At 68.3% G+C, this 115,343-nt stretch carries 92 protein-coding genes, 1 tRNA gene, 5 pseudogenes and 1 riboswitch (1 of these 99 only partly in view); of the genes and pseudogenes, 46 read left to right on the forward strand and 52 right to left on the reverse strand.

The features are described from left to right. Positions 1-321 precede the first annotated feature (321 nt). The 7 genes and pseudogenes from RF646_RS01895 (at position 322) to RF646_RS01925 (ending at position 13,487) form a co-directional block, all read left to right on the forward strand. Positions 322-2,310 carry an N-6 DNA methylase gene (locus RF646_RS01895; protein ID WP_368835054.1) on the forward strand — a complete coding sequence of 663 codons (1,989 nt, stop codon included), beginning with the start codon at positions 322-324 and terminating at the stop codon, positions 2,308-2,310. Beyond that, positions 2,307-3,566, forward strand: coding sequence for a restriction endonuclease subunit S (locus RF646_RS01900; RefSeq protein WP_368835055.1), 1,260 nt, complete (start codon positions 2,307-2,309; stop codon positions 3,564-3,566). The genes RF646_RS01895 and RF646_RS01900 overlap by 4 nt, the downstream gene beginning before the upstream one ends. Continuing rightward, complete coding sequence (locus RF646_RS01905; protein WP_368835056.1) at positions 3,563-6,712, forward strand: type I restriction endonuclease subunit R; 3,150 nt, start codon at positions 3,563-3,565, stop codon at positions 6,710-6,712. The genes RF646_RS01900 and RF646_RS01905 overlap by 4 nt, the downstream gene beginning before the upstream one ends. A 61-nt stretch (positions 6,713-6,773) precedes the next feature. Then, the gene (locus tag RF646_RS01910; RefSeq protein ID WP_368835057.1) at positions 6,774-8,015 is read left to right on the forward strand and encodes a heparan-alpha-glucosaminide N-acetyltransferase domain-containing protein; all 1,242 of its coding nucleotides are present in this window, start codon (positions 6,774-6,776) and stop codon (positions 8,013-8,015) included. Positions 8,016-8,519: 504 nt separating this feature from the next. Beyond that, a pseudogene (locus tag RF646_RS01915) lies at positions 8,520-9,226 on the forward strand (transposase); the annotation flags it as partial. A gap of 101 nt (positions 9,227-9,327) precedes the next feature. Further along, positions 9,328-10,338 (forward strand): annotated as a pseudogene (locus tag RF646_RS01920) (IS481 family transposase). An 833-nt stretch (positions 10,339-11,171) separates the two neighbouring features. Next, a complete protein-coding gene (locus RF646_RS01925; RefSeq protein WP_368835058.1) occupies positions 11,172-13,487 on the forward strand; it encodes a hypothetical protein in 2,316 nt (771 codons plus the stop codon). Between the two features lie 229 nt (positions 13,488-13,716). On the opposite strand, the gene RF646_RS01930 is transcribed toward RF646_RS01925, so the two are convergent. Further along, entirely contained in the window at positions 13,717-14,736 is a 1,020-nt protein-coding gene (locus RF646_RS01930; RefSeq protein WP_368835059.1) for a PLP-dependent cysteine synthase family protein, read from the reverse strand. 163 nt (positions 14,737-14,899) lie between these two features. Then, positions 14,900-15,112 (reverse strand): hypothetical protein, encoded by a 213-nt coding sequence (locus RF646_RS01935; protein WP_229577899.1) that lies wholly within the window; start codon positions 15,110-15,112, stop codon positions 14,900-14,902. Between the two features lie 522 nt (positions 15,113-15,634). On the opposite strand from RF646_RS01935, the gene RF646_RS01940 reads away from it, so the two are divergent. The 4 genes from RF646_RS01940 to RF646_RS01955 are packed head-to-tail and all read left to right on the forward strand — an operon-like array spanning position 15,635 to position 20,788. After that, entirely contained in the window at positions 15,635-16,843 is a 1,209-nt protein-coding gene (locus RF646_RS01940) for a TAXI family TRAP transporter solute-binding subunit (RefSeq protein WP_368835060.1), read from the forward strand. Further along, positions 16,840-19,089, forward strand: coding sequence for a TRAP transporter permease (locus tag RF646_RS01945; RefSeq protein ID WP_368835061.1), 2,250 nt, complete (start codon positions 16,840-16,842; stop codon positions 19,087-19,089). Before RF646_RS01940 ends, RF646_RS01945 begins: the two co-directional genes overlap by 4 nt. Beyond that, on the forward strand, positions 19,086-19,916 hold the full coding sequence (locus RF646_RS01950; RefSeq protein ID WP_368835062.1) for an enoyl-CoA hydratase/isomerase family protein: 831 nt from the start codon (positions 19,086-19,088) through the stop codon (positions 19,914-19,916). The genes RF646_RS01945 and RF646_RS01950 overlap by 4 nt, the downstream gene beginning before the upstream one ends. Beyond that, positions 19,913-20,788 carry a 3-hydroxyacyl-CoA dehydrogenase family protein gene (locus RF646_RS01955; RefSeq protein WP_368835063.1) on the forward strand — a complete coding sequence of 292 codons (876 nt, stop codon included), beginning with the start codon at positions 19,913-19,915 and terminating at the stop codon, positions 20,786-20,788. The genes RF646_RS01950 and RF646_RS01955 overlap by 4 nt, the downstream gene beginning before the upstream one ends. 6 nt (positions 20,789-20,794) lie before the next feature. Here RF646_RS01955 and RF646_RS01960 read toward each other — a convergent pair whose 3' ends face one another. Next, positions 20,795-21,718, reverse strand: a complete 924-nt coding sequence (locus RF646_RS01960; RefSeq protein ID WP_368835064.1) for a LysR family transcriptional regulator — start codon at positions 21,716-21,718, stop codon at positions 20,795-20,797. Positions 21,719-21,840: 122 nt separating this feature from the next. On the opposite strand from RF646_RS01960, the gene RF646_RS01965 reads away from it, so the two are divergent. The 3 genes from RF646_RS01965 to RF646_RS01975 all read left to right on the forward strand — a co-directional run bounded on the left by RF646_RS01965 (position 21,841) and on the right by RF646_RS01975 (position 26,784). Then, positions 21,841-23,115: a CaiB/BaiF CoA transferase family protein gene (locus tag RF646_RS01965; RefSeq protein WP_368835065.1), complete on the forward strand. Its 1,275-nt coding sequence runs from the start codon at positions 21,841-21,843 to the stop codon at positions 23,113-23,115. 72 nt (positions 23,116-23,187) lie between these two features. Further along, positions 23,188-24,390, forward strand: coding sequence for an acyl-CoA dehydrogenase family protein (locus tag RF646_RS01970; protein ID WP_085106248.1), 1,203 nt, complete (start codon positions 23,188-23,190; stop codon positions 24,388-24,390). A gap of 135 nt (positions 24,391-24,525) precedes the next feature. Next, positions 24,526-26,784: a LuxR C-terminal-related transcriptional regulator gene (locus RF646_RS01975; protein ID WP_368835066.1), complete on the forward strand. Its 2,259-nt coding sequence runs from the start codon at positions 24,526-24,528 to the stop codon at positions 26,782-26,784. 98 nt (positions 26,785-26,882) lie between these two features. On the opposite strand, the gene RF646_RS01980 is transcribed toward RF646_RS01975, so the two are convergent. Then, positions 26,883-28,763 carry an FAD-dependent monooxygenase gene (locus RF646_RS01980; protein ID WP_368835067.1) on the reverse strand — a complete coding sequence of 627 codons (1,881 nt, stop codon included), beginning with the start codon at positions 28,761-28,763 and terminating at the stop codon, positions 26,883-26,885. 439 nt (positions 28,764-29,202) lie between these two features. On the opposite strand from RF646_RS01980, the gene RF646_RS01985 reads away from it, so the two are divergent. Further along, positions 29,203-30,408, forward strand: coding sequence for a phosphatase PAP2 family protein (locus tag RF646_RS01985; RefSeq protein WP_368835068.1), 1,206 nt, complete (start codon positions 29,203-29,205; stop codon positions 30,406-30,408). A gap of 57 nt (positions 30,409-30,465) precedes the next feature. Here the strand turns inward: RF646_RS01985 and RF646_RS01990 are convergent, their stop codons facing one another. Continuing rightward, the gene (locus RF646_RS01990) at positions 30,466-31,281 is read right to left on the reverse strand and encodes an MBL fold metallo-hydrolase (protein ID WP_144997368.1); all 816 of its coding nucleotides are present in this window, start codon (positions 31,279-31,281) and stop codon (positions 30,466-30,468) included. A 130-nt stretch (positions 31,282-31,411) separates the two neighbouring features. On the opposite strand from RF646_RS01990, the gene gluQRS reads away from it, so the two are divergent. Both gluQRS and putP read left to right on the forward strand, forming a co-directional pair. After that, positions 31,412-32,341, forward strand: a complete 930-nt coding sequence (gene gluQRS / locus RF646_RS01995; protein WP_368835069.1) for a tRNA glutamyl-Q(34) synthetase GluQRS — start codon at positions 31,412-31,414, stop codon at positions 32,339-32,341. A 112-nt stretch (positions 32,342-32,453) separates the two neighbouring features. Further along, positions 32,454-33,992 carry a sodium/proline symporter PutP gene (gene putP, locus RF646_RS02000; protein ID WP_367401837.1) on the forward strand — a complete coding sequence of 513 codons (1,539 nt, stop codon included), beginning with the start codon at positions 32,454-32,456 and terminating at the stop codon, positions 33,990-33,992. A gap of 104 nt (positions 33,993-34,096) precedes the next feature. Here the strand turns inward: putP and RF646_RS02005 are convergent, their stop codons facing one another. From RF646_RS02005 to hrpB, 3 genes are all read right to left on the reverse strand, one after another. Beyond that, complete coding sequence (locus RF646_RS02005) at positions 34,097-35,065, reverse strand: L-lactate dehydrogenase (protein ID WP_098054861.1); 969 nt, start codon at positions 35,063-35,065, stop codon at positions 34,097-34,099. Positions 35,066-35,383: 318 nt separating this feature from the next. Beyond that, positions 35,384-36,319, reverse strand: a complete 936-nt coding sequence (locus RF646_RS02010) for a CoA ester lyase (protein ID WP_368835070.1) — start codon at positions 36,317-36,319, stop codon at positions 35,384-35,386. Between the two features lie 333 nt (positions 36,320-36,652). Continuing rightward, a complete protein-coding gene (gene hrpB / locus RF646_RS02015) occupies positions 36,653-39,319 on the reverse strand; it encodes an ATP-dependent helicase HrpB (RefSeq protein ID WP_368835071.1) in 2,667 nt (888 codons plus the stop codon). 68 nt (positions 39,320-39,387) lie between these two features. Here hrpB and RF646_RS02020 point away from each other — a divergent pair, with 68 nt between their 5' ends. From RF646_RS02020 to RF646_RS02040, 5 genes are all read left to right on the forward strand, one after another. Beyond that, complete coding sequence (locus tag RF646_RS02020) at positions 39,388-39,645, forward strand: hypothetical protein (RefSeq protein WP_144997358.1); 258 nt, start codon at positions 39,388-39,390, stop codon at positions 39,643-39,645. A gap of 10 nt (positions 39,646-39,655) precedes the next feature. After that, positions 39,656-40,606 (forward strand): 1,4-dihydroxy-2-naphthoyl-CoA synthase, encoded by a 951-nt coding sequence (locus tag RF646_RS02025; protein WP_064846661.1) that lies wholly within the window; start codon positions 39,656-39,658, stop codon positions 40,604-40,606. A gap of 10 nt (positions 40,607-40,616) precedes the next feature. Next, a complete protein-coding gene (locus RF646_RS02030; RefSeq protein WP_167318114.1) occupies positions 40,617-41,837 on the forward strand; it encodes an AMP-binding protein in 1,221 nt (406 codons plus the stop codon). Between the two features lie 95 nt (positions 41,838-41,932). Further along, positions 41,933-42,445 (forward strand): 2'-5' RNA ligase family protein, encoded by a 513-nt coding sequence (locus RF646_RS02035; RefSeq protein ID WP_144997354.1) that lies wholly within the window; start codon positions 41,933-41,935, stop codon positions 42,443-42,445. 228 nt (positions 42,446-42,673) lie between these two features. Beyond that, positions 42,674-43,558, forward strand: a complete 885-nt coding sequence (locus RF646_RS02040; RefSeq protein ID WP_144997352.1) for a 1,4-dihydroxy-2-naphthoate polyprenyltransferase — start codon at positions 42,674-42,676, stop codon at positions 43,556-43,558. Positions 43,559-43,651: 93 nt separating this feature from the next. Here RF646_RS02040 and RF646_RS02045 read toward each other — a convergent pair whose 3' ends face one another. After that, positions 43,652-43,930 (reverse strand): DUF4229 domain-containing protein, encoded by a 279-nt coding sequence (locus RF646_RS02045; RefSeq protein ID WP_035965117.1) that lies wholly within the window; start codon positions 43,928-43,930, stop codon positions 43,652-43,654. A gap of 242 nt (positions 43,931-44,172) precedes the next feature. On the opposite strand from RF646_RS02045, the gene RF646_RS02050 reads away from it, so the two are divergent. Continuing rightward, positions 44,173-44,754: a PLDc N-terminal domain-containing protein gene (locus RF646_RS02050; RefSeq protein WP_240919071.1), complete on the forward strand. Its 582-nt coding sequence runs from the start codon at positions 44,173-44,175 to the stop codon at positions 44,752-44,754. Between the two features lie 103 nt (positions 44,755-44,857). Here RF646_RS02050 and ccsB read toward each other — a convergent pair whose 3' ends face one another. The 11 genes from ccsB to RF646_RS02105 all read right to left on the reverse strand — a co-directional run bounded on the left by ccsB (position 44,858) and on the right by RF646_RS02105 (position 55,344). Continuing rightward, a complete protein-coding gene (ccsB, locus tag RF646_RS02055; protein WP_240505566.1) occupies positions 44,858-46,012 on the reverse strand; it encodes a c-type cytochrome biogenesis protein CcsB in 1,155 nt (384 codons plus the stop codon). Positions 46,013-46,016: 4 nt separating this feature from the next. Continuing rightward, positions 46,017-47,690 (reverse strand): cytochrome c biogenesis protein ResB, encoded by a 1,674-nt coding sequence (locus RF646_RS02060; RefSeq protein WP_368835072.1) that lies wholly within the window; start codon positions 47,688-47,690, stop codon positions 46,017-46,019. Then, complete coding sequence (locus RF646_RS02065) at positions 47,687-48,445, reverse strand: cytochrome c biogenesis CcdA family protein (RefSeq protein ID WP_085106234.1); 759 nt, start codon at positions 48,443-48,445, stop codon at positions 47,687-47,689. The genes RF646_RS02060 and RF646_RS02065 overlap by 4 nt, the downstream gene beginning before the upstream one ends. Further along, positions 48,442-49,029, reverse strand: a complete 588-nt coding sequence (locus RF646_RS02070) for a TlpA disulfide reductase family protein (RefSeq protein WP_240505572.1) — start codon at positions 49,027-49,029, stop codon at positions 48,442-48,444. The genes RF646_RS02065 and RF646_RS02070 overlap by 4 nt, the downstream gene beginning before the upstream one ends. A gap of 92 nt (positions 49,030-49,121) precedes the next feature. After that, the gene (locus tag RF646_RS02075; RefSeq protein WP_085106233.1) at positions 49,122-49,793 is read right to left on the reverse strand and encodes a histidine phosphatase family protein; all 672 of its coding nucleotides are present in this window, start codon (positions 49,791-49,793) and stop codon (positions 49,122-49,124) included. 83 nt (positions 49,794-49,876) lie between these two features. Continuing rightward, positions 49,877-50,356: a glutaredoxin family protein gene (locus RF646_RS02080; protein WP_368835073.1), complete on the reverse strand. Its 480-nt coding sequence runs from the start codon at positions 50,354-50,356 to the stop codon at positions 49,877-49,879. Between the two features lie 84 nt (positions 50,357-50,440). After that, entirely contained in the window at positions 50,441-50,539 is a 99-nt protein-coding gene (locus RF646_RS02085; protein ID WP_005504750.1) for an AURKAIP1/COX24 domain-containing protein, read from the reverse strand. A gap of 151 nt (positions 50,540-50,690) precedes the next feature. Further along, entirely contained in the window at positions 50,691-51,533 is an 843-nt protein-coding gene (locus RF646_RS02090; protein WP_085106231.1) for a FadR/GntR family transcriptional regulator, read from the reverse strand. 87 nt (positions 51,534-51,620) lie between these two features. Beyond that, the gene (gene gdhA, locus RF646_RS02095; protein ID WP_367404533.1) at positions 51,621-52,961 is read right to left on the reverse strand and encodes an NADP-specific glutamate dehydrogenase; all 1,341 of its coding nucleotides are present in this window, start codon (positions 52,959-52,961) and stop codon (positions 51,621-51,623) included. 37 nt (positions 52,962-52,998) lie between these two features. Next, positions 52,999-54,045 (reverse strand): metalloregulator ArsR/SmtB family transcription factor, encoded by a 1,047-nt coding sequence (locus tag RF646_RS02100; RefSeq protein WP_368835074.1) that lies wholly within the window; start codon positions 54,043-54,045, stop codon positions 52,999-53,001. Between the two features lie 87 nt (positions 54,046-54,132). Then, the gene (locus tag RF646_RS02105) at positions 54,133-55,344 is read right to left on the reverse strand and encodes an acetoin utilization protein AcuC (RefSeq protein ID WP_313361725.1); all 1,212 of its coding nucleotides are present in this window, start codon (positions 55,342-55,344) and stop codon (positions 54,133-54,135) included. 147 nt (positions 55,345-55,491) lie between these two features. Here RF646_RS02105 and RF646_RS02110 point away from each other — a divergent pair, with 147 nt between their 5' ends. Continuing rightward, complete coding sequence (locus RF646_RS02110; protein ID WP_368835075.1) at positions 55,492-56,937, forward strand: TrkH family potassium uptake protein; 1,446 nt, start codon at positions 55,492-55,494, stop codon at positions 56,935-56,937. Next, positions 56,930-57,598, forward strand: coding sequence for a TrkA family potassium uptake protein (locus RF646_RS02115; RefSeq protein ID WP_035965130.1), 669 nt, complete (start codon positions 56,930-56,932; stop codon positions 57,596-57,598). The genes RF646_RS02110 and RF646_RS02115 overlap by 8 nt, the downstream gene beginning before the upstream one ends. A 163-nt stretch (positions 57,599-57,761) precedes the next feature. Here RF646_RS02115 and RF646_RS02120 read toward each other — a convergent pair whose 3' ends face one another. The 8 genes from RF646_RS02120 to RF646_RS02155 form a co-directional block, all read right to left on the reverse strand. After that, a complete protein-coding gene (locus tag RF646_RS02120; protein ID WP_144997348.1) occupies positions 57,762-58,859 on the reverse strand; it encodes a YbdK family carboxylate-amine ligase in 1,098 nt (365 codons plus the stop codon). A gap of 48 nt (positions 58,860-58,907) precedes the next feature. Beyond that, entirely contained in the window at positions 58,908-59,747 is an 840-nt protein-coding gene (gene proC / locus RF646_RS02125; protein WP_144997346.1) for a pyrroline-5-carboxylate reductase, read from the reverse strand. Between the two features lie 499 nt (positions 59,748-60,246). Next, positions 60,247-61,050: a sugar phosphate isomerase/epimerase gene (locus RF646_RS02130; RefSeq protein ID WP_144932565.1), complete on the reverse strand. Its 804-nt coding sequence runs from the start codon at positions 61,048-61,050 to the stop codon at positions 60,247-60,249. Then, on the reverse strand, positions 61,047-62,027 hold the full coding sequence (locus RF646_RS02135) for an exopolyphosphatase (protein ID WP_064846647.1): 981 nt from the start codon (positions 62,025-62,027) through the stop codon (positions 61,047-61,049). Before RF646_RS02135 ends, RF646_RS02130 begins: the two co-directional genes overlap by 4 nt. Before the next feature lie 121 nt (positions 62,028-62,148). After that, entirely contained in the window at positions 62,149-65,052 is a 2,904-nt protein-coding gene (gene topA, locus RF646_RS02140) for a type I DNA topoisomerase (protein WP_368835076.1), read from the reverse strand. 158 nt (positions 65,053-65,210) lie between these two features. Next, positions 65,211-65,636, reverse strand: a complete 426-nt coding sequence (locus RF646_RS02145; RefSeq protein ID WP_085106222.1) for a pyridoxamine 5'-phosphate oxidase family protein — start codon at positions 65,634-65,636, stop codon at positions 65,211-65,213. Between the two features lie 10 nt (positions 65,637-65,646). Beyond that, a complete protein-coding gene (locus RF646_RS02150) occupies positions 65,647-67,542 on the reverse strand; it encodes a methyltransferase (protein ID WP_368835077.1) in 1,896 nt (631 codons plus the stop codon). Positions 67,543-67,545: 3 nt separating this feature from the next. Further along, a complete protein-coding gene (locus RF646_RS02155) occupies positions 67,546-68,004 on the reverse strand; it encodes a pyridoxamine 5'-phosphate oxidase family protein (protein WP_082943346.1) in 459 nt (152 codons plus the stop codon). Positions 68,005-68,194: 190 nt separating this feature from the next. Between RF646_RS02155 and RF646_RS02160 the strand changes: the two genes are divergently transcribed. Next, positions 68,195-70,507: a DEAD/DEAH box helicase gene (locus RF646_RS02160; RefSeq protein ID WP_368835177.1), complete on the forward strand. Its 2,313-nt coding sequence runs from the start codon at positions 68,195-68,197 to the stop codon at positions 70,505-70,507. A 128-nt stretch (positions 70,508-70,635) separates the two neighbouring features. On the opposite strand, the gene RF646_RS02165 is transcribed toward RF646_RS02160, so the two are convergent. From RF646_RS02165 to ssd, 7 genes are all read right to left on the reverse strand, one after another. Then, entirely contained in the window at positions 70,636-71,055 is a 420-nt protein-coding gene (locus RF646_RS02165; RefSeq protein ID WP_085106219.1) for an Rv3654c family TadE-like protein, read from the reverse strand. Position 71,056: 1 nt separating this feature from the next. Continuing rightward, positions 71,057-71,416, reverse strand: a complete 360-nt coding sequence (locus tag RF646_RS02170; RefSeq protein ID WP_368835078.1) for a TadE family type IV pilus minor pilin — start codon at positions 71,414-71,416, stop codon at positions 71,057-71,059. Positions 71,417-71,790: 374 nt separating this feature from the next. Continuing rightward, positions 71,791-72,063, reverse strand: a complete 273-nt coding sequence (locus tag RF646_RS02175) for a DUF4244 domain-containing protein (protein ID WP_085106218.1) — start codon at positions 72,061-72,063, stop codon at positions 71,791-71,793. Between the two features lie 184 nt (positions 72,064-72,247). Then, positions 72,248-72,766, reverse strand: coding sequence for a type II secretion system F family protein (locus tag RF646_RS02180; protein WP_368835079.1), 519 nt, complete (start codon positions 72,764-72,766; stop codon positions 72,248-72,250). A gap of 278 nt (positions 72,767-73,044) precedes the next feature. Beyond that, a complete protein-coding gene (locus tag RF646_RS02185; RefSeq protein ID WP_312795614.1) occupies positions 73,045-73,830 on the reverse strand; it encodes a type II secretion system F family protein in 786 nt (261 codons plus the stop codon). Beyond that, positions 73,827-75,113, reverse strand: a complete 1,287-nt coding sequence (locus RF646_RS02190; RefSeq protein WP_368835080.1) for a TadA family conjugal transfer-associated ATPase — start codon at positions 75,111-75,113, stop codon at positions 73,827-73,829. Before RF646_RS02190 ends, RF646_RS02185 begins: the two co-directional genes overlap by 4 nt. Then, a complete protein-coding gene (gene ssd, locus RF646_RS02195; RefSeq protein WP_368835081.1) occupies positions 75,110-76,114 on the reverse strand; it encodes a septum site-determining protein Ssd in 1,005 nt (334 codons plus the stop codon). Before ssd ends, RF646_RS02190 begins: the two co-directional genes overlap by 4 nt. A 436-nt stretch (positions 76,115-76,550) precedes the next feature. On the opposite strand from ssd, the gene RF646_RS02200 reads away from it, so the two are divergent. Beyond that, the gene (locus RF646_RS02200) at positions 76,551-77,075 is read left to right on the forward strand and encodes a hypothetical protein (RefSeq protein WP_368835082.1); all 525 of its coding nucleotides are present in this window, start codon (positions 76,551-76,553) and stop codon (positions 77,073-77,075) included. A 94-nt stretch (positions 77,076-77,169) separates the two neighbouring features. Here the strand turns inward: RF646_RS02200 and RF646_RS02205 are convergent, their stop codons facing one another. The 6 genes and pseudogenes from RF646_RS02205 to RF646_RS02230 all read right to left on the reverse strand — a co-directional run. Next, complete coding sequence (locus RF646_RS02205; RefSeq protein WP_368835083.1) at positions 77,170-77,868, reverse strand: peptidyl-tRNA hydrolase; 699 nt, start codon at positions 77,866-77,868, stop codon at positions 77,170-77,172. Continuing rightward, a complete protein-coding gene (locus RF646_RS02210; RefSeq protein ID WP_368835084.1) occupies positions 77,865-78,104 on the reverse strand; it encodes a 2-oxo acid dehydrogenase subunit E2 in 240 nt (79 codons plus the stop codon). The genes RF646_RS02205 and RF646_RS02210 overlap by 4 nt, the downstream gene beginning before the upstream one ends. Continuing rightward, a complete protein-coding gene (locus RF646_RS02215) occupies positions 78,010-78,312 on the reverse strand; it encodes a 2-oxo acid dehydrogenase subunit E2 (protein WP_368835178.1) in 303 nt (100 codons plus the stop codon). Before RF646_RS02215 ends, RF646_RS02210 begins: the two co-directional genes overlap by 95 nt. 21 nt (positions 78,313-78,333) lie before the next feature. Beyond that, positions 78,334-78,411, reverse strand: a pseudogene (locus RF646_RS02220) (E3 binding domain-containing protein); the annotation flags it as partial. A gap of 430 nt (positions 78,412-78,841) precedes the next feature. Continuing rightward, a pseudogene (locus tag RF646_RS02225) lies at positions 78,842-78,985 on the reverse strand (biotin/lipoyl-containing protein); the annotation flags it as partial. After that, positions 78,984-79,394, reverse strand: a pseudogene (locus tag RF646_RS02230) (transketolase C-terminal domain-containing protein); the annotation flags it as partial. The pseudogenes RF646_RS02230 and RF646_RS02225, both read right to left, overlap by 2 nt. A gap of 386 nt (positions 79,395-79,780) precedes the next feature. Between RF646_RS02230 and RF646_RS02235 the strand changes: the two are divergent. Continuing rightward, positions 79,781-81,541 carry a bifunctional 3'-5' exonuclease/DNA polymerase gene (locus RF646_RS02235; protein ID WP_368835085.1) on the forward strand — a complete coding sequence of 587 codons (1,761 nt, stop codon included), beginning with the start codon at positions 79,781-79,783 and terminating at the stop codon, positions 81,539-81,541. Between the two features lie 126 nt (positions 81,542-81,667). Here the strand turns inward: RF646_RS02235 and RF646_RS02240 are convergent, their stop codons facing one another. Next, a complete protein-coding gene (locus RF646_RS02240) occupies positions 81,668-82,450 on the reverse strand; it encodes a CoA pyrophosphatase (RefSeq protein ID WP_206069181.1) in 783 nt (260 codons plus the stop codon). A gap of 11 nt (positions 82,451-82,461) precedes the next feature. Continuing rightward, positions 82,462-83,325 carry an endonuclease III gene (nth, locus tag RF646_RS02245; protein ID WP_144932606.1) on the reverse strand — a complete coding sequence of 288 codons (864 nt, stop codon included), beginning with the start codon at positions 83,323-83,325 and terminating at the stop codon, positions 82,462-82,464. 180 nt (positions 83,326-83,505) lie between these two features. On the opposite strand from nth, the gene acs reads away from it, so the two are divergent. After that, entirely contained in the window at positions 83,506-85,458 is a 1,953-nt protein-coding gene (acs, locus tag RF646_RS02250) for an acetate--CoA ligase (protein ID WP_144997318.1), read from the forward strand. Between the two features lie 184 nt (positions 85,459-85,642). Beyond that, positions 85,643-86,098, forward strand: a complete 456-nt coding sequence (gene aroQ, locus RF646_RS02255; RefSeq protein ID WP_064846707.1) for a type II 3-dehydroquinate dehydratase — start codon at positions 85,643-85,645, stop codon at positions 86,096-86,098. Positions 86,099-86,531: 433 nt separating this feature from the next. On the opposite strand, the gene RF646_RS02260 is transcribed toward aroQ, so the two are convergent. Beyond that, a complete protein-coding gene (locus tag RF646_RS02260; protein WP_064846629.1) occupies positions 86,532-87,716 on the reverse strand; it encodes a MarP family serine protease in 1,185 nt (394 codons plus the stop codon). Positions 87,717-87,967: 251 nt separating this feature from the next. Between RF646_RS02260 and RF646_RS02265 the strand changes: the two genes are divergently transcribed. After that, positions 87,968-88,645 carry a Crp/Fnr family transcriptional regulator gene (locus RF646_RS02265; protein ID WP_085106205.1) on the forward strand — a complete coding sequence of 226 codons (678 nt, stop codon included), beginning with the start codon at positions 87,968-87,970 and terminating at the stop codon, positions 88,643-88,645. Positions 88,646-88,758: 113 nt separating this feature from the next. Here the strand turns inward: RF646_RS02265 and RF646_RS02270 are convergent, their stop codons facing one another. The 3 genes from RF646_RS02270 to RF646_RS02280 are packed head-to-tail and all read right to left on the reverse strand — an operon-like array spanning position 88,759 to position 90,370. Then, positions 88,759-89,673: a hypothetical protein gene (locus RF646_RS02270; protein ID WP_131332364.1), complete on the reverse strand. Its 915-nt coding sequence runs from the start codon at positions 89,671-89,673 to the stop codon at positions 88,759-88,761. Between the two features lie 2 nt (positions 89,674-89,675). Continuing rightward, positions 89,676-90,155 carry a RidA family protein gene (locus tag RF646_RS02275; protein WP_085106203.1) on the reverse strand — a complete coding sequence of 160 codons (480 nt, stop codon included), beginning with the start codon at positions 90,153-90,155 and terminating at the stop codon, positions 89,676-89,678. 20 nt (positions 90,156-90,175) lie between these two features. Beyond that, a complete protein-coding gene (locus RF646_RS02280) occupies positions 90,176-90,370 on the reverse strand; it encodes a DUF4177 domain-containing protein (RefSeq protein ID WP_035965209.1) in 195 nt (64 codons plus the stop codon). A gap of 125 nt (positions 90,371-90,495) precedes the next feature. Here RF646_RS02280 and RF646_RS02285 point away from each other — a divergent pair, with 125 nt between their 5' ends. From RF646_RS02285 to RF646_RS02325, 9 genes are all read left to right on the forward strand, one after another. Beyond that, the gene (locus tag RF646_RS02285; RefSeq protein ID WP_167318097.1) at positions 90,496-92,637 is read left to right on the forward strand and encodes a transglycosylase domain-containing protein; all 2,142 of its coding nucleotides are present in this window, start codon (positions 90,496-90,498) and stop codon (positions 92,635-92,637) included. After that, a complete protein-coding gene (locus RF646_RS02290) occupies positions 92,637-93,554 on the forward strand; it encodes a metallophosphoesterase (RefSeq protein ID WP_144932590.1) in 918 nt (305 codons plus the stop codon). The genes RF646_RS02285 and RF646_RS02290 overlap by 1 nt, the downstream gene beginning before the upstream one ends. Positions 93,555-93,564: 10 nt before the next feature. Continuing rightward, a complete protein-coding gene (locus tag RF646_RS02295; RefSeq protein WP_368835086.1) occupies positions 93,565-96,462 on the forward strand; it encodes an FAD-binding and (Fe-S)-binding domain-containing protein in 2,898 nt (965 codons plus the stop codon). Positions 96,463-96,559: 97 nt separating this feature from the next. Next, positions 96,560-96,636 (forward strand) — tRNA-Pro (locus tag RF646_RS02300). Positions 96,637-97,089: 453 nt separating this feature from the next. Continuing rightward, complete coding sequence (locus tag RF646_RS02305) at positions 97,090-98,508, forward strand: hypothetical protein (protein ID WP_368835087.1); 1,419 nt, start codon at positions 97,090-97,092, stop codon at positions 98,506-98,508. Positions 98,509-98,649: 141 nt separating this feature from the next. Further along, entirely contained in the window at positions 98,650-100,374 is a 1,725-nt protein-coding gene (gene pelF, locus RF646_RS02310) for a GT4 family glycosyltransferase PelF (protein ID WP_368835088.1), read from the forward strand. Then, positions 100,371-101,435 carry a putative glycoside hydrolase gene (locus RF646_RS02315; protein ID WP_368835089.1) on the forward strand — a complete coding sequence of 355 codons (1,065 nt, stop codon included), beginning with the start codon at positions 100,371-100,373 and terminating at the stop codon, positions 101,433-101,435. The genes pelF and RF646_RS02315 overlap by 4 nt, the downstream gene beginning before the upstream one ends. Before the next feature lie 139 nt (positions 101,436-101,574). Next, a complete protein-coding gene (locus tag RF646_RS02320; protein WP_368835090.1) occupies positions 101,575-102,426 on the forward strand; it encodes a PhzF family phenazine biosynthesis protein in 852 nt (283 codons plus the stop codon). After that, a complete protein-coding gene (locus tag RF646_RS02325) occupies positions 102,423-102,839 on the forward strand; it encodes a thiol-disulfide oxidoreductase DCC family protein (protein WP_239319218.1) in 417 nt (138 codons plus the stop codon). The genes RF646_RS02320 and RF646_RS02325 overlap by 4 nt, the downstream gene beginning before the upstream one ends. Before the next feature lie 173 nt (positions 102,840-103,012). Here the strand turns inward: RF646_RS02325 and thiE are convergent, their stop codons facing one another. Next, positions 103,013-103,675, reverse strand: a complete 663-nt coding sequence (gene thiE, locus RF646_RS02330) for a thiamine phosphate synthase (protein ID WP_270255796.1) — start codon at positions 103,673-103,675, stop codon at positions 103,013-103,015. A gap of 120 nt (positions 103,676-103,795) precedes the next feature. Further along, positions 103,796-103,920: riboswitch (TPP riboswitch) on the forward strand. Between thiE and thiO the strand changes: the two genes are divergently transcribed. The 4 genes from thiO to moeB all read left to right on the forward strand — a co-directional run bounded on the left by thiO (position 103,910) and on the right by moeB (position 107,590). Further along, positions 103,910-105,196: a glycine oxidase ThiO gene (gene thiO / locus RF646_RS02335; protein ID WP_368835091.1), complete on the forward strand. Its 1,287-nt coding sequence runs from the start codon at positions 103,910-103,912 to the stop codon at positions 105,194-105,196. Its footprint overlaps the riboswitch before it by 11 nt. Further along, entirely contained in the window at positions 105,193-105,459 is a 267-nt protein-coding gene (thiS, locus tag RF646_RS02340; RefSeq protein WP_144931707.1) for a sulfur carrier protein ThiS, read from the forward strand. The genes thiO and thiS overlap by 4 nt, the downstream gene beginning before the upstream one ends. Before the next feature lie 2 nt (positions 105,460-105,461). Continuing rightward, a complete protein-coding gene (locus tag RF646_RS02345) occupies positions 105,462-106,403 on the forward strand; it encodes a thiazole synthase (RefSeq protein ID WP_052160824.1) in 942 nt (313 codons plus the stop codon). Next, a complete protein-coding gene (gene moeB, locus RF646_RS02350) occupies positions 106,400-107,590 on the forward strand; it encodes a molybdopterin-synthase adenylyltransferase MoeB (RefSeq protein ID WP_144997301.1) in 1,191 nt (396 codons plus the stop codon). Before RF646_RS02345 ends, moeB begins: the two co-directional genes overlap by 4 nt. 233 nt (positions 107,591-107,823) lie before the next feature. Here the strand turns inward: moeB and RF646_RS02355 are convergent, their stop codons facing one another. Genes RF646_RS02355 through RF646_RS02365 form a run of 3 tightly spaced genes read right to left on the reverse strand, consistent with a single transcriptional unit; the run spans position 107,824 to position 111,292 of the window. Continuing rightward, the gene (locus RF646_RS02355; protein WP_144931711.1) at positions 107,824-108,468 is read right to left on the reverse strand and encodes a lactate utilization protein C; all 645 of its coding nucleotides are present in this window, start codon (positions 108,466-108,468) and stop codon (positions 107,824-107,826) included. Beyond that, positions 108,465-110,453 carry a LutB/LldF family L-lactate oxidation iron-sulfur protein gene (locus tag RF646_RS02360; protein WP_144997299.1) on the reverse strand — a complete coding sequence of 663 codons (1,989 nt, stop codon included), beginning with the start codon at positions 110,451-110,453 and terminating at the stop codon, positions 108,465-108,467. Before RF646_RS02360 ends, RF646_RS02355 begins: the two co-directional genes overlap by 4 nt. Further along, complete coding sequence (locus RF646_RS02365) at positions 110,450-111,292, reverse strand: (Fe-S)-binding protein (RefSeq protein WP_144931716.1); 843 nt, start codon at positions 111,290-111,292, stop codon at positions 110,450-110,452. Before RF646_RS02365 ends, RF646_RS02360 begins: the two co-directional genes overlap by 4 nt. A gap of 308 nt (positions 111,293-111,600) precedes the next feature. Here RF646_RS02365 and RF646_RS02370 point away from each other — a divergent pair, with 308 nt between their 5' ends. Both RF646_RS02370 and RF646_RS02375 read left to right on the forward strand, forming a co-directional pair. After that, positions 111,601-113,271, forward strand: a complete 1,671-nt coding sequence (locus tag RF646_RS02370; protein WP_368835092.1) for an L-lactate permease — start codon at positions 111,601-111,603, stop codon at positions 113,269-113,271. Positions 113,272-113,445: 174 nt separating this feature from the next. Next, positions 113,446-114,168: a FadR/GntR family transcriptional regulator gene (locus RF646_RS02375; protein WP_035964141.1), complete on the forward strand. Its 723-nt coding sequence runs from the start codon at positions 113,446-113,448 to the stop codon at positions 114,166-114,168. Positions 114,169-114,754: 586 nt separating this feature from the next. On the opposite strand, the gene RF646_RS02380 is transcribed toward RF646_RS02375, so the two are convergent. Beyond that, on the reverse strand, positions 114,755-115,343 hold the 3' portion of the coding sequence (locus tag RF646_RS02380; protein ID WP_368835093.1) for a response regulator. It continues 134 nt past the right edge of the window; 589 of the gene's 723 nt are visible here — the last part of the coding sequence; the start codon falls outside the window, past its right edge; it ends in the stop codon at positions 114,755-114,757.

Consider the following 115,343-nt stretch of genomic DNA (forward strand, 5'->3'; position numbering starts at 1 on the left):
CTGTCCGGCGGCGCGTCCGTTCGCGCGGGCCATCGACGACGCCGCCCGCGGCCTCCGCGGCGCCGAACTGCGGGCGGCCGTACTACCTGTCCGGGTGCTTCACGGCAAGGTACAAACCCGCGAGCCCACAGAGGGTCTCCAACAGGGGCAGGTCACACTGTCACCAATTCATGCAACAGACCCATTTGGTTCCGCTGGTTGGCCGGCACCAGATCCGAGAACCTTCAGCTCACAAAAAGCCGCGAAGAGAACAGCTTCTCATTGCCCCCCTCGTAGACTGCACGGTAACCCCCGCCCCACCGAGTAAGGCAGCCACCCACCGTGTTCAACCACGCCTCCTTCATCTGGGGTGCCGCGGACATCCTGCGCGGCACCTACAAGCAACATCAGTACGGGGATGTGATCCTGCCGTTCACCGTCCTGTTCCGCTTGGACGCGGTGCTCGCCCCCACCAAGGAGGATGTGCTGGAGGCCATCGGCCCCACCTACGTGGACACCGAGCCGCCCTTGGCGATGATCCGCAACCGCACCAAGCAGGCCGGCAACGAGCACACCTACAACTTCTTCAACCGCTCCCGCCAGACCCTCAAGACCTTGCAGGGTGACCCCGACAACCTCGAGGAGAACCTGCGGGACTATGTCAACGCCTTCTCGGAGAACGTGCGCGAGATCTTCCAGAAGTACGAGTTCGAGCAGACCATCTCCGGCCTCGCCCAGCACGATCTGCTCCTGCAGGTCCTGCAGCACTTCACCAAGGCCAACCTGCACCCGGATGCGGTGTCCAACGAGCAGATGGGTCACATCTTCGAGGAACTGATCCGCAAGTTCGCGGAAGCGTCTAATGAGACCGCGGGTGAGCACTTCACCCCGCGCGAGGTCATCGACCTCATGGTCACTCTGCTGCTGCACGACGACGAGGAGCTCACCACCCCCGGCATCGGCCGCGACGTCTACGACCCCACCGCCGGCACCGGTGGCATGCTCTCCGCCGCCGAGAACAAGATCAAGCAGTTCAACAGCGAGGCCTGGGTCAACCTGCTGGGCCAGGAGATCAATCCCGCCTCCTACGCGATCTGCAAGGCCGACATGGTGGTCAAGGGCCAGCCCATCGACAACATCGTCCTGGGCAACACCCTGACCAACCCGGCGTTCGAGAACCGCACGTTCCACTACTGCCTGTCGAATCCACCGTTCGGTGTGGATTGGAAGCAGCACCGCAAGGCCGTGGAGACCGAACATCAGATCGCAGGTTTCGCCGGCCGCTTCGGCCCCGGCCTGCCCCGTGTCTCGGACGGCTCGCTCCTTTTCCTGATGCACCTGATCTCCAAGATGCGCGAACCCAGCGCCACGGAGGAGAACCAGTCGGCCGGCCGCGCGGCCATCGTGCTCAACGGCTCCCCCCTGTTCACGGGCGGTGCCGGCTCCGGGGAATCCAACATCCGCAAATGGGTGCTGGACAACGACTACCTCGAAGCGATCATCGGTCTGCCCACGGACATGTTCTACAACACCGGTATCTCCACCTACGTCTGGATCCTGTCCAAGGACAAGGCCCCCGAACGCCGCGGCAAGGTCCAGTTGATCGACGCCACCGGCATGTTCGTGAAGATGCGCAAATCCGTGGGCTCCAAGCGCAAGGAACTCTCGAAGGAGAACATCAAGGAAATCACCGACCTCTACGCCGCGTTCACCGAGTCCAAGCACTCCAAGATCTTCCGCACCGAGGACTTCTTCTACCGCACCATCACGGTCGAGCGCCCACTGCGCCTGAACTTCGCGTTTACCGCCGAGCGCATCGAGCGCGTTATGGCCTCCAAGCCGGTTGCCAAGCTCCCCGACGACGACGCCGCCGCGCTCCGTTCCGCCCTCCACACCCGGCCCCAGCGCGCGGCCGGTGAGGTCAGTACCAACAAGAGCGCGTTCACGTCGGAACTTCTCGATGTCCTGGTCGAGGCCGGGCTGCAGGTGAAGCCCGCGGTGCTCAAGGCCATCGTGAATGAGCTGAGCGAACGGGACGAGGACGGCGAGCTGCAAACCAACCGTGTGAAGGACCCGGAACCGGACCCCACGCTCCGGGATACCGAGAACGTCCCCTGGGTCCAGGACATCCATGAATACCTGGAACGTGAGGTCAAGCCCTTCGTCCCCGACGCCTGGATCGACGAGTCCAAGACCAAGGAGGGTGCAGAGATCCCCTTCACCCGCCACTTCTACGAGTACGTGCCGCCGAGACCCTTGGAAGAGATCGATCAGGATCTGGACGAGGTCCTGGGTCGCATCCGCGCGCGGCTGGAGGAGGTGAAGCGGTGAGCTTCAAATCCAAGAAGCTACGCTACACGGTGACATTGAACGACGAAATTTTGCCCGAAGATTTCAATCCCGATGCCCTGATTCGGTACGCAGAATTGTCCGATGTGTCAGAAGGGGAGCCAATCAGGTGGCAAGAACCAATGCGTTTTGAGGAAGCTCCATCAAGAGCAAGGCGTGTAGTGCGTCCCGGAGACGTCATTGTCTCCACTGTCCGAACGTACCTACGAGCCATCGCGCACGTCGTAGATCCCCCTGAATCAGCAATTGCGTCGACGGGATTTGGTGTACTTCGGCCCCGGGGAATTGATTCAAAGTTCTTGAAGTACGCCACGTTATCCCAACGCTTTATCGATGCTGTTGTGTCTAGATCGGTGGGCGTGAGTTACCCAGCTATCAACCCGTCAGAGCTGCTTAACATTTCTCTCCCAGCTCCTAACCCTGGTGAGCAGCAGCAGATCGCGGACTACCTCGACCACGAGACCGCCGAAATCGATGCGTTCGTTGAAGATCAGCACAAAATCTTACACCTTGTATCGGAACGTCGATGGTCTGCCATAGATAGAGCGATAGAGCAGGGTACAGAGAGAGTCCCCTTGAGGCGCCTCGCGACGTACCTAACCAGCGGATCACGTAATTGGTCCTCACTGCTCAGCGAAAGCGGCGATCCTTTCGTCAGAATCACGAATATCTCACGAAATCACGTTCGCATCCTCTCCGAGGACATGGAATTTGTTGCTGGCGTCGAGGATGCAGAAGGAGCGAGAGCTAAGATTCAGATGGGTGATATCCTCATGTCCATCACAGCTGATCTGGGCTCCGTCGCACTTGCGGACGAATCCATCGAAGGCGGCTACACGAGCCAACACGTTTGCTTGATCCGTCCAAACAATCACCTCGCTGACCCAAAGTACGTCGCCTATGCTCTCCTTTCATCAAAAGTGAAAGCTCAAATTGCAGAAAAGTCTTACGGGGGCACGAAAATTCAGCTGAGTCTGGAAGACGTTCGCGAACTTGAAATTCCGCTTCCTCCGCTGCAAGAGCAACGCAGAGTCGCGCAACAGTGTGAAGACTTCGTCACAACCACAGAAGGGCTGTCGAGCGAACTCCAGAGAATCATTGCTCTGTCCCGCGAGCGGCGCGCCGCCCTCATTACCGCGGCGGTGACCGGGCAAATCGACGTCACCGCTAAGAACAAGCCCGCGGCGGAGCAGATCGAGGACGACGTCGCGCAGGGTCTGCACAGGGAGTACGCATGAGCGCACCGCATCAGGAAAAGCCGTTCCAGAGGGAGATCGCAGAGTACTTGGAGGGGCACGGGTGGTACCACTCCCCCAATTCCCAGGGCTACGACAAAGAACGGGCGATGTTCCCCGAGGACGTTCTCGGGTGGCTGCAAGACACCCAGCCGGAGCAGTACGCGCGGATCGTGCCCGAGCACGGGGATGACGCCGCGCGGGCCAAAGGCGAGCGCCGGATTCTGGATCGCCTGGCATCTCAGCTGGAGCAGTCGGAAAAGGCCGGCGGTGGCACCCTCAGTACGCTTCGTCGCGGCTTCTCGGTGCCCGGGGCGCAGCGGTTCAGCATGCTCACGGCTCCCCCGGCGGACCACCGCAACCCCCGGATCACAGAGCACTACGCGAAGAACCGGGTGCGGGTGGTGCAGGAGGTCGGCTACTCGACGCGGAAGAGCGACCGGATCGACCTGGTGCTGTTCCTCAACGGGCTGCCCGTGGCGACCATTGAGATCAAGACGAACTTCACGCAGTCGCTGCAGGCGGCCATCGAGCAGTACAAGACGGACCGCACGCCAGCCGGTGAACCGCTGCTGACCCCGCATCGAGGTGCACTGGTGCACTTCGCACTCACCGAGAACGACGTCTACATGACCACCCAGCTCAGGGGCGCGGACACATTTTTCCTGCCCTTCAACCAGGGGCATGACAACGGAGCTGGCAACCCGCCGTCGCAGGACGGCGTGGCCACGTCCTACTTCTGGGAGCACATCCTGGACAAAAACACGTGGATCACGATCCTCACGAAGTTCGTGTACGTGAACCACGAGAAGAAAACCGATCCCCGGACCGGGCGGGTCACCGAGTCCAGCCAAATCCGCTTCCCCCGCTTCCACCAGTGGCGCGCGGTCACCAAGCTGACCGAGGCGGCCCGGACTGAGGGCCCGGGGCAGAAGTACCTGATCCAGCATTCAGCGGGTTCGGGCAAGACGGACTCCATCGCGTGGACCGCCCACCGCATGGCGTCCCTGCACACGCCCGAGGGCGAGAAGGTCTTCGACACCGTGTTCGTCATTGCGGACCGGCAGGTGCTGGACCGCCAGCTCCAGGACGCGGTGGATCAGCTGGTCGTGACCACGGGAACCTTCGAACCCATCACCTCCGGTTCCGAGGGCTCCAAAACCGAGCGCCTGCTGGAGGCATTGCGGGCGGGCACGCAGATCATCGGCGTGACCCTGCAGACCTTCCCGTACGCCCTCGCCAAGATCCGAGAAAAAGGCGGCACGTTCGAGGGCAAGCGCTTCGCGGTGATCGCGGACGAAGCGCATTCGTCGCAGACCGGCGCGGCGGCGTCGTCGGTCAAGGACCTGCTGTACCGCAACGACCCGACCGCGGCGCAGACGGGCGAGGAAACCGAGCTGGAGCCGGGCGCGGACCAGGACGCCCTGGTCCAGATGGCCGCACAGGCGGACGACGGTCGGCGGATCAGCTACTTCGCGTTCACCGCAACCCCCAAGGCCAAGACCCTGGATCTGTTCGGCACCCCGGGTCCGGACGGTAAGCGACAGGCGTTCGACCTGTACTCCATGAAGCAGGCCATCCAGGAGGGATTCATCCTGGATGTGCTCAAGAACTACACCACGTACGAGATGGCCGCCCGAATCGCCCTCAAGGGTGCGGACCCCGAGACGGTGCCCGAGGGCAGGACGGGGACTGCGGCGTCGTCGACCGAGGACGAGGTGGACGTGCGCAAGGGGACGCGCGCGTACATCGGGTTCGTGGAGCTGCACCCCACGAACGTGGATTCCAAGGTGGACGTGATCCTCAAGCACTATCAGCACACCGTGAAGAAGGAGCTGGGCGGGCGCGCGAAGGCCATGGTGGTGACGGGGTCGCGTGCGTCCGCGGTGAAGTACCAGCGGGCGTTCCAGAAGCACATCGAACGCGAGAAGCTGCCGCTGCAAACCCTCGTGGCATTCTCGGGCTCGCTGCCGGATCCGGATGTTACCGCGATCGGTAACGCGGTCGTGCCGGAGGTGACCGAGGCGTCCATGAACCCGGAACTGCGCGGACGGGATCTCGCCGCGGTGTTCGGCCAGGACGACCAGCACATCCTGATCGTGGCCAACAAGTACCAGACGGGCTTCGACCAGCCGCTACTCACCGCCATGTACGTGGACAAGCAGCTGTCCGGGATCGCCGCGGTGCAGACGCTGTCGCGGCTCAACCGGCGCGCGGACGGCAAGAAGAACACGTACGTGCTGGACTTCGTCAACGACCCCGCCCAGATCCTGGCGGCGTTCCAGGACTACTACGAGGACGCGCGCATCGAAACCGATTCGGACCCGGACCTCGTGGCCAAACAGATGACCAAGCTGGATGCCGCCAACATCTACACGCCCGCGGAGGTCGACCAGGTGTGGGCGGCGTGGTCGGACAGGAACGGCAAGCGCGGCGCGCTGACCTCGGCGCTGGTGCCGGCGGTCGAGCGGTTCACCAACCGCTGGTCCCGCGCCGTGTACGACGACGACGCCGCAGCGCGCGACGAGCTCGACGAGTTCCGTTCCCTGCTGGGCCAGTACACGAAGTCCTATGCGTTCTTCTCCCAGATCCTCAACTTCGGGGACGCGTACTACCTCAAGCTCTCGGTGTTCGCGGACCTGTTGGCGCGACTGCTGCGCGAGCAGCTGGACGGCGGCGAGCGCGAGACGGTGACGGCGGACGACGTCGTCCTCACCCACTACCGGCTGGAGAAGCAGCGGGACGAGGACCTGCAACTGGAGGACGGCGAGGCCCGAGGGCTGCAGGGCATGACCGAGGCCGGCATGACCCGCCAGCAGGAACGCGAGCGGGCGGCCAAGGCCGAGCTGGTGGAGAAGGTCAACAGATTCCTCGGAGGCATGGACGCCAGCGACGAGCACAAGGTGAGCGCGGTGGAACTACTGGTCCGCGAGGCCGCCGAGAACAAGGACCTGCAGCAACAGGCGCGCAACAACACCAGGGTGGACTTCTCGCATTCCCCGCAGGTGCGTCTTGTGCTGGAGGATTCCGTGTGGAATCAGAACCGCCAGTCCGAGGCGATCGCCAAACGGCTCCAGGAGCTTCCACCCACCGATCTGGTGGAACTGGCCATGGCGTTCGATTTGTGGGAACGGTCGCGGGCAGGGTAGGGCTTATCCCTGAAAGCACGTGTTAGGGGGCCGCGAGGCCGGGGAGAACTCAGGAGTACGAGTGAATACGACACGACGCGGGGGCACGGGGGACGTGGCAACCGCAACGGACGGGGCGCCACGCAAGCGGCGACTGGTGGGGATCGATGCCGCCCGGGGGCTGGCACTGATCGGGCTCATGGCCATCCACCTGCTGCCCGCGTGGAACGAGCAGACCGGGGAGGCCAGCTGGTCCTGGCGACTGTTCTCCGGGCACTCGGCGGCCCTGTTCGCGCTGCTGGCCGGAGTGGGCCTGGCGCTGGGCTCCGGCGCCCGGCAACCACGCGAGGAGCGAGCCCTGACCGCTGACCGGGTGAGTGTCCTAGTCCGCGCCCTGCTGATCGTCACGGTGGGTATGACCGTCAACGCCGCGATGCCGGAGGATCCCCCCGCCTACAACATCCTGTTCTACTACGGCATGTTCTTCATCCTGGCCATCCCGTTCCTGCATGCCCGCCCCAAGACGCTGTTCATCTGGGCCGCCGCGTTCGGGATCCTCTCCCCCCTGCTGATGCAGCGCATGCTGGATGTTCTGCCGGAATGGTGGTATTACAACCCCACCCTGCCCAACGTCCTTAGCAACCCCGCGGGCACGCTTTCTCAGCTTCTGCTGACCGGCAACTACCCGGCGCTGCCGTACATGACGTATCTGCTGGTCGGGATGGGGCTGGGCCGCTTGGATCTGCGAGCAGTGCGCACCCAGGCCCGCTTGGTGATCGTGGGCGTCGCGCTCACCGTGTTGGCCCAGCTCGTGTCCGCCGTGCTCCTCTACGGCCTCGGGGGCTACTCCGTATTGCAGGAGGCATCGCGCTTGAGCGAGTCCACGCTCGACGAGATCCTGGTGTGGGGTACCGACTCGCTACCAACCGACACCGGGTGGTGGCTGGCCATCACGACCCCGCATTCCAACACCCCGCTGGCCATTGCGACCAGCCTCGGACTGAGTTTGGCGGTGCTGGGGGTGTTCCTGCTCATCAGCCAGAAGATCGGGGACTGGCTACTGCCGTTGTCGGCGATGGGGTCGATGACCCTCACGCTGTACTCGGCGCACCTGCTGGCGCTGTCCCTCGAGCTGCATTACGACTCCCCCTACCTCTGGTACCTCGTGCACGTACTGGTGGCCGCCGTCTTCGCGGTCATCTGGCAACGGACTCTGGGGCAGGGACCGCTCGAGCGGGTGGTCGCCTACTGCGCGAAGAGGACGCGTCGCCTCGTCGCCGGGCGGGGTGTCCACGCCAATCGCCACAGGACCCGCAATACTTAACGGCGGGTAACACTACAAGACGAAGATCTGCTGTTGCCGCACGATAGTGGAACCGTGGGTCTCCCAAATACGGCCATGGTCGGCATGACCCGCTACCAGGAACACGAATGGCTGGCCAAGGCCGAGCCGATTGGCAGGGTTGGTACGTCTCTACGCGGTCTGGGGCTAACGAGGAGCACAAGGGGAATGCGGTGGCATTGTCGGCCAGGAGGGCGTCAAGAATGCGGAGCTTAAACAACGGGCGCTCCGTAATACCAGGGTGGATTCTGCGCATTCACCGCGAGCACTTGTGGTGCGGGGGGGTATCGACGATGAGTGGTGGTTGGCCCCGTAACGGCGGGTAGATCTTCATCCCTCTCATGATTCTAAAGATGGAAGGCTAGGTTGAGTCCCCAATAAAGGTGTAGGGCGGCGGCCCCGTCGTGATCGTCTCGGACATGGGGGCGGCCACCGCGTAATCCTTCGAGTCTGTTTTCTGAAAAATCCTCGAACGGAGTCCCCACGATGACCGCCCCCCGTGTTGTCGACTCTGCCGGCCTGTTCGGTGAGGCCCTAGCCGAGACCTCTCCCGAACTAATGCGCAGCCTGCTGCAGGAAATGATGAATGTCCTACTCGAGGCGGATGCCGATGCTGTTATCGGGGGCGGAGTACGGCCGGGTTGCCCGACGCAACGGCTACCGCCACCCCAACCTCGATACCCGGGTCCGCGCCCTCGACGATACGATCCCCAAGCTCCGCACGGGCACCTACTTCCCCGAATGGCTGCGCCGGCGGCGCAAGCGTTCAGAATCTGCGCTAGCCACGGTGGTCACGGGCTGTTACCTCGTCGGCGTCTCGACCCGTCGCACGCCCCCCGCTGCGCGCCGCGCGTTGCCCACAGTGGGGGATACCCCCAAGTTGATAAAGACCCTCGATATCCTCAGCTTCTCGAATTCGCGGGCCAGCAGGATGGCGGCCGATCTTGACGAGCATGTGGAACAGTTTCATCACCCGCCCTTGGAAGAGGCTGGTCCGTTGACGTTCATCTCCGCCGACGCACTGACCATGAAGGTCCGCGAGAGCGGGCGGATGATCCAGGCCGTCGCGCTACTGGCGACCGGTGTGAACGGGGACAGGCACCAAGAGGCGATTGGCATGCCGGTGGCGACCAGCGAGACCGGCGCTACGTGGAACAGCTTCTCCGCCAATCGTGTCTCTAGGTGTTGTGGGGCATGAGGTTCTTGTCACGGGTGTGGCGGTGAGATGAGGAACGGGCTCCTCGTCACAGGATGGAAGTTCCTACACCACCCACCTGTCTGGAAGAGCCCGTTCATGACCCACGCTAATGCACCCCTGACCCCGACCGGCCGACTACGTATGGTGCACCGTCATCTCCGCGACGGTGTTGCTTAGGCCCATGTGGCCGCGGAGTTCCGTGTCTCCCGTCCTACCGTGGCGACCTGGGTGGCCCGCTACCGCGCCGAAGGCGAAGCGGGCCTGCATGACCGCTCCAGCCGACCAGGATCCTATCCATCCCAGATCAGCTCTGATCTCATTGCCGAGATTGATTCCCTGCGGCGGCAGAAGAAGTGGTCAGCTCGCCGGATCCATCACCACCTGCAGGGACTGGGATACCAGCTGCACCTGCGCACCGTGGGCCGGTGGTTGCACCGACTCGGGATCTCCCGGCTACGTGATCTCACCCCGGACGGGGAGAACCTGCGCCGGGCACCCCAACGCATCCGGGCCGGGTGGGCCGGGCACATGATCCACCTGGATGTGAAGAAGCTTGGGCGGATTCCCGACGGGGGTGGTTGGTGGGCCCACGGGCGAGGCTCCCAACAGGCCCTGGCTTCCAAACGCGCCCACAAGCAACGCGTCGGGTACACCTACCTCCACTCAGCCGTGGACGGTTTCTCCCGTCTGGCCTACACCGAGGCCCTCGATGATGAGAAAGCGGCCACCACGATCGGGTTCTTCTGCCGCGCACGGGTGTTCTTCACCGCCCACGGCATCACCCGCATCCACCGGGTAGTCACCGACAACGGCGCGAACTACACCGCCCGGGACTTCACCAGGGCCGTGGAAGCACTGGCCAGCCGGCACCAGCGGATCCGGCCCTACACGCCCCGGCACAACGGGAAGGTCGAGCGCTACAACCGGCTACTGGCCGATGAGGTGCTCTACGCCCGCTCGTATCCCAGCGAGCAGGCCCGCCGGGAGGCGATCGGGGTGTGGGTGAACCACTTCAACTACCATCGGCCTCACACCGCCTGCGGCGATCAACCCCCGGCCTCACGCACCCCAACCCGCGTCAACAACGTCACGCCCTCCTACACCTAGGGGCGGTCAGGGGAGCTAATCGGCCACACGCCGCTCTGAGACGCATAGTTTGAGAGCAGGCCTGTAGCATAAGTCTAATCAAGGAAGTCGGCGGTCCGTCGTATACGATGTGGTCACTCGAGACAGCGATGCGCCCGGCACTACCGACTCACTGCATAACGGCAATATGGGATCTTCGACATGTCCCTCAAATTCTAAGCCAGCGCAACTAAGTCCGCTTACACGATTAATCCCCCAACCCGTAAAGATAGGAGATGCGACGGCCAAGAACCACCCGCTCGTATAAGATAGCAGCAATGGACAACAACACGCACGCCATCGGTCGAAGGAGGAGGGAAACAGATGACTAGAACCTCAACCAGAAGACCACATAAGGATCAACACCTCAACCTATGCCAACACACCCCACTGGATAGGGGCTGGAAGGCATCTAGACCGCATTTTTTTCGAGATAATCACATTGGATGGACCCTGACCCTAGCTCTACGAGGCAGATTGTAGTTGGATGTTTGCATGACGGACAAGAAGCCTAACACTTTGCTAGCATCGCCCCCGGCCGCGCCCCTATCAGACAGTCTTTCGCGGCGGCGGACACGGTGTCCGACAAACTTGATAGGCGTGATTGCGCGCGAACGTATTCACCGTGAAAAGTAAAAATGAGAGTTAAGTATAGCGTGCAAATAAGACATAAATCCGACCGTAATATGTAACTGCGATGGACTTGCGGCTATCCTGGCAATCTCCATCACTGAATTTTTCAGTTAATTCAGTATGAGATTACCGACTATTTACTAATACTTGCTAAACGAACAATTGGCTAGAAGTGGTGAAGAATGAATAACCAAGATGCAGACGGTAGAGAATTTGAATTAAGAGCCCTGCGGCTCGTCCAAGCAATCCATGATCCTTCGGGAACCCAAGGTGCTGAGATGCACTCAGGAAAGGAACGAGATGGGGTATTTATTGGCGACTCGAACATCGACGTCTATGAATTCACCACTTCACAAAGCAAACAAAAATCTATAAAAGATGGAAGGAAAATCGCCGAATTAATTCAGGACCTATCTCGAAAGCCTGAAAATCTTTACAAGGCCGCCCGAGGTTTTTTTGTGACACAGAAAGAACCAACGGCGGAGCAAAGGACCGCAATTAAGGAGATCGCCCAACGAGAAGGCTTGCAGCTGTTCGCGCTCAGCGTTGACTCATTACGATCTCGGCTAATCAACTCAGAGCAGTACGTGCAGAAACGGCGACTGGCTCCATTCGGGAGCACGGACATGCAGGAGGTGCGTGGACACGAAATCCGCCGCAGCTATCCTTACGTTCCACAGCGGTTTATAGGAGAGGAACCAGCCGAAACCATTGGGTTAGCGGAATTAGTATCTAAACTTTCGGCTGGCGAACGCATACTTGTCGTGGGCGATTACGGCGGAGGCAAGAGCGAAGCTCTCCGGCAAGCCTTTGAAAAGCTCCGTTCGTTGCACTTCAAGAACCAAGTTAAAAACAAGTTCCCTTTGCATATAAATATAAATGACATGCAAGGATTAAATACCCCGGTGGAGATTATTCGTCGGCATGCGGAGGAAGTAGGGTTTGCAGGTGACATGTCGCTGATCTCGGCTTGGCGCTCCGGATTGTGCGACTTGCTGCTGGATGGCTTCGACGAACTAATCCCTAGCAGGTGGGTGGGCGGCGCCCGTGACTTACGGAACGTACGAAAGAGTGCCCTCAACTCTATTCGAAGACTTATAGCTGAAACCCCCAAGGACAGCGGAATAATAGTTTCGGGTAGAATGCAGTATTTCTCCGGGATTAGAGAGCTGCGGCAAGTCCTAGGCCTTCCTGATGCGACGGTATTCAGGGTCGATGAGTTCTCGGATGAGGATGTTGAAAACCTCATTCGTGAAACCGATTTTGAAATTCCTTCTTGGCTCCCACGACGACCTTTACTTGTAAAATACTTGCATGAAGAGAACCGCCTGTCGCAGGACTTTTTTATGTCTGAACATGCAGAGTCGGACGCGTGGCACCGGCTTTTTAGCCAGATTGCACAGCGCGAATCGGAAAGAATTCCGTCCATCACGGCTGATAATGTAATGCGACTTATAGCTCGCGTGGCAACACTCGGCCGCGACAAGGACAAGGGTTTAGGTCCCATCTCATTGAGTGATATGCAGTCGGCATTTCTCGATGTATGCAATTATGAGCCCGAACAAGAGGGCTTGCAGCTGCTACAACGACTCCCTGGGTTGCGGCCCGAACCATCCCCATTCGACCCGACCTCCGGTAATGTTGGGAGTGAAGGTGAATACCGGCGTTTTATTGATCAGTCTCTTGCGGATGCTGCCTTTGGCTTTGATTTGGCAGATTATGTCGCCAACCCGTATAACACTTCTCACCCTTTGACTAAATCTGGTCCTTGGAACTGGGTTACCGGCCCCATTTCGGCTGCCGTGGCAGTGCTACAGCTTCGAGATCAATCCATTAGTCCCGGACAAGTCATGTCAACAGTGAAGCACCGAGTCGATCTTCTGCAGTTTGATGCCATTCTTTACGAGCTCTGCTTAGTTGCAGATTTCATGGAAGCACAGTTGAAGCTGCTGGGCAGACCCATGGTAAGGGAAATTTTCATACCCTCGCTGACAACTGGCGGCGGGGCTTTCATCGATTATATGCAATTCAACGAGTGCGTCTTTGAAAGTGTGGACATTTCAGAATCACAACCCAGCACCTCTTCAGTGCCAGAATTTCGCAATTGCTTGATACAAGAGTTAGTCGGCCTTCCTTCGATTCCCGAGTCTCTATCTAATAATTTTCTCGGCACGGAGATTGATACCTTCGTCTCGAGCAGTTACACGAACGCGGGGATTCTTGATTTGGCCATTCCCGCTGAGGATAAGGTTGCTTTGACAATTTTGCGAAAAGTATATAAACAGAAGGGCAGCGCAAGAATGTCAAGCGCTTTGACGCGTGGGCTACCTCTCCAACTTCGAGAAATTGTTCCTCAAATTATAGAGGATCTTATGTCAAAGGGGTTATTACGGCAGGTTACCACGCGTTCGGGTGGCCTATACGGACCAATCGCGGCGCGACGCAATGAGGTATTGGCTGTTATGGAAAACCCCAGTGACCTGAAGTTGCTAAAGTAGATGCGCAAGTTTTGGCCAAACGCGAGTCCCGTGGCTCTTAAGATCTCCATGCAGTCTATGACATTCATTTAAGGGTTGCACGTGAAATTGGAGCTAGTTTGAAACTCGACTCGAAGTCATCTTGTGCTGCCTAGTCGTCCCGCAGGATGCACGGATGGTTGCGCATATTACTCAGACTTATTGGCGTAAGTGGCGTGACGGGGGAGGGTTTTAGGGGTGGAGTTGTCAATTAGACTATTAGTTTCATGAACCCCTCCAACCGCTCGAGGTACGGGGCGATGTCCAATCCCTCCCCCGCCAGCCACTCGTCCGAGTAGTACTTGTCCAGGTAGCGGTCCCCGGGGTCGCACATCAGCGCGATCACGCTGCCCCGCTCCCCCGCCCGGACCATATCGGAGATGATGCGGAACGCCGCCCACAGCCCCGTGCCCGTGGAGGCCCCGGCCTTGCGACCGATCAGGGTGTCCAGGTGGCGGATCGCGGCGACCGCGGCGGCGTCGGGAACGCGGATCATCCGGTCGATCGCCGAGCCCATGAAGCTCGGCTCCACGCGCTGCCGGCCGATGCCCTCGATCCGGGACCCGAGCGGCGTCGTCACCGAGGGGTCCTGCTCGCGCCAGGCCGGGAGGAAGGCCGAGTTCTCCGGGTCCGCCACGCACACCCCCGTCTGGCGGCCGGTGTAGCGCACGTAGCGGGCGATCGTCGCGGAGGTCCCGCCGGTGCCTGCCGTGGCCACGATCCACGCGGGATCCGGATAGCGCTCCTGGGACATCTGCGCGAACAGCGACTCCGCGATGTTGTTGTTCCCGCGCCAATCCGTGGCCCGTTCGGCGAACGCGAACTGGTCCATGTAGTGACCGCCGGTCTCGCGCGCGAGGCCCGCAGCGACGTCGTACACCTGGTCCGGGCGCTCCACGAAATGGCAGCGACCGCCGTGCAGCTCGATCAGGCGGATCTTGTCACGGCTGGTCCCCTGGGCCATGACGGCGATGAACGGCACCCCGATCAGCCGTGCAAAGTACGCCTCGGACACCGCCGTGGACCCGCTCGACGCCTCGATCACCGGCCGCCCCCTGCGCACCCACCCGTTGCACAGCGCGTGCAGAAATAGCGAGCGCGCCAGGCGGTGCTTGAGCGAGCCCGTGGGATGCGTGGACTCGTCCTTGAGGTACAGGTCCACGCCCCACTCCTCGGGCAGCGGCACCGACAGCAGGTGCGTGTCCGACGACCGGTTGCCCTCCGCCCGCACCTACGCCCCGGCCTCTGCGCACCATCGCCGGGCCTCCGCGTCGAAACGGTCGATGTCCTCCTCGGGCGCCACCGCCGACGACGCCGCTGGCTCCCCCACGCTCATTCCTCGAGTGCTCATGAGGGAAGCCTATGCCGGGCCCACTTCCCCGCGGGGCATCCCGTCACCGCAGCCAGCCGGGGTGGGCGTCACCCCACGGTTCGATCTCGTGGCACACCTCGACCGCGGCATTCGGCATGTCCGGGGCGGTTCCGGTGACCACGGCGCCGTCCTCGAGCAGCATGGCCGCCGCGCCGTGCTCCGACCCGTCCGGAAACCGGGTTTCGAGTAGTGCCTTGCACTCGGTCACGGCGTAGTCCAGGGCGGAAGTGTCCATGGCCGGAGCCTATCGGGGAGCGCGCCGCATGGGTCGATTGGCCAGTCGGCCAGAGTTGCCCGCGGTACGACCACGTTCCGACGCCGGCCCGGCGGACGATCGAACCCTCGGACCGACCGAGGTGACGGTCGTACGGTGGAGCTGCAGCGGCGTCGTCTCCTCGCGGACGTGCAGGCGCACCAGCGCAACGTGGCTCACGGAGGCGCCCCGGCGGCGTCGCACTGAGTGCCCGCGGACGCCCGGGACGGGGCCTGACCGACGACCCGCCCCGGGCGCTGAGCCGGGCGCGCGCAAGCCGCTCCACCCCACCCGCGACCGGCAACGGCACCCGCCCGTATCGCAACCCGGCCCGGCGTTGCCCACCCCGACCACCACTGATACCCGTTCGTCATGAAACTCGCGAGTAAGTGTTCTGGATCACCCCAGCACTGTATGAATGGGAACCTCCGGTTGTCCGGCCCTTCGCACGCGCGAGAGGCGCGGGACCCGGGCGATCCGTCGGACCCGTTCAGTGGAGGCCCCATGCCCCGTACACTCAACCGCCGCGCGCTCCTGGCCGCAGCGGCGTCGTTACCCGTGCTGGCCGGTGTGGCCGGGTGCTCGGGCGGCTCGAAGGCCGCCGGGGGCTCCCAGCAGCTCGTGTGGTCCACGTACGGCGTGGGCACGGGCACGTACAACGACCTCGCCGCGGTGGCCAACACGCTGACCCAGAAGACGGGCCGGCAGATCCGGCTGATGACCTCGGACACCGGCATCGGGCGCCTGGCGCCGCTGATCAACGGGACCGCGCAGTACTCGCGCACCGGGGACGAGTACTACTACGCGTTCGAGGGCAACGACGAGTACTGCTCGGAGCAGTGGGGCCCGCAAGCCCTGCGCCTGGTGTGGACTCCCCCGGGCAACTACGGGGTGCTGGTGCGCAAGGACAGCGGCATCGAGACCGTGGCGGACCTCAAGGGGAAGAAGTTCCCCAAGCTGATCGCGAGCACGTCCATCAACCGCAAGATGGAGGCGATCCTCAACTTCGGCGGCCTCACCGGCAAGGACGTCCAGATGGTGGACGTCACCTACAGCGGCCAGATCGAGGCGCTGAAGACCGGGCAGATCGACACCCTGTACCAGAACGTGGTGGGCGCCAACGTCTCTGAGCTCGCGTCCCAGTACCCCATCCGCTGGCTGAACCTGGGCGGCGGCACACCCGACCAGTACGCCACGTGGAAAGAGCTGGCCCCCATGGTCAAGCCCGGGGAGTTCTCCAAGGGCGCGGGCCTGGCCAAGGGCGAGACGGCGGTGAACATGCAGTACACCATCCCGGTGGTCGCCCGCGCGGACCGCCCCGCGGAGGAGGTGGCCGCGCTGGTCGCGGACATGGACCGCTACTACCCGGACTACAAGGACACCACCCCGGACGCCCACCGCTTCGGCACGAACCAGATCCAGCTCACGCCCCTGGTGATCCCGTTCCACGACGCCATGGTGGAGTTCCTCACCAGCAAGGGCCGCTGGAGCAAGGACCTGCAGACCCGCCAGGACGCCCTGCTGGAGCGCGAGCGCCGCATGCACGAGGCCTGGCCCGCGTTCTGGCAGGACCACAAGGACCGTGAGGACCCCAAGTCCGCGCGCAAGGAGTGGGTGGACTGGAAGAAGGCCAACCTTCCCGAGCTCCCGGACACCCCCGGCACCCTGCCCGGCGCCTCGTCCACCACCGCACCCTCCGGAGGCCACGCATGAGCACCCCGTACCAGACCGACGACGCCGCCGGCCCCGCCAGTGCCTCGGGTTCCGCTGGCACCGCTGGCCCCATCACCACCCCCGGACCGGCCATCGACCCCCGCACCGGCGCTGAGATCACCGCCACGCACCCGCACGGGGGCGACGACGCCGCCCAGCCCACCATGCCCTCGGACGTCTCCCTGCACGACGCGAGCCCGCGGCTGACGCCGTTCTGGCGCAGCCTGGTGATCGTGCTGACCGTGGTGGGCGTGCTGTTGACCATGAACCAGGTGTTCTTCTGGAACGTGGGCGGGGTGACCATCCCCACCAACTCGTTCCTGTACCTGCTGATCGCGGTGTTCGTGCCGATCGTGTTCATCGTGACGCCCATCCGCAAGCACGCCCCCGGGGCCGCGGCTCGGCAGCGGCGGGGCGTGCCGTGGTACGACGTCCTGCTGCTGCTGGCCGTGGTGGGCACCAGCGCGTACTTCGCGGTGCATGGCATCGAGATCCAGGAGTACGGCTGGCAGTACATGGCCCCCACCCTGGCCACCGTGCTGAGCTTCGTGTTCTGGGCCCTGATCCTGGAAACCCTGCGCAGGGCCGCCGGTCTGGTGGTGCTCGTGATCGCGTTCCTGTTCTCCGTGTACCCGCTGTTCGCGGGGATCATCCCGCTGTCCTTCCTGCAGGGCATCTCCTACGACCTGCCCACCCTGGCCCAGGTGCACACCATGGGCGTGGACAGCGTGCTGGGCCTGCCCCTGCAGACCGCGGGCACCATCCTGGTGGGCTTCCTGCTGTTCGGCGTGGTGCTGCAGCACACCGGCGGTGCGGACTTCTTCCACGAGCTGTCCATGGCCGTGTTCGGCCGCTACCGCGGCGGCTCCGCCAAGGTGGCCGTGGCGAGCTCCGCGGCCATGGGCATGATGAGCGGCTCGGCGGTGTCCAACGTGCTGACCACGGGGCCCATGACCATCCCGGCCATGAAGCGCTCCGGGTTCAGCGCCCGGGTGGCCGGGGCCGTGGAGGCCACCGCATCCTCCGGCGGCTCCATCACCCCGCCCATCATGGGCACCGCGGCGTTCCTGATGGTCTCCTTCGTGGGCGTGCCGTACACGTCCATCCTGGTGGCGGCCACCATCCCCGCGATCCTCTACTACCTGGGCATCTTCCTGCAGATCGACGGCTACGCCGCCCAGCGTGGCCTGCGCGGCACGCCCAAGAACCTGCTGCCGCGCGCCCGCCACGCCCTGGCCATGGGCTGGCCCTACCTCGGCGCCCTGGCCGTGCTCACGGCGCTGCTGTTCACCACGGACTCCGAGGCCCGGGTGCCGTACTGGGTGGTGGCCATCCTGCTGCTGATCGCCCTGGTCAAGCCCAGCGTCACGTTCGGCCCCCGCCAGTGGGTGGACATGGGCGTGGACGTGGGCAAGACGCTGGCGCAGATCGTGGGCATCATCGCGGGCGTGGGCCTGATCCTGGGTGGGCTGACCGCCACGGGCGTGGCCCTGTCCCTGTCCCGCGACCTGGTGGCCCTGGTGGGCGACAACGTGGTGCTCATCCTGATCGCCGGCGCCGTGGTGTGCTTCATCCTGGGCATGGGCCTGACCATCTCCGCCGCGTACGTGTTCCTGGCCATCGTGATGGTCCCGGCCGTCACGGCTCTGGGCGTGGACCCGATCGCCGCGCACCTGTTCGTCATCTACTGGGCCTCGGTCTCCTACATCACCCCGCCCGTGGGGCTCGCGGCCTTCGCGGCGGCGGGCATCTCCAAGGCCTCCCCCATGGCCACGTGCTTCTCCGCCATGAAGCTCGGCGCGGTGAAGTACGTGGTGCCGTTCGGCTTCGCGCTCAACCCCGCGCTGGTGGCCCAGGGGGAGCCGGTGCACATCGTGCTGGCCTTCCTCTCCAGCCTCGTGGCGGTCTACGCGATCGCCGCGGCCATGGGCGGGTGGCTCACGTTCGTGGAACGTCAGCTGCCCCTGTACCTGCGGGTGGTTCTCGCGGTGGGCGGATTCATGATGTTCTTGCCTGGGGCCCTGGTCACGCTCATCGGTCTGGCGCTGGTGGTCGCGGCCGCGGTGCTCGCGCGCCTGAGCCGGCCGCGCGCCGTCGTCGACCCCGAGACCGGGCAGATCACCCGGGTGCCGGAGGGAGCCGAGGTTCCCGACGCCGCCCGCGGCACGCACAGCACGCACGGCACCGGTGGTGCCCCCGCGGGTGCGCACGCCCCGCACGAGAACACGAAGGAGAACGCATCATGAGCGCAGAGAACACCGACGTCCTGACCGTGGACGTCACGGACGGGATCGCCCTGGTCACCGTGAACCGGCCGGAGGTGCGCAACGCGATCAACGCGACCGTGCTGCGGGCCATCACAGAGACCCTCGCGGAGCTGGCCGAGAACGATGACGTGCAGGTGCTGGTCTTCACCGGCGCCGGGGACAAGGCGTTCGTGGCGGGCGCGGACATCAACGAGCTCGCCGTGCGCACCCCCAAGGACGGACTGAAGGCCACCATGCAGGGCGTGTACGAGAAGGTGGAGCAGTTCCCCAAGCCCACCATCGCGGCCGTGAACGGCTACGCGTTCGGCGGCGGGCACGAGCTCGCCCTGGCATGCGACATCCGCGTGGCCTCCACGAATGCGCAGTTCGCGCTGCCCGAGACCGGGCTGGGCATCATGCCCGCCGCGGGCGGCACGCAGCGCCTGGCCAAGCTCGTGGGCCTGGGCCGGGCCACCGAGATCGTGCTCACCGGGCGACGTGTGAAGGCGGACGAGGCCCTGGACATGGGGCTGGTGACCGAGGTGGTGGAGCCGGACGAGCTGCTGGTTACCGCCCGCGAGACGGCGCAGGCCATCATGGCCAAGGGCCCGCTGGCCATCCAGCTGGCCAAGACCGTGATCCGCCACGGCTTCGACGTGGACCACCAGACCGGGATCCTGTTGGAACGCCTGGCCCAGTCCGTGCTCTACAGCAGCGCCGAGAAGGCCGAGGGAACCACCGCGTTCCTGGAGAAGCGGACCCCCGATTTCTACAGCGCAGCACAGAAGGACGCGCCGCAGAACGCACAGAAGGACGTGAGCAAGTGAGCGAGAACCCCCTGAAGGACATCCAGCACATCACCGTGATCGGCGCCGGGGCCATGGGCTCCCAGATCGCCATGGTGTGCGCCCTGGCCGGGTACGACACGGACGTGGTGGACATCAAGCAGGAGGCCGTGGACAAGGCCTCCGAGCAGCTGCACTCCCGCATGGACCGGGACGTCAGCAAGGGCCGGCGCACCCAGGAGGACGTCGATGCCGCGTTCGAGCGCCTGACGTTCTCCACGGACCGGGACGCGTGCGCCGCGCAGGCGGACTTCGTGATCGAGGCCGCGGTGGAGGACCTCACCATCAAGCGCCAGGTCTTCGCGGAACTGGACGCCGTGTGCCCCGAGCACACCATCCTGGCCACGAACTCCTCGAACATCGTCTCCTCGCGCGTGGCGGACGCCACCCACCGCCCGGAGAAGGTGTGCAACGTGCACTTCTTCAACCCCGCGCTGGTGATGAAGTGCGTGGAGGTGGTCCCCCACGAGGGCACCTCCCGTGAGACCGTGGAGACCGCCATGGAGCTGGCCCGCTCGATCGGCAAGGCCCCCGTGGAGCTCAAGAAGGAGGTTCCGGGCTTCGTGGCCAACCGCCTGCTCGGCGCCCTGCGCACGGAGGCGCTGAAGCTCTACGAGGACGGGGTGGCGGACTACAAGGACATCGACGTGGCCGCCAAGACCGCCCTGAACCACCCCATGGGCCCCTTCGAGCTCATGGACATGGTGGGCATCGACGTGGTCTACCTGATCCGGCTGGCCGAGTACGAGCAGACCGGTGACCCCGCGTCCCTGCCGGCCGAGTCCATCAAGGCGAAGTACGAGGCCGGTGACTACGGCCGAAAGACCGGCCACGGCTGGTACGACTACGAGTAGGACCCGCTAGGTTCCGGGGACCTCTGTAGCCTGGCCGCGGGGGTCCCCGTAGAGGTTCTGGGCCAGGCGCACCACGGCACACAGCGCGGGGTTGGGGTCCGCCGCGCGCCACATGAGCTGCACGTCCAGGGGGCGCTGCGGCTGGGCGAGGGGCCGGAACACCACGCCGTCCGAGGCGACGTTGTCCCGCACGGTGTCGAGGCTCAGGGCGCAGCCGATCTGGGCGGCCACGAGCACCACCAGGGTCCACGAGTCCGGCGCCACCTGGGCCACGCGTGGCACGAAGCCCGCCGCTGTGGCGAGGGAGGTCAGCCGGTTCTGCAGTGCGGCCCCCGGACCCGAGGGCAGGATCACCCAGGACTCCTCGGCCAGCTGTGACATCTCCACCCGGGGCGCGTCCGCCAGCGGGTGGTTGCTGGGCAGCACCACCATGACCTCCTCGTGGCCCAGCACGGACGAGCGCAGCTCCGAGGGGATGAAATCCCACCGCCCGATGGCCACGTCCAGGGAGCCGCCCAGCACCTTCTGCATGGCGGTGTGGGAGAACTGCGAGCCGTGCAGCTCCAGATGTACCCCGGGGCGGTGGGTGCGCACGTGGCGGGCCAGCTCCCCCACCTGCCGGTTGATGGACGCTCCCGCGAACCCGAGGCGCACGCGCCCGGTCTCTCCGGTCATGGACTTGGCCACCGCGGTGCGGGCCTGTTCCGAGGCCGCTACCAGCTCGCGCGCGGGCTCCAGGAGGGCCGCCCCGGCCGGGGTGAGCGAGACCTGCCGAGTGCTGCGCTCGAACAGCTGAGCACCCAGGGACTTCTCGATGCTCTTGATGAGCCGGCTCAGGGGTGGCTGCGCGATCCGCAGGTTGGCGGCGGCGCGCCCGAAGTGCAGTTCCTCGGCAACCGCCAGGAACGCCTTGGCTTCGTGGACTTCCATGGGCGGAGCCTACGTGATTGTTGCCACACGCGCATCAGTCCACCGCTCTTCTTGTATTGGACAGAACCTAATGACGGTGATTGTGTGGGGTGAAACACAGTCCCCGTCCCAGTGGAGCGTTCATGTCCCTCACCCAGGATCCTGCGACCTCCGGGCCGCTCAGCGGAGTGGTCGTCGCGGACTTCTCCCGCGTGCTCGCGGGGCCTTACTGCACCATGCTGCTCGCGGACATGGGCGCCACCGTGGTCAAGGTGGAGAGCCCCACCGGGGACGACACCCGCGGGTACAAGCCGCCTAGCCGGGACGGGGTGGGCACCTACTACCTCTCCGTGAACCGCAACAAGCACTCCATCGTGCTGGACCTGCGCGATCCGGCGGACCTGGAGACCGCCTACGAGATCATCGACGCCGCGGACGTGTTCATAGAGAACTTCAAGCCCGGCGGGCTGGCCCGCTACGGGTTGGATCCCGAGGCCGTGGCCGAGCGGTGGCCCGGGCTCATCCACACGAGCATCACCGGATTCGGCACGGACCGCGGCGCACACCTGCCGGGCTACGACCTGCTGGTCCAGGGCGTCTCGGGCTTCATGTCCGTGACCGGCTCCGCGGACGGCCCACCCCAGCGGGCGGGCGTGGCGATGTTCGACGTCCTCACCGGGCTGCACGCCGCAGTGGCCGTCCTGGGCGCCCTGCACGAGCGGGACGTCTCCGGCAGGGGCCAGCACATCCACCTGGATCTGCTCTCCTCCGCGCTGTCCTCCCTGGTCAACCAGACCACGGGCTACGCGGCGTGCGGCAACGACCCCCAGCGCATGGGCAACGATCACCCCAGTCTGTTCCCGTACGGACCGTTCCCCACCGCGGACAAGGACCTCATCATCACGGTGGGCAACAACCCCCAGTTCCGGCGTTTCGTCACGGTGCTTGGCCTGCCCGAGCTCGCGGAGGACCCGCGCTTCGACACCGTGGAGAACCGCAACCAACACCGTGAGGAGCTGCGCCCGCTGCTCAACAAGGCGCTGTCCTCGGACACCGCCGAGGTGTGGGCGTCCCGGTTGCAGTCGGAGGGCCTGCCGTGCGCCCCCATCCTCACCATCCCCGAGGGCGTGGAGTACGCGGCCTCCCTGGGCCTGGACCCCGTGGTGCAGGTGGGCGAGGGCGACGAGGCCGTGCCCCTGATCAAGAACCCCGTGACCTTCAGTCGCACCCCGGTGCGCTATGACAAGGCCCCGCCCGCCCTCGGTGCGGACGGCACCGATGTCATGGCCTGGCTGCGTTCCCGTCGCGCCGCCCACGACGACGCCACCGCACCGGACCGCACGGCCGTCGGTGCAGTGCCCGCCGCCGCGCACGACGGCGCCGCCGGTTCCCCGGGCGCGGCCCCGAACCGCGCGTAGCCCCTCCCCACACCAGAATCTCGCGCCGCAGCGAGGCGGAGCCCCGCCTCCCGGCCACCGAAAGGACCCGTGATGAGCGAACTGCTCGAGAACCCCGACTTCTTCCTGCTGGACCAGGAACTCTCCGCCGAGGAGATCGCCCTGCGCGACCGCGTGCGCGCCTACGGTCAGGAGCACGTGCTGCCCGCGATCAACGCGTTCTGGGAGCGCGGCGAGCACCCCCTCCCCGCGTTCAAGGGCCTCGCCGACCTGGGAGTCGTGGGAACGTTCATCGAGGGCTACGGCTGCCCCGGACTCTCCCGCCAGGCCGCCGGGTTGGTGGCCCGTGAGATGGGCCGGATCGACGGCTCCGTGAACACGTTCTTCGGCGTGCACTCCAACCTGTGCATGGGCAGCATCTACATGCTGGGCAATGAGGAGCAGCGCCAGCGGTGGCTGCCCACCATGGCGAAGATCGAGACGACCGGTGCGTTCGCGCTCACCGAGCCCACCCACGGCTCGGACTCGGTGTCCCTGGAGACCTCCGCGCGCCGGGACGGGGACCACTGGGTGCTCAACGGGCACAAGCGGTGGATCGGCAACGGCCACGCCGCGGACGTGATCGTGCTCTATGCCCGGGACGAGGCGGACGGACAGGTCAAATGCTTCGTGGTGGAGAAACAGGAGGACGGCGAGTACCCGCAGGGCTACCTCCCCACCGTGATCGACGGCAAGATCGGCAAGCGCGCCATCAACCAGGCGGACATCGTGATCGAGGACCTGCGGATCCCCGAGGAGAACCGGCTGGAGAACTGCCACAGCTTCAAGGACGTCAACAAGGTGCTCAAGGCCACCCGCGGCGGTGCCTCGTGGGAGGCCGTGGGGCACGGCATGGCGGCGTTCGAGATCGCCGCGAACTACGCCCTGGAGCGTGAACAGTTCGGGATGCCGATCGCCAGCTACCAGCTGGTGCAGGAGCGGCTGGCCACCATGCTCTCGGACCTGACCTCCATGCAGCTGCTGTGCACCCGCATGGCGCAGTTGCAGGAGCGCGACCAACTCACGGACGCCATGGCCTCCATGGTCAAGATGACCACTTCCCGCAAAGCCCTGGCCATGTGCCGCACCGCCCGGGACATGCTGGGCGGCAACGGGCTGTTGCTGGAGTACCACATCGGCCGTCACCTCACCGACATGGAGGTGGTCTCCACGTACGAGGGCACCGACTCGATGCAGGCGCTCATCGTGGGCCGGGAGATCACCCGGATCTCGTCCTTCACGCGTACGCGCAGCTGACGGGGCCGGGCTGGTGGGTACGCCGTAAGGGTTCGTGAGTTCTGTTCCGGGCCTCGCCGCGGGAAGATGATGGGCATGGTTAACCGCGTAGGTAGTCAGTCCTTTGCGACGAGCAGTACCGCTTCGACCTCATTCGTGGGACGTCGCAGGGAACTGAAGGAAGCGCGGGCCACGGTGTCCCGCTCGCGGTTGACGACCCTCACGGGTCCCGGAGGCGTGGGCAAAACCCGCCTGGGGATGGAAGTCGGTCAGCGCTTGCAGACCCATTTCCGCGACGGTGCGTGGATGGTGGATCTGGGATCCCTCAACCCCGGTGCCCCCATCAGCCCGATAGTCGCCTCCGCCCTGGCCATTCAAGACCAGTCGAATCGCGGGGCGCTGGAACGAGTGACGGACTACCTGAAGGACAAGGAGTTGTTGCTGTTCCTCGACAACTGTGAACACGTGCTGTCCGGGGCCGGGGAGTTGGTGGACCGAGTCCTGGCCACGGCCCCGGGGGTGAGGATCCTCACCACCAGCCGTGAGCCCCTGAGCATGGCCGGCGAGGCGGTCTATCCCGTGCCTCCCTTGGCGACACCCTCCGTGGAGGACGACCATGCGGTTCAGGACCTTGAACGCTTCGAATCGATTGCCTTGTTCGTGGACCGTGCACGGAACGTGGTGGGTGACTTCGCGGTCACTCCCGAGAACCAGAGGGCCGTGATCGAGTTGTGCACGCGCCTCGACGGCATGCCACTGGCCATCGAATTCGCCGTTGCGCGGTTGCAGAGCATGTCCGTGACCCAGTTGCTCGATCGCCTGGACCAGCGCTTCCGATTGTTGAGCCGCGGGTCTCGCACTGCTCAGCCCCGGCACCGGACACTCCAAGCGTTGATCGACTGGAGTTACGAGCTCTGCACCCCGGAGGAGCAGGTGCTGTGGCAACGGCTGTCAGTCTTCCCCAGCAGTTTCGATCTGGAAGCCGCCGAGGAGATCTGCAGTTTCGATGGTCTCGTCCCGGATCTCGTTCTGGACTTGTTGGATCGCCTCGTGGCCAAGTCCATCCTGCTCACCGAACGCAACGGGGAGGCAGTGCGCTACCGCCAGCTCATGACCGTGCGTGAATACGGCGCCGACCGGCTGAACGACGGCGCGGCCACTGAGCTGCGCCGTCGTCACCGGGATTGCTTTCTTCGCCGGGCGGAAACCATGGTCGAACAGTGGTCTACTCCGCGCCAGGGTGAGTTCATCCTGCGCGCTCGCACGGAACGCCCCAATTGCATGGCGGCATTGCAGTGGTCCGTAGCCACCCCCGGTGAGATCAACGCTGCTGCACGCCTGGCGGTGGCGTTGCGTCACCACTGGGTGTCGGACGGTTACCTCAGCGAAGGACGTTTTTGGCTCGACCGTGTGCTGGGCGAGTACGACGACGCCCCGGAACGACACGAACGAGGATCCGCGTTGTGGGTGGTCGCCTGGGTCAGCCTGTTGCAAGGCGATCACGAAGCTGGCGCGGAATACCTCGCCGAATGCCGACCGGTAGCCACGGCCCTCGGGGACGACGGCCTGCTTGCTCACACGGAGCACTGGAGCGGTTTGTACGGCATCTTCACAGGGGACCTCTCCTCCGCGATAGTTCACTATGAACGCGCAGTAGCCGCCCACGACCGCGTGGGCGATCTGAGTGCGAGGCTCACGGCACAATTTCAACTTGGTATGGCGCAGGTTTTCCACGGCGATCCCCGGATCGCCCTGGCCACGTGCGACCGTGCCATTAAATCCGCCGCGGAGCACGGCGAGCTCTGGACACGCGCGTATTCTCTCTGGATCAGCGGGATCGGCCTCTGGATGATGGGGGATCATTCGGCAGCTCGAGCGGCCGCCACGGACGCCCTCACCATCCAGAAGAACTTCCACGACGCGATCTACACAGCCCTGACGACCGAACTGCTCTCGTGGGTTGCCGCTTCCACCCGTGATTTCCCGCGCGCCGTGGAACTCTCTGGCGCCGCGGCCTCCGTGTGGCGCAGTCTGGGAACCACGATCCGGGCGTTCGGGCCCCACATCGACGAGATTTCCCGGGCCTCCGCCAAGCGTGTCGGACAAGGACTCGAACCGGGAACGTCGGATTCCTCACCCTTCGAGCACAAGCGCTTGACCAAGGAGGAAGCGATCGCGGTGGCACTCGCCGAACCGCAGGATGCCGATCAGGAGACGGACATCCAACCGCTGACCCGCAAGGAATGGCAGGTCGCTCAACTGGTGGCTCGGGGGCTGACCAGCAGACAGGTGGCCGAAGAACTGGTGGTCTCGCCGCGCACCGTGGACGGCCACGTGGGTCGCATCCTCACCAAGTTGGACGTCACGACCCGCATGCACATCGCATCGTGGGTCGACGGCAGACGAGGAATGTAAGGCGCGAAGCGCGACATGCACTGGCGCCCCGGATCGAGAGGTCCGAGGCGCCAGTGTCAGCCGGTCAGCACGTGAAGAAACGCTGGTGCGGCTGGGACTCAGACGTTGATCATTGCCGCGGAGCGCACCGAAGGAAATACGCCTGAGAGGAACTCCTCGATCTCCGCCGTGTCCCCCAGCGGGAAGATGCCGGCCACGTACTGGTCGGGGCGGACCACTACCACCGCACCGTCCGCGCTGATACCGCGCTCTTCGAAGATGTCGTGTCCCTCCAATGTGCCAAACACCTTCTCCATGTCCGTCAGTCGGAACGTGCCGGTTTTGGGCTTGAACGCCTCCGGCACGTCCGAGACATCGAATTCGGTGTGCCGCTGGCGGTGGATCAACTTGGTGTCGAACAGATCGGGCGACAGTGATCCTTCAGCCCAGTGGGCCCAATCCTGGAGGGTCTGGGAAACTCCCGGAGCTGCGTCGTCAGCGAAAACGTAGACACGCCACCGACCGTCCGCGAAGTGATCGTGCCCGATGTGCATGGGCACCAGATCGCACACACGGCCCGCCATGGCGGACTTGAAACGCCTACCGAGCGGGTATCCCTCAGCAAGTTCCTGGTGCTTGGTGTCCGCCGTGATCATCGATGGCTCGTACTCGGTGAGGTAGCCCGCGTTGAACTCGGCGTTCTTCGTGTAGAAATCCTCCAGTTCGTTGGGGTTCTCGAACTGGTCACTCGGCTGCGCCATGAGGGTGGACCATGCCTTGTCGAACTCGATCAGACGATGGGCGATGTCCTTGCGCTCCTCCGCGTAGGTGCGCAGCAGTTCCACGGGGCTGTTTCCGGAGAGCACGTGGCCCAGTTTCCACCCCAGGTTGAACCCGTCCTGCATGGACACGTTCATACCCTGCCCCGCCTTGGCCGAGTGCGTGTGGCACGCATCCCCGGTGATGAACACGCGGGGGTCCTGGCTGGAGGTCTTCTCCGAGGCGCGGTCATCGAAATGGTCGGAAACGCGGTGACCCACCTCGTAGATCGAGTGCCACACCACGTTCTTCACATCCAGCGTGTACGGGCTCATGATCTGCTGAGCAGTGGCGATCACGTCCTCGAGTGGAGTCTCACGCACGGAGCGATCACCCTCCGCCACTTCACCCAGATCCACGTAGAGCCGGAAGAGGAACCCGCCCTCGCGCGGGATGAGCAGGATGGTGCGACCGGTCGAGGACTTGATGGTGCACTTCTTGCGAACGTCCGGGAAGTTGGTGTCCGCGTGGATGTCCATCACGCCCCACGCATGGTTGGCCTGCTTGCCATGCAGTCGATACCCCAGGGACTTGCGCACATTGCTCCGAGCGCCGTCCGCCCCCACCACATACTTGGTACGCACCTGAAGCTCTTGGCCCTCGTCGGGTCCGGCCGTGCGGCGCAGGGTCACCGTGATCGGGTATTCGCGGTTCTCTTCCTCGGGGGCGACTTCCATGTCCACGAATTCGTAGCCGTAATCCGGTTCCATCCGAGTGGGCGCGTTCTTCATGGACCGATTGAAATGATCGATGATGCGCACCTGGGTGATCAGCATCATGGGCCATTCGCTGAATTCTTCCGGCAATTCGCGGGTGCTCATCTCGCGGATGATACGTTCCGGGTCCTGGGGATCAGGCTTCCAGAACGCCATGTCCGTGATGGTGTGCGCTTCCTCGTAGATCTCGTGGGCGAAGCCGAACGCCTGGAACGTCTCCATGGTCCGGGAGTGCACGCCATCCGCATTGGCCAACGGCAATCGGTGTCCCCGGCGTTCGATCAACCTGGTGTTGACCTCCGGGAACCGGGACAGCTGTGCTGCGGTGATCGACCCGGCGGGACCGCACCCCACGATCAGCACGTCCATGGTGTCGGGCAACTCGGCGGGACGATCCACCCCCGAGCCCTGAGCGGGCATAGTCATGGGATCACCGGTTTGATAGCCATCTACATGAAACTGCATGATATCTCCTGGGAGGAATGGAATGACATTCTGTGTTTTGTCTCACACGATATGGATCTCACTCGGTAACTCACAAGCAGTTCAGCCGCTACAGACAACATCCGCCTCAAAAACTGGATCGGCTAGCATGAAACTGGCGTTGTCGTAAGGGTAGGACTACGCAATTCGACCATTCGGACGAAATCCATATTGATTAGTTACCGAACGCTTTTGATATCTGGCAGATCTCGCCGTCGGAACTCGCCCCAATGAGCACGCTAGGTCCGGATGTCGCCCCAGAACTCGTTCGCTCACTGAGGACCACCCTGGTGGCGCTCTCGGCCCGGGCGGCCCACCCCGGAACTCACAGCACCGTCCGGGCGGAACGTGTCACCATGGGGACGGGCCCGCCACACCCGGGTGGGCCCACCTGTCCTTCTATCGGTGAGGTAAGTCTTCCGTGTCCCACGCCCCCTCCCCCCGCGGCCCCGAGGCCTCCTATCCGCAGTTCGCCGGCCCATCGGCCGGGACCTCCGCCCGCTCGGTGACCACCCGGACCGTGGTCGGTGCCTTCCTGGCGCTCGCGGTGCTGTGGGGTCTGGTCATGCTCATCGCGTACGGCAGTCTGCACACGGTCACGGGTCAGGCACTCGACGAGGTCGCCCTGGCCCAGGCCAAGGCCGACCGCAATGTCTACTTTCCCGGCGCGGCCCTCGTCCTCGCGCAGTACGTCCCGGAGCTCGGGGCGGTGGCCGCCGGTGTCCTTGCGCTCGTGTGGGCCGTGCGCTACCGCCGTTGGACGGCCGCCGTATGTGCCGCGGGGGCGGCGTTCGCTGCGAACGTGACCACCCAGTTCCTCAAGCACGGGGTGCTCGACAAACCCGATTTGGGGATCCAGCAGATCGCGTCCAACTCGTTCCCGTCCGGTCACACGACCGCGGCGGCCTCCGCGCTCATGGCCGTGCTGCTCGTGGCGCCTCCCCACCTGCGGGCCAGGGCGGGGCGCTGGGGAGCCCTGATAGCGGCGGTCACTGGCATGCTCACCATCCTCAACGGTTGGCACCGTCCCACGGACGCCGCGGCCGCGCTGCTCATCGTGGGCGGGTGGGGTGTCGTGGCAACCCTCGTGGCACGCGCCGTCGACGCCGCTCTCTCCCGTACCGACGCCCGTCCCGGAGCGGCATCGCTCCAGTTCTACCGGCAGTTCCGGAAGAACCGTTCGCGTAGACGCCAGGACATCGAATGGAGCGAGGACCGGGGCGAGAGTGCCTATCTTCCGCCGGCCCACGAGCGCGCTGAGCGGCAGTTCGCGGAACAGCAGCGTGGTGAGCAGGAGCGGGCGGCATCGTACCCGCAGGCTCAGCAGGGGTACCCGCACGCGCAGTACGGGCACCAGCAGCCCCAGCCGACGTGGTCGCAGCCCGCCCCCTACGGAGCGCCCGTGTACCGCCCGCGATTCCCCGCGCGACCCCGGTTGGGCACCGCGATCACCCTGACCGTGTTGGCCGCGGCATTGCTCGCGGCAGCAATCTGGTGGCCCTCCCCGACCGTGGCGGGCACGCTCGCCGGGCGGGTCACGCTCACGGCGGGGTACGTGGGCATCGCGGCGGCCGCGGCCCTGGGGTGGTCGCTCGTGGCGCGGCGACTGCGCGACACGACCCGGTGACGGCGGCCCGGTGACAACGAACGCAACTGCTATCGGACGTCCGGGAGTGACGACCGGCTAGATCGCCGCCAATCGGTCCAGGAAAACCCTGGCCACGCCGGCCTGGTACGGCAAGCGGTACATCGAGGCGGTGGACGGGCCCTCACCGGAGAGGCCCACGTCCCGAGCGCGCCGGATGGCCAGCTCCATGGTGTCCGCCTGCTGGGAGACGAAGTTGCCGGTCACGGGCGAACCGTGGCCCGGCACGAACACCCGGTAGCGTTCCAGAGTCGCGAGCGCGCGCAAGGACTCCACCCAGCCCTGGGGGTAGGCGTCCTCGAAGTTGGGGTCCGCCCCCTCCTCCACGAGATCACCGCAGAAGACGACGTCGTCCACGCCCACGCACACGTCGTTGTCCGTATGACCGGGGCCCAGGAAGAACAGGGTGACGGGGCGTTCCCCCAGGTCGATCCGGGTCAGGGAAGGCCTGCGACCGTCCCCCGGAAGAGTGTTGGTGGGCATAACGAGCTGGGTGTCCATGCCCTGGCCCTCACCCATCTCGGGTTCCTGCGTGCTCACGAAACTGCGCTGGTACTCGCCGACCTCCGCCATCGCGGCCGCGCACGCCTTGTGCGCCCAGAACTCGGTGGCCCCGGCGCGCGTGAAAACCGCGTTACCCATGTAGTGGTCGTAGTGCGCGTGCGTGTTCACCACGGTGAGCGGCAGCTCCGTGAGCTCACGCACCGCGGTCAGGATCTCCCGGCCCTGGCGAGGCCCCGCACCCGTGTCGATCACCAGGGCGCGCTGAGTGCCCAGCACCAGACCGGAGTTCAATCTCCAGTTCTCGGTGCCGATCACATAGACGCCGGGGCGCAACTCCTGGGTGCGTGCCATGGGGCTCACTCTATCGGCAACCCCGCACCCTCTACGTATCGCCGCAAGCCACCGGGGCATGGGGCACGACGCCGCTCCGGCCGCCCCGCGCGACGGGAACCCGCGGCGGGGCGGTGCTACTGTGTGCCGCGTGTTTTCGACCAACCCCGACACTCCCGTGACCCCGGCGGGCCGCTTCGCGCCGTCGCCGTCGGGGGACCTGCACCTGGGAAACCTGCGCACGGCCCTGGCCGCATGGGGATTCGCGCGGGCCACGGGGCGCCGCTTCCTGTTGCGCGTGGAGGACCTGGACCGGGTCAAGAAGGGGGCCGCACAGCGCAACGTGGCGGATCTGCGGGCGATCGGCCTCGACTGGGACGGCCCCGTGGACCACCAGTCCGAACGCATTCCCCGATTCCTGGACCGCGTACAGGACCTCACCGAGGCGGGCCTCACGTACGAGTGCTTCTGCACGCGCAAAGAGATCCACGCGGCGGCCTCCGCTCCCCACGGCATCCCGGGCGCGTACCCCGGCACGTGCCGGAACCTGAGTGCGGCCGAGCGCGCGCGACGTCGTACCCAGCGACCCCCCGCCATCCGGCTGAGGGCGCAGACGCGGGAGTTCACGGTGCACGACCACTTCGTGGGCGAGTACACGGGAGCCGTGGACGACATGGTGCTCGTGCGCAACGACGGGACGCCGGCGTACAACCTGGCCGTGGTCGTGGACGACGCCGAACAGGGTGTGGACCAGGTGGTGCGCGGGGACGACTTGTTGTCGTCCGCTCCGCGACAGGCGTATCTCGCGGGGCTGCTGGGGCACCGGGTTCCCGAGTACGCCCACGTGCCGCTGGTGCTCGGTCCCGCCGGGGCGCGGCTCGCCAAGCGGGACGGCGCCGTCACGCTCGGGGAGCTCGAGGACATCGGGTACACGGCGCAGGACGTTCTCGCGTGGCTCGCCGGCTCTTTGGGGATCGTCCACCCCGTGCGCACCACCGCGGACGTGCTGGACTGCTGGGACCCGAGCTCATGGAGGCGCGAACCCGCGACCTTCACACCGTGGCCGGTGACGCGTCCGTAGGGCCTCCGGAGCGGTAGGGTTGTGAACCGTCTCACACGGCTCACATGGGATCTGCGTCACCTCCCCTATACAGTGGGCGCAGTCCAACGACCCCGTACCGGAAGGCTCGAGTATGTCCGATCAGGCGTACCAACTCATGGCAATCCTGGCGTATTTCATCGCCATGATCTGCATTGGCCTGTGGGCCAACAGCAAGACCAAGAACCTCGACGACTACATGCTGGGCGGGCGCAACCTCAAGCCCGGCGTGGCTGCGCTGTCGGCCGGCGCGTCGGACATGTCCGGATGGCTGCTCATGGGTCTGCCCGGTGCCGTGTACCTCTCGGGTCTCGTGGAGGCGTGGCTCGCGATCGGGCTGACCATTGGTGCGTGGATCAACTGGAAGATCGTGGCTCCCCGGTTGAGGGCCTACACCGAGGTCTCCCACAACTCGATCACCATCCCGTCCTTCCTGGACAACCGCCTCAAGGGCAACACCCGCGTGCTGCGCGTGATCTCGGGTGTGATCATCCTGGTGTTCTTCACGTTCTACGTCTCCTCCGGCATGGTGGCCGGCGGTGTGTTCTTCCAGTCCTCGTTCGGCACCAGCTACCTCACGGGCATGCTCCTGGTGGCCGGGGTGACCGTGCTCTACACATTCTTCGGAGGCTTCCTGGGTGCGTCCTACACGGACCTGTTCCAGGGTCTGCTGATGCTGGGCGCGCTGCTGCTCGTGCCGATCGTGGGCATCTTCCTGGTGGGCGGGCCCGGTGAGATGGCCACCCGGATCGAGAACGTGAACCCCGACGCGCTGTCCCTGTTCGCGGGCGGCACTGCGGTGGGCATCATTTCCTCGCTCGCGTGGGGCCTGGGCTACTTCGGCCAGCCCCACATCATCGTGCGCTTCATGGCGCTGCGCACCCCCGCGGACGCCAAGTCCGGGCGCCGGATCGGAATCGGCTGGATGATCCTCACGGTGCTGGGTGCCATCGGCACCGCCCTGGTGGGCATGGCCTACTACGGCAACCGCCCGGGCCAGGAGCCCACGGACCCGGAGGCCATCTTCCTGGACATGTCCCAGGTGCTCTTCCACCCGCTGATCGCGGGCCTCGTGCTCGCCGCTGTCCTGGCGGCCGTGATGTCCACGATCTCCTCGCAGCTGATCGTCTCCTCCTCCGCGCTGGTGGAGGACCTCTACAACCTGGCCGCCAAGCGCACCCCGTCCCCCAGGGCGCAGGTGTGGCTGGGCCGCGGTGGCGTGCTGCTCGTGGCCCTCGTGGCGGCCGCTCTCGCGTGGGAACAGAACTCCACCATCCTGGACCTCGTGGGCTTCGCGTGGGCCGGCTTCGGTGCCGCCTTCGGCCCCGTGGTGCTCATGAGCCTGTTCTGGCGCAAGCTCACCAACGCGGGCGCCATCAGCGCCATGGTCGTGGGTGCCGCGACCGTGTTCCTGTGGCAGTACACCCCGTGGAGTGACCTCTACGAGATCATCCCGGGCTTCATCCTGGGTGGTCTGGTGGGCATCATCGTCTCGCTGGCCACCCACCGGGAGAACCCCGAGATCCAGCGCGAGTTCGACGAGACTCTCCGCCTGGTCCACCACCCCGAGCAAGCCGATCCCACCGCCGCGGCCAAGGCGGCCGCCGGTGGCACCACCCCCGGGACCGTCTGAGTTCCACGGCCTGCGCCGCGGCGCAGACGGACGACGCCCTCGCACCGCACGGTGCGAGGGCGTCGTTCATTCCTGCGAAACCCGTTCCGCCGGGGCGCGCGGGCTCAGAAGCCGAGGTCGTGCAGCGAGGACCGCATGGTCCCCGCTGACGCGCGCAGCTGCTGCTTCTCGGGCTCGCCCATGGGAATGCGCAGCTGCTGGCCCACACCGGCGCCCCCCACCACGGATGGCACGGACAGGGCCACGCCGCTCACGCCGTAGTAGTCCTCCAGCACGGTGGACACGGACAGCACCGACTGCTGGTCCTTGAGCACGGCCTCCGCGATACGCACCCCGGCCAGGCCGATCGCGTAGTTGGTGGCGCCCTTGCCCTCGATCACGCGGTAGGCGGCGTTGACCACCTGGTCCTTGAGCTCGTCCAGGCGCTCGGTGGTGAAGGGCCGGCGCCCGTCCACCTCCCACTCGCTGAGCGGCACCTGACCGATGCTCGCGGAGGACCACACGGGGAACTCGCTGTCCCCGTGCTCACCGATGATGTAGGCGTGCACGCTGCTGGTGTTCACCTGCGCCTCGCTGCCGATCAACCAGCGCAGCCGGGAGGTGTCCAGCACGGTGCCGGAGCTCATGATCCGCTGGTGGGGAAGCCCGGTGATCTGCTGGGCCACCACGGTGAGCACGTCGCACGGGTTGGTCACCAGCACGAAGACCGCCTGCGGCGCCTGCTCCACCAGTTGCGGCATGAGCGACTTGAGGATCGCGGTGTTAGCACCGGCCAAATCCAGGCGGGTCTGCCCGGGGCGCTGCTTGGCGCCGGCGGTCACGAAGACGATGTCCGCGTCCTTGAGCACGGCGACGTCGTCCGAGCCCTCCACACGGACGCCCGGGGCGAACATCTGGCCGTGGGAGAGGTCAAGTGCCTCGGCCTCCACCTTGGCGGTCTGCAGGTCGTAAAGGGCGATGTCCGTGGCCGTGCCCCGGATCATCGCGGCGTAGGCCAGGGATGTCCCCACGGATCCTGCCCCCACGATCCCGATCTTGGTGCGGCGCACGGTAGTTTCGTTTGACGGGCTCACGGCTCATTCTCCATTCGACGCGCTCGGTCCGACCGCGCCCGCGGGGGACCCACGAACCCGGATCAGCTGACGGGGACGGCGACGCCGTTCGGTGGCGTCCCGCGCGGTGGGCACCGCGCGGTCCCCACCCCATTTTCGGCCGCGACGGCGATGCCTGGCAATGAGCAGCCTACGTCGGGGCGGTGGTGTCCCGCGCCGTCGTGGGCTGCGCTCTTCGAGTGTGCTTCAACGCGGACCCTCGGCCGACTTTCCAGACACTCCCAGGCCACGGCCACGTTTGAAGGCGCTCCCGGGTCCGGGCCACACGCCCTGCCCAGGTCAGCAGTGGTAGGTGTCGGTAGGGGCCTCGAAGTGCATGTCGTAGCCCTCCGGCAAGCGCATCCCGAATGCCGACGCCAGCCCCAACACCTTGCGGGCCCGGGCCAGTCGGGGCAGGTCGGAACCGTTGCGGATCTGACCGCCCTCGGCCTCGAACTCCCCCAGGAACTCGGTGGCCCAGGACAGCTCGCTCAGGGACGGGGACAGGCCCTCGTTGACCGTGGCGGTCTGCTCGGGCATGAGGCACAGCTTGCCGGTCATGCCGAACTCGTCCGTGACGTCGGTGGCCTCGGCGAGCTTGGCACCCAGCGCGCCCACGGCCGGGCCGTCGATGGGACCCGGGAGGTTCGCGGCGCGGGAGGCGATGGTGAACTGCGAGCGCGTGTACGCCAGCGCCATCGGATTCTCGCCGAAGCCCGTGTCACGGCGGTAATCGCCGATCCCGAACGCCAAGCGATACGTGGAGCGCGCGGTGGCGATGTCCTGCAGGTTCTGCACCCCGCGGGCGGTCTCCACCAGGGCCACGATGCGGGTGCCGCGCAGTATCTCTGCGGTGCGGGTCACGTGCTCGGGGGACTCGGTCATGGCCAGCATCACGCCGTCCAGGCCGGGGACGTCCCTCAGCGCCAGGAGGTCGTCCTCCCACCAGGCGGTGCCGAAGCCGTTGATGCGCACCCACGCGCGGTTGACCTGACCCTCCTGGTTGCGGGAGCCGAGCCACGCGATCACGTTCTCACGGGCCTGGGCCTTGTCCGCGGGTGCCACGGAGTCCTCGACGTCCAGCACCACGGCGTCCGCGGCACTCTGCGCGGCCTGGTCGAAACGGGACGTGTGGGAGCCGTTGACAAGCAGCCACGAACGGGCCAGCTCCGGGCCCACAGCGGGGGTCTCGGTGGGATCGATGGTCATGGTGGTTTCCGCAGTGGTGGTGGTCATGAGAGTCACTTCGCGATCTGTGTCTGAGAACGGACACGCCCCCGCGAGTCCCGGGCGCCGCCCGGGGCCCGACGTGTCACGACTGCCCCAACACGTGGGCGTCGGGCAGGTGCACCGATCCGGGTGAGCGGGAAATCGGGGTGGCGCAGGTCAGCCGAACACACGGACCAACCTGAACGATGGGGCGGTTGGTGCAGGTTGTCTGCTAGTCCTGGTGCCCGGCGGCCTCGACATCCCTCGAATGCGCGGGCCGCGGCGCACGGTGATGCGCTCGGGCGTAAACGGTGACCCCACAGTAACCCAGCTCACACCTGATCTCAACCGGGGGTGGGTTCACCCGTCCCTGCGCAGCGCCCTGGAGGTCTTCGCGGTGGCCACCGCGTTCCACGGGTCCTCGGGCCAGGGGTGTTTGGGGTAGCGGCCACGCATCTCGGCCCGGACCTGGGCGTAGGGCCCCGACCAGAAGGACGCGAGGTCATCGGTGATCGCGAGCGTGCTCCGCCCCGGGGAGAGCAGGTGGAACTGCACGGGCACACGCCCGGCCACGACGCGCGGCGTCTGCGCCCACCCGAAGCACTCCTGCAGTTTCACCGCGACCACCGCCGGACGGGCGGGTTCGTCCTCCGAGAAGACCGCCGGGTAGTCGATCCGGGCGGTGTTCCCGCTGGGAACCATGAGCCGCTGGGGGACCAGCTCGTCCAAGCGCGCCGCCTCCGGCCAGGGCAGCAGCCTGCGCAGCGCATCGACCACGCGGATCGACCGCAGCGACCCGCCACGCGCCACGTCCCGCAGTTCGGGGGCGAGCCATTCGGTCACGCGCTCGACCAGGGCGGCGTCGTCGACCGCGGGCCACGGCTCCCCCAGGTGACGACGCAGCAGCGCGAGCCGGGCGCGCAGCCCGCGGGAAGCGTCGTCCCACGGCAGCAGGTCCAGGCCCTCGGCGGCGAGCGCGGCGCGGATGGCGGGCACGGCCGTGTCCGGATCCGCGCGGACGGGCGTGGCGGAGAGCTCGATCGCGCCCACCGCACGCACCTCGCGGGTGCTCACGCGACCGTTCGAGAAGCTCGCGCGCGTCTCAGTGCGGGCAAGCGGACCGGCGGCGAGCTGCGCGTGCGCCAGGTCCAGGGGTGCCGCCGCACGGATCACCGCGCCGGTGCCCGCGGCAACCCTGCCCGCGGCGCGCGTCAGTTCGGCGACGGCCAACCACTCGTGGTGACGCAGCGGGCTCCTGGTCTCCAGCCCCGCGCGTGTTCCGGAGGCGAGCAGCCACTGGTCCCCGTGGGCGTCCATCCGCCGGGCAATCCACTCGGGCCGCGCCAGGGCCACGACGACACCCTCCCGGACGTCGGCGGGCACGTCCGATTCCGGCCCGCGGGGCGGCGCGTCCGTGTTCTCCTCGGCTCCCTCCGCCGCACCGTCGCCCGCCAGCGCGGGGTGCGCCGCCATCCGTTCCAACCGCTGCGCCTCGCGGCGCCACCGAGCGGACTCGCCACCGCGGGAGGAACGCAGCCCGCGCACCAGCGCGGGGACGTCCGCGGCGGGCACGCGGACGCCGTCGGAGACGGCGGCGATGACCTCCGCCGCCGTTCTAGCACCCACGAGGTCCGCTCCGTCCAATAGGGCGCGACCCCAGCGGGGTTCCACCGGCAGGGAGACCAGCAGGCGTCCGAGGCCGGTGGCGCGGCCGTCCTCGGCTACCGCGCCGAGGCGCGTCAGCTCGGCTTCGGCGTCCGCGCGGGCACGGGGCGGCAGCGGGTCCGGCAGGGCCATCCCCTCACCTCCCGGTGAGCCCCACACGGCGAGCGCGAGGCACGCGGCGGTGAGGTCCGCCGTGCGCACCTCGGGAACGGAGTGGGCGGGCATGGCGCCCCAGGCGGCGTCGTCGTAGCAGCGCACCACCGTGCCCGGGCCCTGGCGAGCGGCGCGGCCGGCGCGCTGCTCGGCCGACGCCTTGGACGCCGAGACCGTGACGAGCCCGGAGATCCCGCGCCCGGCGTCCCGGCGGGGCTGGCGGGCCAGACCAGAGTCCATCACGAGGCGCACGCCGTTGACGGTGAGTGAGGACTCTGCGAGGGACGTGGTGACCACGATGCGCGGGCGCTCCCCCGGCGCGCGGCCCGCGACGGCGCGGTCCTGCTCGCGCGGGCTTAGCTGACCGTGCAGTTCCAGGACCTCGGCGTCGGTGAGGCCGCGCAGCTCGGCCGCCACACGGGAGACCTCCCGGGCGCCGGGGAGAAACACGAGGGCGTCCACGGTCGGGTCGGTGGCCACGGCGCGGGCATGAGCCGCCGCGGCGGTGCGGGCCACATGAGCCAGGAACGCGGGGGTGACACCCCGTTCGTCGAGGCGCTGCGGGCCCGGCGCCCACTCCACTGTGAGCGGATGCAGCGCGGACGGGCAGTCCACCACCGGAGCGGGCGCGTCCCCTCCCAGCAGGGCTGCAAACCGTTTCGCCTCCACCGTGGCGGACATGGCCACGAGCACGAGGTCCTCCCGCAGCTGCCGCAGCTCCGCGAGCATCCCCACGAGCAGGTCCGACTCCACGCCCCGCTCGTGCACCTCGTCCAGCACCACGGCCGCGGTCCCGGCCAGTTCCGGGTTCTGCAGCAGTCGGCGCAGCAGGATGCCGGGGGTCACGAACTCCACCCGAGTGGCCTTCGACGTCCTGCGCTCGCCCCGCACGCTCCAGCCGACGACGCCGCCCGGCTCCGTCACCGTGAGCGCGGCCAGCCGGCGCGCGGCGGCCCGAGCGGCCACCCGGCGGGGCTGGACGACGACGACGCGGCCGGTGACGGGATCAGCATCCGCACCGGACGCCCCTACGAGGTTTTCCCGGACCGCGTTGGACACCATCGGCGGCACGAGAGTGGTTTTGCCCGTCCCGGGCGGGGCCTGCACCACGGCCGCGCCCCCGCGCAGCGCCTCCTGCAGAGCCGGCACGGACTCCGCGAACGGCAGGCCCCGGCCGATCCGGCGGACGTCGAACGGGGCGGCACTCATGGGTTCTAGTATGGCCGAGCCCTCGGACGCGGTTGATAGGGTGGGCAGCCCCCGACGGAGAGGTGGGCATGGACTCGACCGCGAAACGTGGCCGCGCACTGGGCGTCGGCGCGATCGTCGCCGGTGTCATCCTGTTGGTGGTGACAGCGGTGACGGGAATGCTCACCTTCACGTTCCTCACCTTGACGTTCGTGGCCGTGGTCGTCGGGGCGTGCGCGGTCGCGATGGCGGGCCGCTCGAACGGCCACGACCGAGCAGCGGCGGCGGGCACAGCGACGTCAACGGACCCGACGCCGAGTGGGACGGCGCCCCGGCCACCTGCCTAGAGTGGTACCCATGACCAACGCGCAGCTTCCCGAGCAGGTATCCGAGATCTTCGACCCGCAGCAGTGGCGTCCGGTGCAGGGCTTCGAGGACCTGCAGGACATCACCTACCACCGCGGGGTGGAACGGGACGGGGACGTGGTCAGGGATCTGCCGTGGGTGCGGATCGCGTTCGACCGGCCCGAGGTGCGCAACGCATTCCGTCCCGGGACCGTGGACGAGTTGTACCGCAGCCTGGATCACGCCCGGATGTCCTCGGACGTTGGCGCCGTGATCCTCACGGGCAACGGCCCCTCCGCCAAGGACGGCGGGTGGGCGTTCTGCTCGGGCGGCGATCAGCGCATCCGCGGCCGGGACGGCTACCACTACGCCGAGGGTGAGACCGCGGACTCCATCGACCCGGCCCGCGCCGGACGCCTGCATATCCTGGAGGTCCAGCGCCTGATCCGCACGATGCCCAAAGTCGTGATCGCCGCGGTCTCCGGTTGGGCCGCTGGTGGCGGCCACTCGCTGCACGTGGTGTGCGACCTCACCATCGCGTCGAGCGAGCACGGCAAGTTCAAGCAGACGGACGCGACCGTGGGTTCGTTCGACGCCGGCTACGGTTCCGCCTTGCTGGCCCGCCAGGTGGGCCAGAAGTTCGCACGAGAGATCTTCTTCCTCGCGGATGAATATTCCGCCGAGGACATGCACCGGATGGGCGCGGTCAACCGGGTGGTCCCGCACGCGGACCTCGAGACGACGAGCGTCGAGTGGGCCCGCAAGATCACCGCTCAGTCCCCGCAGGCCGTGCGGATGCTCAAGTACGCGTTCAATCTCCCGGACGACGGCATGGTGGGTCAGCAGGTCTTCGCGGGCGAGGCCACCCGCATGGGCTACATGACCGACGAGGCCGTCGAGGGCCGGGACGCCTTCCTCCAGAAGCGCGACCCCGACTGGTCCGCGTTCCCCTACTACTTCTGAACATCACGGCATGTCGGATTATCCGAATGATCCCGCGTTGCCGGGTGAGCCCGTGCCGGCACCCGAGGCGCGTGCGCTGCCGAGCGACGTCGTCACCCTGGACGGGCCCGTCCCCGGGGACCCACTCGAGCTCGTACCGCGCCTGACCGCAGCCCTGTCCCGACCGGGCCCTGCGGTGGTCGTGGCGACGTCCGGCTCCACCGGGCGCCCCAAGAAGACCGTGCTGAGCACGCAAGCTCTCACGGCCTCCGGTCGCGCCACCGAGCGTGCCACGGCAGGCCCCGGTCAATGGTTGCTGTGCCTACCGGCGCACTACGTCGCGGGCATCCAGGTGCTGGCGCGCTCGGTGCTTGCGGGCACGCGCCCGGTCGCGATGCCCACCGAGCATTTCACCCCCGCCGCGTTCGCGGACGCCGCGCAGCGGCTCACCCATCCGGTGCGCTACGTCTCGGTGGTGCCTACGCAGCTGCAGCGCATTCTGGACCCGCGCGACGGCGCACCCGACCCGCGCGCCGTCGCCGCCCTCGCCCGCTTCGATGCCGTCCTCGTGGGCGGCTCCGCGCTGTACCCCGACCTCGCCGCGCGCGCCGCGGACGAGGGCGTGCACGTGGTGCGCACATACGGGATGTCGGAGACGTGCGGGGGCTGCGTGTACGACGACGCCGCGCTCGACGCCGTCACCGCCGGGATCGTCCCCGACGGCGCACCATCCAGCGCCGTACCCGACCCGAACGAGCGCCGGGAGGGCCGGATCTGGCTGGGCGGGGCGGCCGTGGCCGACGGCTACCTGGACGATCCCGCCCAGACCGCGGACCACTTCCGTGTGATCGGCGGCGTGCGCTGGTACCGCACGGACGACCTCGGTGTGCTGCGGGAGGACGGGACGCTCAGGGTGCTGGGCCGCACGGACGACGTCATCAACACCGGCGGTGTGAAGGTCTCCGCGGGACTGGTCGCGGCCGAACTGCAGCGTGATGAGCGGGTCCGCCAGGCACTCGTGCTCGCGGTGCCGCACCCGGAGTGGGGGCAGGCGGTCGCGGCGTTGATCGCGCTGCGGGAGGGCTCGGACCTCAAGGCCGTGGAGCATGAACTGTCCTCGGCGATCCGGGACGGGCTCGGAGCCCCCGCGGTGCCCAAGCTGTGGCGTCACGTGGCGCAACTGCCCATGCTGGCCACGGGGAAACCCGACCGCCGTTCCGCCGAAGCGTTGTTCGCGAGCCCCGATGTATAGCGCGCCGGCGTTCCACGGGGCCGGGGTGTGGCTGCCGACCGCGACAGGCCGGGCGGTCCTTCGCGACGACCCCACGGACGGGACGAGGTGACATCATGCCCGCGCACTCCCTCGACCTGGTGCTCTCCCCCGCCTCAGATGATCTGATCCGCTCGCGGTGGGCGGCACTGCACGGGGCCGGTCTACCGAGCCTCGCCACGCATCGCGGTGCGTCCAACGCCCCGCACATCACCGCACTGTCCGCGCCCTCGATGCCCGAACACGTCCTGGCCCGAGCACGGGAGGTGTTCTCCGCATTGTTGCCGTGTTCCGTGGACATCCCTGGGTTGCTCGCTGTGGGGCACGGGCCGTTCGTGCTCGCGGAGTCGGTGATTGTGCCACCCGGGGTCACGGAGGCCGTCCGCGAGCTGGAACGGATCGCGGCGGAGTCCCGACCCCCGGCGCGCCCGTGGGTTCCGCACCTGACCCTGGGTAAGCGACTCACCGCGTCTCAGGTGGGTAAGGCCTTGGAAGTACTCGCAGACGTGCCCGCACCGCGCGCGGTCGAGATCACGGGCCTGCGACGGTGGGATCCCGACCAGCGCGTCACCGCCATGGTGGTGGGCTGAACCGGACCGGGCGGCTTACCGCGTTCGCGCCGTCGTCATCCCTTGGGCTCGGCGAGACCGCGCATGTCTGACGCACTCAGGCGCCCCAGCGCCCGACCGGAATCCGCGACCGCCTCCACGGCCGGGCCGCTGAGACCGCCTGGGCTCATCGTGTCCCCGGAACGTGTGCACGTGCACAGCGCGTGAAACAATGACACGAACCCGTCCCCGTTCTCGAAAGGTTGCACCGTGGCCACACCAGCTCAGTGGGTCGAGGGAGCACGTCTGCGTACGCTTCCCATGGCCGCGGCCCCCGTGATCGCCGGCACCGCCGCCGCCCAGTGGATGGCTGCCGCACGGTTGGGCCCCGCGGTCCTCGCGCTGCTGGTCGCGCTGTTCCTGCAGATCGGGGTGAACTACGCCAACGACTACTCGGACGGCGTGCGCGGGACGGACGACGATCGCGTGGGCCCGTTGCGTCTGACCGGCTCCGGTGCGGCATCCCCCCGCGAGGTCAAGACCGCGGCGTTCGTGTGCTTCGGGCTGGCCGCGCTCGCGGGCATCGCGCTCGTGGTGGTCTCCCACCAGTGGTGGCTCGCCGCGGTGGGTGTCCTGGCGATCCTCGCGGCATGGGGCTACACGGGTGGCAAGAAGCCCTACGGGTACATGGGACTCGGCGATCTCTTCGTGTTCATCTTCTTCGGCCTCGTGGCCACCCTGGGTACTACGATCACCCAGGCCGGGCGGCTCAACCTGGAGTCGTGGGTCCTGGCGATCTCCACCGGGCTGTTCGCGTGCGCGCTGCTCATGGCCAACAATGTCCGGGACATCCCCGGGGACCGCGCCGTGGGCAAGAAGACCTTGGCCGTGCGTCTGGGCGATCCGAAGGCCCGGCTCACGTTCACCACGGAGCTGTTCGTGGGGATGGTCCTGCCGTTGCTGCTCGTGCCCCACAACCCGTGGGTGCTCCTGATTTATGCCGTGACGCCACTGGCCATCGGCGCGGCCGTGACCGTGCTCAGGACCACCGACCGGCGCGAGCTGATCCCCGTGCTCAAGCAGTGCGGTTTCATCAACCTGGGAGTGACCGTGCTCTACGCGATCGCAGTGCTGGTGCACCAGTACCTGGGCTGACACTCCCCGCCGCTTGAATCATGGCGTCGTGCTCCGGGTGTGCGCCATCGCGACCGCTGAAGTGCCCCGGGCCAGAACCCCGCGGGCGGACGCTCAGACGTCCTTGCGAGCCTCGCGGTCCGTGTAGGAGTCCTCGATCTCCTGGTCCTCCAGGGCCACCCGGTTGGTGGGCTTGGGGGTGCGTGAGATCCATCGGTGGAAGTCCTGGCCCGCGGCGTAATGCAGCTTGGGGAAGAAGATGTAGCAGATCGCGAAGGCCGCCACCACGGCCGCGATCCCGGAGAAGACCAACCCCAGCCCCAGGTACATGCACAGCAGGAAGAGCACCACCAGGATGCCCAGGCGCAGCAGGGAATACTTCACGAAGTTCACCCAACCATTCTACGGGCCCGCCCTGGGTGCTTCCCGGGCACCGTGGTTGCCTGCGAGAAGCCCCGATCTGGACAGGACGTTGCCCGTGCGGGGCATCTGCCTCGGACGCCCTCCCCGCTCAAGGCCCCGGCCCTGGTCAGGGCGCCTTCCTGCCCGGGCCCGATCCGGACGGGACGCGCTCCCCCACCCGCCGCGCTGACCCGAAGAGGAACTGCCCAGTCCACTCCCCTAGGATGATCCGCATGGGCAGAGCGATCCTGATCATCGGAGCAGGCGCCCTCGCTGTGGGCGTCATCATTTACGCGCTCATCGAGTGCGCGCAGTCGGACAAGTACGCCGTGCGGGCCATTCCCAAGTGGGGTTGGCTGTTGGTGATCCTGCTGTTGCCGGTGGTCGGGGCGGTGCTGTGGCTCTTCTTCGGCCGCCCCCGCAAGGACGACGCCGCCCGCGAACCCCAGCGCGGCCGCGGCCCGGACGACGACCCCCAGTTCCTGCGCAACCTCGAGGAGCGGCGCAAGCAACAGGAACGCGCTCGCAAGCTCCAGGAATGGGAGAACGAACTCAAGCGCACCGGTCGCGCCCCGGGCGAACGCCCCGACGCCGAGGAACCGGTGTTGGATCCCTCCGACCCGCGCCTCGCTGCTCCCTCCCCCGACCACCCGGCGGATGATGTCCGCGCGAACGACCCGGACGACGCCGCCCCCCGCAGCGGCTCCCACTCGGAAGACTCAGACGCCCCCCGGGACGATCCCGACGCGGACGGCCTGGACCCCGACGATCCGCGCGGCGACGACTCGCGTCCCGGTGGTTCCACTCCCCGCTAACGAGCCCGAGATACCCACTGAACATGACGTGAGCCCCGCCCCATGAGGGACGGGGCTCACCTGTTTCGCGAACTCATGTCACGGGCTCATGCCCGCGGAGGACTCACAGGCCCGAGTACGAGTGCAGGCCCGGGAACAGCGTGTTGACCACCGTGAAGTTGAACACCACGCACAGGTAGCCCGCGATCGACAGCCACGCGGAACGATTGCCGTTCCAGCCGCGGGTCACGCGCGCGTGCATGTAGGCGGCGTAGACGGTCCACACCACGAAGGTCCAGACCTCCTTGGTGTCCCAACCCCAGAACCGACCCCAGGCCTGATCCGCCCAGATGGCACCGGCGGCAAGGGTGAAGGTCCAGAACACGAATCCCACGGAGTTGAGCCGGAACGAGAAGTTCTCGAGGGTCACGGACGTGGGCACGGCCCGCAGGAAGCCCAGACGGGCGTCCTCGCCGGCGGCCAGCTTCTTCTCGCGGCGGGACTGCAGCAACTGCAGCACGGCCATCGCGAACGTGATGGTGAAGATCCCGGAGGCCGCGACCGCGATGGACACGTGGATGATGAGCCAGTAGGACTGCAGCGCGGGCTGCAAGGGGGACACGGGGGTCGGGAACGCGATCGTGGCCAGACACAGCATGATGAGCACGAGGCCGGAGACCATGGGTCCCACGAAGCGCAGGTCCTTGAAGAACAGCGTCACGAGGTACACGCCGGCCACCACCAGGGCGCCCGTGGTGCAGAACTCGTACATGTTGGCCCACGGCACACGGTCCGCGGCGACACCGCGGGAGACCACCGCGAACGCGTGCAGCAGGAACGCGATGACCATGAGGGTCACGGCCACACGGGCAGCCGGGCGGCGGCTGTTGTGCTGGTAGTCCAGCGCCTCGAACTCGTTCACGCCTTTGGCGCCATCCGCCGAGGTCCGGAACTCATCCGCGACGGACTCACCGGTCCCCGCGCCGTCGCCGGACGCACCCCCGGCGGAAGAGCGAGTGAACGCGGAACGCGACACCGTGGAACCGACCGTGGCGGAACCCGCCGCCCGGGCCCCGGAATGCGCGGCCGTGGCGCCCACGAGTTCCTTGGCCTCGCCCTCGGCGGTGTCACGCCGGGCACGTTCAGTCAGGCCGAGGGTCTTGGAGTGGGAGGCCATGTCCCACACGAAGGCCACGAACACCACCAGGTAGGTCATGGCGGCCAGGAGCATGAACCATTCGCTCCAGTTGCCCAAGGTCACGTTGATGTTGCTACCCATTAGTTCACGCCTTCGAATTCAGGTGGAACTCCCGCACGCCGCGGTCCTCCCACAATGACGTCCACAGAGCTGTCAGTTTTTCCGCTTCCGCGCCCAAGCGGTGGTCCTCGCCACGCGCCAACAGTCCGTACTCCAGAACAGTACACCGCACCCCGTTGGCGTCCTCCGTGGTGGTGGCCCGCACCCACGCCCTCCGGCGCGCGATGAACAGGCTCATGATGAGCCCGATGAACGCGAGCACGAAGGAGATGAACGCGGGGATCCGCCCGGGGTCGCTGTGCACGTCCAGACCCACGTAGCGCTTCACGTCCAGGAACTCCACGCTGCCCTTGCCGTTGGGCAACTGCACCTCGCGGTGTTGACCGTCCAGCAGGATGGGCCCGTTGGCCGAAGTCATGGAGTTCAGTTCCGTGAGGTTCTCGGTGTTGAGCACGTACACGTTCTGCGGTTGCCCGCTGTCCAGGCCCAGGTCCCCGTAGAACGAGGACAGGATCAGCGCGGGGTTGTTCAGCGCGGGGTCCGCGGAGCGCGGGATCTCCCCCGGCTCCGAGACGGCCGTGGGCAACAACAACCCCACGAACCCGAGCTGATCGGGGCGGGCGTCCGGGGCCTTGAGGGTCAGCGAGGACGTGTACACGGAGTCCGAGGGGACCGTGACCACGGGGCCCTCGTAGGCCACGTTGCCCTCCCCGTCCGTCACGCGGATCACGGGCGCGTAACCGTTGCCTACCAGGTACACCTTGGTGCCGTTGACGTTGAGGGGCTTGTTGACCGCGAGGTTCACGTCCTGGGGTGTGGCCCCGGGTTCGTCCGTGACGGTCAGGTCCGCGTTGAAGTCGGTGGGCTGACCGTAGTGCCGGGGATCCGAGGTGTCCCGATTGAACGTGGCCTGGAAGTTGTTGAGCCGCACCGAGAAGGGGTTGAGCCAGTCCGGGTCGAAATTGGTCCCCGGGTTGAAGGAGTCGTAGTCCACGAGGGTGTTCACGAAGGACTCCCCCTCCACGATGATCTTCTGCCCCTTGTACCCGAACAGGGCACCGATCGCCACGGAGACCAACACGCCCAGCAGCGCTACGTGGAAGAGGATGTTGCCCACTTCCTTGAGCATCCCGCGCTCGGCCGCGACCGACGGCGCCGCGGAGCCCAGGTCCTGTGTCTGCACCCGGTAGCCGCGCTTCTTCAGGGCGGCGGCGGCCTGCTCGACGGCGTCGTCCGGGGAAGGTGCGGCAGCGCCGTCGCGCCCGCCCAGCATGACCTTGCGGTACTGCGGCAACCGGGAGATCCGGCGCGGGGTGCGCGGCGGCTTGGAACGCCACGCCTTGAAGTGCTGGACGGCGCGCGGGAGCACGCAGCCCACGAGCGAGATGAACAGCAGGAGGTAGATCGCGGAGAACCAGTAGGAGGAGAAGACGTCGAACAGCTGCAGGCGGTCCAGCCACGGACCCATGGCGGGGTTCGCCTCGATGTAGCTGGTCACCGCGTCCGGGTCCTGGACCCGCTGGGGGAACAGGGATCCCGGGACCGCGGCGATCGCGAGCAACAACAACAGCACGAGGGCCGTGGACATCTTGGTCAGTTGCCGCCAGGCCCACCGGGCCATGCCGAGGGGACCCAGTGAGGGGACCTCCACGTCGGAACGCTGCGCCTTCTTCGGGCGTGGCATGCGCGTCTCGGTCATATCGGCATCACCCAATCGGTTACGAATTCGGACTGGACCCACGAGACCAGTGCGGACCACACGCCCGTGGCCATGGCGGCCCCGATGAGCACGAGCACGGCACCGCCCACGCGCTGCAGCGTGAGACGGTGCCTGCGGAAGAAGGACATGGCCCCCATGCCCCGGCGCAACGCCAGGGCGATCAGCACGAACGGGACGCCCAGTCCCAGGCAGTAGGCGGTGGTGAGCACCACGGCCTTGCCGGTGGACGCGCCGTCCACGTAGACGAGCGCCTGCACCGCGGCGAAGGTCGGGCCGATGCACGGGGCCCACCCCAGACCGAAGGCCATCCCCAGGAGGGGCGCACCCCACAGCCCCGGGGGCGGGCGGCGCTCGATCTTGCGGTCACGCTGGAACCACGAGAAACCACCCATGAAGACCACGCCCATGAGCATCACCAGGATCCCGAGCACCACCATGATCCACTGCTGGCCCAACAACCACGCGAACGCGCCGAGCTGCGCGAGCACCACGGACATCAGCACGAACACCGCGGAGAACCCCAGGACGAACAGCACCACGCCCGTGAGGATCCGCCCGCGCCGTTGTTCCCGCAGGTCCACCCCGGTGAGCCCGGTGATGTAGCCCAGGTACCCGGGTACTAGGGGCAGCACGCACGGTGAGGCGAAGGAGACGAATCCCGCGAGCAGCGCCACGGGCAGCGCGGCAATCAGTGAACCGTCGAGGACGACCTCGGCGAAGGGATTGCCGTTCATGCGGACTCAGCCACCGTGTCCTTGATCAGGGCGTCCAGGGTGGATTTGTCCGCTTTGCCCAGCACGCGGGCGGCCACGCGACCCTGCTCGTCCAGAACGAGGGTCGTGGGGACGGCCTGCGGCGGGACGTAGTCGCTCAGTGCGAGCAGCACGGCCCCGTTGAGATCGGACGCGGAGGGGTAGTCCACCCCGTAGTTGCGTTCGAACGCCTCCGCGGTGGGCTGCTGGTCGCGCAGGTTCACGCCCAGGAACTGCGCGCGGTCCTGGTACTCGTGGTGCAGGGCCACGAGGTCCGGGGCCTCCGCGCGGCACGGCGCGCACCCTGCGTACCAGAAGTTCACGACGGCGGGCTTGCCGCGCAGGCTCTCGGCGCTCACGGTGCTGCCGTCGAACATCTCGGCCTCGAACTGCACGGGCTCCCCGCGCTGCTCCGGCGCGTACTCGCTCACGGAACCGTCACCGGCCACGTAGCCCTTCTCGCCGCCGGCGTTGGCCTGCTGGGCGAGGCTGTCGTTGCCCGAGGACGAGCACCCCGCGAGCGCGAGCCCCAGACACACCACCACGGCGACCGCTCCCGTGCGCACTCGGGCACGGGCAGGCAGGGAACGGGCGGATGAACAACGCGGAGAAGTCACGGGGAGAACACCTGGGAAGAGGTCGTGGGGTGAGAGATCAATTATGACCCGGGAAGCTGATTGACGCCTGGATAGAGGTGGGCGGCGGGTTCCCGGTAGGAGACCTCCGGGACCTGCGCGGCGTCCACGTCCTCGAACGTTAAGGACGTCAGGGACGCGAGGTTGCACTCACGCCGCCGCGGGTCGTGCGGCAACGGACGGCCCTGCGCGGACAACCGCGTGAGCCAGATCGGCAACTGGTGGGACACGGCCACGGCCTGGGCGCCGTCGCCACCGCGGCGCACCGCGTCCCGGGCGAGTTCCCGCACGGCCTGTGCCATGCGCTCGACCTGCGCCTTGTAGGGCTCACCCCACGAGGGCCGCAAGGGGTTGAGCATGTAGGGCCAGTGCTTGGGCTTGGCGAGCTCACGCCCGGTCACGTGCAGACCCTGGAAGTGGTTGGCCGGTTCGATCAACCGCTCGTCCGTGCGCACCTCGAGCCCCAGCTCGCGGGCCACGGGTGCGGCAGTCTCCCGCGTGCGGGTCAGCGGCGAGCACGCCAGCAGAACGATCCGATCGCCATCCTGGACCCGCCGGGCCAGGTCCGCCGCGGCCGCCTCGGCCATCCGAGCGCCCTTCTCGGACAGGTGGTAGTCCGGGAGCCGCCCGTAGACCACGTGCGCGGGGTTGTGGACCTCGCCGTGGCGCAGGAGGTGAACGGTTGCTGAAGGCATGCCCCCAGTGTCTCAAACCCCGCTGTCAGCCCCCAATCGGCCCCCTCGGCACGGAACTGACCCCGTCAGGACAGCACTGCGCGTCAGGACAGCACGGCGCGCAACCGGGCGGCGTCGATGCGCAACCGGTCCCACGGGGCTCCGTCCACGAAGACCACGGGGATGTACTCGGCGTAGTCGCGCAGCAGCTGCGGATCGCCCGTGATGTCCCGCTCGCGGTACTCGCTGCCCGTCTGCTCGCACACCCCGGTCACGACCTCGCGCGCGTCCTCGCACAGATGACATCCCGGTTTGGTCAGCAGCGTCACTGTGTGCGCCGGGCGCGGGCGGGTCCAGTCCGCGCCGGAGAGCAGGGGCGTACGACGTCGCTCGCGCCCGTCCTGCCGCCCCGCGGCACCGGCGCCCGCGCCGGTTCCACGCGCCGTCGCCGTTGCGGGAGCCGTCGTCGTCCCGCGCGTCGTCCCGCGCGTCGTCGCCGCTGCGGGTTCCGCCTGCACGGCGGGGCCCGGTTCGGCCGGACGGGCGGGATCGAGACGGTCGGGGCTCACGGGCTGCTGCGTCATGCGGCCCATGCTACGCACGCGGACACTGCGCACACGGTGAAGGCCCCGTTCCCATAGCGGGAACGGGGCCTATCACGGGCGCGCTTACTTCTTGTTACGGCGCTGGTGACGAGTCTTGCGAAGCAGCTTGCGGTGCTTCTTCTTGGACATGCGCTTGCGGCGCTTCTTGATGACCGAACCCATAGGATCCCTCACAGTTCTCTGGACAGTGGTATTTGCTGGGGGCCGCGGGTGAACACCGCCCCGCCCCTGCTAACGCGGGGGCAACATACGTTTAACGGCAAACTACTGGCCTACCTTACCGTGCGACCCCGCCGGGCCCGAAAACGGGCACTCAGGCGCTCGCGCGGCGATCGGCGTCGAGTTCCTCGTCCTGCTCTGGCCGCCCGTCCTGCTCCGTGACGGAACGCCCCCGCGGCGTGGCCGTGCGCTTGTCCCGGGACGACGCCACACGGTCCAGCGAGCGTGGTTCCGCGACCGAGGCGCGGGAGTCGTCCGGGTCCACGCCGGCTTCCTCGTACTGGTAGGTGATGTGTTCGGCCACGAGGCGGGCGGCCAGGTTGTGGTCCCCCGCTTCGAGGGCGCCCACGATGGCCCGGTGTTCGGCGCGGATGCGGCTGGACGTGGTGCTCCACAGAGGCACATGACCCACGAGTGCCAGGGTGTACTCGTAGATCGAGTCCCGCAGGGCGGTGAACAATGCCGCGTTCACCGCGTTGCCGCCCGCCTTGACCAGCGCGATGTGGAAGCTCACGTAGAGGTGGTGGAACTGCTTGAGCCCCAGGTCCTCGTCCATCTGCGCCATGATCGCGTGCAATTCCTCGCGCGGGATGCTGTGCTTCTCGGCGTTCTCGAGGGCCGAGGTCTCGAGCATCACGCGAGTCTGGACGATGTCACGCAACGGGTGCTGCGACGTCGCTATGTGCAACTGCAGTGCGGGACCCGCGGACGCGGCCGGTTCGCGCACCAGGATGGGGAGAATGCTGCGGTGCGGGCCCTCGAAGAGTTTGACGATGCCCTGGGCCTCCAGGATCTTGAGGGTCTCACGCATGGAGTTGCGGGACACCCGGAAGATCGCGGCCAGGTCCTTGTCGGTGGGCAGTCGTTGACCCAGCACCAGGTTTGCGTCGAACAGCTCGTTCTCGAGCCATTGCAGAACCTCTCGATGCGTTGCCATATACCCCACCCTAAACGTCGTACGGCGCCCGACCGCCGTATGGCACGGTCGGGCGCCCGGCGCGCCGCTCTCCGGACGCGGCCGTGCTCAGATGATGCCCTGGGCCACCATGGCCCGGGCGACCTTGAGGAACCCCGCGATGTTCGCACCGGCCACGTAGTTGCCCGGCATCCCGAACTCCTCGGCGGTCTCCGCGCAGCGATCGTGGATCCCGCGCATGATCTCCCGCAGGCGTTGCTGCGTGTAGTCGAAGCTCCACGAGTCGCGGGACGCGTTCTGCTGCATCTCGAGCGCGGACGTGGCCACACCACCGGCGTTGGCGGCCTTACCCGGCGCGAACAGCACGTCCGATTCCTGGAACCGACGCACGGCCTCGGTGGTGCACGGCATGTTGGCACCCTCGGCGACGGCCACGATCCCGTTCTCGAGCAGGGTCTTGGCCTGACGGCCGTTGAGCTCGTTCTGCGTGGCACACGGCAGCGCGACCGTGCCGGGGACGTCCCACACCGAACCGTCGGAGACGAATCGGGCGCTCGAGCCGCGCCGTTCGGCGTACTCGCTGATCCGGGCCCGCTCAACCTCCTTGACCTGCTTGAGCAGCTCGAGGTCGATGCCATTGCTGTCCACCACGTAACCGCTCGAGTCCGACGCCGTGAGCGCCTTGGCGCCGAGCGACTGGGCCCGCTCGATCGCGTAGATCGCCACGTTGCCCGAACCGGAGACGATCACGTCCCGGCCCTCGAGGTCCAACCCGCGGGTCTTGAGCATCTCCTCCGCGAACATCACCGCACCGTAGCCCGTGGCCTCGGTGCGCACGAGCGAACCGCCCCAGGACAGGCCCTTGCCCGTGAGCACACCGGACTCGTAGCGGTTGGTGATGCGCTTGTACTGACCGAAGAGGTACCCGATCTCACGCCCGCCCACGCCGATGTCACCGGCGGGGACGTCCGTGTACTCACCGATGTGGCGGTACAGCTCGGTCATGAAGGACTGGCAGAACCGCATGATCTCCGCGTCACTGCGCCCGGACGGGTCAAAGTCCGATCCACCCTTGCCGCCGCCGATGGGCATGCCGGTCAGCGCATTCTTGAAGATCTGCTCGAAACCCAGGAACTTCACGATGCCCAGGTACACCGACGGGTGGAACCGCAAGCCACCCTTGTAAGGACCCAGCGCGGAGTTGAACTCCACCCGGAACCCGCGGTTGATGTGCACCTGGCCCTGGTCGTCCATCCACGGCACACGGAAAATGATCTGACGTTCGGGTTCGCAGATACGCTCCACAATCGCGGAGTCCAACAGATCCGGATGGCGAGCCACCACGGGACCCAACGACTCGAAGACCTCGTCCACGGCCTGGTGGAACTCGGACTCACCCGGGTTGCGCGCCGTGACGATCTGTCGGATGGGGATCAGTTTCTCGTGCATGTCTCTCCTGCCCTCTTGAAAGGTCTGCGGCTCCCACTCAACCGCGGCGTGAACCGCGGTTGCGGCGCCGGAAACCCGTCAGAGTGGACAGCAGACCACTCTGACGGCGATGCGCGGCCCCGCGAGGTCGGATGAGCTCCGCGATCTCGGGCGAGTTCGTCTCCGGGGAGACAGCGCGGGGCTCTGCATCGTGGGGCTCGGCATCATGCGCGGCACGGGGCTGCGCAACGGGCTCGGTGTGGGCACCGTCGTCCAGACTATCCCCTGTGACCTGGGCCTCCCGTTCGCCGGCCAGGCCGTCCGGATCAGCGGAATTGATAGCTTCTTCGGTGACTCCCGAGCTGAACTGCACGACTTTCTCGGACTCCTGGGATGATTCGTCGAAAAACTCGGCTTCTGCGGGCGTCTCTGTTTCGCCTGAATTTTCTTCCGGACGAGGGTCATCGACCGGGGATCCGGGGGTGACCGTGGGAGCGGGGATGTCCAGGACCTCGGGATCGTCCGAGGTGTTGGTGGCCTCCGCGGCCTCCGTCGTGACGTCGGTGACCTCCGCCGTGAACCACGGCAGGGACCGCTCGGGTTCGCGCACAGGTTCCTGGGCGGCGTCGAGGTCAGCGGCCTCGACACGTACGGGCTCCGGGCGCGGGGCGTCCTCGGGCGACGGTGCGGCGTCATGGTCGGTCGACTCGGCGGAGGCGTCCGTGGTCAGCTGCGCAGCGTCGTCGACGGCCAGCTGCGCAGCGACGTCGTTCGCCATGGCGGGCTCATCGCCCTCGGCCGGGGCGGACTCGCGCGTATCCGTCACGGGAGTGTCCGCCTCGTTCGCGGCGGCGACCAGCTCGTTCACCCAGTCGAGCACGGCCACGAAGGGCTCGGCGGTGAGGTTGTAGAAGCGCTTCTGTCCCTGGGCGCGCGTGGTGACCATCCCGGCGTCGCGCAGGACCTTGAGGTGCTTGGACACCGTGGGCTGGGAGACCTCGAGCGCGGTGACCAGTTCGCCCACCGGCCGGGGCCCGCCGCACAGGGCCGTGAGGATGCGGCGTCGGGTGGGGTCGGACAAGGCGGAATATGCGTCGTGGGACATGGGATTCACCTTAGACGGGCTGCCCACCCCGACCCAATCAGACCTTCCCGTCACGGGTCGGTCCCACCAGCGTCAGCCCTGCCAGGGTCAGTCGTACCAGGGGTCCAGTCCCCACTGGGGAAAGACCTCCTTGCGCGTGGCCATGATGCTGCGGTCGGTCTCGTCACTGGGGTCGTAGCCGATCTCCCACGAGCGCCACCAGATGTCGACGTCGTCGCCCATGCGCTCGGGCGGGCGCCCGCCGTACTTTTCGGCCATGTAGCTGCGCCACGCCTGCGGGACCGGCGTGTTCACGTCCACGGGGTATCCCGAGGCGACCCCCACGAGGTGCGCCCACGAGCGGGGAACGGCGTCGTGGCAGTCGTACCCGCCGCCACCCGTGGCGATCCACCGGCCCTCACATAATTCCGCCGCGAGCTCGGACACCGCCAACGCGATCTGACGCTGCCCGTCCACGCTCATGCGTAAATGGGTCAATTCGTCCTGGAAGTGGGAGTCGCAGCCGTGCTGGGAGACGATCACCTCGGGACGGAACTCGCGCGCGATCGGGGGGACCACGGCGTCGTACGCTCGAAGCCACTGGGAGTCGTCCGCGCGCGTGGGCATGGCCACGTTGACCGCGGTGCCGGCCGCCGCCCCGGAGCCGATCTCGTTGGCGAAGCCCGTGCCCGGGAACAGGGACAGGCCCGTCTCGTGCAGGGACACGGTCATCACGCGGGGCTCGTCGTAGAAAATCGACTGGGTGCCGTCCCCGTGGTGGCCGTCCACGTCCACGTAGAGCACGCGCTGCACTCCGTTGTTCAAGAGATGCTGGATGGCCACGGCGCAGTCGTTGTACACGCAAAAACCTGAGGCCTTGTCCGCCGCGGCATGGTGCATGCCACCGCCGAAGTTCACGGCGTGGACCACGGAACCGCTCAGCAGGTCCACGGCACCCTGGTAGCTGCCGCCCACCAGGCGCGCACTCGATTCGTGGATGCCCTCGTAGCCGGGAGTGTCCTCGGTGCCCAAACCGCATTCGGGGATCTGCCGCGTGGGGTCCTCCGAGACGGCGCGCACGGACTGCACGTAGGTCTTGGTGTGCACGAGTTCCAGGACGGAGTCGTCCGGGACCTCGGGGACGGTGACCCGCACGTTGGGCGCGGTGTCCAGGCCCAGGTTCTGCACCAACCGCATGGTCGCGTCCAGGCGGGTGGGGCTCATGGGGTGGTAGTCCCCGAAGTTGTACTGGAGCAGCCGGGGATCCCAGTAGACACTGGTGGGGTAGACGGCATCCTTGCCCGTTGTCGCGGAGCTCACACCTCCATTAGAACACTCACGCGCGTGCGGCAGTCGCTGCAGCGCACTGTGACGGGGGATACTGGGGGTCGTTGCGCCGATCCACCCCCGCGGGACCGTAGGATTCCGCGTGACCCGACCGTCCATCGGATCCCGCGAGGAGGTGCCGTGAGCGAGCTCGAACAACCCAACGCCGTCGAGGAGCCTGCATCCCCCGCGCCCTCCGATGAACCGCTGACCACACGCACGGCGCGAGGCATCCGGGACTTCGTGGACCAGATCGCGAGTTCCTCGCCCGCGCGGCTCGCGGTGATCGTGTTCGTGATCGTGGACCTGGGCTTCGCGGCCCTGTTGTGGCTGCCCTTGTCCGCCAATCCCGGTCAGGAGACCCGGTTCGTGGACGCCGTGTTCACCGCGACCTCCGCCGTGACCGTGACCGGACTGACCACGGTGTCCACGGCCGCGCAGTGGTCCGTGTTCGGCCAGGTAGTCATCCTGATCGCCATTCAAGTGGGCGGTCTGGGCACCCTGACGCTCACGTCCATCCTGGCGCTGGCCATCGGGCGCAAGCTCGGGCTCAAGTCCAAGCTCATCACTCAGGAGGCCCTCAACATCGGGCGCTTGGGTGAGGTCGGCTCGCTGCTGCAGATCATTGTGATCACCTCCGTGAGCATCGAGGCCGCCCTGGCGCTCGTGCTCTCCGTGGGGTTCCTCGCCGAAGGAGAACCCCTGGGAACGGCCCTGTGGCACGGGGTGTTCTACGCGATCTCGAGCTTCAACAACGCCGGGTTCACGCCCCACACGGACGGGCTCGTGCCCTACGACCACGCCGGGCCCACCGCGTGGCTCATCCTGCTGCCCGTGTGCATCGGGGTGATCGTGGGGTCCCTGGGCTTCCCCGTGATCTTGGTGCTGCGTCAGGTGGGGTTCCGGTTCACCCGGTGGAACCTCAACGCCAAACTCACCGTGGTCACCACCGCCGCACTGTTGCTGCTGGCGTGGGTGCTGTTCACGGCCATCGAGTGGGCCAACCCGGACACCCTGGGCGGACAGTCCGTCCCCGAGCGGATCTTCCAGGGGTTCTTCGCGTCCGTGATGATGCGCTCGGGCGGCTTCAACCTGGTGGACATGACCAACACGTCCCAGGTCACGCTGTTGCTCACGGACGCCATGATGTTCGCCGGCGGCGGTTCCGCGTCCACGGCCGGTGGGATCAAGGTGACCACACTCGCCGTCGTCTTCCTGGCCATCCTCGCGGAGGCCCGCGGCGACCAGTCCGTGATCGCGTTCTTCCGCACCATCCCTGACTCCGTGCTGCGCATCGCGATCTCCGTGATCATGATGGGCGCCTCCGTGGTGCTGCTGGGTTCGAGCATCATGGTCGCCCTGACCCACATGCCCCTGGACCACGTACTGTTCGAGGTCATCTCCGCGTACGCCACGTGCGGTCTCAGCACCGGTGTGTCCGCGGGCGCCCCGGACGCCGGGAAGTACGTGCTGTCCGTCATCATGCTCATCGGCCGCATCGGTACCAACACCGTGGCCACGGCCCTGGCCCTGCGCTCGCGGCGCCGGCTCTACACGTACCCGGAAGAGAGGCCCATCATTGGCTAAGAACTCCTCCCACTCCGTCCCCGTCCTGGTGGTGGGCCTCGGGCGTTTCGGCTCGGCCACGGCCCTGCAGCTGATCCAGCAGGGGCGCGAGGTCCTCGGCGTGGAACGCGACGCCGCCCTCGTGCAGAAGATGTCCGGCCAGCTCACCCACGTGGTCGAGGCCGACGCCACGGACATCGACGCCCTGCGCCAGCTCGGCGCCGCCGAGTTCTCCTCCGCCGTGGTGGGTGTGGGCACGTCCATCGAGTCCTCGGTGCTGACCACCGCAAACCTCGTGGACCTGGGGATCGACCGGATCTGGGCCAAGGCCATCTCCCCCGCCCACGGCAAGATCCTCGCGCGCATCGGCGCCCACCACGTGATCTTCCCCGAGGCCGACGCCGGGCGCCGCACCGCCCACCTGGTCTCCGGGCGGCTCCTGGACTACATCGAGTTCGACGACGACTTCGCGATCGTCAAGATGTACCCGCCCCGGGAGACGCAGGGGTTCACGCTGGGCGAGTCCGACATCCGCTCCAAGTACGGCGTGACCGTGGTGGGTGTGAAGTCCCCGGGCGAGGACTTCACCTACGCCCGCCCGGACACCACGGTCAGCTCGCGGGACCTGCTCATCGTGTCCGGGCACGTTGACCTGATCGAACGGTTCGCCGCACGCCCCTGACCCGGTTGCGTCTCGGCGGGCCGTTGTGATCCGGCATCACGGCCCGACGCCGGTCGGCGCCGGTCAGCGTCGACCGGCACGCCCTCCTGGGTGACCGGCGTGACCGACGCCCGCGAGCGACGTCGTCCCACGCTACGGCGTACGCGCGTGATGCTACCCCGCGTTACTCAGCATCCGACGGCGCGGCCGTCATGGCCCGCGTGGCGAGCGCCATGATCCCGGGGACGCCGGCGCGGCCGAACGCCCGGCGCTGACGGCTCGCCCCATTACCGCGCTCGAGGATGTGGCGCACCCCCGCCTCGGCGAAGCGACGGTCCTCCTGCGAGGTGTAGTGCCCGCTCACCCGTTCCAGCAGGGTGCTCACGAGTTCCTCGGCCGGGACCAGGGTGGCCGTGACAGGATCCAAAAGCCGACCGCTCAGCCCCCACCGGGCGGACTGCCACAGTGCGATGTCCAGGTACTCCTGGGTGAACGCGACCGCGGGCGGTGTCTCGAGCGCGTAGTTCGCGAGGGCGCGCGTGAGCACCGCGATGGCCACCGAGTCCTGGGCCTCCAACTGGACGTCGCACGCGCGGATCTCCAGGGTGCCGTGGCGGTGGGACAACCGGGCGAGCCAGCTGAGACTCGCGGGGCCCTCCACGGCGTCGAACGCGGTGAGCATGGCCACTCGCGAATCGTAGTCGTGCAGGTCCTGGAAGTGGGGCGGCACGCCGTTGGTCATCCAGCGGCGGTAGTGGATGGAACGCCAGCTCTCGAACCCGGATTCCACGCCCCGCCACACGGGCGAGTTCGCACCGATGGCCACGAGCACGGGCAACCAGCCCCGCAGCCCGTTCAGGGCACGCACCGCGACCTCCAGGTCCGGGAACCCCAGGTGCACGTGCATCCCGCTGATGTACTGGTCCGCCGCGATGGCCGGGGTCTGGCCGGCAAGTCGCTGGTAGCGGGCGTCGTGGGTGATCTGCGCGGGTTCGGGCCGCAGGTCCGGGGCTGCGGCGACGCCCACCACGTCCATGCCCATGGCGTTCGTGGCCTCGCGCAGCGCCGTGCGGAACTCCACGAGCGAGTCCACTGCCGTGGCGGCGTCGCGGAACACCGGGGAGGTCTCCTCGACCTGACACGAGAGCCATTCCGGGGTGGCCGCACCGCCGCCAGCGGTCAGCGACGTCAGTTGCGCCGACTGTTCCGGCGTGGGCCGTGCGGGGAGGTTGTCCCCGCGGTCCACCAGCAGGAACTCTTCCTCGATGCCGAACGTGCTCATGGTGCTACCGCCTTGCGTGGTCTCGTGTGGTGGGCCGGGCGGTTCACGTCATTCGCCGCCGTATTCCTTCTCCATGTGGTCACCCTTCGTCGCGGACGCCTCCGCGCCGGCCGTGATGATCTCGCGCAGGCCCTTCTCGTCGAACGTGGTGATCGCCTGCTCCGTGGTGCCGCCCGGGCTGGTGACGGCCTTGCGCAGGGCGGCGGGATCAGCGTCGTCGGGAGCGAGCAGGACGCCCGCGCCGGAGACCGTCTCCTTCGCGAGCACGCGCGCCGTCTCCGGGTCCAGGCCCAGCTGCTCCCCCGCGTGCTGCATGGCCTCGGCCAGGTAGAACACGTACGCGGGGCCCGAGCCGGACACACCCGTGACCGCGCGGATCAGGTTCTCGGGCACCTCCACGACCGTGCCCACGGCGGCCAGCACGTCCTTCACCGCGTCCAGCTGCTCACGGGACACGTGCTCACCCGGGGTCACGGACAGCACGCCACGGCCCACGCTCGACGGCGTATTGGGCATCGAGCGCACTACCGGCTGCCCCTGCGGCAGGGCCTTCTGCAGGGCGTCCAGCGTGACACCGGCGGCCACGGACACCACCACGGTCCCGGGGTCCAGAGCGGGTGCGATCTCGCGCGCCAGGTCCAGGATCGCGTACGGCTTGACCCCCAGCAGCACGACGTCCGCGCCCTTCACAGCAGTGCGGTTCGCCTCCGCGTCTTCCTCGCCCGCGAACACGGTCACGCCGGTCTCGTCACGCAGCTCCTCCCCCGACGACGCCGATCGGGTCGTCGCGCGCACCACCCCCTTCTCGGTGCCGCCCGCCAGGACCCCTCGCAGGATCGCACCGTTCATGGAACCGGTTCCCAGGAACGCCAGGGTCAGCTCGCTCATGCCATCAGTCCTTTCACACCCGCCCGGGGCCCTCTCGTGCTGTTGCCGCGCAGTAGGGCTCACGGGGTGTTGTTGCGGTCACGGAACTCTCCTTGAACGGTATCGCGCGGCGGACGGTCCCCGCGAGCGCGCCGGATGGGACTCCGTGCCGTGGGGGTCGGCGGGGAGCACTCCATACGGGGCCGGGGAAGCACCGCGCCCCGCGGCTGCGAACATTCATGGCCCGAAAAGACACGGATCCCGTGTCCAGGCGGCTGTTCCGGGACTTATGTGTATCCGCCCCTGGTGACCGGGCGGAGGCGGCAACCTCAGCCCGCTCCCACGCCGGTGCGGCCCGGGACATCCTCGTTGCAGAACGCGCGGATTCGGGGCCGAAACCGTGCGTATCGCAGCGCAGATGTGCGCGCCACCCTGGACGGGTGGCGGTGCAAGGCGGTGTGAGGCGGAAGGGGTGGCGGCACCGGCCCGCCGCGGTGCACCGGGTCCGGGGTCCGACGGGCTAGCCCTCCACCGTCATGTGGCGGCGCGCGAAAGACAGGGCTTCGGCGAGCCACTCGTCCCGCTCGTCCGCGTCCTTGGTCTTGCGTGTAGAAACTTCGACCCCCACCACACCCTGCCAGCGCTGTTCACGCAGGTACTCGAGGGTCTCGGCGACCGGTTGTACGCCCCGCCCCGGCAGGAGGTGCTCGTCCGCCATGGTCTGACCCGAACCGTCCGTGAGGTGCACGTGGCCCAACCGGGAACCGAGTTCCTTGACGGCCGCGAGCGAATCCATCTTGGCGGTGGCCGCGTGGGAGAAGTCCCACGTGACCCAGTCGTAGTCCTGACCCAGGGGGCTGTAATGCGGCGAGTAGACGACGGCCTCACGCCCGCCCACGCGCCACGGGTACATGTTCTCCACGGAGATCTTGGTGTCGGTCATCCGGGAGACCTCACGCACACCGGCCACGAAGTTGCGCGCGTACTTGCGCTGCCACCGGAACGGCGGGTGGGCCACCACGACTTCCGCGCCCACCTGGTGCGTGAGCTTGGCGGCCATCTGGATCTTGGTCCACGCCTTGCCCCACACCTGTTGCGTGAACAGCAGCGTGGGCGCGTGGATCGTGGAGATGGGCAGCTGGTACTTCTGGATGTTGTCCAGCAGTTGGTGGGTCAGCTGACTCATGCGCTCGTGGGTCACGAGCACTTCCACGCTGTCGTAGCCCAGGCGCTGGGCGGCGTCGAACGTCTCGGGGACACCCTGCGGGTACAGCGAACTCGTGGACAGGGCCACGTGCGGGCGGTAGACGGGTGTGTCGGTCATGAGCTGGTCACCAGGTCCTTGGGATCGACGGTCGAGCTCGTGGAGTCCCGCAGCAGCCGGTCCATGCGCCGCAGGATGAGTCCTTCCCGCAGGGCCCACGGGGAGATCCGCAGCGACTCCACCTTGAGCAGGTCCATGGCGGTCTCCGCGACGATCGCCCCGGCCACCACCTGCGCGGCACGGTGTTCGGAGACACCGGGCAGGTCCGCGCGTTCGGCCACGGTCATGGCCTCCATGCGCCGCGTCCACAAGCGTAGGTCCTCCAGGTGCATGACGCGTTGCACGTACGGTCCCTGGCCCGACGGCGCCGCCCCGCAGATCCGCGCGAGCGAGCGGAACGTCTTGGACGTGCCCGCGACCAGATTCGGTTGTCCCCCGGCGGCGATCCGGTCCACGGCGGGACGCAGCGTGGTGCGCACGTGCTTGCGCAAGGCCTTGAAGCGGGCCGGGGGTGCGACGTCGTACCCCGCGAGATATGCCCGGTACAGCCGACCCGCACCGAGCGGGACGGACGTGGCGACCGTGGGCAACGCGTTGGTGCCGATCGCCATCTCGAAGGACCCTCCGCCGATGTCGAAATCCAGGACGCGTCCGGCGCCCCAGCCGAACCAGCGGCGCACCGCGGAGAACGTCACGGCCGCCTCCTGGTCCCCGGACAGTTCCGTGAGCGTGACCCCAGACGTGGACTGGACGTGGTCCAGCACGGCGTTGCCGTTGGTGGCCTCCCGGATCGCGGAGGTCGCGAACGCGAGCAGGTCCTCCGCGCGGTGCTCCACGGCAAAGTCACGCGCCTCCACCACGAACCCGGTGAGCAGGTCACGGCCCTCGTCCGTGATCCGACCGTCGTCGTCCTGGTAGTCCACGAGCCGTAGCGCCATCTTGTGGGACGCGTACGGTTCCGGCCGCGACCCCGGGTAGACGTCCAGCAGGAGCAGGTGCACCGTGTTGGAGCCGACGTCCAGGACGGAGAGCCGCATGTGAGTTCCTTCGCTCGCTGGGTGGAGGCGTTGGGTGGGGGCCGTTGGGCCGGACCGGATCGCGGGGCTTCGGGACGACCGCGGGGACGACGCCGCCGGGACGCCGCCGCACGAACCGGTCCTACTTGCTCGCGGAACGCCCCGCGCCGGCGGTCTTGCGCGTGGTCTTCCTGTCCGCGCCACTCTTGGTAGTCGCACCCTTGGCCGTGGAACGTTTCGCCGTCCCGCTTTTGGCCGTGCCGCTCTTGGCCGAGCTGCGAGAGCGCGACGTCGTCTTGGCGGGCGCCGGGCCCTTCGCCCGCTTCTCGGCGAGCAACTGGGACGCGCGGGCCGCGGTGATCTGCTCGATCGCCTCGGCACGCGGGACCGTCACGTTGGTCTCCCCGTCCGTGATGTACGCGCCGAAGCGGCCTTCCTTAATGACCATGCGCTTCTCGGTCAGGGGATCCGCGCCCAGATCCGCGAGCGGGGGCTTGGCGGCCTGGCGACCGCGCTGCTTGGGCTGCGCGTAAATGGTCTTGGCCTCGTCAAGGGTGATCGTGAAGATCTGGTCCTCGGAACCGATCGACCGGGAGTCGGCGCCCTTCTTCAGGTACGGGCCGTAACGCCCGTTCTGCACCGTGATGGTCTCACCGTCGGTGTCCTCACCCAGTACCCGGGGAAGGGACAGCAGCTTGAGGGCGTCGTCCAGGGTGATGTCCTGCAGGTTCATGGACGAGAACAGGGATGCCGTGTTGGGCTTGGGCCGCTCAACCTTCTTGGGCTTGGGCTTTCCGTTCTTGTAGTACTCGGTGGGGATCGCGTCCAGTTCCTCCTGCGTGGGCTCCGGGATCACCTCCGTGACGTAGGGACCGTAACGGCCGTCCTTGGCCACGATCATCCGACCGGTGTCCGGGTTCACGCCCAGCTCACGGCCGTCCGCCTTGCCGATCTCCATGAGTTCCCGCGCCTTCTCGGGCGTGAGCTCATCCGGGGCGAGGTCCAGCGGGACGTTCGCGCGCACCGGGTCGGTCAGCTCCCCCGTCTCCGGATCCACCGTGCCACCGGTCTCGAGGTACGGACCGAACTTGCCCACGCGCAACGTGATCTCGTCCGTGACGGGGATCGAGTTCACGGCGCGGGCGTCGATCTCCCCGAGGTCGTCCACGAGCGGCTTGAGTCCTGGTTCGGAGGCGGTGTCACCGAAGTAGAACCCCTCGAGCCACTTGACCCGCTCGGCCTCGCCACGGGCGATCCGGTCCAGGTCCTCCTCGAGCTCCGCCGTGAAGTCGTAATCCACGTAGTCGGAGAAATGCTCCTCCAACAACCGCACCACGGAGAACGCGAGCCAGGACGGGATCAACGCCGAGCCGCGCACCTGCACGTAACCGCGGTCCATGATCGTGGAGATGGTCGCGGCGTACGTGGAGGGCCGCCCGATCCCCAGTTCATCCAGGGTCTTCACGAGGGAGGCCTCGGTGTAGCGGGCGGGGGGCGTGGTGGTGTGCCCGTCCGCGGTGACCTCGGAGGCGTCCAGGGCGTCACCCTCGGCCATCACGGGCAGCCGCTTGTCCTCGGACTTCTCGGACTGCTTCGAGTTCTCATGGGCGAGATCCGGGTTCACGTCCCGGCCTTCCTCGTACGCGGCCAGGAACCCCCGGAAGGTGATGACGGTCCCGGAAGCCGAGAACTCGGCGTCGGCCCCGGAATGCTCCCCGGCGGCGGAGGTGGCCGTGGCGCCCAGGCGGACGGTCGCGGTGCTGCCCTTGGCGTCCTCCATCTGGGAGGCCACGGTGCGCTTCCAGATCAGCTCGTAGAGCTTGAACTCGTCCACGGACAGCTGCGAGCGCACCTGCGACGGGGTGCGGAAGGTGTCCCCCGCGGGGCGCACGGCCTCGTGGGCCTCCTGCGCGTTCTTGGACTTGGACGCGTACACGCGCTTGGAGGCGGGGACGAACTCCGCGCCGTAGAGCTCCTTGGCTTGTGAGCGCGCGGCGTTGACCGCCTGATCGGACAGCGCGACCGAGTCGGTACGCATGTACGTGATGTAGCCGTTCTCGTACAACCGCTGCGCGACCCGCATGGTGGTGCGCGAGGTGAAACGCAGCTTGCGAGCGGCCTCCTGCTGCAGCGTGGAGGTGGTGAACGGTGCGGCGGGACGGCGCGTGTAGGGCTTGGTCTCGAGCGAACGGACCGAGAACTCGGCGTCCTGCAATCCGGCCGCGAGCGCCGTGGCCACGGTCTCGTCCAGCGCGGCGGGGGCGTTCTGCCCGGAGGCCTTGAGCTCGCCGCGGTCCGTGAAGTCCTTGCCGGTGGCCACGCGGCGGCCGTTCAGGGAGCTCAACCGCGCGGTGAAGGCCCGCCCGGCGTCCTGCCCCTCGGGCCGGGAGAAGGTGCCGGTGAGGTCCCAGTAGTCGGCGGGCACGAACGCGATCCGCTCCCGTTCGCGCTGGACCACCAGGCGGGTGGCCACGGACTGCACGCGCCCGGCGGAGAGCCCCGAGGAAACCTTGCGCCACAGCACAGGGGAGATCTCGTAGCCGTAGAGCCGGTCCAGGATGCGGCGGGTCTCCTGGGCATCCACGAGGTCCTGGTCGATCTCCCGCAACTGCGCGAACCCGCGCTCGATGGCCTCCCGGGTGATCTCCGGGAACGTCAAGCGGTACACGGGGACCTTGGGCTTGAGCACCTGCAACAGGTGCCACGCGATCGCCTCACCCTCGCGATCACCATCCGTGGCCAGGTACAGGGCGTCCGCGTCCTTGAGCTTGCGCTTGAGCTCCGTGACCTTCTTCTTCTTGTCCGGGTTGACCACGTAGTACGGGTCGAACTCGTGCTCCACGTCCACCGCGAACTTGCCGTACGGGCCCTTCTTCATGTCCGTCGGCAGCTCGGAGGGCTGCGGCAGGTCACGGATGTGGCCCATGGAGGACTCCACTTCATAGGCGTCCCCCAGGTACCCCGCGATCGTCTTCACCTTGGACGGTGACTCCACGATCAGCAGGCTCTTGCCCGTACCGGCGTTCTTGGTGGCCTTGGATGCCAAAGGTGCTCCTCGTCATGACCCGTGGTTGCGGGGCGGGTCTGTGTTCAATGCTGGCCGTTCATGCTGATCGGCCGGTGGGCGTGGGCGACGGCGCTCGATTCCTCCGCGCGCCGCGTTCACTCCGTGCCCGGGACGTCAGCGTACGACACGCTGGATCACTACAGGTCGTGATCCGGTTCCTCACCCATGGTGAATTCGCGTCCGGTGGCGTCGTCCGGCTCCAGGACCACGTAGTGGAACTTGTAGTTCGGTGCCCACGGGGTCAGCGGCAATTGTTCCGCCGCCTCCACCTCCGCCCGGGTCTCCAACCGGCGCGCCCGGCCGTGGACCACCGCGGATTCAACGTGGGTGCCCTCGACCTTGTCCACCTCGAATGCCACGTGGTTGTTCACCACCAGGCTGGCCAGCTTGGTGCCCTGTGACGTGCGGAAATAGATCTTGCGCTGATTGACCACGTGATTGACCGGGAAGATGTCCACGAGGCCCGCGCCCTGGACGGCAAGGCGGCCGTACGGCATGTCGCCCAACAACTCCCAGACCCGCTGGGAATCCATGACCCGGAAGGGATTCAGGTTCTCGCTCATGGGTTCAGTCTTACACCTCCGTCAGGAAGCCATGTGTGATCAGGCCTTTGATTTCACGCAGCAGCTGGGGTGCCGGGCCGTCCTGCCACCCCAGCAGCGATCCGAGGGCCGTGAGGATCTGCCCCGCGCTGAGCTCGCCGTCGCACACGCCCGCGAAGCCCGCCGCCTCGCTCGAGAGGATCACGCTCCGACGCAGTCCCGCCCCCTGCCGCAACAGGATCAGGGCCGGGTCCGGGGCCCCGGGTGTGCCGTGGCGTTCCTCGGTCACGTCCTGCGCCACGGTGTAGTGCCGCGCGAGCCACGCGGGATCGGTGCCCGACGCCGCTGCCGGGCCGCGAGCGCCGTGGTCCGCCTCGTCGCGCGCCATGCGCAGCATGCGCTCCCACTCCGCGGCGAGCGCCGGGGCGATGGGTTGCTGGATCGGGTGCGGGACGGTCTCGAAGATCCGCGGTGCAATATCCGGTGTTTCCTCACCCGGGCGGTACAACCACACCATGCCGAAGCCCACCGCGGCCACATCCCGGGAGTCGAAGTCGTCCAGGTAGGCCGCGTAGGCACGTTCGTAGTCGGCGACGTCACGCTGCTGGGACGCGTCCCGCAACCAGGTCTCGGCGTACTCGCACGGGTCCTGCACTTCACGTTGGACGAGCCACGCGCCGGTTCCCGGCGGCACCCACGACGCCGGCCCGCGGGACCACGTGGTCGAGGGCTCCTCGTGCGGATCGCGCGGGATCTCCCAGTTCGCGAGCAGGTGTGCGGTGGCCCCCGGGTTCAACACGGTGGGCAGCGCGCCCAATAATTCCCGCACGAGCCGGTCCCCCGGCAGACCGCCGTCCCGGTAGGTGAAGCGGTCCTCGGCGTGTTCGTCCGGGCTGCGCGGCGTGATCACGAAGGGCGGGTTGGACACGACCATGTCGAACCGGCGATCTGCCACGGGCTCCACCAGGCTCCCCCGTTCCAGACTCACCCGGGCGGGCAAGTCCCACGGGTCCACGTCCAATGCCTCGGCGTTGAGGATCAGGTTGAACCGCGCGGTGGCCAGGGCGCGGTCGGAGATGTCCGTGGCCGTGACGTGGCGCGCGTGGGCCAAGAGGTGGAAGGTCTGGATCCCGCATCCGGTCCCCAGATCCAGGGCGGTGTCCACGGGCCGGCGCGGTGTGGACTGCACGAGGGTCAGCGATGCACCCCCGATGCCCAGCACGTGGTCATGGCGCAACACGCCCGGTCGCTGGAACGCACCCAGGTCGCTCGCGACGTACAGCTCGGCCGAGGAATCCGTGGCGTAGGGCCGCAGATCCACCGCGGAGCGCACTGTGACGCAGGGCGCTGGGGTATCCGCCGCTGCGCTCTCGTCCGGGTTCGCGTGGGACGGGCAGTTCTCACCGAGCCCGCGCGCAGCGGCGTCGACGGCGCCTTCGGCCGACTCGGTGGCGGCATCGGCGGCACCATCGGCCGGCTCAACGCTGGCCTCGACCAGACCCAACCGTTGCAGGCCGGAAGCGCCCACGGAGGGCAGCGCGGCGTCGAGCGACGTGGCCGTTACGGGGTCCCCGAGCAGGAAGAACGCGGCGAGGGTGATCAACGCGGCGACGTCATGGCCCGCGGAATCCGCAGCGTTGCCGACGCCGCGCGGTGAGGAGTGAGTATCTTCCGCACCGCCCGGCACCGAACGGAGGTCCTGCGAGCGCCGTTGCAGGGCGCGACGGGCAGGGACCGCTTGGTCCCGCGACCACGCGGACATGGCCTGCTCGCCCACGAGGTCCGTGACCCCGTCCACCGTGAACCCCGCGGCCACGAGGTCGTCGTGGAGGCGGGCGATCAGCGCCGGGTCATCGGAGCGCGGGGCATCCGGGACCACGCTGAACGCGGGCCCGGGAGCGGCGTCGTTGGGACAGGAAGAGGCCACCCGTCAGTGACCCAACCGGAAGGCGCGACCCGTGATGCGCGTGGGCGTGATCTCCACGAACTCGATCTTCTCCGTCTCCAACCACGGTCGCAGACCAAGCTCTTCCACGTACGCGATCCGGTCCGTGTCCGTGATCATCTCGGCCGTGCCGCGCACCACCACGGAGTGCGCTTGTGAACCGGCGGCGCGGTCGATCTCGACCGTCACGTTCGGGTTCAGTTGCAGGTGCAGGACCTTGGTGCCCTTGGCGGAGCGGAAGAAGATCTTCTCGCCGTCGGTCACGATGTTCAGCGGGGTGATGTCGATCTCGTCGCCGTCGCGAGTCGCCAGCCGCGCGAAGCGTGCCTGCTTGAGCAGCTCCCAGCTCTCCTGTTCGCTCAGCTCGGTGATGGGCGGGACCTGGGACGCGTCATCGTGCTCGTGGGCGATGTTCATGGGGTGCGGGTGCTCAGCGTTGCTCATACCCCCATGATTCCATGCGGGTGCGGGACGTGGGCCAGGTGGCGGTGTCGTCCCCGCATCGGATTCCGGCACCGGGTCCCCGCACAGGCAGGGAGCCGACGACGCGTGGCGGGCCCCGCGCATTGGTGGCCGGGCGGCGTCGTCCCCGCCCGGTGTGGGCCACAATGTCACGGTGACGACTTCGCAGGAGATGGTGGACCTGCTCGGACGCGGACCCCGCCCCGAGCAGGTACGTCATGTGCGCGAGATCCCGGAACGCGAACCCACCCACGCGCCCTGGCCCGAATGGCTGCACCCGGATGTGGTCAGCGCATATGAACGGCTGGGTATCCATGAACCGTACGCGCACCAGATCGCTGCGCTGACCGCTCCGCGACACGCGATCGTGGCCACGGGCACCGCTTCGGGGAAGTCCCTGGTCTACCAGTCCCTCGTGCTCGACGCCGTGCACCGGGGCAAACTCGTGGTGGCCGAACGCCCCGGCCTGCTACACCATCCGGACGAGGCCACGGCCCTCTACATCTCGCCCACCAAGGCCCTGGCCGCGGACCAGCTCACGTCCCTGCGTGCACTCGGTTTCGCGGACGTTCGCGCGGCGACCTACGACGGGGACACCGATCCCGGCGAGCGCCGTTGGATCCGGGAGCACGCGGACGTGATCCTGTGCAACCCGGACATGCTCCACCACGGGATCCTGCCGCATCACATCGGCTGGTCTCGGTTCTTCCGGCGGCTGCGGTTCGTGATCGTGGACGAGGCACATTCCTATCGGGGGGTGTTCGGTTCGCACGTGGCCGTCCTGTTGCGCCGACTTGTCCGGGTCGCGGCGCATTATGGGGCCTCCCCCGTGTTCGTGGGGGCGTCCGCCACGAGTGCGTCCCCGCAGCAGTCATTCGCCAAGCTCATCGGCGCGTCCGAACAGGACGTGACGGCGGTGACCCGTGACACCTCGCCCCACGGTTCGCGCACCGTGGTGCTGTGGGAGCCGGAACAGTCGCCCGGCGGTTCGGACAACGGCGCGCCCCGTCGCCGCACGGTCACAGCCGAGGCCTCCGACATGCTCACCGACCTGGTGCTGCGTCAGATCCGCACGATCGCGTTCATCCGTTCCCGCCGCGGCGCGGAGACCATCGCACAGGCGGCCCATCGGCAGCTCGAGGAGGTGGACCCCTCGCTCGGTCATCGCGTGGCCGCCTACCGTTCCGGATTCCTGCCGGAGGAACGCCGCGAGCTGGAACAGCAGTTGCGGGACGGGCGGTTGCTGGGGGTCGCGAGCACGTCCGCACTCGAGCTCGGGATCGACATCGCGGGGCTCGACGCCGTCCTGGTCGCCGGGTGGCCCGGCACCCGCGCGTCCTTCCTGCAGCAGATCGGCCGCGCCGGGCGGGCGGGCCAGCACGCCTTGGCGGCGCTGATCGCCGGTGACGATCCCCTGGACGGCTACTTGGTCAACCACCCCGAGGCAATCTTCGACGTCCCCGTGGAGGCCACGGTGTTCGAGGCCTCCAACCCCTACGTGCTCGCACCGCACCTGTGCGCGGCCGCCGCAGAACTGCCCCTGCGCCCCGACGAACTCGAGCTGTTCGGGCCCACCGCGCGCGACGTCGTCGACTCCCTCACGGGCGCGGGGCACCTGCGCCGACGCCCGAGCGGGTGGTTCTGGACCCGGTCCGAACAGCCCGCCACCATGGTGTCGATCCGTTCCGGGGACGGCGGTCCCGTGCAGATCATCGACTCGGAGACCGGCTCGGTGCTCGGCACCATGGGCGCTCCGCAATCGCATTACCAAGCCCACCCGGGCGCGGTCTACGTGCATCAGGGCCGAACCTATCTGGTGGAGGAACTGGACGAGGAACTGCACGTGGCGGCGGTGCGCCGCGCGTTCCCGGACTTCTACACGGTCGCGCGGGACATCACCGAGGTCCGCGTGCGGGACGTGCGCGATTCGATGCAGTGGGGTCCCGTGAGCATCCACCGCGGGGCCGTGGACGTAACCACCCAGGTGGTCAGCTATCAACGCAAACTGGTGGCGTCCAACGAGGTGGCGGGTGAGGAGCCCCTGGATCTGCCGCCCCGCCAGTTGTCCACCACGGCCACATGGTTCACGGTCTCCGGGGGTCAGCTGGCCGCGATGGGGATCGAGGAACCGGACATCCCCGGCTCCCTGCACGCCGCGGAACACGCGATGATCGGGCTCCTGCCACTGTTGGCCTCCTGTGACCGGTGGGACGTGGGCGGGCTCTCGACCGCCCTGCACGTGGACACCGAACTGCCCACGATCTTCGTGCACGACGGCCACCCCGGCGGTGCGGGCTTCTCCGAGCGCGGGTACGACATGTTCCGGCACTGGATCACCGCCACCCGGGACGCGATCGCGCAGTGCGAATGCGAGTCCGGTTGCCCCTCGTGCGTGCAGTCCCCCAAGTGCGGCAACCGCAACAATCCACTCGACAAGGCGGGGGCGCTCAAGCTGCTCAACGGGGTGCTGTCCTTCGCGCCGTGATGCGCTCGCGGCTGTCACGCGGCGGGTGGCCGTCCCGCAATGGCTGACTACTCCGAGGTGGGGGACCACTCCGGGGCGGGCGCCTGCTGCGGGGCTGATGGCTGCTCCGGGGGTGAAGTTCCCGGAGCTCATGGCTCCCCCGGCGGCGGTCCGGCCCGGGACACCCCGGTGGCCGGGCCCAGTGACGCGAGGGGTTGCGGCAACTCGATCACCGCGGTGACGTCCACGATCGTGTTCTCAGGGGCCACCACCGCGCACTCGGACAACTGCGCCCCGTTGTCGGCGGCCACCCGCGCAGCCACATCGCACGGGACGCCGGGGCTCAGGCCGCGAGCGACGTCGGCCGCGGCGAGTGCTGCCAAATCCGCCGCCTTGGCCGCACGGTGCGTGAGGATCGCGGCCTGCCCGACGAGCAGGACCACCACGAGGACAAAGCACAGCGTCACGGCCAGTGTCAGACCGTGCACCGTGCCGGACCCCTCGTCGCGATGATCCCCCGCGCCCACTGCTCGAGTCCGATGATGCTCGTGCACCTCGTCCGACGTCATGTCACGGCCTCGCATGATCAAGCGTCCCCGGCCCGGCGCTCGGACCCCCGGTGGTTCCGAGAGCGGTGTCCACGGCCGCGCTGCCCGTGGCCTGCAAGCGCCAATCATTCCACGTCCCCAGGATCCCCGGGGCGGGGCCGTTCACCGCGACCGTGACCCGGTCGTCCGCGACGCTCACCCGGACGACGGCGGTGTCCCCGGCGATCTCACGCGCCGTGCGTTCCACGACCTCGGCGGTTTCTCCCCGGGCGGCGGCGCGCGCGGAGGCCCGGGCGGCTTCCTCGTAGCGCACGGTCGTCATCCCGGCAGCTGCGGCCGCGAGCAGAACGGCCAGGAGCAGGACGAGACCGGGCATAATCACGGCCGTTTCCACCGTGACCGCTCCGGCATCCGGATGTCGTGGTGGGTGCTCCGGCTGTCCCGGTGAGGCTTCGGCGCGATCGTGCGCCGGCACGGTTCTTGACCTTCTCATGGGAGTCCTCCTTCTACCGACGGCCACGCGCTCGCTCACCGGCACTCCACGGTGTTCGAACCACGGTGTAACTGGGGACCGTGGCAGTTCCGGGCGGCGTGGTGGTGGCCCCACTCCGACGAACGGGTCCGCCGGAACAGAAGCGCGGCGGGCCCGGGGGCTCGGAGTGGTTCGGGTGTATGCGGTTCTGGCACCGGGCCCGGGCCGCAGGGTGGCCGGTCCTACGCGGCCCTCCCACGGCCCGGGCCCGGTGGGTGCGCGGTTCAGACGGCCAGGGCCTTCTGGATGATGCCGAGCAACATGCCCGACACGGAGTCCGAGGACAGCACCGCGGCCATGACGCCGCCGAACGCGGCGGCCGCGAGCACGATGACCGCGTACTCCGCCGTGGACGCCCCGAGGTCCGGGTCGTCCGGATCGACGGCGGTGCGGGGCCGCACCTCGGCGGTCGGCATCGACTGGGTCGCATCCTCCACGGGGATCTCCGTGGGATCGTCGAACGCGGTGGTGCAGGCGGGAAGCGTGATCGTGGACATGGTGGTATTCCTGTTCGTTGGGTGTTCGTGATGTGTTGAGGGGTGAGATGGCAGCGGTGTCGCGCACCCGCCTTCGTGACAAGTGGAAGGTTGCAAATACGTGTCTAGATCGGGGCGCAGCATCCTGCGGGCGGCCCCCTCCCCCTCCCCGCAGCGTGAGCGCCGTGCAGGCGCGCGTGGCCGGTCATGATCCGAAGACCCTGGGCAGCAAACTCATGAGCACGGGGACCACACCCCAGCACATGAACGCGGGCAGGAAGCACAGGCCGAGCGGCAGCACGAGCTTCACGGCGAGCGCCTCGGCCGCCCGTTCAGCGCGACGGTACTGCGCTCGCCGCACGAGGTCCGCCTGACCCCGCAGGACGGACGCCGAGGCCGTGGCGGAGGTGGCCGTGAACTCGAGAGCGTCGCGGAAGTCGCGCATGTCCCGGGACAGTTCTTGATCCGCGGGCCACGCCGCGTCCCACGGGAGCCCGAGTCGCAGGGCGGCCGCGACCCGACCCAGCTGCTGGTGGATAGCTCCAGCGCAGCTGTTCGCAAGGACGGACACGGCCTCCGCGAGGGGCAGTCCGGTCTCAAGCTGGCATGCCGTGAGTTCCACGAGTGCCGCGGCGGGTAGAGGGGGGATCGACGCCGCCGTCGCAGTTGCTGCACGGACCGAGGGACCCAGCGATGCGTCCGCCGGCATTGCCCAGGTTGCCACACTCCGAGCATCCCCGGTCGCTCCCGGGGTCGTGGATGACCCAGACGACCGCCCGTTCACCCCGGTCGATCCGATGTCCCCGCCCCGGGCCAATCCGCCGTGAACGGTCGACGTGGCCCTTGAGCCAGGACGAAGAAACCCACCATTCAACCCCGAACGGGACGACCCGAGCTCACGCGGGGAACGTCGTCGTCCGCGGGGGATTCGCAGCCGCGAGCCGGGAGAAAGCCACACAAGCACACCGCATCCCGCGAGAACACCCGCCATCAGCGCCCCGATCATGACGCGCTCTCCACTTCGGCGCGATGCATCAGGGCCCGGGTCCACAATCGCCCGGCGATGCTGAGGGCGGCACCCGCCGCGAGCGCGAGCCGACCCCACCACGTGGTCAGCAGCGTGGTGATCGGATCCGTGCCCATGAGCACACCGAGCCCCAGCGCGAGCACGGGCAGCCACGACAGCGTCCGCACCGTAACCCGCGGTCCTGCCAGGGCACTGTCCCGGGCGGCCTGCGCGTCCAGCTGCGATTCTAGGGACTCCGCCACGCCCGAGAGCGTGCGTCCCAGGGGCGCCCCGGAACGCTCCGAGATCTCCCAGCACGCGGCGAGCTGGGCGCACACGGACCGCGCGGTGGCTGCGAGGGCGCGATCACCCACGGGCACGGGAGCACTCGCGAAGCGCGTCAGACTGGCGGACACCGGGATCCCGACCTGGGCGGCGGCGTGGACGTCCCCGCACATCCGGGCGATCCACCGCCCCGTGGGTCCCGAGCCCGTGGAGACCGCGGGCAGTTCGCCGAACACCCGGGCGGGTGCCCGCCCCGCTTGCAGCAGCGCGGCCAGTCGGCGCACCACGGTCACCCATTGCATCGCTTCCGCGGCACGATCACGACGACGCCACCGTGCGAACACGCCCGGGCCCACCGAACGCTCGGCACCGCCGTCGGCGTCGTCATCACCCGAGCGGTGTGCGGGTACTGCGAGGCTGCCCCCGCGCGCGCCGCCACTGCTCCAGACGAGCAACGCGGCCGCGGTGAGGACGAAGAGGAGAAACGCGAGCATCATGATGCGTCACGCCCTCGGGCCAGCAGCCGTGCCAGCTGTGGCCACCCGGGCCCCTCAACCGGATGCCCGGACTCCACGGTCAGAGCGGGCCGGGTGCTCAGCACACCGTCCTCGAGGTGGAGAGTGCACAGGGAATCCAGCCTGCGTCCGGCGGGGGTGCGGCTCACGTGGGCCACGAGGTCCAGCGCGTTGGCAGCCTGCAAATCCACGGCGCTACGGCTGAGTCCCGCGAGGGACCCCAGGGCGGCGAGCCGGGCCGGAACCGCCCGCGCGGAGTTCGCGTGCACGGTTCCCGCACCGGAGTGCCCCGTGTTCAGGGCGGTCAGCAACTCGCGGACCTCCGCGCCACGGCATTCCCCCACCACGAGCCAATCCGGGCGCATCCGCAACGCTTGCCGGACCAGGTCCGTGAGGTCCACGGAACCGGCCCCCTCCACGTTCTCCTGCCGGGACTGCATGCCGACCACGTGGGGATGATCGGGGTTCAGCTCCGCGGCGTCCTCCACGAGCACGAGGCGCTGTCCCGGCGCGCACTGGGACAGTAGCGCGGACAGCACGGTGGTCTTTCCGGAACCGGTGGCGCCGCTGATCATGAGATTCGCCCGTGCGGCCACGGCATCCGTGAGGACGTCCGCGAGGAACGGGTGCACGGTCCCGGAGTGCACCAGATCCGCGAGCGACAGCCGCTGCCGGGCCCGGAAACGGATGGACAGCAGTGTCCCCGACGTGGACACTGGCGGGATCACGGCATGCACCCGTAGCCCGGTGGCGGTCTGCACGTCCACGCACGGGTGGCCGTCGTCCAGCCTTCGCCCGGCCGCGGTCACGAGCCGCACCGCGAGCGCACGCACGTGCGCCTCGGACGTGAACGGGCTCGTGACACGCTGGACCCCGTCGTGGGTCTCCACGAAGACGTTCTCGTGGCCGTTGACGTAGACGTCGCTCAGTCCGGTCGCCGGCAGTAGTGGCTCCAACGGCCCGAGCCCGGTCAATTGCGCCTTGACGTGCTGCACGGCTCGGACGGAGCCGACGGCCCCGAGCACCCGGCCCGTCTCCCGCACGGCCTTGGCGATCCTGGTGTCGGTGACCGGACCGCCCTCGGCCAGGAGGCGTTCGCGCACCTGGTCCACGAACGCGGCGTCGTGCGCGGCAGCTTCCGGCCCTGGCGTGACGCACGGGCCGGACCGGGTTGCGGTGTGGTCGACTACTTCCGACCCCGACGCGTCGCGCGGACCGGGCCGGGCGGCGTCGTGATCGTGGGATACCGTGCATGAGACCGTCATGACAGCTCCTCCAATGCCCGGGCGATCTGCGCCACGGTCTTCGCGTGGCGGGTGTGCCGGCCGCGACGTAGGACGGTGCCGTCGTCGAGGTGCTGGGGCACGCGAGCGTCGAACGCAACGGCCGCGACGCACGGCACGCCGGTGGCCTCGGCCACGACCGGGGGATCCACGTCCGCGACGTTGACCCCGCACACCGCACTCACCACGGGAACGGGTGCGCAACGCCGCACCGTGTGTTCCGCGGCCAGGATCCCGCGCACGGTGCGGGAAGCCAGGACCAGCACGGCATCGCACCAGCGCGCTTGCCGTTCGAGGTCCGAGCGGCACAGATCCACCACCTGGACCGCAGCGGCGCCACGCAGCGCGGCGATCACTGTGGCCATCGGAACGGTGTGCGCTAGGCTCGCGTGGCGATCCCATGAGAGGTACCGCAGGGCATCCAGGCGCGGCATGGCCGCCCACAGTTGATCGGCCGCCACGGTGCCCGAGAACTGATTGAGCTCGGGCCACCGCAGCCCGTCGGTGGTTTCCTCCCCCAGCGCGAGATCGAGGCCCGCGCCCAGGGGGTCACCGTCCACGAGCGCGGTGTCCACCCCCCGGGCCGCGAAGTGCCCCGCGAGCCAGCACGCCACCGTGGACGCGCCCACTCCCCCGGTAGCGCCGACGACGCCGTACACCCGCCCGGTCGTGCGTGGCAGTTCGGAATCGGACGAGCGGGAGATCATGTCCGCGAGCCACGCGGCCGCGTGCGGTAACACCACCACGGCGGACGCCCCGAACCTCACCGCGGTGTCCCACGCGTCGGCGTGTTCGGTGAGCGCCACGACCACCGCCCCGCGGGGTACGACGTCCCCGGCCCAGGCGGCATCCACAAGCACGACGTCTGACGGCGCCGCTCGCGCCCCCGCACCGTCGTCCGTCACCCTGAGCGCAACCCCGGCGCCGATACACACGGCCTCAACGGCCTCCACGAGGTCAGGGGTGGTGCTGAGCAACTGCACGCTGCCCGTCGCCGTGCTTCCCCTCGGTGCACGTCCCCCCGCTGCGCTGGCCCGCGAGCGCGCCGCGATCGGGGACTCGCGATCCGCGGGGACCGGCCCGGCAGGGAGCGGACCACACCCCTGATCGCCATCGCCACTGTCAAAGGCTGCGTAAGACCGACTGGCCGCGCGGCGGGCTCGACGCGAGGCGCCCGGAGGGTCGACGGGAGCCGTGATGGATGCGGTGTTCATGGCACCAACCTGGCCGGTGACACCCACGTTCCGCGCCCGCTGGCCCGCACTGTGCAGCGTTGCGGGCACCCGCCGCGGCGTGCCGGGTGCTGTGCAGATCGCCCGCCGCGGGGACGGAGGGTTCCCCCGTCGTGCGTGCTCGCCGAGTATTACGGAACGGTCACCGGTCGTGCACAGTTGTCCGGGGAAGCACCACCATGAGCTGATGGACCTCAACCCTGTGACACGAACATCGGCCGTCGCGGCGCTGATCCTGAATGTGCTCTATTGCCTGCTGGTGCTCGCCCTGCTGCTCTGGGTGTTCCACTGGGGCCGGGTCAGCATCATAGTGGTGGCTCTGCTTCTCCTGGCCGTCATCATCATCCCCGGGTTCTTGGCTCTGCGCCCGCAGACCGAGCGGGGCGAGGACTACATCATCACCTCATGCGGTGCCCGCAGCCAAGGGCAACTCACGGTACCGGTGCCCGTCTCCGAACTTCCGAGACTGGTCGAGCGTGCCTGCGCCCAGCACGCGGAACTGGGCTTGCGCGAACTCGATGCGCAGGGCGGGCGGATCTCGGTGGGAATCACGTTCTCGTCGTGGGGCGCGCGCGTCCGATTCGTCTTGCGACCCGTCTCGGAGACCGCGTCGCAGATCGTGGCGACCTCGCGTCCTCGGATGCCACTGGAACTGTGGGGCCTGGCCGGGAGCGAGACAAACCTGTCCGTGCTGTTCCGCGGCGTGGCATAGGAGGCCGAGCGCACGCACACGAGCGTGACCTGAGCACCGCCCGACCGGGCGCGGTGCATGCCCCATGAGGCCCGGCTCTCAGCTGAGCCGCCGCTCAGGCGGGTTCCATCCACCACGCCCGGGTGGTGTCGGTGGGGCCGTCCAGCTCGGTCAACCCCGCGTCCGTGACTGTGACCGGCCTCTCGGCCCCGCCCCACTCCTCCCGCGAGGGGAACTCCACGCGCACCCGGTAGTCGTCCACGCGCCAACGTTCCCGCACTGCTTCGGGCATGGCCTCCCACGCGAGCTGCGCGGCGTGCCCACACTGCGCCGCGAGCTTGCCGCTCGAGATCCCGAGTCCCGGGGCCACCTCCACGGTGACCACGGCATTCTGCGTGGCCGAGGCCCCGACGGCCGGGAATTGCGTGCCGGACACCTGCAGCTTGTGCAGTTGCTTGGGCAGGGGCTGCACGGGTGCGGGCACGAACGCCCTCACGGCCGCGGTGCCGTGCTCGTCCGCTGCCGTAGTCGGCGCCTTCTGCGCCACCGTGACCCCGGGTAACGCCTGCACGTCCTCCCAGCGCTTGCCGTCCGCGCGCCGCACAAGTTTGCGGATCTGCACGTCCCGCCACGTCCGCACGGCCTCGTGCCATGGCCCACCCGGGGCGCTGCGTTCGTCGCCCAGCAGCATCACGACGGCGCGCGCCGCCGCTTCCGCGACGTCCACCTCCCGTGCGGGGCGCCCACGATCCCGGTACACCACCAGTTGCATGGCCCAGGAGACGTCGTGGGTCTCAGTCGGCTCAGCACTCATGGCCCCGAGTCTCCCACGCGGATCCGCAGCGCGAGCTCGCCCACGGACAGCGCGTGCGTGTCCGGGACCACGGGGACCATGAGACCGCGGTCCGTGGCCGTGGCGATCCCCAGGTGCACGCGGCGGCAGACCGTGATCTGCTCACCCTGCAGCGAGGCGTTGAGCTCCGGAGTCCGGTGCAGGGCCCAGCACGTAGCGCGCGAGAGCACGGCCAGGGGGGGGTGACCCGGGCGCACCGCGGCTGCGCGCCACGAGCTCCATGGTGCGCGTGACGTCCACGTCCAGGAACTCGGTGACGTGCGGCGCGGTGAACGCAGAAGCCACCATCGCCTGCGCCGTGGCCCTGCGGATGCCCTTCAACGGGATGGTCCACGTCTCGTCGCCCTCCGGGACGCCGGGCGACGTCGTCGGCGCGACCTCCGGGAGACCACCGGTGCCTACCAGGTGCTGCGCGAGGTCCCTGCGGGTGACCTCGCCGGCCGGACCCGTTCCGGTCAGCGCGGCGAGATCCACTCCGGCGTCCTTGGCCCGCTTGCGCACGGGCGGTGTGGCACGGGCACGGGTGTCCCCGGGGGGGGCGGCACCGAGGGTTCAAGACGCTGCGGGGCACCCACGTTCTCGTGGAGACCCATAGGACCGGAAGGTGCTGGCCCCGCCGGCTCGGCCGCCCGCTGCTCCGCAAGGGCACGACGTCGCCCGAGTCGCCCGCGACGCTTCGTGTCCTCCCGTGCCCCGCACCCGACCAGGGTGGCGCCGGAACCCTCGGCATCGGCCGCGGGTTGCGCGCCGGTCTGGGGGCCGGACTCCCGTGCAGAACCGGCCGGGGCAACGGGTGCACCGGTGTTCCCGTCCGCCGCGGCGTCCTCGGCCACGATGTCGATGATGGGCGTCCCCACCTCCACCGTGGCTCCCTCGGGGCGAGCAGCGCCGCCACCGATCCCGCGGTGGAACACGGCAGTTCCACGACCGACTTGGCGGTCTCGATCTTCACGATCACCTGGTTGACCTTCACGGCGTCACCGGCGGCGACCTTCCAGGTCAGGATGTCCGCGTCCGTGAGGCCCTCGCCGACGTCGGGGAGCTTGAACTGGGCTGTATTCATGATCTTCTCCTGCATACTCGAGAGCCCGGTCGATCCCGTCGAGGATTCTGTCCACGTCGGGCAAGTCGTGGTGCTCGGAACGCGACGCCGGGTACGGGGTGTGGAACCCGCCCACGCGGATCACGGGTGCCTCGAGGTCGTAGAAGCATTTCTCCCCGACCCGCGCGGCGATCTCAGCGCCCACACCGAAACTCGTGGGCGCTTCATGGACGATCACGAGACGACCCGTCTTGCGCACGGAGGTCACCACGATGCCCGCTTCCACGAGGGGAGCATCGATGACCCGCTGGTCACCGAAGTCCTTCTGCAGCCCGTCCGTGATGCGGAAGACCCCGCCCAGCGCGCCGATGTCCTCCCCGAACAGCACGACCCTGGGATCGTCCTCGAGGGCCTTGCGCAGTCCCCGGTTGATGGCAGCGGCCAGGGTCGTGGTGGTGTTCTCGGCCCCGGGGTGCCTGGGCCGCGGTCCCAGCTCGCCCTGGCGCTGGAGAGCCGTGGCCTCCTGGTCGAATCTGCGTAACAGGACCATGGATCGGTACATGGTCATCAGGTCGGTCATCTCGAGGGTATCGAGCTCGTATCCGTTCGGGGACAGACGCTCGCCGCTGGGACTGATCATCTGCACGGGATGAGGTTCACCCAGTCCCGTTCGTTCCGGATCCATCACCTCGTTGTGAACGTTCATGTCGCTCCTCGAAGTGACGCGTATTCAATTGTCATGAGGTCTCTGTGATGCAGGTCGCTACGCCTATCCCGCGCGGCTCCGCCAAGGGGCCCGGGCGTACCCGATCCACGCCCCATACTGGGAGCATGCACATCGTGGTGGCCGCCGCAGAGCCCGGGTCCTGGGTGTTGCGGCTGGTCTCCGCGAACGGCAAGCCCGCCGGGGAGCCGCACACCGTCACGGACGAGGGCCTCGCCTTCGAGGTCGCCCGGCGCGAGAACGCGGCACGTGCCGCGGGCGTGGTGCCTCCCGTGTGGACGTGGCTCGAGACCTCCGTCCCCGCCGCACTGCTGCTCGCCGCGGGCGTGTGGGTGACCCGCTGCCGGGACCTGGGACTGTGCGCCACGATCCTTGCCACGGCTGCGACCGCCCCCGGATCCGGCGCGCCCGATCCGACCTCGGACGAACCCCGCCCACTCGACTACCGTCCCGTGATCGAACCCGCGGACCCGCGCCGCGTGCCCGGTCCGCGCGCCCCGGCCGAACCGAGCAGCCAGGGGTCGCTGTTCGCCGTCGTCGAGCAGCGCGGGCCCGGAACGGACGAGTTGATCGCGGAGCTTGCCGCGCAGAACCGGGCGTGCGAGACCGCGCGCTATCCCCGGCGGATCGAACGCCTGCTGGCCCTCGAGTCCCAGGGCGCGTTGGTGGCCGCGGACATGCGCCACCACGGCGTCCCCTGGAGCCCCCGGGCCCACGAGGAGATCCTCGAGGAGCTGCTCGGCCCCCGTCCGGTCGGTGAGGAGCGGCCCGCGCGCATGCAAGAACTCGCCCGGCAGGTACGTGACGTGCTCGACGCCCCCACCCTCAACCCGGACTCCCCCGTGGAGCTGCTCAAGGCCCTGCGCAACGCCGGGGTGGACGTGGACACCACGCGCGCGTGGAAACTGCAGGACTGGGCCCTCGTCAACGGCCGGCCGCAGGAGCAGCGCGTGGCCATCGTGGAACCGGTGCTCGAGTACAAGAAACTCTCCCGGATCTTCTCCGCGACCGGGTGGCACTGGTTGGACACATGGGTGCGGGAGGAGCGCTTCCACCCCGAGTACGTCGTGGGCGGCGTCGTGACCGGACGATGGGCCGCGCGCGGCGGCGGTGCGCTGCAGATCCCCAAGTACATCCGCGGCGCCGTGCGCGCGGATCCCGGCCGCGCGCTCGTCGTGGCCGACGCCGCCCAGCTCGAGCCGCGCGTGCTGGCCATCCTCGCGCGCGACGACGCTCTGGCCGAGGCGTCCCGCGACCGTGACCTCTACGAGTCCATCGCACTGCAGGGCGAGGCACGCGGTTCGGAACTAAAGGAGCGGGCGCACGCGAAGCTCGCGCTGCTGGGCGCGATGTACGGTGCGACGTCCGGGGCCGGCGGGCGGTTCATGCCTCACCTGGCCCGGATGTTCCCGCGCGCCGTGGGTTACGTGGAACACGCCGCGCGCGTGGGCGAGCTGGGGCACCAGGTCTGCACCTACCTGGGCCGCTGGTCACCCGTTCCCGGGGCGGAATGGTTTGAGGTGCAGCGCGCCACGGCCACCCAGGCCGGCGAGCGCCGGGCCACCCAGGCTGCGCGCGGTCACGGCCGGTTCTCCCGGAACTTCGTGGTCCAGGGCTCGGCCGCCGAGTGGGCGCTCGCGTGGTTGGGACACATCCGACAGGGTCTGCACGACGCCGGCCTGGACGCACAGCTCGTGTTCTTTCTGCACGACGAGGTCATGGTCCACTGTGCCGAGCAGCATGCGCCCCGGGTGCGGGACCTCGTGACGCAGGCGGCCGAACAAGCGGTGATCACGGTGTTCGGCAGGGTACCCGTGGCGGTCCCGGTGGCCACGACGGTAGTGACGTCGTACGCGGATGCGAAGTGACCGCGGCTGCGCGCACCGGCATTACGCTGAGACGTCCCGCTCCTGAATAGCGTCCTGCTGGTGACCTCGCGGACCGTCCGCACCATGCGCCTCGACGGGGACCGAGGGTGAACGGCGCTGAAAGGGTTACGCCTTCGGCCCGAACCTCGGCGCGGGGCGCTTGATCGAGCGGTCCCACTCCACGGACCAGCCGAGCCAGTCGAGCACGCGGTCGATGATGACGCCGGTGAACCCCCACACGGTGATGGGCTCGGCCACGCCCGCCACGCGCACGTCGAACGCCGGGGACTCGTAGGTGTGCTGCCCGCGGGTCACGGTCGCGTAGTACCGGTGGGCGGGGTTGATCAGGTCCAGCACCGGCACCCGGAACACCAGGGAGGACTCGGCGTGGTCCACCACGTCCACGGGGGACGGACTGCGCCACCAGCCGATCACCGGCGTAACCAGGTGGTTGCTCACGGGCAGCGGCACGGGGTGCAGTGCACCGAGGACCTCCACGCCGTCCGGGTCCACCCCGGTCTCCTCGTGGGCCTCCCGCAGTGCCGCCCGGATATGGGGTGCGCTCACGCGCCCGCCGGGCACGTCCAGGAAGGTGCCGGGTTCGCCGTCGGGCGGATCGAGGCGCCCGCCCGGGAAGGCGACCTGGCCGGGGTGGGCACGCAGGGTCGCGGCGCGCTGGACGAGCAGCACGTCCAGGTCACGTCCCGGCCCGTCCGTGTGCTCGGCGTAGTGCGAGGGCACGGCGTCCAGCGCGCCGAAGAGGATGAGCACCGCGGAGTGCCGGTGGTTCTCGTCCAGCTCGCCGATCCGCCACGGTTCGCGGTCGTGCATGATCACGGAATCACCGTGCCGGGCGAGCTCCACGAGCTGATCACGGGGGTCGGCACCGTGAGGGTCGGAGGGGGTCATGCGAAGTCCTTTCACGCGCCGAGGGTGTGTCCGTCGGCGCGCAGTTCGCGGCGCGTGCGCCCGGCCAGGAAGCCCGCGAGCAGCTCCTCGCGACCCGGGGCGAGTTCGTAGGCCAACAGTTTCCGGGCGGCCAGTGGATCGGTGGGGCCCGTGCCGTAGGAGGGGCACAGATCCGCGACCGGACACACTCCACACGCCGGTTTGCGCGCGTGGCACATCCGCCGCCCGTGGTAGATCAGTTCGTGGGACAGCTCGGTCCACACCGCGGGCGGGAACAGGGCGGCCACGTCCGTCTCGACCTTGACGGGGTCCTCCTGGTCGGTCCAGCCGAAGCGGCGCGCGAGCCTGCCGAAATGCGTGTCCACCGTGATCCCGGGGACCCCGAACGCATTGCCGAGCACCACGTTCGCGGTCTTGCGCCCCACGCCGGGCAGGGTCACGAGCTCGGCGAGCGTACCCGGGACGCGGCCGTCGTACTCGTCCACGATCCGCGTGGCCAGCCCCTGAATGGAACGCGCCTTGGACCGGTAGAACCCGAGCGAGCGCACCCGTTGCTCGACGTCCTCGGCCGGCGCCTCGGCCAGCTCCCAAGGCCCGGGGTATGCGGCGAACAGCCCCGGCGTCACCGAGTTGACGCGCACGTCGGTGGTCTGCGCGGAGAGCACCGTGGCCACGAGCAGCTGCCACGCGTCGTCGAAATCCAATTCCGCCACGGCGTACGGATAGCTGCGCGCGAGCTCGCGCTGGATCCGCCGCGCGCGCCGCGTCGTTGCCAACCGCGTTTCGCCCCCGGTACGACGACGCCGCGCGGCCGCCTGCTCGGCCTGGCGCGGGGGCACGAAGCGCACGTGGGCAGCGGCGGCCGGGGAGTCCATGTCCTCGATCATGGTGGCCGCCGTGGCGGGGGTCAAACCGCGCGGCCGCCGTGACGGTGCGCGCGACACCGGCCGCCATGGATCGAGCACGGGCGGGAACCTCGACTACGCTGGAGAACGAGAATGTGAACTGCACCACGTGCCCGCGAGCGGCACGAGACGGCCCAGGTAAGGAGCACCATGTCCCCGGAATCCGCAGCATCCCAGTCGAAGACCTACGCACCCAGCGAGGAGTTCGCCTCCCAGGCCAACGCCACCGCGGAGCTGTACACGCGAGCCGAGGAGCAGGGTGAGGAGTTCTGGGCGGACCAGGCCCGCGAGCTGCTGACGTGGTCCACCCCGTTCACCGAGGTATTGGACTGGTCCAACCCGCCGTTCGCCAAGTGGTTCCAGGACGGCACCCTGAACGCCGCGTACAACGCCGTGGACCGCCACGTGGAGGCCGGCAACGGGGACCGCGTGGCCCTGTACTTCGAGGGCGAGCCCGGGGACAGTGCGTCCTACACGTACGCGCAGCTCAAGGACGAGGTCTCCAAGGCCGCGAACGCGTTCGAGGCGCTCGGCGTGGGCAAGGGCGACCGCGTGGCCGTGTACCTGCCCATGATCGCGGAGGCCGTGGTCACCATGCTCGCGTGCGCGCGCATCGGAGCGATCCACTCGGTGGTCTTCGGCGGCTTCTCCGCGGACGCCCTGCGCTCGCGCATCGAGGACGGCGAGGCCAAGCTCGTGGTCACCGCGGACGGCTCCTACCGCCGCGGCAAGCCCACTACGCTCAAGCCCGCCGTGGACGCCGCCCTGGAGAAGGGCGGGAGCTCCGTCCAACACGTGGTGGTGGTCAAGCGCAACGGCGAGGACGTCGCGTTCCAGGACGGCCGTGACGTGTGGTGGCACGAGGTCACCGAGAACGCCTCCACCGAGCACACGCCCTCGGAGCAGAACGCCGAGGATCCGCTGTTCATCCTCTACACCTCCGGCACCACCGGCAAGCCCAAGGGCATCCTGCACACCACCGGCGGCTACCTCACCCAGGCGGCATTCACCCACAAGAACGTGTTCGACCTCAAGCCGGAGACGGACGTCTACTGGTGTACCGCGGACGTCGGATGGGTCACGGGCCACACCTACATCACTTACGGGCCGCTCGTGAACGGCGCCACCCAGGTGATCTACGAGGGCACCCCGGACTCCCCGCACCGCGGCCGGTTCTGGGAGATCGTGCAGAAGTACGGCGTGAGCATCCTCTACACGTCCCCCACCGCCATCCGCACCATGATGAAGTGGGGCGAGGAGATCCCCGGCGAGTGGGACCTCAGCTCGCTGCGCTTGCTGGGCACCGTGGGCGAGGCCATCAACCCCGAGGCCTGGACCTGGTTCCACCGTGTGATCGGCGGCGAGCGCTGCCCCATCGTGGACACGTGGTGGCAGACCGAGACCGGCGCGATCATGATCTCCCCGCTGCCCGGGGTCACCCACGCCAAGCCCGGTTCCGCGCAGGTCCCGCTGCCGGGAATCGCGGTGGACGTCGTGGACGACGCCGGCAACTCCCTGCCCAACGAGACCGACGGTTTCCTGGTGGTCCGCAAGCCGTGGCCGTCCATGCTGCGCACCATCTGGGGGGACGACGACCGTTTCGTCAACACCTACTGGGGCCAGTTCGGTGACAAGTACTTCGCCGGCGACGGTGCCAAGCGGGACGCGGACGCGGACGTCTGGATCCTGGGTCGCGTGGACGACGTCATGAACGTCTCCGGCCACCGCCTGTCCACCCCCGAGATCGAGTCCGCGCTGGTCTCCCACCCGTCCGTGGCCGAGGCCGCCGTGGTGGGCGCCCAGGACGAGACCACGGGCCAGGCGGTTTTCGCCTTCGTGATCCTCTCGGACCAGGCCACCGCCGAGAACCGGGACGCCGCCGAGCTCGCCGAGGAGATCCGCGCGCACGTGGGCCGGGAGATCTCCCCGATCGCCAAGCCCAAGAAGGTGTTGATCGTCCCCGAGCTGCCCAAGACCCGCTCGGGCAAGATCATGCGCCGTCTGCTCAAGGACGTCGCCGAGGACCGTCCCGTGGGTGACGTCTCCACGCTCGCGGACCAGACGGTCATGCAGCAGATCGTGGACTCGCTCGGCCAGAAGTAACCCCGGCCCCGGCGGACGACGCCGCTGCGGTGCCTCGCGTGAAGAGGTCATCGTGGCGGCGTCGTCCGGTGTTGTCAGGGTGTTCGACGACGCCGCACTGTTCGTCGGTGCCGCACTGTTGGTCGGCGCCGCCTTGTTCGGAGGTGCCGTGTCGCTCCACGTGACCGTGTTGTTGAATGGAGCCATGAGTGAGCTGCCGATCCACGTCCTGAATGGGCCCAATCTCAACACCCTGGGCACCCGCAAGCCCGAGATCTACGGGCACACGACCCTTGCGGACGTCGAACGCAATGTGCGCGTCCGCGCGCAGTCGTACGGGCTGGACGTGGTGTTCGAGCAGTCCAACTATGAGGGGCAGCTCGTGGACTGGATCCAGCGGGCGCGCACCGAGGCGTGCGGGATCGTGATCAATCCCGCGGCGCTGACCCACTACTCCGTGGCCCTGCACGACGCCCTGGAGATGTGCGAGATGCCGATCGTGGAGGTGCACATCTCCAACGTGCACCGCCGGGAGGCCTTCCGGCACACGTCCTTCGTGTCACCGCAGGCCACGGCCGTGATCGCCGGTGCCGGTGTCCTGGGGTACGAACTGGGTGTGCAGGTGATCGCCAACGAACTGGGTAAGAACATCGAGAGTTAGGACGCACCCTGACCGCAGCAGATCCACGGTCCGGTGTGCCCCTGGTGTACAGGCACATCGACGAGTCCTTCCACCAGGTGGCCGCCGCCGGGGACGTGGAGCTGTTCGCCGATGCGTGGTTGCCCGGCGGCCATGAGGTGTACTGAGGTGGCGCCAGGAGATCGGTGACCCGCGGGCCATCATCGACACGGTCGACCGGCGCATGGCGGACGAGGACTGGTTCGTCACTGCCCTGTGGCAACCGCAGTACCTCCACGACGTGTAGTACGACCTGCGCCCGCTGCGTGATCCCCTGAATGCGTTCTTGGCCCCGGACCGCGCCTCCCTGCTGGCGCACTCGGTACCCGGCCACCGCTCGTCCGTGCTCGACCGCCGGTCATCGGTGCTCAGCCGCTGCTTGTCGGTGTTCAGCTGCTACCGACAGGATGTCCGCTCAGGACACCACGCACTGACCCGTGGGGACGGACTCCGTGGAGTCCCCCGCCGCGGCGAGGATCTCGGTGACACGAGCCACGGGGATCGCATACCCCACCTGGTCCGTGACGGCCTTGGCGAAGACCACGCCCACGACCTCACCGTCCGCGTTGAGCAGCGGACCGCCCGAATTGCCCTGCTCCACATTGCCCGCGATCTGGATGATGCTGCGGGTCTGGGTCTGCCCCGTGGTCACGTTCTGCACGGGGGCCACCGCCTGACCCTGGATCGTGGCCGGGCGCAGCGTATAGGGACCACCCAGCGGGTAGCCCGCGAAGGACACGGTCTGTCCGCTCGTCACCGAACCCTGCAGGGCCAGGGGTGCCTCGGGCAGATCGGGGACGCGCAGCACCGCGAGGTCGGACGCGGCGTCGTACTGCACGGCCTGCGCACGGTAGACGCGACCGTCGCGCGTCTGGACCACGGGCTGGTCCACGCCCGCGACCACGTGGGCGTTGGTCACCACCGTGCCGGGCTGCGCCACGAATCCCGAACCCGTCTGGTTCTGGGCGCACTGGGCGGCCGTGCCGTAGACCTGGACCACGGACTGGCCCGCGTCCGCGACGCTCTGGGTGTCCGGGGTGTCCGTGGGGTCCGGGGCGGCCTGGGACGGGAAGAGCAGTTCGTCCAGCTGCCGGATGCCCTGGGCGCCGCTGATCGCGTTGCGGGTCTGTGTCATGGCCTGGCGCACGGGCTCCGGGGTGACCCGCTCGATACCGCGCAGCACCTGCGAGGACGCGACCTGTTGGGACAGTGCGGGAAGGCCCAGCTGACCCACGAGCGAACCCACGAGCCCCATGACCAGGGCGGCCACGACCACGTTGAGCACCCCGCCGCCCACGCGGTCCAGGATCCCCAGTCCCGTCCTCTCGGTGATCCGCGCGAGGGCGTTACCCGCGATCGACCCCAGCCACTGACCCAGGGCCAGGGCCACGAGGACGGTGAGCAGCACGGCCGGGATCCGCCATTCGTCCGAGACGTACGCGGACACCACGGGGCCGGCCCAGAACGCCACCACGGCGCCGAGCACTAGCCCCACGAGGGACGCGAACGAGCGGAAGAACCCTCGGCTCAGCCCTGCGACGAGATACGCCACCAGCGCCACGATCAGCAGCACGTCCAGGATGTTCAGGGACAGAGTCATCGAAGTCCTCACGGAGGGGGAACACGCGGGGATCGGGTGCGTGCTCAGCCGAGCATACGGTGGGGGGCTGGGTAAATCGTGGATCGTGAACGGTGGATGAACACGAGCGGGAACACCCGGAATTCGCAGCGCGTTCACACCGGGCATAACCACCGGGGTGGACCCGGGCGGTGTGAAATTCGTTACGATGGAACGTACTCAGATCATGTGCCCCTGTCCGGGCTCATCCGCAATCCGTGAGGAGTTTTACCTTGGATACAGACGTCCTACGCCGCGCTCCGCTGTTCGCTTCCTTGGACGATGAGGCGTTCGCCGCTCTGACCGAGGAGATCACCGAGGTGAACCTCTCCCGCGGTGCCACCCTGTTCTACGAGGGTGATCCGGGGGACCAGCTCTACTTCATCGTCTCCGGCAAGATGAAGCTTGGGCGCACCGCGAGCGACGGTCGCGAGAACCTCGTGGCCGTCATGGGTCCCGGTGAGATCTTCGGCGAGATGGCCCTGTTCGACCCCAGCCCCCGCTCGACCTCCGCGACCGCCGTGTCCGAGACCCGCCTGGACGGGCTCAAGCACGAGAACCTGCGCAAGGTCATCCAGCGCTCCCCCGAGGTCTCCGCGCAGCTGCTGCAGGCGCTCGCCCGGCGCCTGCGCCGCACCAACGAGAACCTCGCGGACCTAGTGTTCTCGGACGTCCCCGGCCGCGTGGCCAAGGCCCTGCTGGACCTCGCGGACCGGTTCGGCCGCCCCGCCACGGACGGCATCCTGGTGGCGCACGAGCTTACCCAGGAGGAACTCGCCCAGCTCGTGGGTGCCTCCCGCGAGACCGTGAACAAGGCCCTGGCCGAGTTCGTCCAGCGCGGTTGGATCCGCCTCGAGGCGCGCGCCGTGGTCATCCTGGACCTGCAGCGCCTCAAGCAGCGCTCCCGCTGACACCGGTTCTTCCGCCGACGGCGCTCGTGGCACCCGCCACGGGCGCCGTCGCCTTTCACACGGGATGCGTACGGGGTGCGTGAGGGCGCGCGGGACGCGACCCACCCGGGAGGTTACTCGTCCAGGACGAGGACGGGTTCGCCGTCGCGCAGATCCAGTCGGGGACTCTTGACCCGCAGGTCCCGCCGGGCCGCGAGGAACGCCACTGCCGAGCCGGCGTGCGCAACCGCCTCGAGGGCGCACTGCACCCCGGGGGTCGTGAGCTCGTTGAGGTCGAAGTGCCAGGGGTCGTCGGTGAGGCTGGCTTCCTCCGACTGGCGCCGGAACAGCTCCGGCACCGGTGTGGACCACGGGTCCTCGAACAGGGCGCGCGCGTCCACCCAATCGAGCCACGCCACACCGCGCTGCGTGGCCAGAGGCACGGGGCGCTGGCCCACGGGAACGGCCGCCGAATAAAACTGCAGGTCCACGCGCTGGTGGATGAAGTCCGAGGTGATCCAGTGGGACAGCGGCCGGAGGCATTCGCTGTGGAACGTGAGACTGCGCTTGGCCAGCAGGTCCGCGAAGGAGAACTCCTCTGCTGCCAGCCGTTCCCGCGAGGTCATCCAGTCCGCGCCGTCCACGCTCTCTGCGACACCGTGACCCGGGGTTCCCGCGAGCAGGATCCCGGTCTCCACGAACACCTTGCGCGCGGCGGCCACCACGCTGCGGCGCGTGCGGCCGATGTCCTCCGAGAGCACCTTGTGGGCCCACTGCGCGGGGGTGGGGCCGTGCCAGTCCAGGGGTTCGTCGTCGCTGGTCTCGCACACCCCGCCGGGGAACGAGAGCGTGCCCATGGACTGGCGGCCCGGGCGGTGGAGCATGAGGGTCTCCACGCCGTGCTCGCCGTCCCGCACGAACACGGTGGCGGCGCCGTGGCGGGGGGCGGAACCGTGCAGCCCCAACCCCCGTTCCATCCAGGCCCGGGCGGCCGTGGAATAGGCGCGGGGCACCGCGAAGATGCGTTCGTTCCCGCGGCCCCCGCTCATCGTCAGTGGAACTCGACGATCAGTTCGACCTCCACCGGGGAGTTCAGCGGCAACACGCTGACACCCACGGCGGAGCGGGCATGCACGCCGGCGTCCCCGAACACCCGGCCCAGTAGGGTGGACGCGCCGTCCACCACGGCGGGCTGACCGTAGAAGTCGGTCGCGGAGGCCACGAAACCCGTGACCTTGACGATGCGTTGGATCCGGTCCAGGTCCTCGATCTGGGACTTCACCGCGGCCAGGGCGTTGAGCGCGCAGCGTTCGGCGAGCTCGGCGGCCCGTTCCGGGGACACGGTCCCCTCGGCGCCGGAATCGCTCACCACGCCGGTCTCGAGTAGTGACCCGGACACCAGCGGCAGCTGGCCTGCGGTGTAGACGTGCTTCCCGCTCACCACGGCCGGGGCGTAGGCCGCGAGCGGCCGGGCCACGTCCGGCAGTTCCAGACCCAGCTGCGCGAGCCGGTCTTCGTAGCTCTTGTCCATGATGTCCTCTTCCCCGCGGGTCAGTTCTTGGGCCGCTTGAAGTAGGCGATCGGGTTGGTCTGGACGGGGGCGTTCACGTTGCCCGCGGGGGTGTCCGCGGCCTGCGTGCCGGGCAGGACGGTCACGAGCTCCCAGCCGTCCTCACCCCAGTTGTCCAGGATCTGCTTGGTGGCGTGGATCATCAACGGAACGGTGGCGTATTCCCATGTGGTCATGGCCACCACACTACTGGTCCCGCCCCCCGCAGCGCGCCGGGAGCGTTCCCGCACGAGGTTCGCGGGCCGTGTGCCCCCCTCACCGGTACACGATTCGCACAGGACCCGGCCTATAGACTGGCCCAATGGCATCACGCAACAACTCGGGCTCCGAGCCCACCTCGGTACTGGGCAACATCGTGGCGTTCATCGCCGTGTCGGTGGTTGCCGGGGTGGTGGCGGCCGGACTCCTCGTTCCCCCCGCCGCGGCCGCCGGACTGGCCGCCAACGCGTCCATCGGCTGGTTCAAGTCCCTTCCCGCGGACATGGAAATGGGCCCCCTCTCCCGTTCCTCCACCGTGGTGGCCAAGGACGGTTCCGAGATCGCCACGTTCTTCGCGCAGAACCGGGAACCGGTCTCCCTGAACCAGATCTCCCCCAACATGAAGAAGGCGCTGCTGTCCATCGAGGACCGCGACTTCTACGACCACGGCGGTGTGGACCCCTGGGGCATCGTGCGTGCCATGGGCAATAACGTGTTGCGCCCCAGCAACCGCCAGGGTGCCTCCACCGTCACGCAGCAGTACGTGAACAACCTGATCATCGATCAGCAGGTCCGGGCCGGCGAGCAGGCCAGCACCATCGGTGCGGACAAGGGCATCGTGGACAAGATCAAGGAAATCAAGCTCGCGCTGTCCATGGAGCAGGAGAAGTCCAAGGACGAGATCCTGGAGGGCTACCTCAACATCGTGCTCTTCGGCGGGCAGAACTACGGTGTGCAGGCGGCCTCCGAGTACTACTGGGGCATCCCGGCCTCCCAGCTGAGCATCGCGCAGGCCGCCACGCTCGCGGGCATGGTGCAGTCCCCCAACTACTACGATCCGCAGGTCAACCCGGAGGCCTCGGTGCAGCGGCGCAACGTGGTGCTGGACACCATGGTGCAGACCGGCGCGATCACGCAGCAGCAAGCGGACCAGGCGGCCCGCGAGCCCCTGAACCTGGACATCCACCCCACGAGTTCCGGGTGCTCGGCCGCGCGGACCGCTCCCTACTTCTGTGACTACGTGGAGAACCAGGTCATGCAGTCCAACTCGTTCGGTGCCACGCCGGAGGAGCGCCTGGCCACGCTGCAGCGCGGTGGTCTGACGATCACCACCACCCTGGACCCCAAGGCCCAGCGGGCCGCGGACACCCAGGTGAATGCGACCCAGCCCAAGGACGACAACCCGGACAACGTCTCCACGGCGTTGGTCTCCCTGGAGCCGCGCAACGGTCACATCGTGTCCATGGCGCAGAACACCAACTACTCCGCCGCGGAGGGCACCTCCAACACCACGTACAACTTCAACGTGGACAGCTCCATGGGCGGTGCCGGTGGGTTCCAGGTGGGCTCCACGTTCAAGCCGTTCACCCTGGCCCAGTGGATCAACGCGGGCAAGGGCATCAAGGCGAGCGTGGACGCGCGTCGTCTGCACTATCCCGCGGACTTCCGCTGGAAGGCCTCGTGCCTGCCCAACGGGTACAAGATCGAACCGGGTGATGACGGCAACGGGTTCAGCTTCCAGAACGCGACCGAGGGATACGACCGGGTCATGGACGTGGACTACGGCATCTACAACTCCATCAACTCGGCGCTGTACGCCATGGCCGCGGACCTGGACCTGTGCGAGATCGGTGAGTTAACCAAGGCCATGGGCATCCACGACGGTAAGACCGGTGATCCCGTGGACACCACCGTCCTGTCCTCCCTGTTGGGTGGTTCGGTGGACATCTCCCCCATGACAATGGCGCGTGCCTTCTCCGGCTTTGCGAACGACGGCGTGATGTGCGAGCCCCGCGCTGTCACCAAGGTCGTGGACTACACCGGGAAGAACTACGACGTCCCCGGTGACAGTTGCCAGCAGGTGATCAAGAAGGAGGTGGCCCAGGGCGTGAACGAGGTGCTCAAGCAGGTGCTCGTGCGCGGTTCCGGGTACCAGCGCTCGATCGGGCTGCCGGATGCCTCCGCCGCCAAGACCGGCACCACCGACAACTCGACCCAGACCTGGATGCTCGGCTACACCAAGGGCCTCGCGACCGCCTCGTGGGTGGGTAACTACGAGTTCGGTTCCCGCTCCCTCAACGGCCTGAGCATCGGCGGGCGGACCGGCGGTTCGGGTACCGAGTGGGTGGACGGTGCCACGTACGCGGGTGGCCAGTGGCAGAACTACATGCGCACCGTGGCCCCCGACTACGACACCTCCCGGTTCTCCTCGCCGACGCCCAGCGTGATGTCGGCGCGCAAGTAGTGGCGGACTCCACCGCATCCGCCCCGGTCGCCCGCTCCCTCGCCGCGGCCGGAGCGGGCTTGTTCGCCGCTGGCGCCGGGACGCTCGCGTGGGCCTCACTCGGGGAGCGGCGTCGATTCCAACTGCGCCAGGAGACGGTGCGTGTGCTCCCGGAGGGCTCCCGGCCCGTGCGGATCCTGCACATCTCCGACCTGCACACCGTGCCCGGGCAGGAGGCCAAGAAGCGTTTCGTGCACTCGCTCGCCGCACTGCGCCCGGACCTCGTGATCGACACGGGTGACAACCTCTCGCACCTGCGCGCCCTGCCGTATCTGCTCGAGATCCTGGAGCCGCTGTTCGCGTTCCCCGGTGTGTACGTCCCGGGGTCCAACTGCTACTTCGCGCCGCAGCCCAAGAATCCCGCGCGCTACCTGTGGCGCACCACGAGCGGCGAGAAATCGGACGAGGCCCCGCGGTTGCCCACCGAGGACATGCACCGCGCGTTCGACGAACGCGGCTGGACCGGGCTCATCAACCGCGCCGAGCGGCTCAACATTGCCGACACTGTCATCGACTTCTCCGGCGTGGACGACCCCCACCTGCGCCTCGACCGGCACCCGGGCTTCCCGCGTGAGCAGGACGGGCCGGCCCACGTGCGCATCGGCGTGGCGCATGCGCCGTACGTGCGCACGCTGGACCGTTTCGCCGCCCACGGTGCGGACATCGTCTTCGCGGGTCACACCCACGGCGGTCAGGTCTGCCTCCCCGGGGGCCGCGCGCTGGTGAGCAATTGCGACCTGGATCCCGCGATGTGCAAGGGATTGATCTCCCACAGGGGCGTCCCGGTGAACATCTCCCAGGGCCTGGGCGAGTCCCGCTTCGCCCCGGTGCGGCTTTTCTGCCCACCACAGGCCGTTCTGGTTACGCTCACGGACTAAGGTTCTTCCCATGGCACCGATTCGACTCCCCCTCCCCACGCGCCGACCCGACGACGCCGCCCCGGCTCCCAGCGACTCTCCGCTGGACCGCGCGGTGGCGAGGATCGAACGGGAGTGCGGCAGCGGCGTCGTCGTCACCGGGGAGCTGGAGCGGCGCGCGGTGGCCCACGACGCCTCCCACTACCTGATGCAGCCCCGCGCGGTGCTGCGCCCACGGGACACGCACGAGGTGGGGCGGATCTTCGCCGCGGCCGCGGACACGGACGCTGGCCTGACCCTGCGCTCGGGCGGCACGTCCCTGTCGGGGCAGTCCGTCACGGACCAGATCCTCGTGGACGTCCGCCGCCACTTCAAGAGCGTGGAGGTCCTGGATCGGGGTGCCCGCGTGCGCGTGCAACCGGGGGTCACCGTGCGTCAGGTCAATGCGCGGCTGGCTCCGCACGGGCGGGCGCTGGGCCCGGATCCGGCCAGCGAGTCCGCGTGCACGCTGGGCGGAGTGGTGGCCGACAACTCCTCCGGGATGGCGTGCGGCACCGAGTTCAACACGTACCGCACCCTGGAGTCCATGGTGCTCGTGTTGCCCTCCGGCACGGTGCTGGACACCGCCGCCCCGGATGCTGGTGAGCAGCTGCGGGCCCGAGAGCCCGACCTGTTCGAGGGCCTGCTCCGGCTGCGGGACCGAGTGCGGGGCAATCCGGAGTCCGTGCGGACCATCCAGCGACTGTTTGCCATGAAGAACACCATGGGCTACGGACTGAACTCGTTCCTGGACCACGAGGACCCTGTGGCCATCCTGGAGCACCTCATGATCGGCTCGGAGGGCACCCTGGGGTTCGTGGCGAGCGCGACCCTGCGCACCGTGCCCGTGCACCCGCACGTGGCCACCGGCCTGCTGGTGTTCCCCACCGTGGTGGCCGCCACGAGTGCCGTTCCGGACCTGGTGGGCTCGCAGTGCGCCACCCTGGAGCTGATGGACGCCACGTCCCTGGCGGTCTCGCAGCGCACCGGACTCGCGCCGCCCGCGATCATGGACATCCCGGTGGGCCAGCAGGCCGCACTGCTCGTGGAGTACCAGCACGACACCGCGGCAGGTGTGCGGGAACTGGCGGAGGCGGCGGCGTCCACCTTCGATGCGCTCGAGCTGGCCGGGCCGGTGGCCCTGACCACCGACCCCCGCGAGCGCGCGAGCCTGTGGACCGTGCGCAAGGGGCTCTACACCACCGTGGCGGGCAACCGACCGCAGGGCACCAACGCGCTGCTCGAAGACGTGGTGGTGCCGGTGGACCAGCTGGGCGGCACGTGCGAGGAGCTCACCGGACTCTTCGACGCCCACGGCTACCGGGACTCGGTGATCTTCGGCCACGCCAAGGACGGCAACGTCCACTTCATGCTCAACGAGCAGTTCGATGATCCCGTTTCGCTACGCCGTTACGAGCAGTTCACCGAGGAGATGGTGGAGCTCGTCCTCGGCCGCGGGGGCTCGCTCAAGGCCGAGCACGGGACCGGGCGGATCATGGCCCCGTTCGTGCGGCGGCAGTACGGGGACGAGCTGTACTCGGTGATGGTGGAGCTGAAGGCCCTGATCGATCCCGGCAACCGCTTCAACCCCGGGGTGATCCTCACCGAGGACCCGCGCGCGTACCTGCGCGATCTCAAGACCGCGCCGGCCGTGGAGGAGGAGGTGGACCGGTGCGTGGAATGCGGATACTGCGAGCCGGTGTGCCCATCCCGGGATCTCACGCTCACGCCGCGCCAGCGCATCGTGGGGCGCCGCGAGATCGCGGACGCCGAAGCGCGCGGTGAGCACGAGCTGGCCGGGCGGATGCGGCGCGAGTTCGACTACGACGGGCTGCAGACGTGCGCGGTGGACGGCATGTGCGTGACCGCGTGTCCCGTGGACATCAACACGGGTGACCTGGTCCGGAGGCTGCGGAGCGAGAATCGTTCGGCGGTCGCGGACCTCGTGTGGGCGGGGCTCGCCCGGGCGTGGCCCGTGACCGTTCCTGGTGCGGCCTTCGCGCTGTCCCTGGCCCGGCGGATGCCCGCCGCGCTCCCGGTCAGTGCGACGTCGGTGGCCCGCGCCGCGCTCGGGACGGACACCGTCCCCGGCTATTCCCCTCGTCTGCCCGCGGGCGGTCGCTCCCGTGCCGGATTGACGACGGCGCCCGCGAATGTCCCTGCCGACCGCGCCCGGGCCGTGTTCTTCCCCGCGTGCATCGGGGCCATGTTCGGCACGGTGCACGGGGAGGGACCGTCGGTGTCCGAGGCGTTCCTGATGTTGTGCGAGCGCGCCGGAGTGGACGTACATGTTCCCGAGGGCATCACCTCCACGTGCTGCGGCACGCCGTGGAAGTCCAAGGGCCTACCCTCCGGATACGAGACCATGTCCCGGCGGACCCTCGAGACCCTGTGGGAGGCCTCCGAGCACGGCACACTCCCGGTGGTGTGTGATGCCTCCTCGTGCACCGAGGGGCTCGTCACCATGCGAGAACTAGCGGCGAACTCGCCCCGGTACGCCGGACTGCGGTTCGTGGACGCGGTGCAGTTCGTGGCCGAGAACGTGCTGGACCGGCTGACCGTGTCCTCGCCCGTGGGCGCGCTCGCGGTGCACCCCACGTGCTCGTCCGTGCAACTGGGGATCAACGATCACCTCTTGCGCGTGGCTGGCGCATGTGCCGAACACGCCACCGTTCCTTTCGCGTGGGGGTGCTGCGGGTACGCGGGCGACCGCGGCATGCTGCATCCCGAGCTCACGGCGGCCGCCACGGCTCCCGAGGCGGCGGAGGTACAGGCCGGAGACTTTGATGCATATGCATCTTTGAATCGGACGTGTGAGCAAGGCATGACCGAGGCCACGGGCAAACCCTACGAACACGTCCTGCAGGTGCTGGAGCGGGTCAGCCGCTGACACCGCGCTCGGACGTTTTCGGTGACTCGGGGATTTCACATTCCTCCCGTGCTGCCGCTATGCTGGAGCAGTTGTTCGCGGCTCTGCCGTGTGACATCGGGATGTGGCGCAGCTTGGTAGCGCGCGTCGTTCGGGACGACGAGGTCGCAGGTTCAAATCCTGTCATCCCGACCACATGAACACCCGGACCCACGAATCGTGGGTCCGGGTGTTCTGCATTTCCCCACGGACCCGGATCCCGGAAACCCATTCCGAGCCTCTTCGCGGGACATGTTCCGGCCCGGCGATACTCGGCAGCGGCACAGAGAAACCTATGCATAATCATTCACTATCTGAATCGATATACATTCCGGTCATGATCGCGTAGCTAACCGGTAATCCGCCATCAGCCCCCGGTGCGCCGGTGAACTCCACGATGACAAGCACTGACGACAAGCCCCTCCGGTTCAGACACAATTCATCTGCTGGTTTGCTAGTGCACACATGAACTGTATATATTCACTGCGGCGACAGCGGAACTGGCCTCATCGCCTTCACATCATTTGCATGGGGGAATTCTCGTCAGCGGGGGCTGACGGGAAGTGCCAGGATCTCCGGGGGACAGCTGTGACAGCTCTGAGAACTTTGGTGCACGATTCTTTCAGTCGCACTCGTACCGCCACGATCGTCGTGGCCCTATTGCTCACGGGGCTGGTCCCCGTGGTGCTTGAACTCCTAGGCTCACACGCCGAGGTCCTGGTCATCGCGGGCGGACTGCTGGTGTTGCTCACCGCATTCCTGGTGCTGCGCGGCTCCCGTCCGGTGGGCGCCGAGCACGCATCGGAACCCGCCGGGAGCTCCCGCGGCGGGGTGGAGCTGTTGCTCTACCTCTCGCCGGTGATCTTCCTGAACATCGTCTTCCCGCTCGTGAGCCCGCGCATGGCGGAGGCGACCGTGGGTGAGGTCCAACTGACCCACGTGGTCCTGGCCTCGTCCATCACCGTGCCCTGGCTCGCGCAGGCCGCGTGCATGCCCGCGTACCGCGCGATCGGTGAACTCATGGCCGAGCGGGACATGCAGAAGATCACCCGGTGCTTCTGCGAGGTATGGCCTGCCATGTTCCTGCAGACCCTCCCGCTCGCCGCGCTGTTCGCACTGCCGCTGTGGCTGGCCACCGGCTGGTCCTGGCAGGCCATGGGCGCCTACCTGCTGTTGCTGGGCGCGCACGTGCTGTTCGTACAGTCCCTGGTCCTCGCCAACGTGGGAGAACGCCGCGGCCTATGGGCCGTGGCATGGGGCGCCTACGCCCTGGCCCTGGCCGTGGTTCCCACCGTGTGGATCCTTCCGCCCCTGGTCGCCGCGGCCACCCAGATCGCGGCAATGGGCCGTCAGCTGTCCCACGTGCGGGTCTTCGAACGCCTGGACCAACGCAACTTCGCCGCGGACGCCCTGCGCGGACTGCTGCTCGGATCGGTGTTGTGGGCGGACAAGTTCGTGCTGTTCCTGGCCACGGACGGGGCCTTCCAGGTGATCGTGGTGTTCATGGCCATGCTCCCCGCAGTGCTCGCCTACAACTTCTACTTCGTCAACATGGCCCCGCACGTGGACCGCGCCGTCAGCGGACTGCACCGGGCCATCGAGAAGGAAACACTGCCCGTGCTGGCCTCCCGCTCCACGCTGCTCAGCTACGTGGTGGACCGCTCCGTCCTGCGCACCGGCGCGGTGGGCATGGTGCTGACCCTGGCTGCCGCCCTGCTACTGGGCGGCTTGCAGCCCCACCACGTCCTCCTCGCGGTGACCGTGGCCGTGGCCTCATGGACGTTCATGATGCTCACCCTGTTGAGCTACGAACTGGACTACATCGGGGAGAAGATCACGGCCCAGGCCCTGGGTGCGGTGCACCTGGTCGTGAGCATCCTCGCGTTCGCGGTGTTCTCCACCAACGGGGCGTACGCCCTCCTGTTGCTCGCGGACCTGGTGCTGGTCGCCGGTGCCTGGGCACTGTACAAGCGTCACTGGGCCCAGCCCGAGTACACCCTTTTCTGGCGCCACGCCACGTCCTGGTAACGCAGTCCACGTAAGCGCTTCCTATCAAGCGCATCCGCCGCGCCCGGGCGCAGTCCTGCCCGGTCTCGGCCCCCACTGCACGTCCCTGCTGGTCGCCACATTGCGACCCCGGACCCTTTCATCCCGTGAGGAATAGTTGACATGTACCCTTTCACGCGCTCACACGCCAAGCACCGCGCCACCAAGTCCGTGGCCGTCGCGGAACCCACCCGTCTGTCCCCCGCCGCGCAACAGCGCCAGAAGCAGTACGAGGACGTGGACGTCGCCATCGTCATGGAATCCACCTACCCCTTCCTCAAGGGCGGGGTCTCGGCGGTCGTCCACGACATCGTCACGGGGAACCCCGACCTGAGCTACGGGATCATCCACATCTCCTGGGACTCCGAGGCACCCCAGGAGGACCTCTACTCCATGCCCGAGAACGTGAAATGGGTCCGCGTGGTCTACCTGAGCATGCAGGAGCACCGGGAGGACTTCATGTCCGTGCGCCCCAAGGATCTGGGCATGACCGCTGAGCAGCGCACGGTGCTGTCCCACCGGATCTTCGACGCGATCTACGCCCTGGCCGGTGCCCGGGACACCGAGCCACTGTGGGAGCTCATCGACGAGGGGCTCAATGAACGCACCCGGCAGTACCCGCTGTGGGCCGTGCTGGGCTCCCGCGAGTTCCTGCATGCGCTGACGGAGCGGATGCCGCAGCTCGGGCTCTCCCTGTCCGAATCGTTCTGGTTGCTGCGCGGATTCTTCTCCCTGGCCCACGCGATCCTGGGCGAGACCATGCCCCGGGCCCGGGTGTACCACGCGCACACGACCGGCTACGCGTCCCTGCTGGGTGCCGCGGCCGCGCGCGATCACGGCACGTCGTTCCTGCTCACCGAGCACAACCTGTACGTGCGCGACACCGTGAACACCCTGCTCGACCGCAACATGGCGCTGTCGATCACGTCCGAGGACTACCGCACGTTTGACGTCAGTGCCGAGGACCGGGCGTGGATGGCGTGGTGGATCGAGATCGGGCACTTCTGCTACCCGAGCGCCGAGCTCGTGACCTACCTCTACCCCACGGCCATCACGGAGGCCGCGAGCCTGGGCGCGGACGTGGACAAGTCCGTGGTGCTGCCCAACGGCATGATCATCGAGGAGTTCGAGGAGAAGTACCACGCTCGCCAGGCCGCGGTGGAGCGCATTGCGCAGTCCCCGGAGGAGCACACCTGGCGACTCGTGTACATCGCCCGCGTGGTGCCCATCAAGGGACTCATGGATCTGCTCTCCAGCATGGACATCCTGCGGGATCGCGGGTACCCCAACATCCACCTGGACGTCCTGGGCCCCACCGAGCATGTGCCCGAGTACTACGAGGCGTGCCTCGAGAAGATCGAGGCCCTGGGCCTCCACGACCTCGTGACCATCCACGGGACCGTGAACGTGCGGGACATGCTCGACCGGTTCGACCTCCTGGTGCTCCCGAGCTACAACGAGGGCCAGCCGATCGTGGTGCTCGAGGCCATGGCCGCGGGCATCCCCACCGTGGGTTCGGACGTGGGTGGCATGAGCCAGCTCGTGGGCGACGACCTGGTGACCCCCGACGGCCGTACGTGGGGACCGTGCGGTGAACTGCTCGCACCCGGTGACATCGTGGCCATGGCGGACAAGGTCCAGGCCGTGATCGGGAACGTGGATCGTTACCGCTCCTACAGCACCAACGCCCGCGGCCGCGTGGAGGACTTTTTCCAGCTCCACGAGGTCATGTCCTCCTACAACAAGATCTACCGGATGCTCGGCAACATGGGTGAGAAGCGCAACTTCGAGTACTCGGACCTGCGTCAACCGGCGCTCGAGGCGCCGTTGGCGGGCGCGGGCGAGTGAGCGGTGTCGGCGCCTGGATCCGGTACGGGGGCCCGATCAGCTCCGAGCAGCTCGACTTCGCCGCGCAGCACTACCGGGCGGCGATCCTGCAGCCGTGGGAGACGGCGGCGGCCGCGGACCTCAAACGGCGCCGCCCGGACATGACGGTGCTGTGCTACAAGTGCCTGTCCTCGACCCGCAGTTACGAACCGGGCCCGATCCACAGTTCCGGGGTCTCGTACGCCGAGGCCCCGGACCGGTGGTTCGCGCGGCGCCTGGACGGTGAACGCATCGAGTGGGCCCGCTACGGCGGACACTGGCAGATGACCGTGTGGTCGCCCGAGTACCGCGAGCGCTGGGTGCGCAACGTCGTGGCCGAGCTGCGGGATTCGCCGTTCGACGGCGTGATGGCGGACAACGACGTGTTCGACGACTACTACGGCCTGGACCTGCCCATCCGTCATGCCCGGACGATGGCGGATTTCCGCGACGGCGCGGGCGAATTGGTGCATGCCGCGGGCACGGCTCTGAACGAGGTCGGTAAGATCCTGGTCCCGAACATCGCGGAATCGCGGCGCGAGCCCGGCCGCTGGGCGAGCCACGCGGCCTACGGCGGCGGATTCGAGGAGGTGTGGCTGGGTTTCAGCCCGGTGGACCTGTTCGACCCGGAGACCACCGAGGCGCAGCTGCCCCAGGCGGACGGGCCGGGCATCAGCATCCTGCGGGTGCCCACGGACGGCGACGACGACCACCCCAATGTCGAGTACGGTCTGGCCGCGTTCTGGATCTTCGGGGCGGGCCGCGGCGCGTACGCGGCCACGGCGCACGACGACTACAGCCGCACCCAGCACACCGCGCAGCTCGATTGGGATCTCGGCGCGCCGGTGCAGGACCCCGTGCGCCGCGGTCACACGTGGTGGCGCGAGTTCACGCACGGCTGGGCCGCGGTGAACTTCAACGCCGACCGCCGACGACGCCGCCGCGTCCGGGTGCCGCGCGGCATGGTCGACGTCCGGGGTCGGGCGGCGGGGTCCCACCTGGTGCTGCAGCCCCGCCGCGGGGTGGTGCTGCGGCGGGGGTGAGCCCACCGGGGGTGCGGGGCATCGCGTGCCGGACGCCCGTCCGGCACGCGTGTGCGCCGGACATGTTGTCTCTGGCCGCGCCGTGTGAGGCCCGGGCGCGAGGTGACACCCCGTCGGCGCATCGTGATGGAATCACCCCATGAGCCCAATACCTCGTCCGCGCCCGTTCACCCAGGTCGACGTCTTCTCCCGGGAGCCCTATCTGGGCAACCCGGTGGCGGTCATCCTGGATGGCACCGATCTCACCGACGACGCCATGGCCCGCTTCGCGCGCTGGACCAACCTGTCCGAGACCACGTTCGTGCTCCCACCCACGGACCCGGACGCCGACTACCGGCTGCGCATCTGGACCCCGGACCGTGAACTGCCGTTCGCCGGTCACCCCACCCTGGGCTCGGCCCACGCATGGCTCACCGCGGGCAACACCGCGCGTGCCAAGGACGTCATCGTCCAGGAATGCGCCGCGGGCCTCGTGCGGATCCGCCCCTCCGACGACGGCGCACTGACCTTCGAGGCCCCACCCACCGACCGCACGGGAGACCTGGGCCCGGAATTGCTCGGGGGCGTAACCGCGGCCCTGGGCCTGCGGGACGAGCAGGTCGTCGCCCATCAGTGGGTCGACAACGGCCCCGGCTGGGCTGCGCTGCTTCTGGCCGGCGCCGAGGACGTCCTGGCGATCGAGCCCGACCTTCCCGCTCTCCACGGCGCCAAGATCGGCGTGGTGGGTCCCCACCCGCAGAGCAGCCCGCACCAGTTCGAGGTCCGCGCCTTCGTGGGTGGGACCGGCGGGTACGAGGACCCCGTCACGGGAAGCCTCAACGCGAGCCTGGCCCAGTGGCTCATCCGTACGGACCGGGCGCCCGCGAACTACATCGCCCGACAGGGCACCCGCATGGGACGCAGCGGCCTCGTGACCGTGACGTCGGACGGGGACCACGTGTTCGTGGGCGGACACTGCACCGCGTGCATCGACGGGACGGTGCTGCTGTGAACCCCCCGGGCACCGAGCAGGGCGCGTCCCTGCACCTGGTCTTCGACGGCAACTGCGGGTTCTGCACGCGCTGCGTGGGATGGGCCCGGACACTGGACCGCCATGACCGGATCGCCCTGCACGCCTACCAGGTCCCCGGCGTACTGGAGCGGTTCGGACTGACGAATGCGGAGGGCAACGCGTCGGTGTGGGCCGTCCTATCCCGTTCCGGTGAGCGATCCTCGGGGGCGCACGCGGTGGCCGTGACCCTGGACACCGCCCTGGGCATCCGGGTGTTCGAGCCGTTCTACCGGTTACCGCCCGTGCGGTGGGTCCAGGACCGCGTGTACCGGTGGGTGGCCGATCACCGGGGGAAGTTCCCCGGTGTCACCCCGTGGTGCCAGCAGCACCCCGGGCAGTGCGGGACCCCGTAACGGTTCCGCTCCGCGTACCGAGCGAGCCGTGCCACCCGCGCGACGGCAAGACACTGCGGCGCCATGACTCCATGACTCCGCCCCGACGCGCACCACCCCACCGAACACGTCGCCACCCGAGCGGTGCCATCCCACCGCGGCGCCGCCGCTCCACCGCGTTCAAAGATCGAGTCTCACCCGGGCAGCGTGTCCCGCAGCGCCCGCGCCGCCGCGGTGACGTCCTGCGCATCGGTCACGGCCCGCACGACCACGATGCGCGAGGCACCCGTGTCGAGCACGGACGGCAACCGCGCGGTGTCGACCCCGCCGATCGCGAAGAAGGGCTTGTCCCCCGCGTGCTGAGCGGCGTAGCGCGGCAGCTCGAGCCCCACGGCCGCGCGACCCGGCTTGGTGGGGGTCTCCCACACGGGCCCGGTGCAGAAGTAGTCGAGCCCGGCGTCGGCCACGGCGGCGTCCACCTGGGCCGGGGAGTGACAGGACCGCCCGATCACCACGTCGTCCCCCAGGACCCGCCGAGCCTGCGCGGTGGTGAGATCGCCCTGGCCCACGTGGAACACGTCCGCGCCGGTGAGCAGCGCGACGTCCGCGCGGTCGTTGACGGCGAAGAGTGCGCCGTGCTCACGGGCGACGTCGGCGAGCACCTCGATGGCCTCAATCTCCGCGGCAGCCTCGAGGGATTTGTCCCGCAACTGGATGATGTCCACCCCGCCCTCGTACGCGGCGTGCAGAAATTCGCGCAGGTCACCGCGCTCGTGGCGCGCCGTGACGCACACGTACAGTCGCGCGTTCTCAAGGGCGGCGCGGCGCCCGGTACCCGTCTGGCTCGTGTGTCCCATGCGGCCATCGTGGCACGAACCGCGCGCCCGCGGACACCTCGCCCGATCAGCCCGCCGCGAAGTCCCCCTGCGTTCCACAGCTAGGGGTGATTAGACTGGCAGGGCCGTTCGTCGCCGTTCGACGAACTCCACGGGAGTCCGCACACGTTGGCAACAACCACCGCAGCGGGCTGAGAGGGCGTGAGCCGCCGACCGGATCACCTGATGCGGATCATGCCGCCGGAGGGAGGAACAATGCCCGAGCACCTCGGTGACCACGTGGTCGTGGCCGGAGCTGGTCTCGTGGGCCTGGCCACGGCCTTCGAACTACGACGCCGCGGGGCCGCCGTGACCGTCGTCGATCCCCGCCCGGCGTGGGGCGCCACCCGCGCGGCCGCGGGCATGCTCGCACCGATCGCCGAGACCCAGTACGGCCAGGAGCGCCTCTACCCCCTCATGCGCGCCTCCGCCGCGGAGTACCCGGATTTCGTGGAGCGCGTCACCGCGGCCACGGGCCTGCCCACGGGTTACCGCACCGAGGAGACGCTCGTGGTGGCCGCCGACGCCGCGGACGCCCGGTCCCTCTCCGACCTCGCCTCCCACCAGATCGCCTCCGGGATGGACGTGCAGGAGATCTCCACGCGCGAGGCCCGGCACCTGGAACCGGCCCTCGCACCGCGGTTGAGCGGCGCGGTGCGCATCGTCTCCGACCGCCAGGTGGACCCCCGGATGCTCGCGGCCGCCCTGGTGGAGACCCTGAACTGCCCGCACCTGACCACCATCGGGGACGTCCCCGACGCCGGACCGGCGCAGTGGCTGACCTCCCGCGTGGACACCGTGCTGACGTCCCGCAGGGAACCCCGGCAGGCCACGGGCGTGCAGGTGGACTCCGGTGAGGTGATCCCCGCGGACGCCGTGGTCGTGGCCACCGGGCTGACCGCCAACACCATGGGCGGGCTGCCCGAGGGACTCGACCTCCGATTGCGCCCGGTGTTCGGGGACATCCTGCGGTTGCGGGTTCCCGAGACCGCCCTGGCCCCCGGGGAATCGCATTTGCTCACGCGCACGGTGCGCGCCCAGGTCCTGGGTCGGCCCGTGTACATGGTCCCCCGCGAGGACCGCACCCTGGTGCTGGGCGCCACGAGCCGTGAGGACGGGCGCGAATCCGTGCTCGCCGGTGGCGTGCACCAACTGCTGCGGGACGCGCGCACCGTGGTCCCCGCGATCGACGACTGCGACGTCCTGGAGATGATGGCCCGCGCCCGCCCGGGAACCTCCGACGACCTGCCGTACGTGGGGAAGACCTCGGTGGCCGGGCTCGTGATCAGCACGGGTCACTTCCGTCACGGCATTCTGCTGACCCCCGTGGCGTCCCGGCTCGCGGCGGAGCTCGTGACCGGCGTCCTGGACCCGCTCGCGGACCACGAGTCCGACGCCGCGTTCCTCGCCGACACCGACCCGGCCCGGCACTCGAACCCCGCCCCCGAGGCCCCGTTCACCACACCCGAGAGCTATCCCCAGATGCATGGAGGACTCGAATGATCGCGCCCGAGCCCACAGACAATTCCTCCACGGCCGTCGTGAACGGCTCCCCCGTGACGGTGACCCCGGGGTTGACGGTCGCGAGCGCCGTCGTCGACCTCACGGGCCGCGAGATCACACCCGAGGGCACCGCCGCGGACGGTCATCCCCTGGGGATCGCCGTGGCGGTGGACGACGCCGTAATCCCCCGCTCCCTGTGGGCCACGACCCCCGTGGAAGCGGGTCAATCCGTCGAGATCGTCACCGCGGTGCAGGGAGGCTGAACATGACCACGCACGGAACCCCCCTGACCGTGGCCGGGGTGGAGCTCTCGTCCCGGCTGATCATGGGTACCGGGGGCCTCACCGATTTCGCAATGCTCGAACGGGCCCTGCTGGCCTCCGGGACGGAACTGACCACGGTGGCCCTGCGCCGCTTCGCGCCCGGCCCCGCCTCGCCAGCGGGCGCGCAAGCATCCGGCACGGCGAACCGGGCGAGCGGTCGCGCGGGAGGTGGCGCAGCGGCGTCGTCGACCGGGACACCGCAGGACAGCCTGTACGGGCTGCTGCGCCGCAACGACATCCGGGTGCTGCCCAACACCGCGGGGTGCTACACCGCGCGGGACGCCCTGCTGACCGCTGAACTGGGGCGCGAGGCGCTGGAGACGGACTGGGTCAAGCTCGAAATCATCGCGGACGAGGACACCCTGCTCCCGGACGGTGTGGAGCTGCTGGACGCGACCGAGAAACTCGCTCGGCGCGGTTTCAAGGTCTTCGCGTACACGTCCGACGACCCCGTGCTCGCGCTGCGACTCGAGGACGCCGGGGCCGTGGCCGTGATGCCCCTCGGTGCTCCCATCGGCACGGGTCTGGGGATCCTCAACCCGCACAACATCGAACTCATCGCGTCCCGCGCGTCCGTGCCCGTGGTGCTGGATGCCGGGATCGGCACGGCGTCCGAGGCGGCCCTGGCCATGGAACTCGGGTGCGACGCCGTCCTGCTCGCGTCCGCCGTGACCCGCGCGCAGGATCCCGTGGCCATGGCGAGTGCCATGAAGCACGCCGTGCTCGCGGGGCACCTGGCCCGCGGCGCGGGGCGGATCGCGCGGCGCACGCACGCCGTGGCGTCCTCGCCCATGGCGGGGCGCATCGACACCGCCGACGCGCCCCGCGGGGACTGGCCCGCGCCTTCATCCACCACCCCACAGCTGGAATCGCAGGTTTCATGAGCACCCCACTACCACCCCTCGTGGCCCCCGCCTCCGATCTGAGTCGCGAGGAACTCGAACGCTATTCACGCCACCTCACGTTGCCGCAACTGGGCGAGGAGGGGCAGCGTCGGCTCAAGAACGCACGCGTCCTGGTGATCGGCGCGGGCGGGCTCGGCGCTCCCGCGCTGCAGTACCTCGCGGCCGCCGGGGTGGGGACCATCGGCGTGGTCGACGACGACGTCGTATCCGTGTCCAACCTGCAACGCCAGGTGGTCCATGGGATGGCCGACATCGGCCGGCCCAAGGTCGATTCCGCCGCGGATGCCGTGGCCCGGCTCAACCCCCTGGTCACCGTGCACCGCCATCCCGAGCGGCTGAGCACCGACAACGCCCTGGAGATCTTCTCCGGCTACGACCTGATCATGGACGGCGCGGACAACTTCGGCACACGCTTCCTGGTCTCGGACGCCGCCGAACTCACCGGCATCCCCGTGGTGTGGGGCTCCATCCTGCGTTTCGACGGCCAGGTCTCCGTGTTCTGGTCCGGTCACGGCCCCGTGTACCGCGACCTGTTCCCGGAAGCGCCCGCGCCGGGCCAGGTCCCCTCGTGCGCCGAGGGCGGTGTGCTGGGCATGCTCCCGGCCACGATCGGCTCGGTCATGGTCACCGAGGCGCTCAAACTCATCACGGGCATCGGCCGTCCCCTGCTCGGCAGGGTCCTCATCCACGACGCCCTGGCCCAGACGTGGCGCGAGCTCACGGTCCTGCCGGACCCGCACCGCCCGCCCGTCACGGATCTCTCACGGGTGGCGCTCGCGTGCGGTCTGCCCTCCGACGACGACGCCGCTCCCGCCCCCCACGAGACCGTCACCGCCCCGGAGCTGGCCGAGCTACTGACCGCCCGGTCCCTCGGGGAGACGTCCTTCACGCTCGTGGACGTGCGCGAGGACTGGGAGCGCAAACTCGTGGCCATCCCCGGATCCGTGCACGTGCCGCTGCAGGACGTCCTGGACCGGGGTGTCACGGCTCTTCCGGATGAGGCGGAGGGCACCGTGATCCTGCACTGCAAGGCCGGTGCCCGTTCCGCCCAGGCCCTCGCGGCACTGCGCAGGGACTACGCCCTGCGGGAGGACACCGTGAAGCACCTGGACGGCGGGGTGCTCGCGTGGATCGACCGGGTGGACCCGGCGCTGCCGCGCTACTGACCCGTTCGATCACAGCTCCTCCTCAAGGAGCGGTTTCCGCGTGTGTGTCACCATGAGGTCCAGCGGTTCGTGGTGAATAGCCGTCGGACTGACTGATCGCTTGTAGCGCGCGGCAGCTCCTCGTGAGCGATCACTGCTGGTGAGCAACGTGTGAACGCGAAGGTCCCCGTCACCGCGGTAACGCGGGCGACGGGGACCTTTCTCGCAAGTATGCGGGACAGGACCGCGCGGCCTCAACCCAGCAGGATCACGTCCAGCGTGCGCGGACCGTGGACACCCTCCACGCGTTCGAGCTCGATGTCCGAGGTGGCCGAGGGCCCCGAGATCATGGTGGTGGGCGCAGTGGGCTCCACACGGGCCATGGCCTCCGGGATGAGCTCCACCACGGACTCCAGCGGCACGATGCAGATGTGGTGGTCCGGCACCAGGGTGATGGCGCGCCGACCCTCGTCCGGGCGCCCGGACAGGAAGATGGTGCCCGTCTGCGCGCACGAGACCGTGGAGGAGGTCACCACGGCATCCACCTGGTTGAGGTCCCGCACGGTCAGCGCGGAGGCCTTGCGACCGTCATTGGGGTCCACGATGGCCCGGCGCGCGGCGGTCTCCTCAGGCAACCACGCGGTGTCGAGGCCCTCGGGGATCACGTAGCGCGCGGAGGTCCCGAGCTGGGTGGCAACGCGCTGCGCCACGGTCTGCGCGGTCTCCCTGTAGACGTTGGCCTTGTAATCCAGCAACCGGTCCTCGAGCATGTCGATGATCTCGTCCCGCCCGAGGTCCGAGGTGTGCCGGTAGTCGCGGGGCACGTGGGGTGCCCGCGGGTGGTCCGCGAGCGCACCGTTGAGCCGCTCGAGGATTTCGGTCTTGGCGTCGGCGCTCATGCCGGCTCTCCGTCCTGGTTCCCGCGGCCTGCGTGGCCGTTGCGGGGTGCGATGTTGTCCTCGTGGGGGTCGCCCGTGGCAGCACTGTACGCCCCGGCCACGGCATCCGCGCCGGCACCCGGGGTGGCGGCGTCCTGGCCGGTGCCGGCCGCGGTCTCCTCGGTCCGGGCTGCCTTGGACTCGCCGTGCGGGCCCTGGGTGGGTGCCACCTCGACGGACGACGCCGGGTGGTCCTCCGCGGGCCCCGCACCGGTGCGCGCGGTTCCCGACGCCGCAGTGACGCCGTCGCGCTCGAGTCGTTCCCCGGTCTCCCCCTCGTGCTTCTTCCACCAGTTGCGGAAGGACTCCTTGGGGGGCTCGGGGATGTCGCGCTCGGCGGTCCAGCCGCCCACCATGCCGGGCAGCCAACCGATGGCGCGGTCGCGGCCGGCGATGACACGGCCCATGGGTAGCCCGCGCTCCGCCAAGGACATCCGCTGACCAGAGGACATCACGAAGGAAGCGCCCTTCATCATGGCGTCCATCTGCGTGGGCACACCGCGGGAAGGCACGGCTCCTCGGATGCGGCGTCCTGCGCGACGCGCCCGAGAACCGAGCTCCTGGAGGGTGCCCTTCTGGGGGGCAGTGTCCTGCCCACCCCGGCCCTCGTCCGCGGTCAGGGACTTCTCCTCGCGCCAGTTGTCGTCCCCGCCCACCGCCGGGTCCTTGGAGACCGGTGCAGGGTGGGCGTGGTCCGCGCGTTGCCCGTGCTGGGTGCGGATGTCCTCGTCCCGCAGATGCACGAGGATCTCGGGGATGTTGATCTTCACGGGACACACCTGGTAGCACGCCCCGCACAGGGAGGACGCGTACGGCAGGGAGGCATTCTTCTCGGACGTGATGCCCGTGAGCTGCGGCGAGAGGATCGCCCCGATGGGACCGGGGTAGGTGGAGCCGTAGGAGTGCCCGCCCGCGTGCTCGTACACGGGGCACACGTTCAGGCACGCGGAACACCGGATGCAGTGCAGTGCGGAGCGACCCTGCGGGTCCGCGAGCACCGCGGAGCGCCCGTTGTCCAGGAGCACCACGTGGAAGTTCTTGGGGCCGTCCCCGGGCGTCACGCCGGTCCACAGGGAGGTGTACGGGTTCATGCGTTCGCCAGTGGAGGAGCGCGGCAAGAGCTGGAAGAACACCTCGAGGTCCTGGTAGGTGGGCAATAGTTTCTCGATGCCCATCACGGTGATCAGGGTCTCGGGCAGGGTCAGGCACATGCGCCCGTTGCCCTCGGACTCCACCACGGACAGGGTGCCAGTGTCCGCGATGCCGAAGTTCGCGCCGCTGATGGCCACCTTGGAGGTGAGGAACTTCTCCCGCAGGTGCTGCCGCGCTGCCTCCGCGAGCACTCGGGGCTCGCTCGTGAGCTCCTCGGTGACGCCGGGCATCTCGCGGCTGAAGATCTCGCGGATCTCCTCGCGGTTCTTGTGGATCGCGGGCACCAGGATGTGGGAGGGCTTGTCCCGCCCCAGCTGCACGATGAGCTCGGCGAGGTCCGTCTCCGTGGCGGTGATCCCGTGCTCGGAGAGGTGCTCGTCCAGCCCGATCTCCTGGGTGGCCATGGACTTCACCTTGATCACGTCCGTGGTGTCCTGCTCCTGGACCAGGCGGGTCACGATGGCGTTCGCCTCGTCCGCGTCCCGGGCCCAGTGGACGACGCCGCCGCGCGCCGTCACGTTCGCCTCGAACAGCTCGAGCAGCTCGGGCAGCTCCGCCATCACGGTCTCCTTGATGGCGGAGCCGGCGTCGCGCAGCTCGCTCCAGTCCGGGACTTCCCCCACCACGCCGGCGCGCTTGGCGCGGATGGTGTGGGTGGCGTGCCGGATGTTGGCGCGCATCTGCTTGTTCTGCAGCTCTTTCTTGGCGGCCTTGGGGAAGGCGACCTGCGCGTGCAGGTTGCCCTGCCCGTGCACGGGACGCACGGCGGGCATGCCGAGGGACGTGACGCTCATCGAGTTGCTCCTGCAGTGGTGGCCGGGCTCGCCGCGCGACGGCCGGGTTGGGGGATGGACAGTTCAACGGGGCCCTCTACCTGCAGCGGGTTGGCCCGGGTGGAGGCGAGGATTTCCGCGAAGTGGACGGTCTGGACGTCCACGTTCCGCTTGGATGCGGCTCCGCCCAGGTGCAGCAGGCACGAGGCATCCCCGCCGGTGCACAGCGAGGCGCCCGAGCTGCGGATGTTGTTGAGCTTGGCGTCCGCCATGGCACCGGAGACGTCCGGATTCTTGAAGGAGAACGTGCCGCCGAAGCCGCAGCACTCCTCGGCGTCGGGTAGCTCATGGAACTCGATGTCCGCTACGGAACGCACGAGGTCCTTCTGGCGATCCCCGAGTCCCAGCAGACGCATGCCGTGGCACGAGGGGTGGTAGGTCACCGGGTGCGGGAACCAGGAGCCGAGCTGCTCGGCGGCGTCCGTCACGCCCAGCACGTCCACGAGCAGCTCGGAGAGCTCGTAGGTGTTCTTGGCCACCATGGCGGCATCCTCGGCCAGGGCGTCCTCGCCGCACTGGCGCGCAACCATCGGCTGCTGGTGCCCCAGGGAGGCCACACAGGAGCCGGAGGGGGCCACGGCGACGTCGTAGTCCACGCTGGTGAACGCGCGCACGTGGTTGCGGATCACCGGCACAGCGTCCTGGAAGTACCCGCTGTTGACGTGCATCTGGGAACAGCAGCCCTGCCCCTGGGGAAACACGACCTCGTGTCCCAGCCGCTCGAGGATCCGCACGGTGGCCAGCGCCACCTTGGGATACATGGCATCCACAATGCATGTGGCGAAGAGCGCGATTTTCATGTGTGTGGTCTCCTAACCGTCTGCCCCGGTCCATACTCTGTGGCCATACCAGGCTACGCCCGTGAGCCCGGTCACAACAACGTACGGCGTGGCATGGGACAGGCATGAAAGGCCGTGCGCGGGCTCTCCGCGGCGGGGCGCGAGGTGTTCACCATGTGACCTGCATCATGTACGCTGTGCGGTAGGACCAATGTGGTCTGACCACTCATCGTACGACTTGCCCGGACGTGGCGCACACCGCCCCGCCGAGACCACACTCTCGATCCGGGAACCACGGTTCCGATCCGGCCCCACCCCTTGGAGAACGCGTGAATACCTTTACCGCCGCCACCGACGCCGTGGGAGGCAGCGTCGGGCTGTCCGCCCTAGTCGGCTGCCTGCCCCTGCTGACCTTCTTCGTGATGCTGCTGGCCTTCAAGGCCAGCGCCTACGTGGCGGGTCTCATGTCCCTCGCCGTGGCCCTGCTGGTGGCCACCCTGGGCTTCGGCATGCCAGCGCACCTCGCCGCACTGACCGCCACCCAGGGCGCCGTCTACGGACTGTTCCCGATCGTGTGGATCGTGGTCATGGCCCTGTGGTTCTACCAGGTGACCGTGCTCTCCGGGCGTTTCGAGGACCTGCGCACCATCTTCGACACCATCGGGGGCGGTGACCTGCGCATCCAGGCCATGCTCATCGCGTTCTGCTTCGGCGGTCTGCTCGAGGCTCTCGCAGGCTTCGGCGCACCCGTGGCGATCACCGCCACGATGATCCTGGCCCTTGGGCTCAAGCCTCTCAAGACGGCCACGCTGGTGTTGATCGCCAACACCGCCCCCGTGGCCTTCGGCGCGATCGCGATCCCCATCACCACCGCGGGCACGCTCACGGACCTCGACCCGGCCCACATCGGTGCCGTGGTGGGTCACCAGGCCCCGTTCTTCGCGTTCGTGGTCCCCTTCTTCCTGCTGCTGATCGTCGACGGCGCCCGCGGTCTCAAGCAGGCCTGGCCCGCCGCCCTCGTGGTGGGCGGCAGCTTCGCGATCGCCCAGTGGTGGTGCGCCACGCACTTCTCGTACGAGCTCACCGACGTGGTGGCGTCCCTCGCCGGGCTCGCCGGTGTGGTGATCCTCATGCGCTTCTGGCGTCCCAAGGGCGCCGAGGCCGTGCGCGCGGACCTGGGCGTCTCCCGCCCGGAGGATGCTGCGGTGCTCACGGCCGGGCGCGTGTGGATGGCAGTGCTGCCCTACCTGCTGGTGGTGGCCGTCTTCGGCGTCGCCAAGCTCTGGACCGCCGGGGTCAATGTGCCCAAGGCGCTGGCGTCCACGGACGTCAAGATCCCGTGGCCCGGCCTGAACGGGCACCTGCTCAATGCCAAGGGCGAAGCCATTTCGGGCACGGTCTACTCTTTCCAGTGGCTCTCCAGCCCCGGCACGCTGCTGCTCATCACCGGCCTGCTGGTGGCCGTGATCTACGCCCTGTTCAACCACCACGGGATGTTCCGACTCTCGATCGCGGATGCCCTTGCCGAAATCGGACGCAGCTTCTGGAAGATGCGTTTCTCCGCCCTGACCATCATGTCCGTGCTGGCACTGGCCTACGTGATGAACTTCTCCGGCCAGACCCTGGCGATCGGCACGTTCGTGGCCGGTCTTGGCGCGGCGTTCGCGTTCTTCTCCCCCGTGCTGGGCTGGGTGGGCACCGCGGTCACCGGTTCGGACACGTCCGCCAACGCACTGTTCGCCAACCTGCAGAAGACCGCGGCCCTGGGGTCTGGGCTGGATCCGTACCTGATGACCGCCGCGAACACGTCCGGCGGTGTGGTGGGCAAGATGATCTCGCCGCAGTCACTGGCCATCGCGTCCTCAGCGGTGGGCATGCAGGGCAAGGAGTCTCAGATCTTCCGCTCCGTGGTCCCGTGGTCCCTGGGCATGCTGCTGGTGCTGTGCTGCCTGGTGTTCCTGCAGTCCAACGTGCTCGCATGGATGCTGCCCGCCGCCTGAGCACTCCTGAGATACCAGACCGTCCGGGCGCCGCGGAGCTGCGGGCACCCCGGGGACGCCGAGCACCATGGGGCTCAGCACGCCATGGCACCCGCAACCCTGTGGACACAGTGAGGAGCCCGGTCCGGCGGCACCTCGCCGCAACGGACCACGGACCCGCCCCGAGAGGAATCAATGAGCACCACCCCCGCCTACACCCTCGTGCTGGACTGGCTCGAACACCAGTTGCGCACGGGCGGGCTGCACGTGGGCGACAAGCTCCCCGCCGAACGCGCGCTCGCCGAGGACTTCGGCATCTCCCGGGCGTCGGTACGGGAGGCCGTGCGGATCCTCGCGGCCATGGGGCTCGTACGGACGGCCACGGGCTCGGGCCCGCAGTCCGGGGCCTCCGTTATCTCGGACCCCTCCGCGGCGCTCGGCTGGGCCCTGCGGATGCACATTGCCACCCGTTCCTTGCCGGTCGCGGACGTGGTGGGCACACGCGTGCTGCTGGAGAGCCACGCGAGTCTTGAGGCGGCGTCGTCGACCGATCCGCACCGGGACGAGATCCTTGCGCAGGCCGGCGAACTGCTCGACCGCATGGACGACCCCGAGGTGAGCGACGCCGAGTTCCACGCGCTGGACGCGCAGTTCCACGTGCGCCTCGCATCCCTGAGCGGGAATGTGGTGCTCGAGACGATCATGGCGTCCCTGCGCGAGGCCACGATCGGGTACGTCCAGGAGACGGTCGCGAAGGTCACGGGCTGGCCGGAGATCCGCGCGCACCTGCAGCAACAGCACCGCGCAATCCTGCGCGCGACCACCGAACGCGACGGCGCCCTGACCGCGCGCCTGCTGCGCGAGCACATCATGTGGTTCTACGGCTTCGTGCCGGATGCGACCGGCACGGCCGACTAGCACCGAGCCAACCACGACCGCGCCGAACAGGGCCGGGCCCGGCAGGACTGAACTGAACGGGACTGAGCCGGGTAGAAACCGAGCCGAACAGGACTGAACTGAACGGGACTGAGCCGGGTAGAAACCGAGCCGAACAGGACTGAACGGCCCGGCAGCGAACGGTCCCGAGACCGGCCACGACCGACCCGGGCGTCAGCGTCGGATCGATGAAGGGGCGCCGTTGACCCGCACGTCGGAAACTCCCCGGCACTCCCCTGAGAAGGGAAAAACCCCGGCGCCTCCTGGCCGGGAGGCGCCGGGGTCAGGCTTGCATCCGCCCTGGCCCGCTGACGCGACGGAGGACCTCGGAACTGCACGCGAGGTGATCCAGGCCTCGCGGAGCTCTGTCACAAGGGGGAACGAGGACCCCCGCCGCGAGTTCAGCGGTCCGCTCCTACTCGGGGCCGCACGCCGTACACTCGCTCGACCCCCGTGGAGCGGTGGACATCTCTTCCGATGTCCACCACTAACTGTGCCGTACCGGGGACCCGCGCCACCATGGCCATTCGGCCAGTCTTCGAGCGTGAACCTGAAGGTAACCTGGGAATCAGGTCAGGCGGGGGTACCGCTCGTCGTCCAGCTCGGGAGACACGAGGCCCCACTGGATGCCCGAGATCAGCACCTGGACCCGATCCCGCACCGCGAGTTTCTCGCACAGATGGGACACGTAGGCTTTCACACTGCCGTGCGAGACGGACATGCGCTCGGCGATCTCATTGTTGTTGAGCCCCTTGGCGATCCACTCGAGCGTTTCGAGTTCGCGCGGCGAGAGCTTGGGCGCGTCCGGGTGGGGTCCCCGGGGTGCGGGTTCGACGGCGTCGGCCGCCGCCGCGCGCAGGTGACCGCGGCGCACGGAGGGCACCGGGACGTCCCCCAGCACGTTGTTGGCCAGCGAGCTGGCCACGGACGGGGACAGCGCGAGTTCGTCCTCGCGGATCAGGCTCACGGCGGAGACGATCTCGTCGTGCCGGGCGTCCTTGACGAGGTACCCGGAGGCTCCCGCGCGCAGAGCGGGGACCACGTACTCGAGGGTCGAGAACGTGGTCAGCGCGAGCACCTTGGTCTCCGGGCAGCGCTGCACGATCTCCCCGGTGGCCTCGATCCCGTCCATCCCCGGCATACGGATGTCCATGAGC

It is taken from the genome of Kocuria sp. CPCC 205261, assembly GCF_040981025.1.
Taxonomy (GTDB): domain Bacteria; phylum Actinomycetota; class Actinomycetes; order Actinomycetales; family Micrococcaceae; genus Kocuria; species Kocuria marina.

What these genes read in the sequence shown, in the direction of transcription:
- RF646_RS01980 (WP_368835067.1), bottom strand. Translation starts at nt 28,763, where the DNA reads ATGCAGTTTCATGTAGATGGCTATCAAACCGGTGATCCCATGACTATG.
- RF646_RS02355 (WP_144931711.1), bottom strand. Translation starts at nt 108,468, where the DNA reads ATGAGCGCCGACGCCAAGACCGAAATCCTCGAGCGGCTCAACGGTGCG.
- ccsB (WP_240505566.1), bottom strand. Translation starts at nt 46,012, where the DNA reads ATGGGTAGCAACATCAACGTGACCTTGGGCAACTGGAGCGAATGGTTC.
- RF646_RS02130 (WP_144932565.1), bottom strand. Translation starts at nt 61,050, where the DNA reads ATGACCGACACACCCGTCTACCGCCCGCACGTGGCCCTGTCCACGAGT.
- RF646_RS02345 (WP_052160824.1), top strand. Translation starts at nt 105,462, where the DNA reads ATGACCACGCACGGAACCCCCCTGACCGTGGCCGGGGTGGAGCTCTCG.
- acs (WP_144997318.1), top strand. Translation starts at nt 83,506, where the DNA reads ATGTCCCCGGAATCCGCAGCATCCCAGTCGAAGACCTACGCACCCAGC.
- gdhA (WP_367404533.1), bottom strand. Translation starts at nt 52,961, where the DNA reads ATGCACGAGAAACTGATCCCCATCCGACAGATCGTCACGGCGCGCAAC.
- RF646_RS02135 (WP_064846647.1), bottom strand. Translation starts at nt 62,027, where the DNA reads ATGCGGCTCTCCGTCCTGGACGTCGGCTCCAACACGGTGCACCTGCTC.
- RF646_RS02060 (WP_368835072.1), bottom strand. Translation starts at nt 47,690, where the DNA reads ATGACCGAGACGCGCATGCCACGCCCGAAGAAGGCGCAGCGTTCCGAC.
- RF646_RS02085 (WP_005504750.1), bottom strand. Translation starts at nt 50,539, where the DNA reads ATGGGTTCGGTCATCAAGAAGCGCCGCAAGCGCATGTCCAAGAAGAAG.
- RF646_RS01970 (WP_085106248.1), top strand. Translation starts at nt 23,188, where the DNA reads ATGAGCGAACTGCTCGAGAACCCCGACTTCTTCCTGCTGGACCAGGAA.
- RF646_RS02120 (WP_144997348.1), bottom strand. Translation starts at nt 58,859, where the DNA reads ATGAGCACGTTCGGCATCGAGGAAGAGTTCCTGCTGGTGGACCGCGGG.
- RF646_RS02090 (WP_085106231.1), bottom strand. Translation starts at nt 51,533, where the DNA reads ATGGCAACGCATCGAGAGGTTCTGCAATGGCTCGAGAACGAGCTGTTC.
- RF646_RS02235 (WP_368835085.1), top strand. Translation starts at nt 79,781, where the DNA reads ATGCACATCGTGGTGGCCGCCGCAGAGCCCGGGTCCTGGGTGTTGCGG.
- RF646_RS02275 (WP_085106203.1), bottom strand. Translation starts at nt 90,155, where the DNA reads ATGGACAAGAGCTACGAAGACCGGCTCGCGCAGCTGGGTCTGGAACTG.
- RF646_RS02100 (WP_368835074.1), bottom strand. Translation starts at nt 54,045, where the DNA reads ATGTCCCACGACGCATATTCCGCCTTGTCCGACCCCACCCGACGCCGC.
- RF646_RS02020 (WP_144997358.1), top strand. Translation starts at nt 39,388, where the DNA reads ATGGACTCGACCGCGAAACGTGGCCGCGCACTGGGCGTCGGCGCGATC.
- RF646_RS02280 (WP_035965209.1), bottom strand. Translation starts at nt 90,370, where the DNA reads ATGACCACATGGGAATACGCCACCGTTCCGTTGATGATCCACGCCACC.
- RF646_RS02185 (WP_312795614.1), bottom strand. Translation starts at nt 73,830, where the DNA reads ATGATGCTCGCGTTTCTCCTCTTCGTCCTCACCGCGGCCGCGTTGCTC.
- RF646_RS01965 (WP_368835065.1), top strand. Translation starts at nt 21,841, where the DNA reads ATGTCCCTCACCCAGGATCCTGCGACCTCCGGGCCGCTCAGCGGAGTG.
- nth (WP_144932606.1), bottom strand. Translation starts at nt 83,325, where the DNA reads ATGGACTCCCCGGCCGCCGCTGCCCACGTGCGCTTCGTGCCCCCGCGC.
- RF646_RS01950 (WP_368835062.1), top strand. Translation starts at nt 19,086, where the DNA reads ATGAGCGCAGAGAACACCGACGTCCTGACCGTGGACGTCACGGACGGG.
- RF646_RS02375 (WP_035964141.1), top strand. Translation starts at nt 113,446, where the DNA reads ATGAGCACCACCCCCGCCTACACCCTCGTGCTGGACTGGCTCGAACAC.
- thiS (WP_144931707.1), top strand. Translation starts at nt 105,193, where the DNA reads ATGATCGCGCCCGAGCCCACAGACAATTCCTCCACGGCCGTCGTGAAC.
- RF646_RS02240 (WP_206069181.1), bottom strand. Translation starts at nt 82,450, where the DNA reads ATGACCCCCTCCGACCCTCACGGTGCCGACCCCCGTGATCAGCTCGTG.
- RF646_RS01905 (WP_368835056.1), top strand. Translation starts at nt 3,563, where the DNA reads ATGAGCGCACCGCATCAGGAAAAGCCGTTCCAGAGGGAGATCGCAGAG.
- hrpB (WP_368835071.1), bottom strand. Translation starts at nt 39,319, where the DNA reads ATGAGTGCCGCCCCGTTCGACGTCCGCCGGATCGGCCGGGGCCTGCCG.
- RF646_RS02285 (WP_167318097.1), top strand. Translation starts at nt 90,496, where the DNA reads ATGGCATCACGCAACAACTCGGGCTCCGAGCCCACCTCGGTACTGGGC.
- RF646_RS02035 (WP_144997354.1), top strand. Translation starts at nt 41,933, where the DNA reads ATGCCCGCGCACTCCCTCGACCTGGTGCTCTCCCCCGCCTCAGATGAT.
- RF646_RS02175 (WP_085106218.1), bottom strand. Translation starts at nt 72,063, where the DNA reads ATGTCCACGATCACGCTTCCCGCCTGCACCACCGCGTTCGACGATCCC.
- proC (WP_144997346.1), bottom strand. Translation starts at nt 59,747, where the DNA reads ATGAGCGAGCTGACCCTGGCGTTCCTGGGAACCGGTTCCATGAACGGT.
- RF646_RS02065 (WP_085106234.1), bottom strand. Translation starts at nt 48,445, where the DNA reads ATGAACGGCAATCCCTTCGCCGAGGTCGTCCTCGACGGTTCACTGATT.
- RF646_RS02010 (WP_368835070.1), bottom strand. Translation starts at nt 36,319, where the DNA reads ATGACCACCACCACTGCGGAAACCACCATGACCATCGATCCCACCGAG.
- RF646_RS02360 (WP_144997299.1), bottom strand. Translation starts at nt 110,453, where the DNA reads ATGAGCGTCACGTCCCTCGGCATGCCCGCCGTGCGTCCCGTGCACGGG.
- RF646_RS01925 (WP_368835058.1), top strand. Translation starts at nt 11,172, where the DNA reads ATGAATAACCAAGATGCAGACGGTAGAGAATTTGAATTAAGAGCCCTG.
- RF646_RS02160 (WP_368835177.1), top strand. Translation starts at nt 68,195, where the DNA reads ATGGTGGACCTGCTCGGACGCGGACCCCGCCCCGAGCAGGTACGTCAT.
- thiE (WP_270255796.1), bottom strand. Translation starts at nt 103,675, where the DNA reads ATGGGACACACGAGCCAGACGGGTACCGGGCGCCGCGCCGCCCTTGAG.
- RF646_RS02200 (WP_368835082.1), top strand. Translation starts at nt 76,551, where the DNA reads ATGGACCTCAACCCTGTGACACGAACATCGGCCGTCGCGGCGCTGATC.
- moeB (WP_144997301.1), top strand. Translation starts at nt 106,400, where the DNA reads ATGAGCACCCCACTACCACCCCTCGTGGCCCCCGCCTCCGATCTGAGT.
- RF646_RS01990 (WP_144997368.1), bottom strand. Translation starts at nt 31,281, where the DNA reads ATGGCACGCACCCAGGAGTTGCGCCCCGGCGTCTATGTGATCGGCACC.
- RF646_RS02365 (WP_144931716.1), bottom strand. Translation starts at nt 111,292, where the DNA reads ATGAAAATCGCGCTCTTCGCCACATGCATTGTGGATGCCATGTATCCC.
- RF646_RS02190 (WP_368835080.1), bottom strand. Translation starts at nt 75,113, where the DNA reads ATGACGGTCTCATGCACGGTATCCCACGATCACGACGCCGCCCGGCCC.
- RF646_RS02075 (WP_085106233.1), bottom strand. Translation starts at nt 49,793, where the DNA reads ATGCCTTCAGCAACCGTTCACCTCCTGCGCCACGGCGAGGTCCACAAC.
- RF646_RS02295 (WP_368835086.1), top strand. Translation starts at nt 93,565, where the DNA reads ATGGCACCGATTCGACTCCCCCTCCCCACGCGCCGACCCGACGACGCC.
- RF646_RS02205 (WP_368835083.1), bottom strand. Translation starts at nt 77,868, where the DNA reads ATGAGTGCTGAGCCGACTGAGACCCACGACGTCTCCTGGGCCATGCAA.
- RF646_RS02025 (WP_064846661.1), top strand. Translation starts at nt 39,656, where the DNA reads ATGACCAACGCGCAGCTTCCCGAGCAGGTATCCGAGATCTTCGACCCG.
- RF646_RS02030 (WP_167318114.1), top strand. Translation starts at nt 40,617, where the DNA reads ATGTCGGATTATCCGAATGATCCCGCGTTGCCGGGTGAGCCCGTGCCG.
- RF646_RS02050 (WP_240919071.1), top strand. Translation starts at nt 44,173, where the DNA reads ATGGGCAGAGCGATCCTGATCATCGGAGCAGGCGCCCTCGCTGTGGGC.
- RF646_RS01935 (WP_229577899.1), bottom strand. Translation starts at nt 15,112, where the DNA reads ATGGACACTTCCGCCCTGGACTACGCCGTGACCGAGTGCAAGGCACTA.
- thiO (WP_368835091.1), top strand. Translation starts at nt 103,910, where the DNA reads ATGCCCGAGCACCTCGGTGACCACGTGGTCGTGGCCGGAGCTGGTCTC.
- RF646_RS02145 (WP_085106222.1), bottom strand. Translation starts at nt 65,636, where the DNA reads ATGAGCGAGAACCTGAATCCCTTCCGGGTCATGGATTCCCAGCGGGTC.
- RF646_RS02260 (WP_064846629.1), bottom strand. Translation starts at nt 87,716, where the DNA reads ATGACTCTGTCCCTGAACATCCTGGACGTGCTGCTGATCGTGGCGCTG.
- RF646_RS01960 (WP_368835064.1), bottom strand. Translation starts at nt 21,718, where the DNA reads ATGGAAGTCCACGAAGCCAAGGCGTTCCTGGCGGTTGCCGAGGAACTG.
- aroQ (WP_064846707.1), top strand. Translation starts at nt 85,643, where the DNA reads ATGAGTGAGCTGCCGATCCACGTCCTGAATGGGCCCAATCTCAACACC.
- RF646_RS02320 (WP_368835090.1), top strand. Translation starts at nt 101,575, where the DNA reads ATGAGCCCAATACCTCGTCCGCGCCCGTTCACCCAGGTCGACGTCTTC.
- putP (WP_367401837.1), top strand. Translation starts at nt 32,454, where the DNA reads ATGTCCGATCAGGCGTACCAACTCATGGCAATCCTGGCGTATTTCATC.
- RF646_RS02080 (WP_368835073.1), bottom strand. Translation starts at nt 50,356, where the DNA reads ATGACGCAGCAGCCCGTGAGCCCCGACCGTCTCGATCCCGCCCGTCCG.
- RF646_RS01945 (WP_368835061.1), top strand. Translation starts at nt 16,840, where the DNA reads ATGAGCACCCCGTACCAGACCGACGACGCCGCCGGCCCCGCCAGTGCC.
- RF646_RS02270 (WP_131332364.1), bottom strand. Translation starts at nt 89,673, where the DNA reads ATGAGCGGGGGCCGCGGGAACGAACGCATCTTCGCGGTGCCCCGCGCC.
- RF646_RS02155 (WP_082943346.1), bottom strand. Translation starts at nt 68,004, where the DNA reads ATGAGCAACGCTGAGCACCCGCACCCCATGAACATCGCCCACGAGCAC.
- RF646_RS01940 (WP_368835060.1), top strand. Translation starts at nt 15,635, where the DNA reads ATGCCCCGTACACTCAACCGCCGCGCGCTCCTGGCCGCAGCGGCGTCG.
- pelF (WP_368835088.1), top strand. Translation starts at nt 98,650, where the DNA reads ATGTACCCTTTCACGCGCTCACACGCCAAGCACCGCGCCACCAAGTCC.
- RF646_RS02165 (WP_085106219.1), bottom strand. Translation starts at nt 71,055, where the DNA reads ATGACGTCGGACGAGGTGCACGAGCATCATCGGACTCGAGCAGTGGGC.